Here is a 115,094-nt window from a genome sequence, read left to right on the forward strand (position 1 = left end):
ATCGCTGGCGAGCGCCGCGACGAGCAGGGCCCCCACCAGGGCACAGATCGCCGCGCCGATTCCGGCGGCAACGAGGACCGGGCCGCTGACGTGTGCCCCGACGACGAGGAGCCCCACGAGCCCGGCAACGGGCAGGGCGAGCCGGGCGAGGACGTTCCAGATCCCGGTGACGGCGGTGAACAGGCCGATGGCCCGGTTCGTGAAGCCGTACTGGCGGGCCATGGCCCACGTGACCCCGACGCCGACGGCGCCGCCGAACGGGGCGAGGTTCGACACGCCGCTGCCGACGAGGTTGAGGACGAACCCCTGTCCCTTCGTCAGGCCGGGCAGGGACGCGGCGAGGACGAAGGAGTAGGCCCAGAGTCCGACGAGCCACAGACCGGTGAGTGCGCCCAGCTGCCAGAGCGGCACCGACGTCATCGACTGGGCGGTCGACGCCCACGAGGCCCCGGTGACCGTGGGCAGCACGAGCGCGAGGAGCACGGCGAGCACGGCGAATGACGCACCCATCTGGAGCGCGCGGCGTCCGGTGGCCCGCTGGGCCCGCACGTCAGCCAGGCGGGGCGTGCGGGTCTGCGTCGTCATGGTGGTCACACGGGCTCCCTGGAGGGTTTGGGTCCGGTCCTGCAAGACGGGTGCGCCGGGCCGGCTGATACACGCCCGTCCCGTCCGCTCACCTCTCCAGAGTCGGCGCTCGCGACGCCGCGCGACACCGGGGTCAGCCCGGGTCGGGGTCAGGGTTTCCCCTGCACTTGCCACCCCTGCACCTGGGACCCCTGACCGTCCCACGCTGGAGGTTCCGGATGCGGATCGAGTCGGGCCCCGGCGGGCAGGCGGTCGTCGAGGGCGGTCCGGGGGACTTCCTGCGGGTCCCCGCTGGTGCCATCCACCGCGAGTCCAACCCGGGCGGGGAGACGTCACACGCCGTCATCGTGCGGTGCGGACAGGGCACCCCGACGACCAATGTCGAGGGCCCCGCCCCCGCCTGACCGAGCTGTCACCGGGGAGCGAGCCCGGCGGCATACGCCGCATCCCGTATGCCGCTGGGCTCGGTCCGCGCCCAGGCAGCGTCCGGCGCCGCCCGAGCGCTACTTCGCGTCGGGGTCGGGCTGGTGGATGCCGAACGTGTTGCCCTCGGTGTCGAGGTAGTAGCCCTGCCAGGCCATGCCGGTCAGCGCCGTCTTGGGCAGGGCCACCTCGCCGCCGGCGTCGAGGATCCGGCGCTCCGTCGCGTCGTAGTTCTCGACCCCGACGGTGCAGACGAAGGCGTTGGTGCCCTGGCCGGCTCCCGGGGTCGGCGCCGGCCGCTGGAGCAGCCCGCCGTTGATCCCCGGCTGGTCTTCTGCACCGGTGGTGATGCCCCAGTACGGGGATCCGGTGAACTGCCCGAAGTCCTCGAACGACCAGTCGAACACTGCTCCGTAGAACGCCTTGGCACGCTCGAGGTCGTCAGCTTGGATCTCGAAGTGGACGACGCGCGACATGAACCCTCCTCGGTGTCGGGACTGCTCTCGGAACCACGATCGGGGGCTCCGCTCGGCGGTCCGGCTCCAGTCTGCTCCTCCCAGCGGGTCAGGGGGCCGTTCCCGCAGCGGCCGCTTCGAGTCCGGTGGGGTCGGTGATGAGCACGTCCCGCCCGCGAACGGTGACGAGACCCGCCTCGGTGAAGGCGGCGAGCTTGCGGCTCAGCGTCTCCGGCGTGGTGCCGAGGAGCGAGGCGATGTCCTTCTTCGCCAGCGGAAGGGTCACGAGGAGCCCTCCGGCGTCGCGGCGAGCGGGCAGCCCGACGAGGTAGCCGGCCAGGCGGGCCTCGACGTCGGCGGACGTCAGGTCCGCGATGAGCCGCTCGGCGGCGTCGAGCCGGGTCGTCACCGTGCGCAGCATGCGCACGGCGATGTCGGGGAACTGGGTCACGAGCGCACCGAGGTCCGCGTGGTCGAAGCTGCACAGCTCGACGTCACCGAGCGCCGTGGCCCAGTCGTCCGGCCGCGCACCGGTGACGAACGCCGTCTCCCCGATGAAGTCGCCGGGTTCGAGCACTCGGAGCAGCTGCTCGTGACCGTTCGGCGCGAGGTGGCTGATCCTGACCCGTCCCCGGTGGACGACGAGCAGGTGCGAGACGTCGTCGCCGGGCCGGTGGATCGCGTCGCCGCGCTTCCGCCGGATCGGTCTGGCGTGCGCGGCGACCGTCTCCTGCTCCGCCGGGGACAGGCCCTGGAAGAGCGGCACGATCCCCACGCACGATGTCCCGGACCGATGGATCACGCTGCGGGCTCCTTCTCGTCGGCGCGGACGATGCATCCTCAGCTTCCGCTCCAGCATGCCACCGGCCGGCTGGCGCAACGTCGCCGACTCAGAGAAGGTCGGTGAGCTCTCGGCTCGCCTGCTCCCGCACCCGCTCGAGCGCCTCCTGGGCGGTCCGCGCCGCGCGGGCGACGAGGGCCAGCTCCCGGCACTCTGCGAGCGAGTGGACGGAGAGCGCGTAGCGGACCACGGGCACCTTGCTCGGGGCCATCGACAGGCTGGACGCTCCCAGGCCGACGAGGACGAGGGCCAGGAGCGGGTCACCGGCCGACTCCCCGCAGACACCCATCGGTCGCTCGACCCGGTCGGCGCCCTCGCACGCAGCGGCGATGACGTCGAGGACCGCGGGCTGCCACGGGTCGAGCAGGTCGGACAGCGCCCCCTGCATCCGGTCGGCGGCCATCGTGTACTGCGCGAGGTCGTTGGTGCCGAGACTGCCGAAGTCGACCTCGGCCAGGACGTGCCCGGCCCGCAGGGCCGCACCAGGGACCTCGATCATGACGCCGGCCTTGGGCAGGCCGTTCTCGCGGACCCGCCGCGCGAACCACGCGGCCTCCTCCGCAGTGGCGACCATGGGCGCCATGACCCGGACGTCGGCGCCGGTCTCGCGGGCCGCGAGGGCCAGCGCCTCGAGCTGCGCGTCGAGCAGCTCTGGCCGCTCGGCCGAGAGGCGGAGCCCGCGGCGGCCGAGGGCAGGGTTCTCCTCGAGCCCCAGGTCGGCGAAGGCGAGCGGCTTGTCGGCTCCCGCATCGAGGGTGCGCACGACGACCCGACGCCCGCCGAAGGGTTCGAACACCCGACGGTAGATCTCCGTCTGCTCGGCCACGGTCGGCGCCTTCGAGGCGGAGAGGAAGACGAACTCGGTGCGGAACAACCCGACTCCCTCGAGGTCCAGAGCGCCCGCGGCGACGGCGTCCTCCACGCCTCCGATGTTGGCGAGCAGGGCGACCTGGGCGCCGTCCCGGGTCGTCCCCGGACCGGACCGTGCGGCGAAGGACTCCTTGCGTCGGGCGGCGCGAACCCGCTGGGCCTCCACGAGCGAGGGGTCCGGATGGGTCGTCACCTCACCCGAGTCGCCGTCGAGGGCCACGGGAACACCGACCGGGATGCGCGTCGCGCCCGGCACCTGGACCACGGCCGGGATGCCCATCTGGGCGGCGAGGATCGCCGTGTGGCTCGTCCGCCCACCTGCCTCGGTGATGATCCCGACGACGAGTGCGCGGTCCAGGGTGGCGGTCTCGGCCGGGGCCAGGTCCTCGGCCACGACGACGCTGGGGACGTCGAACCGGGGCACCCCCGGAGCCGGCACCCCGAGCAGGGCAGCGATCGCCCGCGAGCCGACGTCCCGAAGGTCGGTGACCCGCTCTGCGAAGAGGCCGCCGAGCGCCTCGAACTGGGCGGCGTACTCCTCGACCGCGCCGTCGATCGCGTGGGCCGGGCCGCGCCCCGCGTGGAGCAGCTTGCCGGCGGCCTTGGCCAGGCCCCGGTCCCGGGCGATGAGAGCCGTCGCCTTGAGGATCTGCTGGGCCGTGTCGTCGGCCGCCGCAGCCCGCGCCTCGAGCGACCGGGCGACCGTCTCCAGGGCGGCCTTGACGTCGACGAGGGCGGCGTCCGGGTCGAGCGGCGCCGGCTCGTCGGCCGGCGGTCGGACCGGCGGCGCCACCTGCACCACCGGCCCGTAGGCCGTGCCGGGGCTGACGCCGATGCCATGTCTCGTCTCGGTCGCCGACATGGCGGCTACTCCGCGTCGAGGTCGCGCGAGAGCAGCGCGACGAGGGAGTCGAGGGCGGCGTCGGCGCCGTCGCCGTCAGCGGTGAGGACGACCTCCTCGCCGAACTTCGCGCCGAGCGCCATGACACCGAGGATGCTCGTGGCGTCGACCGGCTCGTCGCCGGGGCGAGCGATCTCGACGTCCAGGCCGGTGTTGGTCGCGGCCTCGACGAAGATGGCGGCCGGGCGCGCGTGGAGACCGACGGAGGAGGCGATGGTGACGGTGCGGGTTGCCATGGGGTGCTCCTTGAGGTTCGCGGAAGGCAAGGGTCGGACTGGGTCGGTGCCCGCGGGGCCTGACGTCGGGTCCAGGCGCTGGACCCGACGTTAGGCCACGAGGGCGTCAGACGGTGGCGCTCGCCTCGACTGCTTGGAGGTTGCGGTCCCGTGACTTGAGGGTGACGACGATGGCGGCCATGACGAGGACACCGGCTGCGAGGGCGACGAGGAAGAGGAGGAAGTTGCCGATGAGGGGCAGCACCCAGATCCCGCCGTGTGGGGCCCGCAGGGTCGTGCCGAAGGCCATCGCGAGGGCGCCGGTCACGGCCGACCCGACGACGGACGACGTGATGATCCTGAGCGGGTCGGCGGCAGCGAACGGGATGGCGCCTTCGGAGATGAAGGAGGCGCCGAGCAGCCAGGCCGCCTTGCCGTTCTCGCGCTCCGGCTCCGAGAAGAGCACCGGCCGGACCGTCGTGGCGAGCGCCATGGCGAGCGGCGCGACCATCCCGGCGGCCATCACCGCGGCCATGATCTTCAGCTGGGGCGCGTCGGTGGTCGCTCCGGCAGCCGTGAGACCGGTCGTCGCGAAGGCGTAGGCGACCTTGTTGACCGGGCCGCCGAGGTCGAAGCCCATCATCGCCCCGAGAATCAGCCCGAGGACGAGGGCGCTCGCGCCGGACATGCCCGTCAGCCACGAGTTGAGGCCGTCGGTGAGGCCCTTGATCGGCCGGCCGAGCACGGTGATGAACAGGCCCACGGTGATGAGCGAGGAGACGAGTGGGATCACCACGACGGGCATGACACCGCGGACGCCCTTGTGGACGTTCCACCCGGAGACCCACCGGGCCACGAAACCGCCGAGCAGGCCGGTGACGAGGCCACCGAGGAAGCCGGCGCCCATCGTCGCGGCGACGGACCCGCCGACGATGCCGGGGACGAGGCCGGGTCGGTCGGCGATGGCGAAGGCGATGAACCCGGACAGGATCGGCACGAGGAAGCCGAACGAGGCCGCCCCGATGACGAAGAGGAGCGCCGCCCAGGAGGTGAGGCTCAACGGGTTGAAGTTCTGGGTGATGTTGTAGTCGCCCTCGGCCGCGAGGCCGTACTTGACGATCTCGATGGCGCCCGACTCGCCGAGGGCGACCTGGGCGAGCATGAAGGACAGTGCGATGAGGATGCCACCAGCCGCGACGAACGGGATCATGTAGGAGACGCCGGTCATGAGCCACTGGCGCACCTTGGTCGCGGTGCTCGCGCCTTCCTCGACCTTCGAGACGAGTCCGCCGGAGGGGCCGGCAGCCGCTGCGGCCGCGACGGCCGCCGCGCGCTTGGCCGGGTCGGCGTCCCAGTCGGCGACGAGCTGCTCGGCCTGGGCGACGAGGGCCGGCCCGTCGGAGATGCCCTTCTTGACCCCGACGTCGACGAGCGGCTTGCCTGCGAAGCGCCCGGCGTCCTTGACCGGGAGGTCGTGCGCGAAGATCACGGCGTCGGCGGCCGCGATGTCTGCGGTGCTGATCGGCTTCGAGCCCGCGGACCCCTGGGTCTCGACGATCATCGTGTGGCCCGCCGCCTTGGCGGCGTTCTCGAGTCCTTCGGCCGCCATGTACGTGTGGGCGATGCCGGTCGGGCACGACGTGACCCCGACCAGGCGCAGGGACCGGGTGGGCGCCGCAGCACCCCTGACATCGTCCGTGTCGACGGGAGCCGCGTCGAGCTCCACCTCGGCGCTGACGATCCGCTCGACCTCCTCCTCCGAGGTGGCTGCCGCGAGGGCCTCCTTGAAGTCCTTCTTCATCAGGGCGCGGGCGAGCTTGGGCAGCACCTGCATGTGGGCCTCGCCGCCCCCCTCGGGGGCCGCGATGAGGAAGATCAGCCTCGCCGGGCCGTCCTTGGCGCCCCAGTCGATGCCGTCCGTGGAGCGCCCGAACACGAGCGCCGGCTCGGTGATCGCGGAGCTTCGGGCGTGCGGGATGCCGATGCCGCCGGGCAGCCCGGTCGCCATCGTCTCCTCACGTTTGCGGACATCGTCGAGGAAGGTGTCGAGGTCGGTGCAGCGGCCGGTCGCGACGAGTCGTTCGGCGAGCTTCCGGGTCGCTTCGTGGCGGTCGGCACCGGTGAGGTCGAGGACGACCTGCTGGGGGGTGATGAGGGACATGGCTTTCCTTTCGGCGCTTCAGTGGGCCAGGGTGCGGCTGAGGTCAGGGTCGTGGGTGAGCTGGACGGAGATGCCGCGCAGGTCCGCGGGGGCGGGGACGCGGCTTCCGGGGAGGGTGACGGCGGCGGCGCCCCAGAGGACGCCGGTCGCCAGGGCGTCGCCGGCGGGGAGGCCGCTCGACAGGGCGTGGAGCAGGCCGGCGAGCATGCAGTCGCCGGCCCCCACGGTGGACAGCGGAGCGGAGATGGTGGCCCGCGCATGGATGACCGACTCGGCGGTGACGAGTAGCGCACCGTCGGAGCCGAGGCTGACGGCGACGGTCTCGATGCCTTCGGTGACGAGGTCCCGCGCTGCGGCCCGGACGTCTTCCAGGGTGGGCAGGGAGTGGCCGACGAGCTCTGCCAGCTCTTCGTGGTTCGGCTTGACCAGGTGCGGGCGGGCGGCGACGGCCGCGGCGAGCGGGGCCCCCGACGAGTCGATGGCGACGCGGCCGCCACGACCGCGGACCCGCGTCACGAGAGTCGCGTAGAGATCGGCCGGCGCGCCAGGGGGGAGGCTGCCGCACCCGACGACCCACGCCGCCCCCGCGGACTGCTCGAGCGTGGTCGCCACCAGTGCCTCGACCTCGACGTCGGAGAGCACGGGTCCGGGCTCGTTGAGCTTGGTCGTCGTCCCGTCCGGCTCGAGGACGCTGATGTTCATCCGGACGGGTCCCGACACGGGCACGCCGCGATGGGCGACACCGGCCTCGTCGAGCAGCTCCTGGAGCAGGTGCCCCTCAGGCCCGCCCGTCGGCAGGACCGCCGTCGTCGCCGCGCCCTGGGCGGCCAGTGCGCGGGAGACGTTGACGCCCTTGCCGCCGGGGTCGACCCGGCTGCCGGTGGCACGGTGGACCGCCCCGCGGACGAGGTCGTCGACGAAGACCGCCCGGTCGATGCTCGGGTTCGGCGTCAGGGTGACGATCATGCCGTCACGACCTCGGGGCCGGCGGACCGGATCTCGGTCGCCACCTCGTCATCGAGGTCGGTGTCGGTGATGATGATGTCGACGTCGTCCAGGTCGGCGAAGCGGTGCAGGTGGGCGTCTCCGGCCTTGCTCGAGTCGGTGAGGACGATCGCGGTGCGGGCCGAGGCGACCATGGCGCGCTTGACGAGCGCCTCGGACTGGTCCGGCGTCGTCAGGCCGCGCGAGACCGACATCCCGTTGGTGCCGAGCAGGGCGACGTCGACGACGACGTCGGCGAGGGCGCGGACGGTCCAGTCACCGACGGCCGCCCCGGTCTGGCCGCGGACCCTGCCGCCCAGCAGGTAGAGCGAGACACCGGGGTGGCTCGCCAGCACGGCGGCAGCGGCAACGCTGTTGGTGAGCACGGTGAGGTCGAGGTCGGGCGGCAGCAGCTCGACGACGGCGAGGGTCGTGGAGCCGGAGTCGAGGATGATGCTGCCGCCTGACGGCAGCTCGTCGAGGGCGCGCGCGGCGATCCGTCGCTTGACGTCGGCCAGCCGCCCCGACTTCGTCGCGAGGGATGGCTCGACCTCCAGCCGCTCGACGGGGATCGCCCCCCCATGGACGCGTCGAAGCGAACCCCGGCGCTCCAGGGCCGTGAGGTCGCGGCGAATGGTCTCCGTCGCCACCCCGAGGTCGTCGGCCAGGGCCGCGACCTCGACGCGACCGGCCCGTCGCGCCTCGGCGATGATCCGCTGCTGCCGCTCCGCTGCGTACATCGGACTCCCTCATCCTCGGGCCGCGCAGTCAGGTTTGCGTCGGCCGTGGATCTAGGAGACCACAGACTCGGTCAGATGTAAATGGAAACGGGCACCCGTTTCTGTGGTTATTGTCGAATCAGGTGGAGTCAGGTGATCTTCTTGAGCCGGCCCCAGGCGTGCCAGCGATCGATCTCGATCCAGGCACTGACGCGGGTCCGCTCGCGCGTCCCGTAGGGCCGTCCGGTGTAGTGCCGGGCGATCCGGTCGATGTCGACGAGGCCCACGTCGTCGACCCACTCGGCGACCCGCCCCTGGATGCTGACGTGCGTGATCCAGTCCTGCGGGTCCATGGCACTCAGGCTGACGCGGGGATCGCGGCGCAGGTAGTCGATCCGCTTGCGTCCCGCGTCCATGTTGACGAGGATCCGGCCGTCCTCGTAGAGGTACCACGTCGGCACGGACACCGGCTGCCCGTCGGGACGAACCGTGCTGATGGTGGCGAAGTTCGGCTGGACGAGCAGGTCCTCGACCGGAGCCGGCAGCGGGGGTCTGGGCACGGCGCGTTCCTCTCGGTCGACGGCACCTCGACCTTACGCCCAGCCCGTACCACGGGCCTGCGGACGCCCTGTCGCACTGACCTGTCGGGCGGGTCAGTGTCGGTCATTGAACAACAAGCCGCAGTGACCCGTCAGGGGAATCAGTGTTGGTTACTGAACAACAAGCCGCACTGACCCGTCAGGCGGGTCAGTGCGGCAGTCGACGATGGGTTCCCCGCTGCGCTCTACGCCCAGCCGGCCCGACCCCGAACTGGGCGACCACGAACGAGCCGATCACGAACGGTCCGGACGCGGCTGACTGAGCTCAGCGGCATCCGGCGGGTTGGTCGGTGCTCTAGAAGCCCAGCTCGCGCGCGCCCTCAGCGGAGCAGTCGCGCAGGAACTGCGCGCAGCGCGCCTCCTCCTCGACCTCGCCGATGGCCCGCGCCGCTCGGGCGAGGGCCCCGAGCGACCTGAGGAAACCGCGGTTCGGCTCGTGTGACCAGGGGACCGGGCCCTGGCCGCGCCAGCCCGACTTGCGCAGCTGGTCGAGGGACCGGTGGTAGCCCGTCCGGGCGAAGGCGTAGGCCTCGACGTCCCGGCCGCCCGCGAGCGCGAGCTCCGCCAGGGTCGCCCAGGCCGCCGCCGAGGTGGGGATCGCCGCTGCCACCGCCGCAGGCTCCTCCCCCGCCGACAGGCGCGCCGTGGCGGGATCCTCGGGCAGCCGCGTCTCCGGGACGCCGAGCAGATTGCCGTCGCTCACGCGTGCGTCCCGGCCGAGCGGAGCGCCGCGCACGCCTCGACGACGCGGGCGGCCATGCCGGCCTCGGCGGCCTTGCCCCAGGCGCGGGGGTCGTACTGTTTCTTGTTGCCGACCTCGCCGTCGACCTTGAGGACGCCGGCGTAGTTGGCCAGCATCCAGTCGGCGACGGGGCGGGTGAAGGCGTACTGCGTGTCCGTGTCGACGTTCATCTTGATGACGCCGTAGTCGACCGCCGCCGAGATCTCCTCGGGCAGCGAGCCGGAGCCACCGTGGAAGACGAGGTCGAACGGATGCGCGTCGTCGCTGAGCCCGAGCTCCTTGGCTGCGGCCTGCTGGGCCTGGAGGAGGATCTCGGGACGCAGCTTGACGTTGCCCGGCTTGTAGACACCGTGGACGTTGCCGAAGGTGAGCGCCGTGAGGTACCGGCCGTTCTCACCCGCCCCCAGCGCCTGGATCGTGGCGACGGCGTCCGCGGGCGTCGAGTAGAGCTTGTCGTCGATCGCGCCCTCGACGCCGTCCTCCTCGCCGCCGACGACACCGACCTCGATCTCGAGGACGACGTTCGCTGCCTTGGCCAGCGCGAGCAGCTCCTGCGCGATCTCGAGGTTCTCGTCGAGGGGGACCGCCGAACCGTCCCACATGTGCGACTGGAACCACGGGGTACCGCCGGCCTTGACGCGCTCGGTCGACGCGGCGAGGAGGGGACGGACGAAGCCGTCGAGCTTGTCCTTCGGGCAGTGGTCGGTGTGCAGGGCGATGTTGACCGGGTAGCTCTTCGCGACCTCCTCGGCGTAGGCCGCGAAGGCGAGGGACCCGCTCACCATGTTCTTGACCGACGGGCCGGAGAGGTACTCCGCGCCACCGGTGGACACCTGGATGATGCCGTCGGACCCGGCGTCGGCGAAGCCCTTGAGGGCCGCGTTGAGCGTCTGCGAGGACGACACGTTGATGGCGGGGTACGCGAAGGAACCGGCCTTCGCGCGGTCGAGCATGGCGGCGTACACCTCAGGGGTGGCGATGGGCATTGCTTCTCCTGCGCGTGGGTGGAAGGGACCTGAGTCGGTCCCTCAAGAATCCTGCCACGTATGCCGCTGGGCCGGCAGGGTGCCCACCTGCCGGTGAGCGGGTGCTCGGCTCTGCCGATCGCTCTGGAGCAATCCGCCCTTCACAGGGCGTGGGTGTCATGGTGGAATCCGAGGCGTCATGTCGCTCTTCCGCAGCTCCTCGTCCCCTCGGCCCGCATCTCGGCTCTCCCCGACAGCGAGACACGCCCTCGCCGACGCCACGCGCGACGTCTACTGGACCGACCGGCCGGAGCTGCGGCCCGTCCCACGACCCCAGCTCACGGGACACGAGCACCGAGTCGACCTCCTCGTGGTCGGAGGTGGCTTCACCGGCCTCTGGGCGGCCATCCAGGCCAAGGAGGACCACCCGTCGCGGGACGTGCTCCTCCTCGAGGCCGGTCGCCTCGGCGTCGGGGCCAGTGGCCGCAACGGCGGCTTCGTCTCGCCGTCCCTGACCCACGGGCTCGCGCAGGGGATCGCGTTGTGGCCCTCCGAGATGGCCACGCTCGAGCGGCTGGGGTCAGAGAACTTCGCCGCCATCGAGCGGACGCTGGCCACCCACGACATCGACGCCGACTTCCACGTCCCCGGTGAGCTCACCCTGGCCCTGACCGAGCACCAGGTGCCCAGCGTGCGGGCAGCCTACGAACTGCGCCGCGCGCACGGCGTCGACGCCGAGTACCTCGACGCGGCTGCAGCAAGGGCGCGGGTGTCCTCACCCATGTACCGGGCGGGCATCTTCGAGCCGCACGTCGGCCTGCTCGACCCGGCGCGGCTCGTGTGGGGTCTGGCACGGACCAGCGAGTCGCTCGGAGTGCGCCTGCACGAGGACACCCGGGTGACGGGGTTCGAGACGGACGGCGCGGGCGTGCGGGTCCGCACCGAGTGGGGCAGCGTGCACGCCGGACGCGTCGTGATCGGGACCAACGCCTACCGCGGGGTGCTCAAGCGGTTCAACGCCTGGGTCCTCCCCGTTTACGACCACGTCCTCATGACCGAACCGCTCGCCCCAGACCAGCTCGCGTCGATCGGGTGGCAGGGCCGCGAGGGCCTCACCGACGCCGGCAACCAGTTCCACTACTACCGCCGCACGCTCGATGACCGGATCCTCTTCGGCGGCTATGACGCGAACTACTACTTCCCGGGCCGGATCGACGCGGCCCTGGAGCAGTCGGACACCTCGCACGGCCTGCTGGCGGAGCACTTCTTCGCGATCTTCCCGCAGCTCGAGGGGCTGCGGTTCACCCACCGCTGGGGCGGCGTCATCGACACGACCTCGCGCTTCACTCCGGTCTTCGGCACGGCGCTGCGCGGCCGGATGACCTACGCCGTCGGTTACACCGGGCTCGGGGTCGCCTCCACCCGCTTCGGCGCGAGAGTGGCACTCGACCTCGTCGACGGCCGGGACACCGAGGTCACCCGGCTGGAGATGGTGCGGCGCAAGCCGATTCCCTTCCCGCCCGAGCCGATCCGGTCGGCCGCCGTGCGCGCGACCCGGGCATCGCTCGCAGCCGAGGACCGCACCGGCCGACGCAACCTCTGGCTCCGGACCCTCGACCGGGTCGGGGTCGGCTTCGACTCCTGACCCGTCGAAACAGCAGGGGTGAAGCTGCTCTTTCGATCGTCAGAGGACCGTGAGGTCCCGGGGGCGTTGGTTGAACGACTCGACGCCGTCCTCGGTCACCACGACGATGTCCTCGATGCGGGCGCCCCACCGACCCGGGAAGACGATGCAGGGCTCGACGCTGAAGGTCATCCCCGGCTCGAGGCGCAGGTCGTTCCCCTCGACGATGTAGGGCTCCTCGTGGACGTCGAGACCGATCCCGTGCCCTGTCCGATGGATGAAGTGGTCGCCCAGGCCCGCCTCGACGAGGACCAGCCGGGCCGCGCGGTCGACCTCCTGGCAGGTCACGCCCGGCCGCACCGCAGCCACCGCGGCCTCCTGGGACGCCCGTAACGCGGCGTAGGCGGAGGGCACGTCGGGCAGCGAAGCCTGCCCAGCGGCATACGTCCTGGTGCTGTCCGAGCAGTAGCCCGAGGGAAGCGGCCCGCCGATGTCGACCACGACGACGTCCCCGGGCTCGACGACACGGTCGGAGACCCCGTGATGCGGGCTCGACCCGTTGGGGCCCGAGCCGACGATGACGAACTCGGCTGCAGCGTGGCCTTCCTCGACGATCGACGCGGCGATGTCGGCGCCGATCTCGCGCTCGGTGCGCCCGGGCCGCAACCACTCGGCCATGCGGCCGTGGACACGGTCGATGGCTGCCCCCGCGGCGCGCAGCTCGGCCAGCTCCTCCGGCGTCTTGCGCATCCGCAGCTCGCGGACGATCGGCCAGGCCGGCCGCTGGTCCGTCGCCCCGGCGTCGCGCAGCTGGAACAGGTGCAGCGCAGTCGTCGTGTCGGAGAAGGCGATCGGTCCGCGCTCGAGGCCCGCCAGGGCGAGGACGTGCGCGTTCTGGCCGTCGACCCACGGGCGCACGTCGATGCCGAGGTCGTCGAAGGGATCCTGCCCCAGACCCGCGAGCTCGAGCTTCGGGACGACGAAGTGCGGCGGCACGGCCGGATCAGCCGGGACGACGAGAGCGGTGAGACGCTCGAACGACGCCCCGCCGATCCCGATGAGGTAGCGCAGGTCCGAGCCCGGGGACACGACGACCGCCGAGACCCCGGCAGCCCGGGTCAGGGCCCTGAGCCGGCCCATCCGGTCGCGCGCCGTCGGGACGTCCAGAGCCGAGGAGAGCACACCCATGCACCCGACCCTACGACGGCCGCGGTCAGTCCTCGATGCGGAAGCCGACCTTGACCGTCACCTGGTAGTGCGCGATCCGGCCCTCCTCCAGGTGTCCGCGGACTCCGACGACCTCGAACCAGTCGAGGCCACGCATCGTCTTGTTCGCCCGCGCGATCGCCCCGGTGACGGCGTCATCGATGGAGGACTCTGACGTTCCGACGATCTCGCTGATGCCGTAGGTGTGCCCTGCCATGCTGGTTCCTCTCGTCGTCACCACTCGCCGACGTCGTCGTCGGAGTCTCCATCGTGGCCGCGGAGCCGACCCCGGTCAACGGGCCCACGGGCCTCCGTGCCGGCTGGTCGTCGCGAACTGCTCTCTCGATGGTCAGGGCACCTGGCCGAAGACGTGGCGGCGCACCCACGCGTGCATCGCGATCGCCGCCGCCGCGCCCGCGTTGATCGAGCGGGTCGAGCCGAACTGCTCGATGTGCAGGACGACCTCGCACTCCGCCCGCATCGCGGCCGACAGGCCCGGTCCCTCCTGACCGAAGACGAGGACGCAGTGCCGGGGCAGGTCCCAGGTCTCCACCGGCACCGAGCCCGGCAGGTTGTCGATGCCGACGATCGCGAGGCCCCCGCTGCGCGCCCACTCGGCGAACGACCCGGCGTCGGGGTGGTGGTGCTCGTGCTGGTAGCGGTCGGTCACCATCGCGCCGCGTCGGTTCCACCTCCGTCGGCCGACGATGTGGAAGGCCTTGGCGTTCATCGCGTTGGCCGTGCGGATCACCGAGCCGATGTTGAAGTCGTGGCCCCAGTTCTCGACCGCAACGTGGAAGTCGTGGCGACGCAGGTCGAGGTCGGCGACGATGGCCTCGTGGCGCCAGTAGCGGTAGGCGTCGACGACGTTGCGTCGGTCGCCCTGGGCGAGCAGCTCCGGGTCCCAGCGGTCACCGGCCGGCCAGGCACCCTCCCAGGGGCCGACCCCGACCGCGGTGTCGACACCCGGCTCGTCCTCGCGGTTGGTCACGCCGTCAGGGTAGTGCGCGGTTCTGCGCCGCCCGCCGTGGCGCTTACCCTTGAGCCCATGCATGCCCTCGCCACCCTCGCGCCCACGCTCGGCCCTGACTGGATGGACCCCGCGTACCTGCTCAACCAGTACGGCGCGGCGTTCTTCTGGATCTCCCTCGCGATCATCTTCGTCGAGTGCGGCCTGCTCTTCCCCATCCTCCCCGGCGACTCGCTCCTCTTCGCGGTCGGGCTGTTCATCGCGATCGGCGAGGTGCACATCAACATCGGGGTCGCCATCGCGGCCCTCTGCGTGGCGGCCTTCGCGGGCAACGTCACCGGCTACGAGATCGGCCGCGCCATCGGGCACCCGCTGTACGAGCGCGACGGCCGCTTCGTCAACAAGGCCAACTTCGACAAGACGACCGCCTTCTTCGACAAGCACGGCAACAAGGCGCTCGTCATCGGCCGCTTCGTGCCGATCGTGCGGACCTTCATCACCGTCGTCGCCGGGGTGAGCCGGATGGAGCGGCGCCGGTTCTTCACCTGGAGCGCCGTCGGGGCCGTCCTCTGGGCGGCCGGCATCACCCTGCTCGGCTACTTCCTCGGCGGGGCCTTCCCGTGGCTGCAGGACAAGCTCGAGGTCGCCATCCTGCTCATCGTCGGGGTCTCGGTGCTGCCGATGGTCTTCGAGTACCTCAAGCACCGCCGCGAGGCGAACGCCATCGCGCGGGAGCTGGGCGAGGCGGCCGAGGAGGTCGTCGAGGAGGTCGCCGAGGAGGTCGCCGACGGCGACGAGGGCAGGCGGGTCTGAGACGCCACCACCGACGAAGGGGCCGTATGCCGCTGAGCTGAGTCAGCGGCATACGGCCCCTTCTCCGTCGGCTCAGAAGGTGCCGCAGTTGGACTGCACGGTCCGGCCCGCGAAGACGTCGTCGAGGAAGGCCAGCGACCAGCCGTAGCTCGTCAGGAAGCCACCGACGTGCCCCGGGCCGAGGCTGGGCTGGAACCGGACGTCCGCGCCCTGGGCGCACCACCGCTGTGCGACGCCGCGTCCCGCCTCGAACGGGATGACGTCGTCGGTGTAGCTGTGGATGACCAGGGTCGGGACGCTCGGCTTGAGCCCGACGCCGAGGCGCTGCGCCTGGACGACGCCGGCCAGCCACGGCTCGCGCATGTGGTCGATGATGGGCCGCCCGTCGACCGTGAGCGAGCTGGACTTCGTGAAGGCGTGCTCGAACATCGACTCGACGGTGCACTCGTTCTCGAGCTCACCCATCAGGGCGATGCCCTTGGCGTTGGCGAACTGCTCCAGGGCGACGTCGTACGTGTCGGTGATGGAGCGGATGGCGTAGCCCATGAAGCCGACGTAGAAGGTGCCGTCGAGCTTCTCGGCGACCATCTCGAGGTCACCGGGGACACCTCCCGCGGCCGCGCCGACGACCTTGAGCTCAGGCGCATAGCTGGGGGCCAGCTCCGCGGCCGCGGCCGAGGCGCCACCGCCCTGCGAGTACCCCGTCAGGGCGATCGGTGAGGCCGTCGTCAGGCCGGTGTCGGGCAGCCGGAGAGCAGCCCGCGCCGCATCGAGCACGGCATGGCCCTGGGCCTCACGAATCATGTAGGAGTGGATCCCCGGCGTGCCGAGCCCCTCGTAGTCGACCACTGCCACGACGTAGCCGCGCAGGATGAGGCCGGCGATGAAGGGACCTTCGTACTCGAGGCCCGAGGCCATCAGCTTCGACGGGGCGCACTGGTCGCCCAGCCCCTGGGTGCCGGGTGCCCACGCGACGAGTGGCCTCGGTCCGCTGCCCGCCCACGCCGCCTTGGGCACGATGAGCTGGCCGGTGACGGCGACCGGCGTGCCGAACGTGTCGGTCGTGCGGTACATCATCCGGGTGACCGTGGCGTTGACCTTGGTGACCTTGAGCGGGTCGACGTAGAAGCTCGACGCCTCGGTGCGGACGATGTCGCCGTTGTCGGGTCCGAGGGTGGCCGGTGCCGTGTAGAACGCCTCCCCCGCTGCGTCGTTGCCGCAGAGGAACGTCGCGTCTGCCCAGTCCGCGTGGTCCTTGTCGATCCCGTCACCTTGGTCGTCGACGACGAGGTCGACGTAGGACGCACCGCTGATCGGGGCGATGAGCGAGTACGTCGCGCTGCTCCCTGTCAGGCGCGGTGACTCGACCACCTGGACCCCGTCGACGTAGACGTGGAAGGACGCCGAGCCGAGCCAGCCGACCTCCTCGTCGAGACCGACCTTCGCCGTGAACGACGTGCACGCGTTGCCGACGAAGTATCGGATGCGCGACTCTGAGTGGACCCCGAGGCCCTTGCTGTAGGTCGTCGAACCGAGCTTGAGCGGACGCCCGTCGCCCGCCGCTCGCTCACCGTTGGACAGGTCCTTCTCGACCGGCCCCCAGCCGTTGGTCGCGCTGACCCACGGCAGGTCGCTGACCGGCCCCGTGGCGGTCGGCGCGCTCAGCGGACCGTGGTCCGCCGCGGCTCCGTCACCGGAGCACTCGAACTTCGCGCCGGCCCAGTCGGCGTGGTCCTCCGTCGTGCCGTCGCCGCCCGACGTGACGACCAGGTCGACGTAGGTCGCTCCGTCGACGTCGGCCATGATGCGGCCCACGGCTGACGATCCGGTGAGGATGCCGGTCTGGGCGACCAGCGAACCGTCGGCGATGACGCTGAAGGCGACGGAGCCGGCGCTGCCGACCTCGGCGTCGATGCCGACGTCGGAGATGAAGGTCTCGCAGTTGCGTCCCAGGTGGTAGCGGACCACGGAGTCCGCGTGGACCCCGAGACCCTTCGAGTACTTGTGCTCGAGGTAGATCGAGCGTCCGTCCCCGGCCGCCGAGCCGCCGTTGGACCGGTCCCGCTCGACCGGGCCCAGGCCGTTCGTGGCGGAGACCCAGGCCAGGTCACTGGCGAAGGCGTCGGTGGTGGGGGCCGCGGGTTCCGCGGCCTGTGCAGGGCCGCCCGAGCCGAGCGCCGCGAGGGCGGCGACGGTGAGGGCGGTGAGGGCGGGTGCGGCGCGTCGTTGCGTTCGCATCGGATGCAGGTCCTCCTTGACCTCGAGCCACCGGCGGTCATGGAGGGGCGCCACCGTTGGCTACCCCGCGTAAGATACTGGTCAGTAGAACAAAGGGGAAGAGGTCGCCTTGGGCGCTCCTCGGACGCTGGTCAGGCGAGGCAGGCGGTCGGCCCGGTCACCGGAGCCGGGCCATCACCAGTCGAGGGAGCCCTTGAACCGGCTGCGCCGGTCGTCGGTGAGCTGGCGGTGGTGTCCCGAGGCGATGGTGTGCAGCCAGATCTCGGACCACTCGTCCTCCTCGCCGCGGGTGAAGGCGAGGAGTCGGCCGTCGCGGGAGAAGACCGGGCCGAAGTCCCTCAGGGTCGGCTCGGCCGGGCCGGGGCCGGCGACGAGGTCGAGCGAGGAGGTCGCGATCGTGAGGATGCCCACGCGTCCGGGCCCGCCGTCGGTCCAGGTGGACACGGCGATGCGGTCACCGCTCGGTGACCAGTCGGGAGTTGCGGCGAGGGTCTCGGCAGACGTGACGAAGGTGAAGCCGGCACGCACCACCGGGCTGCCGGTCGAGCGCGCCATCCCCACCGCTGCCGCCGGGATGACGGCGATGGAGTAGCGCGGGCTCGGGCCGGCCTCCTCCGTGTAGCCCACCGCGAGGCCGGCACTCGGGTGCCAGGAGATGCTCCCGATGGATCCGCCGAGGCCGACGTCGGTGATCCGGGTGACCGTCACGGTCGCCGTGTCGACGCAGAAGACGTCGGCCCGTGCGTCCTGGGTGCCGGGTTCCACGATGCCGAGATAGAGGATCGTGTCGTCGTCCAACCACTCGGGGCTGTGCCCCGGGACCAGGTTCTGAAGCACCGCTCCGGTGGCCCGGTCGATGACGGCGATCCTCGACTCCTCGCCACCGGTCGCCGTGTGGATCGCGAGGGACGTGTGCGTCGGCGACCACGCCGGGTCGCGGTCGCTCTTCATCTCGGCGAGCGAGCGGTCGTCGGTGATCCGCCGCACGGTCCCGGTGAGGACCGACACGGTGAAGATGTCCTCCTGGGCCGTGGTCTCACCGTCGACCGGCCCGGTGGTGGGGATGGCGTAGGAGAAGTAGGCGATCTCGCGGAAGAACCATGGCGGCAGCTTGGAGGAGACGCCGGGCGGGCGCCGGATCGGGAACGTCACCGACGGCTTGAACCGGTCGACCGGGAGGCGGCTCGCCACCTCGTCGATGCCGGGAACCGTGAACCGCCTGACCACGCCGGCCTACTCGCTCGGAGGGTGGCGGTCCACTGTCGGGTCGGGCGCCTGCGCCTGCGGGAGGCCGCTCGCACTCTGGCTCGGGCCGGGCTGCGTCGGGCCGGTCACCGCCCCGGGCTGGGTCGAGGGCCCGCCGACCACGGGCGGCGTGGGGGCGCCGCCGAAGGAGCCGGGAGTCTGGTTGCCGAAGCTCACGTCGGGGACCTGCGCCTCGACCGCGGACGTCTCGAAGTACTCGGCCCGCTTGATGCCGGCCGCGTTGGCGATGACGTTCGTGGGGACCGACTCGACCTTGGTGTTGAGGTCGCGGACGAGCGCGTTGTAGTAGCGCCGGGAGCTCGCGATGCGGTCCTCGGTGCTGGTCAGCTCGGTCTGCAGGGCCTGGAAGCTCTGGTTGGCCTTGAGGTCCGGGTAGGCCTCGCTCACGGCGATGAGCCGGCCGAGCGCCTGGCTCAGCATCCCCTCTGACTGCGCGGCCTGGGCCGGGGTCTGGCCGCCGGCCATCGCAGCCGACCGGGCGCGCATGACCTCCTCCAGGGTCGCCCGCTCATGGGTCGCATAGCCCTTGACCGTCTCGACGAGGTTGGGAATGAGGTCGTGTCGACGCTTCAGCTCGACGTCGATCTGGCGCCAGCCCTCCTCCACCTTGTTGCGCAGCGCGATGAGGCCGTTGTAGAGCGCGACTCCCCAGAGGACGAGGAGGACGACGACTGCGAGCAGGATCCAGACGACGGTGGGCATGGGCTCTCCCCAGGTCAGTGGTCAGTGCTCTCGATCCTAGTCCGAGCGGGAGCGACCACGGCCGCCGCGCGGGGTCGGCTCGGTGCGGGGGCGACCCTCTCGAGATCCTCCTCGAGGTGCTCGAGTGAAAGGGAGGACCCGGGGCGCGTCAGGCCAGACCGAGGTCCTCGAGGGAGTAGGCGAAGCGGTACTCGACTCCGGCCTCGTCCCGGATCCGCTGACCGGCGCCGGTCGCGCGGTCGGCGATCGTCGCCACGGCGACGGGGTTGGCTCCCGCCTCGCGCACCGCCTCGACGGCGTCGAGCGGCGAGTTGCCTGTCGTCGTGGTGTCCTCGACGACGAGCACGTCCCGGCCGCTGACCGACGGGCCCTCGATGCGCTGCTGCAGACCGTGCGCCTTGCCGGCCTTGCGCACCACGAACGCGTCGAGACGGCCGCCGGCGGCCGCGGCGGCGTGGAGCATCGCGGTCGCGACCGGGTCCGCGCCGAGCGTGAGGCCGCCGACGGCCGAGTAGTCGAGGTCCTTCGTCAGGTCCCGCATGACGATGCCGACGAGGGGTGCCGCCTCGCCGTCGAGCGAGATCCGCCGCAGGTCGACGTAGTAGTCGGCCTCCGTGCCGGAGCTGAGGGTCACACGTCCGTGGACGATGGCGCGTTCCCTGATCAGCTCGAGGAGTCGGGCGCGGGCGGTGGCAACGTCGGTCTGCGGCTCAGTCACAAGGCTTCATCGTATGCCGCTGGGCTCGCTCACCCGGACCGCGTCCCGTCACCGACGGCGCCGGGCGACCTGGCCGGCCTTGCGGATCAGCGGACGCGGCAGGACGCCCAGGAGTCCCACGAGGGCCTTGTACTGCAGGCCCGGCACCGACACGACCCGGCCCTTGTCGACGTCCCGGAGGCAGTCGCGGACGAGGTCAGCCGGATCCAGCCAGATGAAGTCCGGGCCGGGCTTGGAGATGCCGGCCCGCTCCTGGAACTCGGTGTGGGTGAAACCCGGGCACAAGGCCGTCACCGTCACGCCAGAGTCCTGCAGCTCGAGCGCCAGACCCTCGGTGAACGCGGTCACCCAGGCCTTCGCCGCCGAGTAGGTCCCCGACGAGACGAAGCCGGCCACGGAGGACACGTTGATGATGGTGCCCCTTCCCCGCTCGCGCATCGCCCGCCCCGCAGCATGCGAGAGCACGAGCACGGCCCGGACGAGCACGTCGAGGGAGGCCTCCTCGTCGGCGACCTCGCTGCGCAGGAAGCTGCGCCGCAACGCGAAGCCGGCGTTGTTGACCAGCACGTCGACGGGACGCGCCCCGTCAGCCAGCCGGTCGGCGACCGTCTGAAGAGCCTGCCGGTCGCTGAGGTCGGCGACGAGGACCTCGCACCCAGCGGCATACGACTGCGTGAGCTGGGTGGCGAGCTCCGCCAGCCGGCCGGCGTCGCGGGCGACGAGGACGAGGTCGTGCCCCCGCCGGGCGAGCTGGGTGGCGAACTCACGGCCGATACCGGCGCTGGCGCCGGTGACGAGGGCGACGGGGCGCGGGGTCATGCCGACACCCTAGGCTGCGCGGCTGGGCGCCGGCTCAGCCGACGACCCTGCGGATGATCGCCTCCGCACACGCGTCCGGCTCGGTCTCGGGCAGCCAGTGCGACGCGTCCAGCTCGACGAAGGCGTACCGCCCGGTCACGTGCTCCCCGGTCAGCTCGGCCGCACGCCGCCCGAGAGCCACGTCCCGCGAACCCCACACATATGTCGTCGGGACCGTGACACGTCGGGCCGGGACGTGGGAGGAGCGCACGGCGCGGTACCAGTTGATCGGCCCGCGCAGCGCGTCCGGACGGGCGAGCCGAGCGGCGTAGCGGTCGGCGTGCTCGAGCGGCAGCCCGGACCCCACGAAGAGCGAGCGGAACGCCGCCGCGACCACCTGCTCGGGCACCACCGGCACCTGGAACGCCGCGACGTACCAGGACCGACGGAGCTGGTCGAACGTGCGCGCGGCCCGCGACAACGCCGCCGGGTGCGGGGTCGAGAGCACCGTCAGGGAGGCGATCCGGGCCGGGTGGTTGCCCGCAGTCAGCCAGGCGACGGCACCGCCCCAGTCGTGACCGACGAGGTGAACCCGCTCGTGACCGGTTGCATCGATGAGGGCGAGGACGTCGCCCACGAGGTGCTCGAGGCGGTAGGCGGCCGCCCCCTGAGGTCTGGCGCCCGGGCTGTAGCCGCGCTGGTCGGGCGCGAAGGTCCGCAGGCCCGCCGTGTGGAGGCGGGCGCTGACCGCGTCCCAGCTCGAGCGGTCCACTGGGAAGCCGTGGAGCAGCACGACCGGGGTCCCCTCGGGCGGCCCGCCGTCCGTCACGTCGAAGGTCAGGCCCTGGTGGCGGAGGGCGGTGAGACGTTCCGTGCGCATGGGCCCCATCATCGCCGAGCCACGGTCCTGGGGTGTCCGACGCGCTGGCTAGGGTAGGGAACCGTGCGGATCGCCACCTGGAACGTCAACTCCATCAGGTCCCGGGTCGACCGGGTCACCGACTGGCTCGTCCGGAGCGACGTCGACGTCCTCGCCCTGCAGGAGACCAAGGCGCGCGAGGACCAGTTCCCGCACGACCGGTTCCGGGAGCTGGGCTACGAGGTGGCCCACCACGGACTGTCCCAGTGGAACGGGGTGGCCATCGTGTCGCGCGTCGGGATCGAGGACGTGCGGGTCGGCTTCGACGGGATGCCCGGCTGGGGAGACCCCGCCGCCGCCGAGGCGCGCGCGATCGGCGCGCTCTGCGGTGGAGTGCGGATCTGGTCGCTCTACATCCCCAACGGCCGCACCCTCGAGGACCCGCACCTGCTCTACAAGCTCGACTGGCTGGCCGCGCTCGCCGACGCAGGCCGCTCGTGGCTCGCCGACGACCCGAGTGCGCCGATCGCGCTGCTCGGCGACTGGAACATCGCCCCCTTCGACGAGGACGTGTGGAGCGTGCCGTTCTACGAGGGGCGCACGCACACGTCGCCTCGCGAGCGAGCTGCCTTCCAGGCCGTCGTGGACGCCGGGTTCGCCGATGTCGTCCGGCCGCACTGCCCGGGCCCCGGGGTCTACACGTACTGGGACTACGTCCAGCTCCGCTTCCAGAAGGGCCGCGGGATGCGCATCGACTTCGCGCTGTGCTCACCCGCGCTCGCCCGGCGGGTGACCGGCGCAGCGATCGACCGCGAGGCGCGCAAGGGCAAGGGCGCCAGCGACCACGCGCCGGTGGTCTTCGAGATCGAGGACTGAACCCGCGCGACAAACCCGCACGTGCTGGAAAGTGGCGCCGATCGAGGTCGAACCCGCGCGACAAACCCGCACGTGCTGAAAAGTGGCGCGTGAGAGTCAGAGGCCGACGAAACGGGGCTCGTCCGCGACGGCCACCGCGGACCGCCGGCTGCCGAGGGTGAAGGCGACGAGACCACCGAGCAGGGCGGCCAACGCCCCGCCGAGGAAGACGGTCTGCACCTGCACCACGCCCGCCGCGACGAGGGCCTCGGTGTCGAATGGGTCGGGCAGCTGCCGGACCGCCGCGAAGTAGCGGTTCAGGCCGATCGAGGTGAGCAGCGCCAGCCCGACCACCATCCCGACCATCCGGGCGACGACGACGAGCGAGCTGGCCACCCCGTGCGCATGCGCGGGAGAGTCCGCGAGGGCCGCGTTGTTGACCGGCGCCAACGCCAGCCCGATGCCCAGGCCCACGGCCAGGAGGACGGCCGTGGTCGGCAGCGGGCTCTCGAGGGAGTCCACCGTCCACCCCGACATGACGAGCATGCCCGCCGCCGCGAGGAGCAGCCCGGCCCCTGCCACGAGGCCGTCACCGAGCCGGTGGAGCAGCCAGCCCCCGAGGAGGGCGCCCACCGGGACGGCGAGCAGGAAGCGGACGAGCACCAGCGCAGCGCCGGTGGCGTCGTAGTCCTCGCTGATCCGGGCCAGCACCGGGACGTCCACGACCACGGCGACGAGGGCCGCCCCCACGAGCAGGCTCACGACGAGGGACCGCCCTCCCCGCGCCCCGACGACCTGTCTGGGGATGAGGGGGTCGCGTGCGCGACGGTGCCACCACATGAGCACACCCAGCGCCACCGCACCGAACGGCAGCAGGGCGTAGCCCCAGGGCCCGACGACCTCCCGCTCCGGATCGGACGAGGCAAAGGTGAGGACGAGGCTGCCGAGCGCGACCGCGACGAGCAGCGCCCCGAACAGGTCCACGCGACGCAGCGTCGCCCACCAGCGTGGCGCCGTGACCACGGCGAGGAGGCCGAGGACCGCCAGCGCCGTGATCCCGATCGGCGCCACGAGGGGCGAGCTGCCGACCACCGGCACGAACGGTGCGCCCAGCGTCACGTCGGTCACCAGCGCAGCCGGCTGCGCCAGAGTGAGCCACGCCAACCCGAGCCCGAGCGCGGTCAGCAGCCAGACGAGAACGCGCCGACCGATCCCCGACTCCGCACCCCGCCCGCGCAGCCCCGGGCCACGCGACGACGACAGGGACGCGACGGCGGACGGGCGCGCGGACGGGAGGGCTGGGAGGACGCCGACCCCGAGAGCGCGCACAGCGGCATACAGGATCAGGCCGGCCGCGACGTTGAACCAGAAGATCGCCCGCCAACCCGACCACGCGAGGATCACCGCGCCCAGCACCGGACCGAGCACCGAACCCAGCTCCTGCACGGCACCCACGACCCCCAAGGGCGTGCCCCGCCGGTCCGCCGGCCACAGGTCCGCGACGAGCGCGAGCGTGGCCGGGACGAGCCCGCCACCGCCGATCCCCTGGAGCACCCGCCCGCCGACGAGCACGCCCAGGTCGGTGGCGAGCGCCGTGACCGCGGACCCCACGACGAAGACCACCAGGCAGCCGAGGAGCACCCGGCGCCGGTCGAGGAGGTCGGAGAGGCGCCCGATGAGCGGCAGCACCGCGATGTAGCCGAGGAGGAAGCCGGAGATGATCGGGGTCGCGCGCTGGAGGGCGTCGACGCCGATCCCGACGCCTTCCATCATGTCCGTCAGGGCGAGGACGACGACGTAGGTGTCGGCCGCTGCCAGGGCGACGCCGGCGGCGGCCACCGCCAGCAGAGCGTGCCGTCGGGGTGGAGCGGCCATGACCACCCCGGTCAGGGCTTCGTGATCGTGACGGGAGTCCCGTACTGGTCGAGGGTCACGGTGTACGTCGATGCCCTGCCCGCCCCGAAGAAGGGACCGGTGAGGTCGACCTGGCGCAGCTCGTCCTGCTCCGTGAGGCCGTACGACGCCTGGAACGACCCGTTGCGGTCCCCGATGCCGAAGAGGTCGACGACGTTGGCGCCCGGGACGGTGCCCTTGATCGTCGTGAGGACCTCGGAGCCGTTGCGGACCTTGTCGCCCTCGGCGGGACTCTGCGTCGCCGTGAGCAGCGACGAGAGCCCCTTGTCGGTCGCGAAGAGCGCGGCCGGGTCGGGGACCCCGAAGGTCTTGGGGTCGATCTTGTTCATCCCGGGGATGAAGGGCAGCTTCGCCCAGACCTCGCCGCCGACGGACACGATCTCGACGTCGGCCGGGATCCCGGCGAACCGGCCCTTGAGCGTGCCCTTGAAGGCGGGTGGGTGCGCGCCCCAGCCGTCGCCCGACAGCACGCCGCTCGCGTCCTTCGGCACCGCGGAGCTCGTGAGGGTCAGGTGCACGGAGGGTGCCGCGTCGATCTTGGCCTTGGCGGCCGCGAGGCGCTGGGCGGGGCTCGGCGGCGTGGGGGCAGGGGGGTTCCCCTCGTCGCTCGTGCACCCCGCCAGGCCCGTGGCGGCGAGGACGGTCAGGGCGGCTGCGGCCAGCTTCACCGGGATACGCATGTGCGTCAGGCTAACTGCTGGGTGGGTCTCGATGCGGTGAGTGGGTACGGCTAGCCTCGACGGATCGCAGGAAGCCCAGAGCGCTGCTCTCGACAGTCCGCGCAGCGTTCGCGACGAAGGAGTTGAGATGGTCCTGCTCGGTCTGGTTCTCTTGTTGGTCGGGGCGGGTCTGGGGACGGCCGCCTTCCTCGGCGTCCGGGACGAGACGGGAACGGTCAGTCTCGAGGCCCTGGGCTTCAGCCGGGACGCCCAGCCGCTCGAGCTGCTCCTGCTGGGCGCGGCGGCGATGCTCCTCGTCGCCCTCGGCTGGGCCCTCATGGCGGCCGCGGCGCGCCGTCGAGCCCGGCTTCGCCGCGACCAGCGCGAGGCCGAGCGCCTCGCCGAGCTCGAGCGGGTCGCCGAGTCGGACCGGGCCGAGCAGGAGCGCCGCTTCGAGGACGCCTCACTGCGGGACGAGGACCTGCGGCGACGCGAGAGCCACCTCGACGCGTGGGCGCAGGAGCTCGACGCGCGGGAGCGGGAGGTCGCCCGGCTGGAGGAAGCCCATCGGCAGCAGGTCGGACCGTCGGTGGCCGACGTCGTGACCGGTCGCGCGGAAGGCAGCGTGGCGGAGGGCACGGCGCACTGGTCCCAGAGCACGCCGCGGCACAAGGCGGACGGCGACCCGGCGAGGTGACCCGGCAGGTCAACGAGCACGCCGGTGCCCACCCTCTCTCCCCCGGGCGACGAGTTCGGGTGGGACGCTGAGCTCTTCGTGCTCTGACCGCCCGAGCCGGCCCAGCGGCATACGGACGATGCCGTATGCCGCTGGGCTCGCCCCCCGACGAGAGGCCGGGCTCAGCGTTGGGTGCCGTTCACGAGCAGACCGGGGCGTAGTCGCGGTCGGGGAGGTAGCTGCGCCACTCGTCCTCCGTGAGGTCGCGACCAGCCATCCGGCACGCGGCCGCGACCCAGGCGCTCGGACGCGGATCCCACGTGCGGACCGTGCCGTCGAGGGACGCCACGAGGACCTCGCCGTCCTCGGTGAACGCGACCGCCCCCTCCGGCGCCGCTACTGCGCCGACGAAGGCGCCAGTGCGACCGTCCCAGACAGCGACCTTGCCGCCCTCCTTGGATGAAGCGATGAGGGAGCCGTCGACTGACCAGGCCAAGTACCTCCCTCCGTAGGGCTGCGTCGCACTCGGCGCGGCCAGCCAGGAGTCTGTCGTCACGTCCAGCAGGGCGATGCGTCCGTCCAGCCAAGAGAGGAAGAGTCGCTGCCCGTCAGGCGAGAACTCGCCTGCACTGGGTGGGTCGTCCTTCGCCCCGATCGCCGCGCCCAGCTGGCCGGTCGAGTAGTCGATGGTCTGTGCCCACTCGCCATGAGCCACAACGTCGCGGCCATTCGGGCTGACGGTGAGCATGTCGAACAGACCCACGCCGGCCTCGATCGGATCTCGCACCGGTTGGAGGCCAGGCACCGAGAGGACGTGCAGCCTCCCCCTCTCCTGCGTGGGCGCCTCCTTCGACACTGGTGGCACACGCGTGCCGACGAGCAGCGTGTTGCCATCCGGTGAGAACGTCGCGACCACGGCCTCCTCGGGGCTCAGGGAGGTCCTGGCCACCTCCCGGCCGGTGGCCGCTTCCCAGAGGCCCAACGCGGAGTCGCCGGTCGTGCTGCTGAGCAGGCGACCGTCCGGGCTCCAGACGACCTCGGTGAAGGTCGTGGTGTTCAGGCCCAGCGCGACGCGGGGTCCGAGCCGGCCCGTCGTGAGGTCCCTGACCTGGTTCGTCGCCGGGAGGCCGTCCCAGTGGTAGGCCACCCTGGTCCGGTCAGGAGACAGGCTGGCCCACGCTGCGTCGCGATCCAAAGGATCTCCCGCCACGACCGGAAGGAAGCTCCGCCGCCCCTCCAGGTCCAGAGCCATGAAGTTGTCGTCGACATAGAGATAGAGCGTCCGGCCGTCGGGGCTGAGTCCGGCGGCATTCGGATAGAGGGTGCGGCCGTCAGGACGGCTGACCACGGGCCTGTTGTCTCCAACGTTCTCCTTGGCCACGACGACGGGCTCTGCCCCCGACAGGTCCCAGACGACGACCTTGTCCCCGAGCACGGAGACGCGCGTCCCGTCAGCGGACAGGGCGAGCTGGCCTGACCAGGCCTGGCCGTCGTAGAGGTGTGACGTGGAGGCGAGGGTCGTCGCGTCGATGACGACAGCGGCGGGGCCGCCGCCGACCACGAGGGTCCTCGCATCAGGTGTGAGCAGGAGCCGGCCGCTCAGCTCCTGCACTCCGAGGTCGGCGGCGGTGAGGACCCGCCGCACCGTCCCTTCGGGCAGGTCGGTGACGAGGATGCGCGTGCGGTCCCGCGAGTAGAGCGTCCGTCCGTCGGGGGAGACCACGGGGAAGATGGACTGGCTGGTCTTGACCCGCGCGACCGGTCGCTGGGGTCGCTCGGTGTCCCACACGAGGACCGTGCCCTCCGGGCCCGCCTTGGGGAGCACTCCGACGGCCAGCCAGCGCCCGGTGGAGTCGAAGCTCAGGTCCTGCCTCACCTGGTCCTTGACGGACAGGCCACCGAGCTGCCCCGGGGCAAGGCTGCCGTCGGGCTGCAGGAGCGCCACCGGCGGGATGGCAGCGGTCGGGACATTGACCGAAGCCGCGAGCAGGCGACCGGTCGGGCTGGCCACCACGGTGTTGCCCAAGGGAGCGGCGCCCCGGCCCGTGACGGCGAGCGTGTCCGGGTCGTAGACCTGCACCCCCCCGGGCCAGGTCGGGAGGGCGACCCTGCCGTCCGGCAGCACCGTCACCACCGCCATGCCCGAGGACGGGACCCGCGTCGCCCGGATGAGCCGGGGCACCCGGTTGAGCGCCTCGAGCAGGTTCGTCCGCGACTCGACCGAGTCCTCGAGCTTCAGACCCGCGGCGGCCAGCAGCAGGGACAGGTCGACGGCGTCGGTCCGCGCCGCCTCCGCACCGAGGCGCTCCGAGTCGGAGGTGAGTGCCGTGCTGCTCGCCCGCTCGGCCGAGGTGAAGGCGGCGATCCCCGCCACGACGGTCACGGAGAGCAGCGCAGCGGTGGCGGCGAGCATGGCCCGAAGACGCTGGTTGGACCGGCGGTCCCTCCGCGCCTGCTCCTCGGCCGCGTGGGCCTCCCGGTCCGCCAGGGCCGCGGAGGCGGTGAGGAACTCAGCCTCGACGGGGGTCAGCGTGGGGTCGGAGCGACCCCGCCACTCGATCGCCCGCGCCAGCCGCACCCCTCGGTAGAGCTCGCTGTCGGGACGGCCGAGCTCGTCCCAGGTCTGCGCGGCGACGGTGAGGTGGCGCATGATCCGCAGCCCGTCGACGTCGTCGTCCAGCCACCCGCGCAGCCTCGGCCACGCCACCGCCAGCGACTCGTGCGCCACCTCGAGGGTCTCGCCGTCGCTGCTCAGCAGGCGGGCGGCGATGAGCCGCTCGGCCAGCTCCTGCCGCTCCTTCGTCGTCAGCACGCTGCGCCGAGGCACCCGCTGCCGGATCGGCGCGCCCGCATCGTCGGAGGCGACGAGCCGCACCATGAGGTCACGAACCATGACCTGCTGCTCGCTGCTCAGGCCACGGAAGAGTCCCTCGGCGGACTGCGACACCGCACCACGGATCCCACCGGTGGCGGTGTAGCCGGCCACCGTCAGCGTGTTTCCCTCACGCCGCTTCCACGTCTGGCGCAGCACGTGCGACAGGAGCGGCAGCGCGCCCGCTTCGCCGAGGACCTCCCGGACGAGCAGGTCGACGAGGCCCGGCTCGATGCGAAGCCCCGCCTGGGCGGCCGGGCTCTCAATGGCCCGGCGCAGGTCCGGCTCGCGCAGCGGTCCGAGCAGGTAGAGACCCTGCTCGACCAGCCTCGCGAAGTCCGTGTGGATGGACAGGTCGCCGAGCCGGTCGGCCCGGAGCGAGATGACGAGCTGTCGTCCGGGTCTCGCCGCGAAGGTGACGAGGCGCTCGAAGAAGTCTGACCGGTCCCCGGACTCTTCCGGGAGGCCCAGCACCTCCTCGCACTGGTCGACGACGAGCACGTCCGCCGCCTGCGGTCGCACTGCGTCGAGCGCCGCCAACGGATGGCGTCCCGGCGTCAACACCGACACGTCGCGGCCGTCCCGCTCGAGGGCTGCAGCGACCCCGGCCCGGACCAGCGAGGACTTCCCTGACCCGGAGGGACCCACCACGGCGAGCACGCCCGTCTGGTCGAGCCGCCGCAACGCCGCCTCGGTGTCCTGCTCCCGACCGAAGAAAGCAGCAGCATCCTCCAGGTCGTAGGCCAGCAGCCCGAGGTAGGGACAGGTGGTGCTCGCCGGAGTGAAGGCGGCCTGCGCCGCCAAGGAGGAGTCCTGCCGGAGGATCGACTCCTCCAACGCCGCGAGACCCGGCCCCGGGTCGAGCCCGAGCTCGTTGAGCAGGACCGCCCTGGCCCGGGCGAGCGTCTGGAGTGCCTCCGCCTGACGCCCCGCCTGGTACTGCGCCAGAGCCAGCAGACCCCAGCGCCGCTCCCGCGTGGGCTGCTCCACCACCAGCCGGCGCAGGTCGGGCAGCACCTCGTCGTGGCGGCCGCTCTGCAGCGCCGCCTCGACCCGCAGCTCCTCCGCTTCACGGTGCAGCTCGGCGAGGCGCTCGGCCTCCGTCCGTCCGGGCTCCCACTCCGACAGGTCCCCGAAGGGGTCGCCGCGCCACAGTGCGAGAGCCTGGTCGACCAGGTACAGCACCCGATCGGGCTCACCGGTCGCCAGCAGCTGCCGCGCCCGGCCGAGATGGTGCTCGAAGAGGGCGAGGTCGAGGTCGTCACGGTGCAGCCGCAGCCGGTAGCCGCCCGGAGTCGTCTCGATCGCCGTCGCACCGAGCACCTTGCGCAGCCGCGACACGCAGCCCTGCACCACCTTGCTCGACGACGGCGGCAGGTCATCGCCCCACAGGGCCTCGGCCAGGGCGTCGGCCGTCACGTGCTGGCCGGGACGCACGGCAAGAACCGCCAGGGTCACCCGATCCCGGGGCCCCAGTGCCACCGATCCCCCATCGACCTCGACGGGGCCCAGCACCCCCACCCGCATGGTTCGAGGATCCCCCCGCCCCGCGAGACCGTCAACGGCGTCGATACCCGATCGATACCGGCTCGGCGGCGGGTCGGTACCCGGACGTGGGACACCGGAGTCCGGACACCCGTCCGACCCTGCCGCTTCGGCAGGCACTCAGGAGAGGACACCACCATGAACGCACGCACCAGCAGCCTCCGCCGCACCTGCTGCGCCCTCGGCGCCGCAGCCACGCTCGGCCTCGCTCTCGCCGCCCCCGCCAGCGCCGTCGTCCTGCCCGACCCGATCGGCTCGGGACTGCCCCCGGAGCAGCCCTCCCCGGGCGGGGTCATCACGGTTGCCATCGACGACAACGCGCTCGAGCTGCTCCAGGTGGGCGGTGGCCTCCTCGCCGGGCTGGCTCTCGCCGGCGCCGGCGTGGCGGTCGCATCCCGGCGCCACCACAGCGACCCCGCCCCCGCGTGACGGGACCGCACCACAGGCAGGGCCCGCGCCATCTCGGGGAGCGAGCCCAGCGGCATACGACCTGAGTGCCGAACGCGCGACCCACCGCGCGTTCGGCACTCACTCGACGGGGCACTCAGCCGACGACGAGCGTGTCCCCGGAGGTGTCGCGGTCGACCCGGACGGTCTGCCCGTCGCGGACCTCGCCGCTGAGCAGGGCCCGAGCGAGGCGGTCGCCGATCTCCTTCTGGACGAGCCGCCGCAGCGGGCGCGCGCCGTAGGCCGGGTCGAAACCGCGCTGCGCCAGCCAGGTGCGCGCCGCGTCCGTGACCTCCAGCGTGATGCGCCGGTCCGCGAGCCGGGTCGCGAACGATCGGACCTGCAGGTCGACGATCTCGGCCAGCTCCTGCTGGGACAGCGCGTCGAAGACGACGACCTCGTCGAGCCGGTTGAGGAACTCCGGCTTGAAGGCGGCCCGGACCACGGCCATCACCTCGTTGCGCTTCTCCTCCGGCGACAGCAGCGGGTCCACCAGGAACTGCGACCCGAGATTCGACGTCATGACCAGGATGACGTTGCGGAAGTCCACGGTCCGCCCCTGGCCGTCGGTGAGGCGGCCGTCGTCGAGCACCTGAAGGAGGACGTCAAAGGTCTCCGGGTGCGCCTTCTCCACCTCGTCGAGCAGGATGACGGAGTAGGGCCGGCGCCGGACCGCCTCGGTGAGCTGGCCGCCCTCCTCGTAGCCGACGTATCCGGGGGGCGCCCCGATGAGCCGGGCCACGGCGTGCCGCTCCGAGTACTCGGACATGTCGATGCGGACCATGGCCCGCTCGTCGTCGAAGAGGAAGTCAGCGAGGCTCTTGGCGAGCTCGGTCTTGCCCACGCCGGTGGGCCCGAGGAAGAGGAACGAGCCGGTCGGCCGGTCGGGGTCGGACACGCCGGCCCGGGTGCGCCGGACCGCGTCGGAGACGGCGCGCACTGCCTCCGTCTGGCCGATCAGGCGGGCCCCGATGTGCTGCTCCATGTGGAGCAGCTTCTCGGTCTCGCCCTCGAGGAGCCGGCCGGACGGGATGCCGGTCCAGGCCGAGATGACGTCGGCGATGTCGTCGGCGCCGACCTCCTCCTTGACCATCGGGGCCTCGCTCCCGACGACGGTGGCCGCCTCGCGCTCCTGGGCGGCGGCGAGCTCCTTCTCGAGCGTGGGGATGTCGCCGTAGAGGATCTTCGAGGCGCCGGCGAGGTCGCCCTCCCGCTGGAGCCGGTCGGCCTGGGTGCGCAGGTCGTCGACCCGGGCCTTGAGCTCACCGACGGCGTTGAGGCCGGACTTCTCCGCCTCCCAGCGGGCGGTCAGCGCAGCGAGCTCCTCGGTCCGGTCGGCGAGGTCCTTGCGCAGCCGCTCGAGCCGCTCGCGGGAGGCCTCGTCGTGCTCCTGCTCGAGCGCGAACTCCTCCATCTTGAGCCGGTCGACGGTGCGTCGCAGCTCGTCGATCTCGACCGGTGAGCTGTCGATCTCCATCCGGAGCCGCGACGCCGCCTCGTCGATGAGGTCGATGGCCTTGTCGGGCAGCTTGCGCCCGCTGATGAAGCGGTCGGACAGACTGGCCGCGGCCACGAGCGCCGAGTCGGCGATGGTCACCTTGTGGTGCGCCTCGTAGCGCTCCTTCAGCCCGCGCAGGATGGCGACCGTGTCCTCGACGGAGGGCTCGCCGACGAAAACCTGCTGGAAGCGTCGCTCGAGCGCAGCGTCCTTCTCGATGTGCTTGCGGTACTCGTCGAGCGTCGTCGCGCCGACCAGGCGCAGCTCGCCACGGGCGAGCATCGGCTTGAGCATGTTGCCGGCGTCCATCGCGCCTTCGCTGCCGGCACCCGCTCCGACGACGGTGTGCAGCTCGTCGATGAACGTGACGATCTGGCCGTCGGAGGCCTTGATCTCCTCGAGCACGGCCTTGAGCCGCTCCTCGAACTCGCCGCGGTACTTCGCGCCGGCGACCATGGCGGCCAGGTCGAGGGAGTAGAGCGTCTTGTCGCGCAGGCTCTCGGGCACGTCGCCCTCGACGATGCGCTGCGCCAGCCCCTCGACCACGGCGGTCTTGCCGACGCCCGGCTCACCGATGAGGACCGGGTTGTTCTTGGTGCGGCGGGAGAGGACCTGCACGACGCGGCGGATCTCGGCGTCGCGACCGATGACCGGGTCGAGCCTGCCCTCGCGAGCGCGGGCGGTGAGGTCCGTGCCGTACTTGGCGAGCGCCTCGTAGGTCCCCTCGGGGTTCTCGGACGTCACGGGGCGGCCGCCGCGCAGCTCGGGGATGGCCTGCTCGATCGCGTCGGCGTCGAGGCCGAACTGGCCGGTGCGGGCCAGCGCGAGCAGGAGGTGGTCGGTGGAGACGAACGTGTCCCCCATCGCCGTCATGTACTGCTGGGCCTGCTGGATCGCGGCCGCGGCCGTGCGCGACAGCTGCGGCTGCTGGGCGCCGCCGGTGACCTGCGGGAGGGCCGCCAGCTCCTTCTCCGCGGCTGCCGTGGCGGCAGCGACGGAGGACCCTGCCTTCTCGAGCAGGGTCGGAGTCGTCGTGCCGGGCTGGGCCGCGAGGGCGAGGAGCAGGTGGGCCGGCTCGATGTTCGGGTGGTGCTTGGCGGCCGCAGTCGTCGCCGCCTGGGCGAAGGCCTCCTGGGCCCTGGTGGTCAGCTGAAGATCCATGCATTCTCCTGGCACGTGTGACTCTGACGAGTTCCATGAGGGGCAACCTCGCTAAAGTTGAGTCTATTCCGCTCAACCTTGGCCGTATGCCGCTGGGTTCGTTCCGTTCGTCACCTCGGCTCGGGCGGTCCCGCCCTCCCGAAACCCTGGGCGAGCGGGAGCGAGCGGACGCCGGGAGCGAGCTCAGCGGCATCCGGCATCCCCCGAGCGCAGTCAGCGGGAGGACACCTCCTTGACTACTGTGGTCCCGTCCCCCTGACCCCCGCCTCGAGGAGACCAGGCATGCCCACCCCCGTCCCGCGTCGGTTGACAGCCCTGCGTCGTCGCGTCGCACGGCTGGTCGACCCCGATCGGGCTCCTGGTCCCGCGTCCTCCAGCGCGGGCAGTGGGCCCATCGCGACGGGGGACGCCGAGAGTGCCGCCGCCGCGACCGCCGCTCCGGTCATCGTCGCCGGCGCAGCGCCGCTGGCGACGCGCGTCGGGATCGCAGCGAGCGACCGGCTCTCCGGGCTCATGGCGGACGAATGGGGCCAGGTCGACCTCGTCCCGGGAGCCGACCGGCCGACCGGGCTCGACCTCGTCGTCCTCGAGCTGCGTGGGAGCGACGTGGTCGGTTGGGAAGGGTTCCGGGCCCAGCTCGCAGCACTGGTCCAGGGGTGCCTCGACACGCAGGTCCCGGTCGCGGTCTGGCTGACGGCGGGACCCTGCAGCCCGCCCGAGTGGGTCGGAGACGCGATGGTCGTCGCCGCCTCGACGCCGGCGCTCTGCGACGAGCTGGCCTCGGTCACCGGTCGTCCCGTTGAGCTGCTCCCCGCCGCCGCACAGCCGCGGCGGCACCGCCCGGACGGGCCGACCCACGCCCGGCACGGCGCCACGGTGATCATCGAGGAGCAGGAGTCCACGGCCGCGGCCGCAGCCCTCAGTGAGCTCGTCGGCCCGGCGATCAAGCCGCTGCCCGCCGAGGACGTCCTCGTGATCGGCCTCGGCGCACCCGGCGAGTCCCTCGGCGCCGTCGAGACCACCATGAAGCGCAACGTCCAGCAGCGCGACTGGCGCGTCGTCGAGCGAGAGCTCGGCACCCGCCGAGTCGCCGTCGACCTCAGTGGCCTCTCACCGGACGCGGCCTGGACCTCGGTGGCCGCGGCCGCCTCAGGCACCCCGCTCGTCGCGGCCGACGGCCCCACCGCAGGGCTGCCCGACGACATCGCCGCCCTGGTGCCCCGGATCGACGACAGCAAGCAGCTGCGCAGCGAGATCGTCGCCCGCCTCGAACAGACCGAGCTGGTCGCTCGGGAAGGTCTGCAGCTGCGCCGCGCCGCCCTCTCCGCCCACACGGCCGCCCACCGCGCGCGGGCCCTCGTCACACACGCCGGGCTGACGAGCGACTCCGGTCTGCTTGCGCCTGCCGCCCGACCGATCTCCGCCATCGTCCCGACCAACCGGCTGCACGAGCTGGACAACGTCTTCGCGAACGTCGGCCGGCAGGCGCACCCGGACCTCGAGCTGGTGCTCCTCCTCCACGGGCTCGCGGCCGACCGCGCGGAGATCACCGCGCGCGCCGCCGCTGCCGGGGTCGAGGACCTCGTCATCCTCGAGGCGGACCGGTCGCTGACCCTCGGTGCCTGCATGAACCTCGGGGTCGAGGCCGCGTCCGGTCGCTATGTCGCCAAGATGGACGACGACAACTACTACGGAGCGCACTTCCTCTCGGACCTGGTCGATGCCTTCACCTACACCGACGCCGGCATCGTCGGGAAGTGGTGCCACTACGTGTGGCTGCGGTCCTCCAACGCCGTCGTCCTGCGCTACCCCGACTCGGAGCACCGTCCGGAGCGGCGCATCCAGGGCGGCTCCATGCTCTTCGACGGCGACGTGGTCCGAGGTCTGCGGTTCAGCGACATCCCCCGCGCCGTGGACTCGGACATCCTCGACCGCGCCATGGCCGAAGGCGTCACGATCTACAGCGCAGACCGCTTCAACTACGTCTCCATCCGCGGGACCGACCGGAACGACCACACCTGGACCGTCGCCGACTCCACCTTCATGACGAAGACCGGCCGCCTGCAGTTCTTCGGCGACCCCCGAGCCCACGTGTCGGTGTGACCCGTCTCGGTGTCGCACTGACCGAAAGGACCCCATGCCCAGCACGTCGAGCATCAAGTCGTCGACCATCCGCGGTGCCCGCAAGCTGATCCGCCACACCCCTCTCGGGCCGCTCGCGGTCCTGCCCAAGCAGGGTGGCGGGGCCGGCCGCTCCGCGCTCGCCATCCGGGCCCGTCACCTCATCAAGGTCGGGCGGCCGCTCGATGCCCTTCGCCTCGTCGACCGTTCCCCGGCGGGCAGCCTCCCCGCGAACCTCGCAGCCGTGCGTGCCGAGGCCCTCTGGGCCGTAGGACGCGGCACCGAAGCCCTGGCGGCCATCCGCGCCGTGACCGACCGGCCCAGAGTCGAGGTGCCGGCCCTGGTCGCCCACTTCGCCATCGCCGGCGCCCTGCGTGAGCAGGATGACGTCGCGAGACTCGCCGTGCTGGCGACGAGCGCCCGCCCGCGCAACCGGGCCGAGTCCACCCAGCTCGCCGAGGCCTTCACGACCGACGACCCGGACGTGGCCACCGCCTTCATCGACCACGTCGGAACCTGGACCCATGCCCTGCCGATGAGGTCCCTCGTGCGCCTCGACAACCTGCTCCTGCGTGCGCAGGGGGCCGACCACGAGGCGCTCGCCGCGCGAGTGCGCCATGAGGCCCTCGATGCTGACGACGGCCAGCGGGCCATCCTGCGGGCGATGGAGCTGGAGGACTGGCCGCTCCTCGCCGAGGTGCTGCGGGGCCGAGTCCTCAAGCCGTCGCACGCCGCCCGGATGCGGCGCCTCGCCTCCCGCGCGCTGAAGGCCGGCTACCTCGGCGAGGCCGCGGTGCTGGCCGAGTCGGCCTTCACGTCGCTCCCCGAGCAGGACGGCGCCCGCGAGATCCACGTCGACGCCATGGACCGGCTCGGCATCGTGCGGGCCGGCTGGCCCGTCGCCCCGGTCCGCCCCCGCTCCTACGACGTCAGCCCCCGCGCCACTCTGTCCGTCCTCGCCCAGTCCCTCCCGCACCGGTCAGGGGGCTATGCCACCCGCTCGCACGGGATCCTCGTCGGACTGCGCAACCTCGGCTGGGACGCCGAGGCGGTCACCCGGCTCGGCTTCCCCTACGACCGGTGGCCCAGCACGTCCACCGACGAGGTCCCTCCCGAGGACGTCGTCGACGGGGTCGTGTACCGCCGGCTCCTCGAGCCGGGCGAGCGGGCCTACTCGACCACCCCGATGAGCTCGTACATCGAGCGGTTCGCCCACCGGATCGAGGACGAGGCCACCCGCCGGCGCGCTGCCCTGATCCACGCCTCGAGCTTCCAGAACAACGGCCTCGCCGGGCTCGCGGCGGCGCGGCGACTGGGGATTCCCTTCGTCTACGAGATGCGGGGGCTCGAGGACCTGATGAAGGTCTCCCGCGACCCTGGCTTCATCGAGACCGACGCCCACCGCTACCTCACCGGGCTGGAGAACCACATCGTCGCCCACGCCGACCTCACCTTCGTCATCACCGAGGCGCTGCGTGAGGAGATGATCCGCCGCGGCGGGCCCGCAGACCGCATCGAGGTGCTCCCCAACGGCGTCAACACCGCCGACTTCGAGCCCCGCCCCCGGGACGAGGCGCTCCAGGCCGAGCTCGGGCTCACTGGCCGGACCATCATCGGCTACGCCGGCGGGCTCGTGGACTACGAGGGGCTCGACCTCCTGCTCGAGGCAGCTGCGATCCTCAAGCGCGAACGGGCGGACTTCGGCGTCGTCATCGTCGGGGACGGCCATTTCGACGCGCGCCTGCGCCAGCTCGCCGTCGACCTCGACGTCACGGACGTCGTCACGTTCACCGGTCGGGTGCCGCACTCCGAGGTCCCGCGCTACCTCTCGATCTTCGACATCACCCCGTTCCCCCGGCTGCCGCTTCCCGTGTGCGAGCTGATCTCGCCGATCAAGCCCTTCGAGGCGATGGCCATGGGCAAGGCGGTCATCTCGTCCTCCGTCGCGGCGCTGACCGAGATCGTGGAGCAGGACGTGCGCGGGCTGGTGTTCGAGAAGGGCTCGAGCGCCGACCTGGCCGTGCAGCTGCGACGCTGTCTCGACTCAGCGGAGCTCCGCGCGACGCTCGGCGCACAGGCCCGGGAGTGGGTTCTCGCCGAGCGAGACTGGTCCGACGTCGTCACGGTGGTCGACGCCGCCTACCGCCGCCTCACGGGGGCGTGATGCCCGCGCTGACTACACTGGCGCGGTGCTCCGACACCTGAGGTCCTCACCGCGATGGCTCGCGTGGTTGTTGCTCGGCGCCGGAGTGGCCGGTCTGCTCCTTCCGTGGCTGCTCGCGCCGATCATCGGTGACGAGCGGTACCACTACGTGGCCGCACCGACCCGGATGGACGGCAGCCTCCTCAACGTCTTCATGTGGACCATCAACGACATCGGTCCACGGATGGCGCACGGCCGGATCGCCCCCGTCGGCGTCTTCGCGCAGCAGGTGGGCTACCTGCTCGGCATGCAGCTCGCCTTCGCCACCGGCATCCCCCTCGCCCTGGCCCACGGCATCATCAAGGCCGTCCTGCTCCTCTCGATCGTGGCCTCGTTCGCCCTGCTGCTGGGCGTGGTCCGGCGCCGCGACGGGGAGCGCCTCGACCGAGGTCTACGCAGGAGGACGCTCCTGGTCTTCACCGCGCTCCTGGTCCTCGGGGTGACCGCCACCTCCCCGGTTCGCAACGGATGGACCGCCTACATCGTCCTGTGCATCGGCGGCGTCGCCCTGCTGCTCGTCGCGGGCGCCGTCTCCGCGTGGGCCCTGCGCCTGTCCACCCGGACCGGGGCACCCGGCAGGCTGGGCACCGCGCTGGTGCTCTTCGTGCTCGGTGCCACGATCATGCTCAGCTACGAGATGCACTGGGCTGCGGTCCCGTTCGCCATCGTCCTCCTTGCCTTCACCGACACCTCCGCGTGGAAGCACCGGATCATCCTCATTGTCTCCATCAGTGCGGGGTGGCTCACTGCCTTCGTCTGGACCCGGCTCCTGCTGGCGAACGCCAGCGGCGTCAACTACTCCGGCACCCGCCTCGACCTCGGAGGCCCCGTTCTCCGGACCGCGACGCTTCAGGTCCTCAACGCCATTCCCGGATCCGGCGTGCGGAACGCGACCCGCACCGTCGGCGAGGGGCTCCCTGTGCCAGCTCCCTTCCAGGGTGCCGGGTGGCTCTGGGGCCTGTTGACCGCCCTCGGGTTCGCGCTGCTGCTCGCTCGGCCACGCACTCGGACGACCGAGCCCACCGCCCCGGACCGGGTGACCCTCATGGTTCTCGGCGCCGGCTTGATCGCGTCGGCGGGGGCCGTCGCGCTGGTCACCTCCGTGTCCGCTCAGTCGCACGACATCGTCAGCTCCTTCGGAGACACGTATCGGGGCACTGCCTGGATCTGGGCCTGCCTGGCCGGCGCCGGGGCCACGGCGCTCGTCGGCATCACCGGCGGTCGCAGGACCACCGGCCTGGTGATCGTGACCCCGGTCGCGCTCGCCGCGATCCTCGTCGGGGTCCTGGTCTGGCCCACCACCGTCAGCGCGATACAGACCATCCGAGCCGTGGACCAGTACGCACTGTGGGAGACCGCGCAGGCTCAGCTCGTGAGCGGGGCCTCCGAGCCGATGGCTGAGGCCCGGCGGTGCGAGCTAGCTGCGCAGGCACGCACGTGGGCGAAGGGCGCCTACTTCGGCAAGTTCCTCCCCTTCCACGAGGAGGCGTTCGCCCGGCAGTGGCAACGCCCCTGGTGCCCGTCCGACGTCGCGGGGACCCGCTGACCTGCCCCCACCCCGGCGGCGACAGGGTGAAGGCCGCTCGCTCAGCGATCGAAGAGGCCTGCGCGCTCGAAGAGCATCTCCACCAGCGGCCGCATCGTGTCGGCGTAGGTCTTCGTCACGTGGCTGCCCTGCCGGTACACGAGCACCCCGCCGATCGCCACCGGGCACTGTCCGTCCGTCATCGGCGGGCACACCCAGGGGTTGAGGTCGATCCACTGACGGCCGTCCCGGAGGGCGACCGCCTCCTTGAGCGCGGCGCTGCCCCGACCGTCGTTGGCTGGGAACGCACACGACAACAGGTCATCGGGGTGCTTGTCCGCGCACTCGTACACCGGGACGTCGCCCGACGGTGCGGGACTGTCGCTGATCGCGATGACGCGGGTGCCGACCGCTTCCAGTCGCTTCCAGAAGTCGTCATATCCCGTGACGAAGGACTTCTGGGCCCGACCCTCGGAATCTCCACCCTTGACCGTCGAGGTCATCACCATGTCGACCCGTCCTGCTGCCGACGTGAGCCGCTTCAGCACGTTGTCGTTGAACGTCCCGCAGTCCTCAGCCGACTGGGCTGGGTTGAAGGGGCAGGCGCTCTTGAGGTACAGCTCCAGACGCCAGCCCTTCTCTTTGGCGATGTCGTTGAACACGTCGAACCACTGACCCAGCTTGGAGTCGCCGACCAATGCGACCGTCACCGACCCGGCCTTGTCGCCGTAGACACAGCTCGGATCGATGGCGACCACCCCGACCGCGACCTGGCACCCATCCGCGTAGTAGGCAGGTACGTCCTTCGGCGCCAGCGCCGGGTCGGGGTAGAGCTTTCCCGACCGAGTGATCTCTGGGCTCGAGTCCTGGAGGGGTCTGGCGGGCTCTTTCAGGTCGGGACCGAACCCCAGCGCGGCTGCACCCCGCGCCGCTGCCGGCCTGACTTCCTCCTGCGGAGCCTGGGCGTAGACGACCGATGCGGCGGCCAGCGAGAGGGCCATCCCCGCTGCGCCCATGGCGAGCGTCGGTCCCGTACGGCGCGCGAAGAGTGGCCCGAAGCGGATCGGGTCCTCGATGAGGTGCTTCGACAGCCAGGCGAATCCCACCGAAGCCACAGCGATGAGCACCTTGTGCCAGCGAGTGAGGTCAACGACCTGGCCCGAGAGGATGATGAGCGGCCAGTGCCAGAGGTAGATGGAGTACGAGAGGCCGCCGATCCACACCATCGGGCGGACCGACAGGAGCCGACCGACCGGCGTCAACGGGTTGGCCACCCCCGCAGCGATGACCGCGGCGGTCCCGACGGTGGGAAAGAGCGCTGCCGAACCCGGCCACGGTGTCTGCGTCGAGATGACGAGGCCCGAGCCCAGGACGAGGGCCAGACCGACCGCGGCCACGACCAGCGCGGCCCGGTCGGTCATCCTTCTGAGCAGGGGCACTGCACAGGCCAGGAGGGAGCCGATACCCAGCTCCCACGCTCGGGTCGTGGAGTAGAAGTACGCCGTCTGCGGCGCGGTGTCCGTGTGCCGGACGGAGTAGATGAGGGACACCGCCACGATGAGGGCGATGGCGACCGCGATGATCCGTCGGATGCTGAAGCCGAACCGGCGCGCCACCCAGGCGAGCAGGATCATCATCACCGGGATCACGACATAGAACTGCTCCTCGACCGAGAGCGACCAGTAGTGCTGCACGGGCGACACGGCGGCGTCCTCGGCGAGGTAGTCCACCGCCCGGAAGGCGAGGGCCCAGTTGACGACGTAGAGCGCGGCCGCGATCACATCGGTCGACAGGTCGCCCAGCTGGCTCCGCGGCATCACGAGCCAGCCGACCAGGGCCGTGAAGACGAGGACGACCGTCGCCGCAGGCAGGAGCCGGCGGGCCCGGCGGGCGTAGAACTTCAGCAGCGACACCGTGCCGGACCGCTCGGCCTCAGTGAGCAGCCCGGACGTGATCAGGAACCCGGAGATGACGAAGAACACGTCGACTCCGGCGAAACCACCGGAGAGTCGGTCGACGCCGAGGTGGTAGATGAGCACGAAGAGCACGGCGACCGACCGCAGCCCTTCGATGTCTCCCCTCATGACGGAACGTGGCTTCGTGCTGGCAGAGCTCATGCGGCTGCGGGTCTTCCTTCCAAGCGGGTCGAGGTCCATGCGGGACGCACCATGGTCACACGGTCACGTGGGTCGTTGCATCTCCGTAGAAGGCCAACGTGGCACGTCTGGCGAGCAGTTCCATGTCCGTGATGGGCCACGTGTGTCCGTCCGGGCTGGTGGAACGGACGGACACGAAGTTGAATCGGTCGGCGGAGTAGACCTTGCCACCGGCGGCCCGGACCTTGTCCAGGAACGTCGTGTCGACGCGTCGCGGGAGATCCTCGAACTTCTCGGCGAGCGCGACGTCTCGCGGCACGAGCATGGTCCCGCCCTGGACCAGCTTGACGTAGCGGTGCTCGGCGTCGGGGAACCGCAGCAAGGTCGCACCGGTCGCCGTGAGATGCGCATAGTGGGCCCACTTGCCGACGACGACGGCCTCGGTGTACTCGAAGGCCCGCACGAGGTCCCGGAGGTAGTGCTCTGCATAGACGTTGTCGTCGTCCATCTTGGCGATGTACCGGCCCGACGCAGCCTCGACCCCGAGGTTCATGCAGGCGCCGAGCGTGAGTGAGGAGTCCGCGTGCCGGAGCACCGGTGCCGAGAGCCCTCGTTCCGTGGCCCGCGCGGCGACCTCGCCGGGGTCGTGCTCGAAGCCGTGCGTGACGAGGACGAGCTCGATCTCCTCGTGCGACTGGCCCGCGATGAAGTCGAGGACGTGGTCGAGCTGATCTGGTCGCATGGTGGGCACGACGGCGCTGATCGACTGGTCGACACCCGCAACGGGATGGCCGACCCGGGCGAGGACCTCGGCGACCCGGTGCCGGTAGAGGTGCTCGTCGAAGACGCGCCGGTGGGCGCGCAACGCGATCCGGTCGCGGTACTCGGCGTGGCGGAGCAGCACGGTGAGGGCGCGCTCGGTCTCGTCCGCGCTGCCCGAGACGGTGATCGTGTCGCCGAAGAACGGCTCGATGGACGCTGCGGGGCCGCTGATCACCGGCGTCTGGGCTGCCGAGAGCTCGAACAGCCGGCGAGCACACATCGTCGGGGACGTCGTCACGGAGTTGACGTTGAGGAACACCTTGTAGGACGTGTAGGCGGCGAGCATCCGCTCGTACGGCAACGAGCCCACGACGCTGGATCGGAACTCCGGCGGGAACTGGTAGCGCTGGTCCTCGAGCGCCATCCTGGAGTAGATGTGCAGACCGTGGCCGAGGGCCGGCCTGATGACGCTGTCCACCTGAGCCCGGCGCTCCGGGTGCTTCTCGGTGAAGTAGGTGCCCGCGAAGGCCACCTCGTGCTCACGGCCGTGGTCGCGGAGGACCGGGTTGTGCAGCCTCGGCTGGGCGCCGAACGGCAACAGCCCCACCCGGTCATGGCCGAGGTCGCGGCGGTAGTCGGGCAGGCGGTCCGCGTCGACCGTGAGGACCTGGTCGAACCACTGGGCCGTGTCGAGGAACCGGTCGTAGTTCGGCGGGTCCTCCTTGTTCCAGAACACGGTCGGGACCCCCTGCTCACGCGCCCACTCGACGAGCTCCCTCAGCTCGTCGCGGATCGCTCCCGGTGCCGTCATGGCGAGCCGCCAGGATCCGCCGTTGCCCTGCCAGGCCGACTCCACGAAGAGAAGGTCCGGCAGGCGCGGCTCGCTCATCTGCTCGCGCCACTCGCCGGGCCGGAGCTCGACCTGGTCCCACTCGTACCGAAGGGCGAGCGCGGAGAACGGATCGAGGATCACGGCAGCGCGGATCTGCGGACGGACCGACGGGCCGGTGGGCAGCTCGAAGTCCGGCAGTGACGTGCGCAGTCTGACCTTGGGACGAAGTGCCGGAAAGCGGCGGTGCAGCTCCTTGCGCAGCTTGCGGGGGAGGTCGCTGCGCACCCTGCTGTCCGTCATCGCCTCACGGACGACCTTGGTGGCTCGGTCCAGGTCGCGGCGCAGACCGATGTCGCGTGAGGTCATGGCTACCAGTGTGACAGTCGCTCAGTCGTGCTCCCGACGTGTGCCAAGATGCCCGTATGGCGCCACCGGGTCACGAGCTGTCCGCCGACAGCGACCGGGACCGCCGCGTCGAGATCGCCGCCCTGCTCGCCAACGTGCCCGCGCTCGCCGCCGTCCTGACCCAGCACCTGGGTCGCGACCCGTGGAAGGCTGCCTCGGTCGTGCTCCGGGCCGGGCCGCCGCAGCTGCGAGAAGCGGTCCGTTCCGCCCCGGTGCGTGGCCGTCTGCCCGCTCTCGCCGTCGTTGCGGACGCCGCAGCGGGCCGTCGCGACGAGGCCGTCCTCGCGCTCAGCTCGCTCGTCACCAGCGGGACACCAGGACAGCTGCGGGCCGCGGCGGCGGTCGCAGCCGTGCTCGACCGGCCGGACCTCGCTGACGCCGCCGTGGAGCGACTGCCGGAGGGGGACGCCGCTCGGAAGCGGCTCCGAGCGCTCGCAGCGTGGTCCGAAGGCAGGCTGAACCACGCGGTCGGCCTGGCCGAAGGCACGCCCGGCGGTCGGCACACGCGGCTCACCGAGGGGCTGCGCGCTCAGCTCCGCGTGCTCGAAGCCCGCGCGGTCCACGGCCTGCCGGAGCGGGGAGCGCCGTCGGACGGGGTCCCCACCGGGCGGCACGAGGGCAGCCCCCCCACCGTCCTGCACGTGGTCACCAACGCCCTCCCGGAGGTGCAGGCCGGCTACACGCTCCGGTCGCAGGGCATCGCCGCCGGCCAACGAGCTGCGGGGATCGACGCGCACATCGTCACCCGGCTCGGCTTCCCCGTCGACATGGGTCGCATCACCCTCTCGGCGAACTTCACCCACGAGGGCGTCCCGACCCACCGGCTGCTACCGCTACAGGGTGTGCCGGTGCGGGCAGACCGGCGACTGGCCGCCCATGTCGACCATCTGGCCCAGCTCGCTCGCCGCATCGACGCCGACGTGCTCCACGCCCACAGCCGTCACGAGAACGGCCAGGCGGCCCTGCTCGCCGGGGCCCGGCTGGGACGGCCCGTCGTCTACGAGGCCCGCGGGTTCCTCGAGGAGACGTGGCGCAGCCGGGGCGGGCGCGCGGACTCCGACTTCTACCGCCTCTCCCGCGAGGCCGAGACGGCCTGCATGCGAGCCGCTGACGCCGTCGTCACCGTCTCCGAGCCGATGCGCGCCGACATCGTCGCTCGGGGCATCCCGGCGGGCAAGGTGACGGTCGTCAGCAACGCGGTGTCCGCCGGCTATCTCGCTGACGTGCCGGACGCGAGCGCTCTGCGAGCCCGGCTGGGCATCGCAGCCGACGCATTCGTCGTGGGCCTGGTGAGCACCCTCAACGACTACGAGGGCGTGGACGTGTTGCTCCGCGCAGCCGCGCTCGTCGACGACCCGCGACTCGTGGTTCTCGTGGTCGGTGACGGACCGGCTCGCCGCGACCTCGAACGCCTGGCGCGGGAGACGCTGAACCCGGCGGGCGCCGTCTTCACCGGACGCGTCCCGCACTCCGTCGCCCGCGACCACCATGCCGCCCTGGACGTCTTCTGCGTCCCGCGCCGACGGACGCCGGTCACCACTCTCGTCCCCCCGCTCAAGCCGCTCGAGGCGATGGCGACGGGCCGGCCCGTCATCGTCAGCGAGCTCCCGCCGCTCGTGGAGCTGGTCGGCCCGGCAGGGGGCAACGACGGGCCGGCCGCGCCCGGCCTGCGCGGCCTCCTGGCTGCACCGGACGACCCGGTCGCGTGGGCAGAGGCCCTGAAGGTGCTCCTGTATGATCCAGCGCTGAGGACACGCATGGGTCGAGCCGCGAGGCGCTGGGTCCGTGAGAACCGAACCTGGGATGCTGCCGCCCTCACGTACGCAGATCTCTACGCTCGGGTTCTGAACGTGACGGGGACGGCCCCCGCCCAAGACGAGGGAGCAACCCGTGGCAGTTGACGCCGCCGTGATCGGCCTCGGCTACGTCGGCCTGCCGCTCGCGCAGGCCGCGTCGCGGGCCGGCCTGACGGTCGTCGGTCTCGACATCGCCGAGGACGTCGTCGCGTCGCTCAACTCCGGCTGCTCCCACATCGACGACCTGTCGGCAGCCGACATCTCCCAGATGCTCCATGCAGGTTTCCGAGCGACCACGGACCCCACCGAGCTCAACGCTGCCGAGACGATCGTGATCAGCGTCCCTACGCCCCTGTCGCCGGACGGCGGCCCGGACCTCAGCGCCGTCGAGGCGGCCGTGGCGACCGTGGCTGCGCAGCTCCGCCCCGGGATGCTCGTCATTCTCGAGTCGACCACCTACCCCGGGACGACCGACGAAGTGGTCCGGCCCATCCTCGAAGCGGGTGGCCTCAGCGCGGGCACCGACTTCCATCTCGCCTTCTCGCCCGAGCGCATCGACCCCGGCAACGCCTCGTTCGGGGCCACCAACACCCCCAAGGTCGTCGGCGGACACACACCCGCCTGCACCGAGGCAGCCGCCTCCTTCTACGGCAGGTTCGTGGACACCGTCGTGCGCACCAAGGGCACGCGCGAGGCGGAGATGGCCAAGCTGCTCGAGAACACCTACCGCCACATCAACATCGCCCTGGTCAACGAGATGGCTCGCTTCTGCCACGACCTCGAGATCGACCTCTGGGACGTCATCGACGCGGCCAGCTCCAAGCCGTTCGGCTTCCAGGCGTTCTATCCGGGCCCGGGGGTCGGCGGGCACTGCATCCCCATCGACCCCAACTACCTGTCCCACAACGTCCGAGCCCGCCTGGGCTACCCGTTCCGGTTCGTGGAGCTGGCCCAGGAGATCAACGCGACGATGCCGGGCTACGTGGTGAGGCGCGCACAGGACGCCCTCAACGACGACGCCAAGGCACTGCGTGGCTCCACCGTCCTCATCCTCGGTGTCACCTACAAGCCCGACATCGCGGACGAGCGTGAGAGCCCGGCGGTGCCCCTCGCCCGCCAGCTCGTCGCCCACGGCGCCACGGTCCGCTTCCACGACCCGAAGATCACGCAGTGGCGGGCGCTCGGCGACGCCGCAACCAGGGTGGAAGACCCGTCGACCGCCGTCGCCGAGGCAGACCTGACGATCCTCGTCCAGAACCACCGCGAGTACGACGTTGATGCCCTCGCCGCGGCCGCACAGCGGTTCTTCGACACCCGGGGCGTCGTGACCGAGGGCGAGAGGATCCAACGCCTGTGACCGCCGAAGCCTCACCGACCACCGCCGCTGTGCCGGACGGCCTCGAGCCCCGGCCGCTCTCCGCCGACGAGTCCAGGGCGCTGGCGGAACGCCACGCCCTGATGCAGATCGGGGTTCGCCCACCACTGACCGCCTACTTGCGCGATCTCTGGCGCAAACGCCACTTCATCTGGACGCTCGCCTCGTCCCAGGCCTACGCCGCTCACCAGAAGTACCTGCTGGGCCAGGTCTGGGCCGTGCTCAACCCCCTGCTCCTCGTCGCGTCGTACTACCTGATCTTCGGGGTGCTGCTCAACACGAGGAGGGGCACGGCCAACTACCTCGGCTTCCTCACGATCGGGATCTTCCTCTTCAGCTTCATCGCCTCCTCGATGACCTCGGGCGCGAAGGCGATCACGAACAACATCGGTCTCGTCAGATCGCTTCGCTTCCCCCGGGCCGTGCTGCCCATCGCCGTGACGCTGACCCAGCTGATCCACACCCTGCCTGCGCTAGGTGTCCTCGTGCTGCTCATGCTGGTCACCGGTGAGCCGATCCAGCTCGAGTGGCTGATGCTGCCCGTGGCCATCGTGCTGCTGTTCCTCAACGTCCTCGGGATCACCTTCTTCCTGGCCCGGATCGTCGAGATCTCCAGGGACATCGGCAACCTGGTCCCAGTGGTCACCCGACTGCTCCGCTACATCTCCGGTGTGTTCTTCAGCATCGACAGCTACGCCGGGCACCCCGTCGTCCACGCGATCATGGCCTACCAGCCGGTCTCCCTGCCGCTGACCATCATGCGCGAAGCGCTCCTGTCCGAGTCGCCCATCCACTTGGGAAACTGGCTCCTCGCCCTCGGTTGGGCCCTGGTCCTCCCGATCACCGGCTTCCTGTTCTTCTGGCGCGCGGAGGCGAGGTATGGCCGTGCCTCCTGAGCCGACCCAGCCAACCACCGAAGACGGCGCGCCCGAGCCGAAACCGAGCGTGATCGTCTCCGGCCTCGACATCGTCTACGAGGTCTACGGCGCCAAGCGCGGACGGGCCGTCGCCTCCTCTGATGACGAGAACGGCCTGCGGATCGTCGAGCGCCTCCTCGGTGACCGCCAGGAGAAGATGGGCCACGTCCAGAAGGTCCACGCCGTCAAGGACGTCTCCTTCGTCGCCAACGTCGGCGAGTCCATCGGCATCATCGGGCGCAACGGCTCGGGCAAGAGCACGCTGCTCCGCGCCATCGCCGGCCTGATCCCGCCGACCTCTGGCTCCGTGTGGCTCTCCGGCGAGCCGTCCCTCCTCGGTGTCAACGCCGTGCTCCTCGGGGACCTCACGGGCGAGCGCAACATCCTGATCGGGGGCCAGGCCCTCGGGCTCTCTCCCAAGGAGGTCCGGTCCCGGTTCGACGACATCGTCGAGTTCTCCGGGATCGGTGACTTCGTCTACATGCCGATGAAGGCCTACTCGTCCGGGATGGGGGCGCGGCTGCGGTTCGCCATCTCCACGGCCAAGACGCCCGACATCCTCATGGTCGACGAGGCGCTGGCGACCGGGGACGCCGACTTCAAGGCACGCAGCTCGGAGCGGATCAGGGAGATCCGCGACGAAGCCGGCACGGTCTTCCTCGTCAGTCACTCCAACAGCACCGTCCGAGAGATGTGCACCCGCGCGCTCTGGATGGACAAGGGGCGCCTCATCGCGGACGGACCGGCCGAAGACGTCGTCGCCGCCTACCAGAAGACGTTTCCGCAGAAGCCCAAGAAGGCCACGGACAGCCCGGGCCCCAGGGCCAAGGACTCATGACGGACCCCACGCCACCGCCGGTCCGGGAGCCCTCGTCGGGTCCCAGGGCGAGGGCGGCGAACCGGCCGGTCCTGGTCGTCACCGTCGTGCACCACCCGGATGACGCCCGCATCCGCTACCGCGAGATCGAGGCGCTGCTCGACGCCGGGCACCCCGTGACCTACGCCGCGCCGTTCGCGGACTACGGTGTCGACCCAGCCCCGCGGGCGGGCCTGACCACCATCGACCTCCCCCGGGCCGTCGGCCGACGACGACTGAAGGCGCTCAGGGAGTCACGCCGCCTGCTGGCCCGTCTGGCGCCTGCCCATGGCGCCGTGATCATCCACGATCCCGAGCTGCTCCTTGCCGCCACCGGGCGTCGCCTCCCGCACCTCATCTGGGACGTGCACGAGGACACGGCTGCGGCGATCGAGATCAAGGGCTGGCTCCCGCCCCGCCTTCGCCGACCTGCCGCTGCCGCCGTCCGCTGGCTCGAGAGGGCCGCAGAGCGCCGCCACGCCCTCCTGCTCGCCGAGCCCGGCTACACCGACCGCTTCTCCCGCACGCACCCGGTCATCCCCAACACGACGACCGTTCCGGAGACCGTGGCCCCCCCGGGGTCGGAACGCGTGGTCTACCTCGGAGCGGTCACCGTGGCCCGGGGGGCCCGAACCATGGCCGAGGCCGGCCGCCTGGTCCGCCAGCACACGGACGGTGCCGTCTCCGTGGAGATCATCGGCCCCCCGCGCGACGAGGAGAGCCGACGCATCCTCGAGGAGGCCGCGGACCGGGGCGATCTCCGGCTGCACGGCTTCGTGGCCAACCAGGCCGCACTCGAGATGGTCTCCGGGTCCCTCGCCGGGCTGTCGCTCCTGCGCGACGAGCCGAACTACCGGCACTCGACCCCGACGAAGGTCTACGAGTACCTCGCCCACGGCGTCCCCGTGGTGACGACTCCCCTGCCCCTGGCCCGGGATCTCGTCGCCGCCTCCGGCGCGGGCATCGTCGTGCCGTTCGACGACGCCGAGGCCGTGGCAGCGGCGGTCGTCGAACTGTGGCGTGACCCCGAGAGAGCCGCCCGGATGGGGGCTGACGGGCATGCCTACGCGCGGCTACACCATGACTGGCGGTCGATGCAGGATGCCTTCGTCGAGGCCGTCCGTGCCGTCATGGGGAACGATCCGCAGGCCCAGCCGGGATCTCCCGGGGTGGGCACCACGGACGGGTCCACCCAGCCGGGTGGATACAGTTGACCAGCCCTTTTCCCCAGCCCTCGGAGAGACAGTCCATGTTCCATGACGGAATCGCGGTCATCGGCCTCGGCTACATCGGCCTGCCGACGTGCGCCGCGCTCACTCGGCAAGGCCTCACCCTCAAGGGTGTCGACGTCAACCAGCACACGGTCGACGAGATCAATGCGGGCCGGGTGCCGATCGTCGAGCCGGACCTCGACGAGGCCGTCGCGGAGGCGGTGAGCAAGGGCCTGCTGAGTGCCAGCACCGAGACGCCGGAGGCCTCGGTCTACCTCATCGCCGTGCCCACGCCGTTCAAGGGCGACCACGAGCCGGACCTGTCCTACATTCGCTCGGCCACCGAGTCGATCGCCCCCCAGCTCAGGGGCGGCGAGGTCGTCATCCTTGAGTCCACGTCTCCACCCGGGACGACGCTCCAGATCAGCCGGTGGCTCGCCGAGCTGCGTCCCGACCTGAAGTTCCCGCACGAGCACGACGTTCCGGACGTGCACCTGGCGCACTGCCCTGAGCGGGTCCTGCCCGGCCGCATCATGATCGAGATCTTCAGCAACGACCGGGTCGTCGGCGGCCTGACCCCCGCCTGCGCCGAGAAGGCGGCCCAGCTGTACCGCACCTTCGTCACGGGCGAGATCCTCCTCACCGACGCGACCACGGCCGAGATGGCCAAGCTGACGGAGAACTCCTTCCGTGACGTCAACATCGCCTTCGCGAACGAGCTCGCGGAGATCTGTGAGCAGCTCGGCCTCGACGTGTGGGAGGTCATTCGCCTCGCCAACCGTCACCCGCGGGTCAACATCCTCAACCCCGGTCCCGGTGTGGGTGGCCACTGCATCGCCGTCGACCCATGGTTCATCGTGGCGGCCGCACCGGAGCAGGCCCGGCTCATCCGGACCGCACGAGAGACCAACGACGCCCGTCCGCAGACGGTCATCAGCAAGGTCAAGTCGGCCTTCGAGGAGCTCGGCAAGGGCGCCGACGGCGAGGGCGCCACGGTCGCCTGCCTCGGTCTCGCGTTCAAGGCTGACATCGACGACCTGCGCGAGTCGCCGGCGCTGCACATCACCGAACAGCTCTCCACGCAGTTTCCCGGCGCCACGGTCCTCGCGGTCGAGCCGCACGTGACGGCCCTGCCCAAGTCCTTGGACGGGAGGGCCAACGTCACGCTCGCCGAGGTGTCGCACGCGGTGCGGGAGGCCGACGTGGTCCTCCTCCTGGTCGACCACCAGCCCTTCAAACGCCTCACCCTGGGCGATCTCGAGGGCAAGAAGGTCATCGACACCCGCGGCATCTGGCGCTGACCCGCAGCTCGAAAGAGCAGTTCCGCCACATCGAAAGAGCAGTTCGCGACACTGCCCGCGGAGGTTCCTCCACATGACCTGGCGCGAACTGCTCTTTCGATGTGGTGGCGCGAACTGCTCCTTCGATGGTCAGCTGGCGAAGTCCGGCTCTCGCTCGCCGATGCCGAGCATCGCGGCAATCGCAGCCACACACCGCTTGGCGGCCCTGCCGTCGCCGTACGGGTTCACCGCGTTGGCCATCGCGTCGTAGGCCTCCCGGTCGTCGAACAGCTCCTGCACCGCCGACCGGATGACCTCGCCATCGGTGCCGACGAGCCGGACCGTCCCGGCATCCACGGCCTCGGGACGCTCCGTCGTGTCCCGCATGACGAGGACGGGCTTGCCGAGGCTCGGCGCCTCCTCCTGGACGCCACCGGAGTCGGTGAGCACGACGTTGGACGCGGCCAGCACGTGGGCGAACTGGTGGTACTCGAGCGGCTCCGTGAGCGTGACGTTGTCCAGCGGCCCGAGCATGGGCTCGATGACGTCTCGGACGATGGGGTTGCGGTGCATCGGCAGCAGGACGAGCACGTCCGGGTTGGCGACGGCCAGGTCGCGGATCGCCCCCATCGACTCGGTCATCCGGTCACCCCAGGACTCCCGCCGGTGCGACGTCACGAGGAGGAGCTTGCGTCCGTCCGTGGCGGCCTCGACGATCTCACCGACGCGCGGGTCGGTGAAGGCCACCGGCTGCGTGGTCGTCCACTGGAGGGCGTCGATGACCGTGTTGCCCGTGACCGGGATCGTCGCCTCGTCGATGCCCTCGCGCAGCAGGTTCGCCTTCGAGGTCGGCGTCGGGGCGAGATGGAGCGAGGCGAGCGGGGACGTGAGTCGACGGTTCACCTCCTCCGGGAACGGGGAGTAGATGTTGCCCGTCCGGAGTCCGGCCTCGAGGTGCACGACCGGGATCTTCTCGTAGAACGCCGACAGCGCGGCAGCGAGCACCGTCGTCGTGTCGCCCTGGACGACGACGACATCCGGCCGCACGTCCTGGAGCAGGTGTGACGTCGCGAGAATGGTCTTCGACGTGATCTCCGCGAGCGTCGCGCCGGGGGTCATCAGGTCGAGGTCGTGGGTCGGCTCGATCCCGAAGAGCGAGTTGACCTGGTCGAGCATCTCGCGGTGTTGGCCCGTGACGGCGACGATGGGCTCGATCTGATCGTGCCGTCGAAGCTCTCCGACGAGCGGGGCCATCTTGATGGCCTCCGGTCGGGTGCCGTAGATGGTCATGACGCGGTACATCCGGTATCCCTCCTGCGTGCTGGCGCCACAGCCTAACGGCCTCGGGTCGTCGGCCTGCCATCACCATCCGAAGTCGCGGGCCGGACGGACGAGGTTCGTCCACTTGGGCGCGACGTCCTCCCGGGCGGAGGCTCGCGTCATCCACCGGAGCACGTGCGGGAGGGCGTGCTCACGCCACCACCGAGCCTCGTCCCGCCACCCCGGTCGTATGCCGCTGGGCCGGCTCCCAGCCCCCCACCCGTCGAGGGGGTCGGCTGGGAGCGCGCCCAGCGGCATACGACAGGCGTCGGACTGAGTCAGTCCAGGCGGTGCGGCCGCCAGACCACGAGCGCCTGGGAGGCGAAGGTCCGCTGCGGCCGTTGCCCCGGGCGCACCGCGACGACCTCCCCCCGCGGACCTGCGGCGAAGACCCGCTCGCCCGGGCGGGCCCCGGCGAGCGCCGCCTGGGTCGCCGACAGCTCGGCCCGGAGCTCGTCGACGCGCGACTGGAGCGCGATCACCTGGTTCTCCAGGTCGAGGATCCGCTGGATGCCGGCGAGGGAGACACCGTCCTGCGAGAGTCGCTGGATCTCGCGGAGGAGCGAGACGTCCCGTCCGCTGTAGCGGCGTCCACCACCCTGGGTCCGGGAGGGCGAGACGAGACCGAGCCGGTCGTACTGCCGCAGCGTCTGCGCGTGCATGCCGGCGAGCTGGGCCGCGACGGAGATGACGAACACCGGGGTGTCGTCGTCGTGCCCCATGGGGTGACGCGCCGTGCCTGGCATCGCCATCACCTGCCCTTCCTCGTGTCTGTCCTCGTGTCTGCCCTCGGGGTTCGAGGTACTGGTCGACCACTGGGAGTCGCTGCGCACCTCGAACCGTCGTTCAGCTGCGTGCCCTCTGGAACAGCTCCGCCCGCGGGTCGTGGCCGTCCTCGGCGGCGGCCATCTTCTCGATCGCCTCGCGCGCCTCGTCGGTCAGCCGCTGCGGCACGATGACCTGGACCTTGGCGAGGAGGTCGCCCGCCTGGTCACCACGCTTGACCCCACGGCCCTTGAGCCGCAGCACCCGTCCGCTCGGGGTGCCGGCCGGGATCCGCACCTTGACGGAACCACCGTCCAGGGTGGGCACCGCGACCGTGGCCCCGAGCGACGCCTCCGCGAAGGTCACCGGGAGGTCGACCGTGAGGTGGTCACCCTCGCGGCCGAAGACCGGGTGCTTGTCGACCGACACGGTGAGGATGAGGTCTCCGGCGGGAGCGCCGGGGTCGCCGTGACGCCCCTTGCCCCGCAGCTTGATCCGCTGCCCGTCCTTGACGCCCGGGGGGATCCGGGCGGTGACCCGCCCCAGCTCCGGCGACGTCAAGGTGACCGTGGAGCCCTCGACGGCGTCCCGGAAGCCGATCCGCGTCGCGGCCGAGACGTCGGCGCCGGCCCGTGGCCCGGCGGTCGAGCCGAAGCCGCCCCCGGGATAGCCGGCCCCGGCCGGGAAGCCCGCAGCGCCGCCGCCGAACATCTGGCCGAGGATGTCCTCCAGGTTGGGCTGGCCACCGCCGCCCCCCGTGTTGAAGCGCACCCGCTGCCCACCACCTGGGCCGCCGAAGTTGGCGAAGATGTCCTCGAAACCCCCGCCCGCGCCGCCCGGCGCGAACCGGGCGCCGCCGTGCGACATGGCCCGGATCGCGTCGTACTCGCGGCGCTGCTCCGGGTCGGAGAGGACGGCATAGGCCTCGCCGATCTCCTTGAACCGCTCCTCGGCCTTCGGGTCGCCGACGTTGTGGTCAGGGTGCAGGTCGCGGGCGAGCTTGCGGTAGGCCTTCTTGACGGCCGCAGCCTCCGCGTCCTGGGGCACGCCGAGGATCGCGTAGAAGTCCTTGTCGAACCAGTCCTGGCTAGCCATGGCGCACCTCCGTCTCTCTCATCCTGCCTGTCCGCCCACGTCAGGACGGGTCGGCCACCGACACGCGGGCGGCCCGCACGAGCCGGTCGCCGATCCGGTACCCCGGCTGGATCACCTGGACGACCGTCGTGCCCGTGGACCCCTCGGGGAGGTCCGCCTCGACGTGCATGAGGGCCTCGTGCACGTTGGGGTCGAACTCCTCGCCCGACGCGCCGACCCGCTCGACACCGAACCGCCCGAGGATCGCCTCGAGCTTCTCGGCGATCGAGGCGAAGGGGCCACCCTCGAGGGCGCCCGCCTCCCGCGCCGAGTGGATGTCGTCGAGCACCGGGAGCAGCGACTCGACGACGCCGCCCACGGCCGAGTGCCGGATCAGCTCGCGGTCCCGGTCGACCCGCTTCTTGTAGTTGACGTACTCGGCCTGCAGACGCTGCAGGTCCGCGAGCAGCGTGGCCGCCATGGAGTCCTCCTCCGCGAGGGCGTCACCCTCGGGCGACTCCTCCGCACCGGTCCGGGTCGCGTCCTGCGGAGCGGCAGAGGGCTCGGGTGCGTGGTCGTACTCGTCCTCGCCCCCCGGCTCGGCCGAGGCGCCCGGACCACCCTCGGAGTAGGTGTGGTGCTTCCTGGCGGCCTCAGCCGCGTCCCCCGGGGCGCCGGCCGTGTCGCCGGCGCCCTCGGAGGTCTCGGGAGCCACGCCCTCGGGCTTGGTCTCGTCGGTCACTTCGCGTCCTTCACGTCCTCAGCCGTGTCATCGTCGATGACCTCGGCGTCGACGACGTCGTCGTCCGCCCCGGCACCCGCCGAGCCACCCGCGTGGGGGGCCTCGCCGTCAGCACCAGCGGAACCGGCTGCTGCAGCGGAAGCGGACTCAGCGGCATACACCGCCTGGCCCATGGCCTGCGACTTCTCGTTGAGCGTCTCGATCTTGGCCTTGATGTCGTCCATGCTGGCCTCGGACCCCTCGGCGACCGCGCTCTTGAGGTCGGCCAGGGCCTCCTCGACCGGCGTCTTCGCGTCGGCCGGGACCTTGTCGCCCGACTCCTTGAGGAAGGTCTCGGTCGAGAAGACGAGCTGCTCGCCCTGGTTGCGGACCTCGGCCTGCTCGCGCCGGACGCGGTCCTCCTCGGCGTGCGCCTCGGCGTCCTTGACCATCCGGTCGATCTCCTCCTTGGAGAGGGCCGAGCCGCCGGTGATGGTCATCTTCTGCTCCTTGCCGGTGCCCTGGTCCTTGGCGGAGACGTTGACGATGCCGTTGGCGTCGATGTCGAAGGTGACCTCGATCTTCGGCACGCCCCGGGGCGCCGGGGCGATGCCGGTCAGCTCGAAGGTGCCGAGCGACTTGTTGTGCTGCGCGATCTCACGCTCACCCTGGAAGACCTGGATGAGGACGGACGGCTGGTTGTCGTCGGCCGTCGTGAAGATCTCGGAGCGCTTCGTCGGGATCGCGGTGTTGCGCTCGATGAGCTTGGTGAACAGGCCACCCTTGGTCTCGATGCCGAGCGAGAGCGGGGTGACGTCGATGAGGAGGACGTCCTTGCGCTCGCCCTTGAGGACACCGGCCTGGAGGGAGGCGCCCACCGCGACGACCTCGTCCGGGTTGACGCCCTTGTTCGGCTCCTTGCCGGCGAGCTCCTTGACGAGGTTCGTCACCGCGGGCATCCGGGTCGAGCCGCCGACGAGGACGACGTGGTCGATGTCGGAGAGCTTGATCCCGGCGTCCTCGATGACCCGGTGGAACGGGGCCTTCGTGCGCTCGAGCAGCTGCTTGGTCATCTGCTCGAACTGGGCGCGGGTCAGCGTCTCGTCGAGGTGGATGGGCCCCTCGGGCGTCATCGAGATGTACTGCGCCGAGATGTTCGTCGACGTCGCGGTCGAGAGCTCCTTCTTGGCGCGCTCGGCCTCGTCACGGAGGCGCTGCATCGCGATCTTGTCCTTGGACAGGTCCTGTCCGGTCTTGTTCTTCACCTGGGTGATGAGGTGCTGGACGATGACCTCGTCCCAGTCGTCACCGCCGAGGTGGTTGTCGCCGTTCGTGGCGCGGACCTGGATCGTCGCGAAGCCGTCCTCGGCGTCCTTGCCGACCTCGAGGAGGGACACGTCGAAGGTGCCGCCGCCGAGGTCGAAGACGAGGATGAGCTCGTCCTCCTTGCCCTTGTCGAGGCCGTAGGCGAGCGCCGCCGCGGTGGGCTCGTTGACGATGCGCAGGACGTTGAGGCCTGCGATCTCGCCGGCCTCCTTGGTGGCCTGGCGCTGGTGGTCCTCGAAGTAGGCGGGGACGGTGATGACCGCGTCGGTCACCGTCTCACCGAGGTAGGCCTCGGCGTCGCGCTTGAGCTTCTGGAGGATGCGGGCGCTGATCTCCTGCGCGGTGTAGGACTTGCCGTCGATCTCCGGCGTCTTCCAGTCGGTGCCCATGTGGCGCTTGACCGACCGGATCGTCCGGTCGACGTTGGTGACGGCCTGCCGCTTGGCGACCTCGCCGACGAGGACCTCGCCGCTCTTGCTGAACGCCACGACGGACGGCGTGGTGCGGCCGCCCTCAGCGTTCGCGATGATGGTCGGCTCGCCGCCCTCGAGGACGGCGACGGCCGAGTTGGTGGTGCCGAGGTCGATTCCGACCGCACGTGCCATGAGTGTTCTCCTTGGGTTCCAGATGGTGGCCGTATGCCGCTGGGCTCGCTCCCACGGGGAGGCTCAGTGTCGCTCGGGCCGGGTTCGTCTGTGGTGGATCCGGGTCTGTGTCGACGCCCAATCTGCTCGTCCGGCTCCGGATTGTCAAAACCAGACTCGCAAATCTTGCGTCTACGTGACTCAACTTTAGCGCGTGCCGGTTTGTTCCACGGCTCGACCCGGGACGCGGGGCCACGGGCGTCCATGACGTGCACCACAGACGGTGGACACCGCTCGACAGTGACGTGAGGTAAGGCTTACCTTTGCACGGTGATCATCTGCCACTGCGGGGTCGTCAACGGCGACACGGTGGCGCGCGCGGTCGACGCGGGCGCTCGGACGCTCTCGCAGGTGTGCCGCAGCACCGGGGCCGGCCAGGACTGCGGCACGTGTGTCTTCGCCTTGCGGCGGCTCCTCTGCGAGCATGAGGCCTCTCCGCACGCCACTCTCCCGGAGGTCGAAAGTGCAGCCAGCTAGTCCTCGGATCACCCAGCTTCTCAACGACGCCCTGACCTTCGAGCTGACGGTCACCAACACCTACTTCCTCCACGCGCGGATGTTGGACAACTGGGGTTTCCCGCGCCTCGGCAAGGTCTTCTACGACCTGTCCATCGACGAGATGCGCGACGCCGACGAGCTGATCAACCGGATCCTCATGTTCGACGGGCACCCGAACGTGCAGCGGCTCAACCCGATCACCATCGGCGAGTCACCGGAGGAGATGCTCGCCCTGGCCCTCGACAGCGAGAAGGCGGCCGTCGCGCAGTTCAACGCCTCGGCCAAGGAGTGCCACGACCTCGGGGACCACGGCACGGCCAGCGTCTTCGAGGAGATGGTCCGGGACGAGGAGAAGCACGCCGACTTCTTCGAGAGCCAGCTCGATGCGATCAAGCGCATCGGCGCTGCCAGCTACCTGGCTCAGCACCTCAAGCCGGGCGACGTCCCGGGGTAGTCGCCCGCCGCGGGGCTGCCAGACTGGCGCCCATGGAGTCCCCAGACCGTTGGGCCGAGCCGGTGTTCAACCGCGGCGACCGCGTCGAGCTCGACCTTTCCGCCCTCGCCGAACCTCCGGACGAGAGCTCACCTGCCAAGGTGCGGGAGGCTCACACCCGGATGATGCAGGTGCACGGCACGCTGGGAACCGTCATCCGCGGCGACGACACGCGCACCGCCGTCGAGCGACTCATCCACCGGCTGACCAGCCGACCGGCCGCCACGGTGCGCGTGCGGTGGGACGGGCAGGCTGACGGTGCTCGGTCGTCCCGGCGTCGACGCCGGGACCGCCCCTACCTGACCCCGGTCGTCTACCGCTCCCAGCTGCGACATGTCGATCCTCCGACCCCCACAGCAGACGCCCCCTCCGTCGGCGAGTGAGCTGGCGGAGGTCGCGCGCAGCTCCGGCGCCCAACCGGGAGGACCCCCGGAGGTGGCGGGTGACCACCTTGGATAGGGTCTGCCAGAGTCCGGCACGGGATCAGGAAGAGGCACCGATGCAGCCACCGCCGAGGCATGCGGTCCTGGAGGGCAAGGCCCTGCACCGCGCGCGTTGGCTGCTGGTCGCTGGCGATCCGCGGGTGGTGGCCGGTCACCGCGATGAGGTCGCCGGGCTCGTCCGAGCCGGACACAGGGTTGACTTCGTGCACTTCGACCGCCTCCCCGGCACCTTGGACGCTCCGGTTGCACCCCGCCGGATCTCCGCGGCGTCGCAGGTCCCGAAGGTGGCTCGTCGCCTGGCCAAGGCGGTGGAGCTGGCCGTTCCCCGCGCACCCCGAACCACCCTCGTGCTGGCTCGGGACGAGGCCCTCGCCGGCACCGTGCGAAGGGCGCACCACGTGCTGCTCCTCGACGCTGCCGCCGCCAGCGCGCGACGGCCGCTCTGGAGACACAACCCGACCGCGCGGTACTGGACCGCCGACGAGGTCGCGGACGTTCTCGAGGAGGAGCTCTGGTGGCGCTACCTCGACCGGCGCCTGCACCAGCTCTCGGGCAATCTCCTCAAGCCAATGAAGACCACAGGGCTCATGGAGGCCGTCGCCTGGCTCGAGCACCGCCGCTCCCGGCGGTTCCCGCCGCCCCAGGACCTCCACCGGTTCGCCCGCAGCATCATCCATGGCTTCGTGAGCACGGGTCGCCTCGAGCGAGCGACCGCGCTGCTGCGCCTCTGCCGCGAGGCTGAGGCCTCGGCGTCCCCCGGCGAGGAGGCAGCCGCCTTCGCGGCGCTCGAGATGCACCTGCGTCTCCACGACGAACCGGTTCCTGCGCGGGACCTGGCGGGGCCGGTCCGAGCCGTCCTCGCGTCGGCCGATGCCGCGCTCGAGTCGGGGGCCTTCCGCGACGCAGCGGGCCGGGCGTCGATCGGGATGGACCTGCTGTTCCATCCCCGCGTGCACACCGACGTGCCGCACACTCCCCTGGTCGAGGACCCCGAGGCGTTCACCGCTCCGCTCCATGACTCACGGGTGGGCCGGCTGCTCATGTCCCCGGCTCGACGGACGGGAGCGGTCGAGCCGCGGCCCTCGGACCACCACCCGCTCAAGGTCGTCTACCTCCCCGGCTCCTACCCCTGGCACGCTGCCCGCGCTCTCGCGGCACTGCGTGCCGACGACAGAGCCGACCTCTCCGTCCTCAGGCTGAGGCAGACCACCCTGCAGAGCATGAGCATCGGAGAGTTCTTCGCCTCCTACCTGCTGGCCCGGACCGTCCCCGACTTCCCCGAGGGGCCACGACCCGCAGACCCGGACCAGCTGTCCGCGCTGGCGCAGGCCGACGTCGTCGTCGCGGACTGGGCTGACAAGGGCGCCGTCTGGGCCTCTCGCGAGCTCCCGCCGAGCGCGCGGCTCGTCGTTCGGGTCCACAGTGCCGACGTGCTCAGCGCGGGAGTCCACCTCGTCGACTGGTCCCGCGTCGATGACGTCATCTGCGTGAGCGAGCACCTGCGGCACGTCTTCCGGGCGCTGCTCGGCGAGCGGGTCGCCCACGTCCGCATCCACGTCATCGCGAACATCCTGGCTGACTTCACCCCCGATCCGGACGCCTCGGGCGCATCGGTCGCCTCGGTCGCCTCGGACCGCCCGGACCCGGCGGAGGGGGGCGACGGTCGGACCATCGCCATGGTCGGCTGGGGGCAGAAGGTCAAGGATCCGCTGATGGCCCTGGACATCCTTGCCGAGCTCGTGCGACGGGAGCCGGGGTGGCGCCTCCGGCTCATCGGCGCCGACTTCCCGGCGAGCGACAGCGGTCTCGTCTCCGCCTACACGACTGCGTTCCGCCGCCGAGCGGCCCAGCCGGACCTGGCCGGCGCCATCGACCACGTCGGGCACACGACGGACGTCCCCCGAGCCCTCGCCGGAAGCTCCTTCATCCTCAGCACCAGTCTCCGCGAGTCGTTCCACATCGGCGCCATGGAGGGGATCGTGGCCGGCGCCGTCCCCGTCATCCGGGACTGGCCCGCCTTCGCGAGGTACCACGGGGCCGCCGGGCTCTTCCCCGCGTCGGCGATCTTCGAGACGGTCGACGAGGCCGTTGAACTCATCTGGTCGCTCCGCGACCCCGTCACGCGACGCGCTGCGCTGCGTCGCACCCAGGAGTCGATGCTCCCCCTCCTCGACGGCCGGAACGCCACCCGCCAGCTGCTCGACGTCATCCTGCACTGAGGCGCCCGCCGTGGGGCGCCGTGCAGCGCCGTGCAGCGCCGTGCAGCGCCACCGACGATGGCTCGGTCAGGCGGTCACGACGCCCGGCTGCCCGGCACCCTGGAGCCGGACGGTGGCGACGGGCACGAGGACGGGCTCGTCCGCACCGTCCGGCTGCTCACCGCGCCGCCAGGTCAGCTCGAGGGCGGGACCGTCCACGATGAGCTCGCCGATGCAGTTGTCGAACCACGGCCCGTCGGTGACCCGCCACGGATACGACGGGTCGGGGATCCGGGAGGATCGGCTCGCGACCCAGCGCATCGGGCCGACCAGGCTCTTCGCGAAGGCTGACATGAAGATGCGCAGCCCACGAGGCATCGGGTTGCGGATCGGCGAGCAGACCGCCTGGACGAGGAGGGACTGGGCGCCGTGCCGCGCCCCGTCCTCGACCTGGGCGACGTAGGAGTTGTGGACGTCCCCGGACAGGAAGGTGATCGTCGCCGGCGGGCGCCCGCGTTCCCCGCGGGCCACGGCCATGACGAGGTCGAACACCTCGGCGAAGCCGTCGTTGAAGGCCGCCCAGTGCTCGAGGTCGACCTTCTGGCGCAGCCGCTCGGCGGCGACCGACACCGGCCGCGAGAGCCAGGGACGGGAGAAGGCTCCGGTGGCCAGCACCTCGTCGATGGCCTCGAGGTCGTGCAGGCCCGGCGGGAGCAGGAACGGCAGGGACGTGCCGATGAGGAGGTGGTCGACGTCGCCGACGAGCTGGTCGTCGAGCCAGGCCATCTCGTCGGGATCGAGCATCGAGCGGCGGTCCGGTTCGAGGACGCGAGCCGCTCGCGAGTCAACGACGATGAGCCGGCTGTCCCCGAAGTCCCGGACGTAGCTCCACCGGTAGACGTCGGGGTGCCGGTCCACCCGGCGGGCGAGGTCCCGCACGGCAGCGGTGAGATCGAGCTCGTCGGTCCCGTCGTGGTCGAGGACCCGGGCATAGACCTCGTCGGCCCGCAGCTGCTCCGGAGAGAGGTTGCCGATGTGCTGGTAGACCCAGTACGACGCGAGCCCGCTGACGAGCCGCTCCGCCCACCACGACGTCTGGTTCATCCTCTCGTGCCAGGTCCACGACGTGTTCCAGTCGTCGCGGATGTCGTGGTCGTCGAAGATCATGCACGAGGGGACGGTGGACAGGAGCCACCGGTTGGCCGGGTCGGTCCACGCGAGAAGGTAGAGGTGGGCGTACTCGGCGTAGTCCTTGATCTCCTCGCCGGGCGGTTCCTCGAGGCTGCGCCGCTCGCTGATCCACTCCCGCATCGCGTCCGAGGTGAGGTCGGCGTACACCTGGTCGCCGAGGAAGGCGATGAGGTCGGGCTGGTCTGCGTCCCCCTTGGCGACGGCGAGGGCCAGGGCGCGGAGGGCGTCCACGCCGTTCGTCTCGTTGCCCTGCCGGTCATGCGGGACGGAGGTCCGGCAGGAGCCGTAGGCGAGGCGGGTGGGCCGGGTCCGGTCGATGGTCCGGATCCGCGGGGCCGGGTAGGGGCTGTCCGGCGCCGGCCAGACGACCTGGCCGTCCACACGGAGCACGTAGTCCTGCGTCGAGGCCGGCTCGAGGCCGTCGACGAGGACCAGCGCGTAGTGGTGCCCCTCGACCGCGAAGGTCCCGGCGGACCACCTCCGTGGCCCCGACTCCACCGTGACCTCGGCACGGGCTGCGGTCTCCACCCACACCGAGGCCGTCGTCTCGTCGGCGTAGCGGAGCATCGGGCCGAGCACGAGGCTCGTCGCAACGTCCATGGATCAGGCATACCCTCAATCGGTTCACCGCGGGGGCCAATCAGGCTGTGAACCGCTCCCGACGCACCTCGAGCCTGCGCATGACCGGTGTGGCGAGCGCCCCGTGGACGAAGACGGACAGGGCGATGGCGAGGGCAACGGTGGCCCACAGCCAGCGCTCCTCCGGGAAGGCGTAGAGGCCGGCGCCATAGGCCAGGTAGTAGAGCGAGCCGACGCCCCGGACCCCGAAGAAGGCCGTCGCGAGCGCCTCCGGCCGTGTCATGCCGCTCGACGCGTCGGGTCGGTGCCGCCACCCGTTCAGGCTGAGCAGGCCGGCGAGCGGGCGGATGACGAAGACGAGCAGGAGGGCGATGACGACACCCCGCCAGTCGAGGGGAGCGAGCAGCCCGTTCGTCAGGGCGGTCCCGAGCAGCAGGAGGACCACGAGGACGAGCAGCCGCTCGAAGTTCTCGATGACCTGGTGCATCGTCGCGTGGTACTCGTGACCGCGCTCCGCGGTGCGCAGCGTCATCCCACAGGCGAAGACCGCGAGGAACCCGTAGCCGCCGACGACCTCGCTCAGGCCGTAGGTGGTGACGAGGGCGGCGAGGACGAGGAGCGGCTCACCCTGCTCGGCCAGGCGCAGGGCCCGTCGGGGGGCGCGGAACGCGACCTTGGCGAGGCCCCAGCCGACGACCATGCCAACGGCCACCCCGAGGACGATCTTGCCCACCAGCTCCCACGCCGCCCACCGGAGGATCCACTCGCTCGGCGGCCCCTTGACCGCGAGGAAGATGCCCGCGTAGACGAACGGGAAGGCCAGGCCGTCGTTGAGCCCCGCCTCCGAGGTCAGGGCGAAGCGGACCTCGTCCTCCTCGTCGATCTCCTCTGCGCTCTCGACGTCGGCGTCCGCGTCGTCGAGGACCTGGGGCCCCGAGACCTGCACGTCCCCGGCGAGAACCGGGTCGGTCGGCGCGAGGACGGCCCCGAGGAGCAGCGCCGCGGCGCCGGAGAGCCCGAGCGACCACCCGAGGAGCGCCACCGCGGCGATGGAGATGGGCATCGCGACCGCGAGCAGCCGCCAGGTCGCACTCCACGCCGCCCACGAGGAGCGGTCGCGGAACGAGAACGGCCGGTCCAGGGCCAGCCCCACCCCCATCAGCGCGACGAGGACCGCGATCTCGGTGACCCGTTGGATGACCGGCCGGGTGTCGACCGGGTCCAGGTTGAGCCCGTCGGGGAGGGGTGCCAGCCCGATGGCCATCCCGACGACGAGGAGCACCATCGGCGCCGAGACGGCGTAGCGGGTGAGCACCGGAGGCAGCACCGCCGCGAGGAGCAGCGCGAGTCCGGCGACGAGGTAGACGGCGTTGGTCGGCATTGCTCGCAATGGTGCCACCGCCCCGCGTCGTACGACGCCCTCGAGCGGTCGGCTCGTTGTCGGCCTCGCACGTCAACCGAGCTGGCTGCGGCCCACGATCCGCTCGAAGACGAGACTCGTCTGGGCGTGCGCGACCCCTTCGACGGACGTCAGGTGGTCGAGGACCATGTCCCGCAGGTCGTCGCTCGTCGGCGCGGTGACGTGCACGAGGAAGTCGTCCGCTCCGGCAACGTGGTAGGCCGCGATGACGCCGGGAACGGCGGCGATCCGTTCCCGGAACGAGTCCATCGATCCGCGTGCGTGGACCGAGAACCGCAGGGCGATGATCGCCTCCATCGGCCGGCCGAGCGCGGCATGGTCCACCTCCGCATGGATGCCGCGCACCACTCCGGTCTCGCGCAGCGACCGGATCCGACCGGCGCAGGTCGACTCGGGCAGGCCGACGCGGCGGGCGATCTCCGCGTTGGAGAGACGCCCGTCGTCGAGGAGCTCCCGGACGATGGCGCGGTCCGTGTCGTCGAGCGGCCGTGGCGGCAGGGGTGCGTACGGGCCTCGTGGAATCCGCGTCGAGGAACGTTCGTCAGCGCTCACGAGCGGAAGGATCCCCCATTCGGGCTGATCCTGTCGAGGTTTTCGCGAGAATCTTGAAGGATTTCGGCCGGATCGGCGAACATCTGTGCTCATGAGCATGGAGACCACAGCGGTCCACGCCGGACGAGAGGACTGCACGGCCCTCGGCGTCCACGTTCCTCCCCTGGACCAGTCGAGCACCTATCCGTTGCCTTCGGTGGAGGCCGGCGGCGCATCGTACGAGCGGATGGCCACGGGCGGCCGACCCACAGCCGGCGACTCCCTGGTCTACCAGCGGCTCTGGAACCCCAACGTCGACCGTTTCGAGCGGGCCCTGGCGAGCCTCGAGGGGGCGGAGGCAGGGGTCGCCTTCGCGTCGGGCATGGCGGCCATCACGGCGTGTCTCCTGGCGACGGTCGCGGCCGGTCGTCCCCACGTGGTCGCGCTCCGTCCCCTGTACGGCGGCACGGACCATCTCCTCGCAACCGGCCTCGTCGGCACGTCCGTCACCTGGGCCACCGCGGACGAGGTCGCCAGCGCCATCCGGCCGGAGACCGGGCTCGTCGTCGTCGAGACCCCGGCCAACCCCTCACTGGACCTCGTGGACCTCCGGGCCGTCGTCGCCGCTGCGGGGGACGTCCCGGTGCTCGTCGACAACACCTTCGCCACGCCGATCCTCCAGCAGCCGCTGCAGCTCGGCGCCGCCCTGAGCGTCCATTCCGCCACGAAGTTCCTCGGTGGCCACGGCGACCTGCTCGGGGGCATCGTCGCGACGAACGAGGAGTGGGCCGTCCGGTTGCGCCAGGTGCGCGCCCTGACCGGTGGCCTGCTGGCGCCGACGTCGGCCTACCAGCTGCACCGTGGACTGCAGACCCTTCCCGTGCGGGTCAGGGCCCAGCAGGACACGGCGCAGGTCGTCGCGTCGTGGCTCGACCGGCAGTACGGCGTGGCGCGGGTCGCCTATCCCGGGCTGCCCGGCGGCGACCCGGACGGGCTCGTCGGCACCCAGATGGCCGGACCCGGCTCGATCCTCGCGATCATCCTCGACGGTGGGTACGCCGCGGCCGCGGCGTTCGCCGAGGCCTGCCAGCTGATCACGCACGCCGTGTCGCTGGGTGGCGTCGACACGCTCATCCAGCACGCCGCGGCGTTGACCCACCGCCCGGTGGCTCCCGAGGCGCGGCCGAACGCCGGCCTCCTGAGGCTCTCCATCGGACTCGAACACCCGGCGGACCTCATCGCAGACCTCGACCGTGCACTCCGGGCAGCCCGTGCAGCAACACCGGCCACGGCCCCCGTCACGACCCCAGGCGCCGGTGCGTCCGCACCCTTCCGCCAGCTCGCGTCCTCCACGCACTGACCCGCCCCTGCCGCAACACACCCGCTTACCGTCTGCACCCCCCGCCTGCATCAGGGAGGTGCAGGCGGTAGGCGGGTGTGTTGCGGGGTCTGCAGGGGCATCCGGGCTGCGGTCACCGGGCGCGTTGGACCGCCTGCTGCACCCCCGCGATGACCCGGGAGTAGTCGTCGTCCGGCTCGCCGCCGAGCACCGCACCCCACGCCGGGACGAGCTCGGCGCCGTAGCGGTGCCCGAACCCGTCCGCCGGGTCGTGGCCCACCGCCATGTCCGTCGTCAGCTGCCAGAAGGTGACGAAGGGGATCCACGTGACGTCAGGGTTGACGTCCCGACCCCGCGGCTCGCGCAGCCACTCCGGCTCGGCCCCCAGGGTCGACGGGTTCCACCAGACGACCGGGTCGGACGGGTGCTGGGCGTAGACGTACCGGGGAAAGGCCCACTCGCCGTAGTCGCGGCCGTAGTAGTCGTGGGTCAGCTCCGCCGCGTTCGTCGCGAAGCGGAAGTGCCGGCCGTCCTCGACGACGGGCGCGACCTGCGGACTGCCTGGGGTGCGAGCGCCGGTCAGCTCGGCGTGGATCCGGGTGAAGCTCGGCGTCCCGACCCAGACGCCGCCGTCTGCCCGGCGCAGCATGTCGTCGGCGTCGGCGAACGCCGCGTGCCCGCCGTAGGACCCCAAGGACTCACCGCCGACGACGAGCCGGGGCCGACGATCCTCGGGCAGGCGCGACACCTCGGCGTGGATCTTGTCGAAGAGGACCCGGCCGGCCTCCCGCGGAGTCTCGCGGTCGGTGAGGAGGGCGACCGCGCTCGGCACATAGCTGTACTGCATCGCGGCGATGGCACTGTCACCGCCGGTGAGGTACTCGATGGACTTCGCGGACCAGTCGTCGACCCACCCGGTGCCGGTCGTCGTGATGACGGCGACGACCTTCCGTTCGAAGGCCCGGGTGCGACGCAGCTCGGCCACCACTGCGTCGGCGACCTGCTCGATGGTCCGGTCGTCACCGCGGCCCGCGTAGACGCGGATCGGCTCCTTCGCCGGGCGGCCGGTCGCCGCTTGGATCAGGGTGGCCCGGGAGACGTTCGTGACGAACATCTGCCCCTGGAAGCCGAGGCTGGCATACGCCTCAAGCGAGCCCGGCCCACCGGAGACGAACACCGACGACGGGACGGACCGGCCCGCCGGCTGCCGGGCGTTGACCTGGGCGGCGCTCGCGGCCATCGCCTGCATCCCCCGATGGAAGACCACGCTGTCGGACACCCACAGGGTCGCCGTCCCGACGACGACGATCGCGACGATGGACGCGAGCGTGCGAGGCAGCACCTGTCCGGCGGCCTCGGCGAGCCGATGGGTCGCCCGGCGCAGCCCCCGGGCGATCGCGAGCAGGAGAGCCGCGAGCGCGACCGCGAGCGCGATGGCCCAAACCCAGTCGAGGGGTCGCAGCGGGCTGAGCCCGAGGAACTCAGCGGTGCGGCCCTGCGAGCGGACGTTCGAGACCGTCAGGGCGGTGACCGCCACGACGCTGAGGATCGGCAGGGCGACGCGGAGGACGTGCTCCGTCTCGCGGCTCACGGACACGCGCAGCTGGACGAGTCGGGCGATCCGCCGCACGACCCAGGCCAGGACCACTCCCAGGCCGTAGCCGGCGGCCGCGCAGAGCCCGCTGATGACGCCCTGGTAGTACCAGGTCCGCGGCAGCAGGCTCGGCGACATGGAGATGAGGAAGTAGGTCGCGGCGAAGAACAACCCGGGCCCCGACAGGTGCCACCACGGATTCGGCCAGGCCCGGCCGGAGGTCGACGTGGAGGGCATGCGCCCAGCCTAGGCAGGGCCGGCACCCGTCCGCTGCAGGTTTCCCGCCGTGGACGCGTCCCGTCCGGTCCGCGCACAGGAGATAGGTTGTCGAGTCGTGAAGATCGACATCTGGACCGACATCGTCTGCCCGTACTGCTACCTCGGGCGGCGCCGTTTCGAGCTGGCGCTCGAGCAGTTCGAGCACCGTGACGAGGTCGAGGTCCAGTGGCACAGCTTCGAGCTGGACCGCAACGCCGAGCCCGTCACCGAGCACGACCTGCCCGGCCTCATCGCCGCGAAGTACGGCACGTCTCGTGAGGATGCCGTGGCGCAGCACGAGCGTCTCGCGACCGAGGCGGCCGCGGTCGGCCTCGAGCTCAGCTGGCGCACGGCCCGGCACGGCAACACCTTCGACGCCCACCGTCTCGTGCACCTCGCCGCCGAGGCCGGTGGCCCCCAGCTCGCCGGGAGGGCCCACGACCGGCTGATGCGGGCCTACTTCGCCGAGGGCCTGGCGGTGGGCGACCGGGAGGCGCTCGTCGGTCTGGCCCCGGACCTCGGGCTGGACGCCCGGGAGGTCCGCGAGATGCTCGAGTCCGACGACTTCGGCAACCACGTCCGCAGTGACGAGGCGACCGCGAAGATGCTCGGCATCACGGGAGTTCCCTTCTTCGTCCTCGACCGGCGCTACGGCGTGTCCGGCGCCCAGCCCGTCGAGGTGTTCGCGCAGGCCCTCGCCCAGGCCTGGACGTCCAAGGACGAGGAGCGCGAGCCCGCGATGTCCGGCGGCGGGTGCGGCGGGTGCGGACCCGAAGGCTGCGGCGGCGCCTGCAGCGCCTGAGCCCAGCCCGCGCCGGACGGTCGGGAGGCACCTGGCGGGCCCAGCGGCATACGGCCCCGCGTAGCGTGGAGGCATGTCGCATCCCGTCATGTTCGACGCGAGTGACCCCCACTACGTCCGGCTCCGGGAGATCTGCCTCGCCCTCCCCGGAGCGCAGGAGAAGATCGCGCACGGGCGACCGAACTTCTTCACCCGCAAGGTCTTCGCGGCCTTCGGCGGCTCCCTCAAGGGTGAGCACCGGTCGCCCGTCGCCCGCCACTCGGTGCTCTTCCTGCCCGACCCGAGCGAGCGGGCCGCGCTGCTCGACGACGAGCGCTGCTTCGTGCCGGCCTACGTCGGTGCCGCGGGCTGGCTCGGCCTCAGCTTCCATCTCATCGGCGGGGCGGACCTGGTCGACTGGGACGAGGTCGCCGAGCTGGTCGACGCGTCCTACCGACTCACCGCGCCCGCCCGACTCGTGAAGGAGCTCGATTCCCGTGCGTGACAGCTGGAGCCAGGACGAGGGGACGATCCGCGTCGAGTGGGGTCCGGTCGGGGCTCAGTCGCTCGTGTCGTATGCCGCTGAGCGCGGTCCCGTCGTCGCCGTCGTCGTCGACGTGCTGAGCTTCACGACAGCGGTGTCCGTGGCCGTCGACGGGGCGGTGACGGTCTGGCCGTACCGGTGGAAGGACGACTCTGCTGCGGCCTTCGCCCGGGAGCACGACGCCGAGCTCGCCGTGGGACGTGGTGCGGCGAAAGTCAGTGGCGGGATCAGCCTGTCGCCGTTGAGCATTCGCGATGCAGCGGGGTCGGTGGAGCGCCTGGTGCTGCCCTCTCCGAACGGGTCGACCGTCACCGCACTGCTGGACGGGGCGGGGGCCGTGGTGGCGGCCGGTTCGCTCCGCAACCGATCGGCGGTCGGGGCGTGGGCGGTCCGGGAGCTCGACGCGCTGGCCGCTGCCCCTGGACGCCAGGGCCGCGTCGGGGACCCGGCCGTGGTCATCGTCCCGGCCGGGGAGCGCTGGCCCAACGGCGGCCTGCGGCCGGCCGCGGAGGACCTCTGGGGCGCGGGCGCGATCGTCGACGCGATCGTCACCCGGCTCGAGCACCGGGCGGGCCCGATGCTGCTCAGCGCGGAGGCTGCCGTGGCGCTGGCGGCGTGGTCGTGGGTCGAGGACCGGGTGGGTCCGTCGCTCGAGGCGTGCGCCAGCGGGCGCGAGCTGGTCGACGACGGCTACCCCGAGGACGTGCAGATGGCGAGTGAGGTCGACGTGAGCGGCCGGGTGCCGGTCCTCGTGGACGGCGCCTTCCGCCCCGCCGCCAGCACCCCCTGACGATCGAAAGAGCAGTTCGTCCCCTCGATCACTGGCCGATGGCGCTCCAGAACGCGGCCGCTGCCTTGGACGGTCGCCCCGACCGGCGCTCCGACCGGTCGGCTGCCCCCATCAGCGCGGTCACGGCGTTGACCCCGAGCCAGCGCAACGGCTCCGGCTCCCACGGCCGTGACGTCCGCCCCGCCCAGGGGAGGGACGCGAGGTCGGCAGGGTCGTCGTCGCGGATCATCGCGGCGAGCGTGCGGCCGGCGAGCGCCGAGGTCGCGACGCCGTCCCCGACGTAGCCACCGGCGAAGGCCAGGCCGGTGCGCCGGTCGTGTCGCACGGCTGGGTACCAGTCCCGCGGCACGCCGAGGTTGCCGCCCCAGGAGTGGGTGAACCGCACGTCGCGCAGGACCGGGAAGAGGTCGACGAGGACCCGGCGGAGCGTGGCGTGGACGCGTTCGTCGCGTTCGTAGGCCGGCGACACCTTGGACGCGTAGTGGTAGGGCGCCCCGCGGCCCCCGAACGCGATGCGACCGTCCCGGGTGCGCTGGCCGTAGATGACGAGGTGGCGGTTGTCGGCGAAGGTGGCCCGGTCCCGCAGCCCGATCTGGTCCCAGACCTCGTCGGGGAGCGGCTCGGTCGCGGTCATGAGGGAGTAGACCGGAGCGAGGCTTCGGCGGCGGCCCGCCACCGTGGCGGTGTAGCCCTCGGTGGCGAGGACGATGTGCTCCGCGCGGATGGTCCCGTGGCGGGTGACGACGTGACGGCTGTGCACGTCGGTCGCGGCGGTCTGCTCGTGGATCGTCACGCCCCGCCGCTCGACGGCCCGGGCGAGCCCGCGGACGAGTCGGGCGGGGTGGATCGCCGCACAGTGCGGGGTCCACAAGCCGCCGATCGCGCCGTCGACCGCGGCGATCTGCTGGACCTCCGTCGCGCCGAGCAGCCGGTGGTCGTCCGCCCCGAACCCCCAGGCAGCGTGGTCGGCCAGCTGCGTGCGGATCCGCTCCAGCTGGGCCGGGTTCCGGGCCACGGACAGGGAGCCACCCTGGTCGAAGTGGCAGTCGATCCCCTCGGCTGCGGCCACCCGGCCCACCTCGGGGACGGTCTCGATGAGGACCCGCTGCATGCGGACGGCTCCCTCGCGGCCGCGGTCCACTGCCATCCGCCGCAGCGACGTGGGGAAGAGCGCGGAGCACCAGCCGCCGTTGCGTCCGGAGGCCCCGTAGCCGGCGATCTCCTTGTCGATGACCACGACCCGAAGGCTCGGGTCGGCGACGGCGAGGTGGTAGGCCGTCCACAACCCGGTGTAGCCGGCCCCGATGACCGCGACATCGACGTCGGTGTCGCCGGGGAGCGTCGGCCGCGGGGTGAGGTCTTCGTCGAGCGTGTCGTGCCACAGGCTGAGGCTGCGGTACTCGGACGGGGGCATAGGCGGCAGTATGCCGCGAAACGAAGGCGTTGACGATGGTCCTGCCACCGATCTCCCCCGAGATTTCTCCTCGACCTTCGGAATCAGTGGCGGGACTTGCTGTGGACAACCACTTCCGTAGAAGGGCTGCCATGGAGCACGATGAGCGACATGACCGACCACGCCCCGCTCGACCGGAGCCGCCTCGCCGCGCTGCACGCCAGGGAGCTGGGGGCCTTCCGGGCCGCCCGGCCCAGGTCGGCCGCCCTCGCTGAGCAGGCCCGGGCCCACCTGCCGGGCGGCGTGCCGATGAGCTGGATGGTGAAGTGGCCCGGCGACTTCCCCGTCTTCGTGGACCGGGCGCAGGGGGCGCACTTCACCTGTGTGGACGGCATCGACCACATCGACCTCTGCCTCGGCGACACCGGCGCGATGATGGGCCACTCGCCGGGGCCGACGGTCGAGGCGGTCCTGGCCCAGCTCGCCCGGGGCATCACGACGATGCTCCCGACCGAGGACGCGATCGCCGTGTCGACCGAGCTGTCCGAGCGCTTCGGTCTGCCCTACTGGCAGTTCACGCTGACCGCGACCGACGCGAACCGTCACGCGATCCGCTACGCCCGGCACCTCACCGGCCGCCGGAAGGTCGTCGTCCACGACTACTGCTACCACGGCTCGGTCGACGAGACGTTCGCGACGCTCGACGCAGCCGGCCGGACGACGAGCCGTCGCAACAACATCGGACCGCCGGTCGACCCGTCCGAGACCACACACGTCGTCGAGTTCAACGACGTCGACGGCCTCGAGCGGGCCCTCGCGGAGGGGGACGTGGCGGCGATCCTCGTGGAGCCCGCCCTCACGAACATCGGCATCGTCCTCCCGCACGCCGGCTACCACGCAGCGGTCCGGGAGCTGGCGACAAGCCACGGTGCGCTGCTCATCAACGACGAGACGCACACGATCTGCGCCGGCCCCGGGGGTGTCACGCGCGCTGAGGACCTCCACCCCGACTTCCTCGTCATCGGAAAGTCGATCGGGGGCGGCATCCCGTGCGGGACCTTCGGTTTCACCGCGGAGGTCGCCGACCGGATCGCCCGCTCGGTCGACCTCGAGGACATCGACGTCGGCGGCATCGGCGGCACGCTCGCCGGCAACGGTCTGTCGATGGCGGCGATGAGGGCGACGCTCGAGCAGGTCATGACGCAGGACGCCTTCGACCACATGGTGCCGCTGGCCCAGGCCTGGGCCGACGGCGTCCAGGCGGGGATCGACAGCGTCGCTGCACCGTGGCACGTGACCCGCCTCGGTGCCCGGGCCGAGTACAACTTCTCAGCCGAGCCGCCCCGCAACGGCCGGGAGGCGCACGACGCCGACGACTTCGAGCTGCAGCAGTACCTCCACCTCTACGCCCTCAACCGGGGCATCCTGCTGACGCCGTTCCACAACATGGCCCTGATGTCTCCGTCGACGACGCGCGGCGACGTGGACGCGCACACCGTGATGTTCGACGAGTGCCTGCGGGAGCTCTTCAGCCGGCCGTGACGGGAGGACACGTCGGGCTGGGAGCGAGCTCAGCGGCATCCGACCCGATCGGCCGTATGCCGCTCAGCTCGCTTCCCGACGGAAGGTGGCCTCAGGCGACGGTGACGTGGGCGAGCAGGAAGCCGACGGCCTGCGTGGCGGACCAGCCGGCCGGATGAGCGTCGAGCAGGCGGCGGGCGCCGTCGAGGTCCTGGCCGAGGGTGACGGCAGGCAGCTCGTCGTAGCCGTCGCGGCGGTGCTGCCCCATCCCGACGTCGGCCATGAGGGCGTTGCAGAGGCACTTGCGACCGAGCGTCCCCTCGAGCGAGCCGCCCTTCTTGACGTAGGCGTCCACCGGTTCTGCGGCGCAGCGGTAGCCCACCGAGCCGTCGACGCGCTCGAACGGCTCACGCAGGTAGGACAGGTCGCAGAGACGGGGCCGGGCGGCGTACTCGTCGGCCTCGGAGAGGGTGCCCGCCAGGCTGGCCACCTTGAACGGGAAGCCGGTCGGCGACGCGGCGGGGTCGTTGCGGACGACGAGCGTGCCGTCGGCGAGCCCGTCGAGGAGCTGGCGCCGGATGTCGGCCGTGATCCCGGACTCGTCGCAGAGCGCGAAGATCGTGCCGACCTGGACCCCCGCGGCACCCGCCTCGAGTGCCTCGGCGACGCGCTCGGGAGTCCCGTAGGCGCCGGCGAGCCAGAAGGGCAGGCCGAGCTTGGCCATCGCCTTGAGGTCGGCGAGGTCGCGGTCGCTGTAGATCGGCTGCCCGTCGTCGTCGAGGGTCAGCTTGCCGCGCGGTGGGGCGCTGTGGCCGCCGGCCACCGGTCCCTCGACGACGAAGCCGTCGGGCCGGATCGACTCGTCGCGATGGAGGTAGCCCGCGAGGCTGTGCAGGGAGATGATCGCGAGGAACTTCGGGCGGGTGAGTGCCGGGAGGCGCGCGCCGAGCACCTCGACGGGGTCGATGGTGCTCGTGTGGGTGCGCGTCGAGTCCTGGACGTCGATCGTCAGCGTGCCGGGGCGGCCCGCGGCGAGATCGGTGAGCAGCTGCGGGATCTCCCGCGGGATCCCGGCGCCCATGAGGACGTAGTCGACGCCGCCGACGATGGCCCCGAGGGCCGCCGACGGAGTGGCCATCTGGACCTTCTCGAGGAAGTTGATGCCGACGAGGCCGTCGTGGCCCTCCTTGGCGAGCCACACGTGGGCGAAGTTGCCGAGGACGGACATCTCCACGGCGCCCCGGCTGGGGTTGATCGTGAGCGTCGGGTTGGGCCGGTAGGGCGTGCCCTCGGCCCGGCCGCCCTCGACGAAGTAGCGGTCGAGCGCGCGCTGGACCATCTCCTGGTCGGGGAAGGCGGCGAGCGCCCGGCGCAGGTGGCCACCCGCGTCACCGTCCTGCAGGCCGCGGGCCAGGACCGCGTCGAGCGCGGTGCCCGAGACGACACCGAGCTGGCCCTGCTGGGAGACCGCGCGCGCCAGCGGCCAGGCCGAGACGTTGACCCCCATCCCGCCCTGGATGACGACAGGAACGCGCTGCGTTCGGTGCTCGCCCATGAACAAAACCTCCGCGACCGTAACCTACGCTCCCGTAGGTTGCTTGGGACAACGGTACGCCCTTGGGAGGGCCTTCCTGACCAGAGAGGGCCCCGGAAGGGGGTCCGTCTCGGATGGCAAACGGCTTCGGGGGTTGAGCGGATTGGGAGAAACCGGCGCGCCGTGCCGGTGGTGGTCGCCCCGGTGAACGGGGTGTTCCCGATCTGACCGCAGGCCGTGCTGACCCCTAGGTTGGGCACTGGCAACCACCCCCGGACCGGAGGAACCCATGAGCGAGACCCCACGTCGGCGCACCACCAAGCTCGGCATCGTCGGTGCCGGCGCCGTCGGAGCGACCCTCGCGTATGCCGCCCTGATGCGCGGCGCGGCGCAGACCGTCGCCCTCTACGACATCGATGCGGCGAAGGTGACGGCCGAGGCGCTCGACCTGGCCCACGGCATCCAGTTCATGCCGATGGCGCGCGTCGTCGGGTCGGACGACGTGGACGTGCTCGCCGACTGCGACGTCATCGCCTTCACCGCCGGCGCCAAGCAGAAGCCCGGCCAGACCCGGCTGGACCTCGCGGGCACGACGATCACGCTCGTCCAGAAGCTGATGCCCGAGCTGGTCCGCGTGGCGCCGCACGCCGTGCACCTGCTCGTGACCAACCCGGTCGACGTGGTCACCTACGCGGCCCTGCGGACGTCCGGGCTGCCACGCGAGCGAGTCTTCGGCTCGGGCACGGTCCTCGACTCGTCCCGGCTGCGGTTCCTGCTCGCCGAGCACACGGGGGTGGCCGTGCAGAACATCCACGCCTACATCGCGGGCGAGCACGGCGACTCGGAGCTGCCTCTGTGGAGCTCGGCGTCGATCGCCTCGGTGCCGCTGCTCGAGTGGACGGGGCTCGAGGGGCGCGGGCCGCTCAGCGCGGAGGACCGGGAGCGGATCGCCCGGGACGTCGTCGAGTCGGCCTACCAGATCATCGCGGGCAAGGGTGCGACGAACTACGCGATCGGCCTCGCGGCGTCGCGGATCATCGAGGCCGTCGTCAATGACGAGCGGCGGATCCTGCCCGTGTCGTCGCTCCTCGAGGACTACCACGGGATCAGCGACGTGTGCCTGTCGGTCCCGACGCTGGTGCACGCGGCGGGTGCGGGTGAGACGGTCGCCGTTCCGCTGACCGACCTGGAGCTCGCGGGCCTGCGCCGCTCGGCCGAGGCGGTCCGTGCGACGGCCCGGCAGTTCGGTCTCTGACCCCCGCCCTTCTGGCCGGATGCCGCTGAGCTCGCTCCCGGCGCAACCTCCCCGCCGCGCCTCCCGGACCGTCAGCGGCGCCACTCGGACGGGAGGGCCCCTATCGGTGGTTCGCTGTGCGGCCTACTCTGCCGAACTCGCTGTGGGCGCGCTCCACCCTTTGCGCGCGGGGGCGGCCATGATGGGAGGGTGAGCGCCGCGCGCCAGACCTATCACCACGGTGACCTGCGCCGCGCCCTGCTCGAGGAGGGGCTGGAGCTGGCGCGGGAGGGCGGGCCGGACGCCGTGGTCCTCCGGGAGGCGACTCGGAGGGCCGGGGTGTCCGCGAACGCCGCCTACCGTCACTTCGCCGACCGCGATGCGCTGCTGGCCGATGTCGTCTCGCGGGCCCAGGCCGAGGCCGCCGACGTCATCGCCCGGGCGATCGCCGAGGTCGATGAGTTCGCCGAGGTCGACCGGTTCGGGGAAGGCGGGGCCGGCGACCCCGCGTCGCGGGCCCGGGCCAGGTTCCGGGCCGTGGGCGTCGGGTACCTCCGCTTCGCCCTGACCGAGCCGGGCCTGTTCCGCACCGCCTTCGCCGTGCCGACGGACCTCAGCCGGTCCGCGTCGCCCGATGCGGCCGGTGCGGGCGGGCGCACCCCGTTCCAGCTGCTGTCGGACCAGCTCGACGAGATGCTCGTGACTGGCGTGCTCCCCGCTGCGGAGCGGCCGGGGGCGGAGCTGCTCGCCTGGTCGGCCGTCCACGGGCTCGCGATGCTGGCCCTCGAGGGCCCCCTCCGGGACCTACCGCGCACCGCCATCGATGCCCTGACCCCACGTCTCGTCCGAATGGTCGACCTCGGCCTCGGAGTGGTCCGGCCCCCGTCCGGCTGATGCCTCGACCGGCCAGCCGTAGGGTGGCGGCGTGAGCACGCAGGACTCCCTCGACCCCTCGTCCGACTCGGCCTTCTCGCTGCGGTCCGACGTCCCGGCCTTCTACCGACGCCTCGACCAGGACCTCTTCGCGCCGACGATCCACGTCCAGGGCGCCTGGCGCGACGACGAGCAGCACATGGCGCCCGTCGGCGGCCTGCTCATCCACGCGATCGACCGGCACGAGCCTCGCGACGGCATGCAGCTCGCCCGCGTCAGCTTCGACATCCTCGGGATGATCCCGGCACGACCGAGCCGGGTCGCGGTCCGCACCACCCGCCCCGGCCGGAGCATCGAGCTCGTCGAGGCCGTCCTGTCCGTGGACGGTCGGGACGTCGTCCGCGCGCACGCCTGGCGCCTGGCCGCCCACGACTCCTCTCCGGTTGCCGGTGTCGAGTTCGAGCCGATGCCCGGTCCGGATGACTTCCCCGAGTGGGACGGCACCGACCTCTGGCCGGGCGGCTACATCCGCGGGGTCGAGTTCCGCGCCGATCCGGCCCGCCGCCCGGGACGGACCCGGACGTGGATCCGCACGTCGCACGCCCTCGTGGACGCCGAGACGTGCTCGCCGACCGCTGACCTGATCCGCCTCGTCGACACGGCCAACGGCATTGCGGTGCGCGTCTCGCCGCAGGAGTGGATGTTCCCCAACGTCGACCTGACCATCCACCTCTTCCGCGAGCCCGTGCGCGGGTGGGTCGGTTTCGACACCACGGTGACGATGGGGACGACGGGGATGGGCCTGACCTCGACGACGCTCCACGACGAGCTCGGGCCGGTGGGACGCGCTGAGCAGATCCTCACCGTCCGCCCGATGACGCAGCCCTGACCCAGCCACGCCCTGAGGGACCCGGCCGTATGCCGCTGAGCTGAGCGGCATACGGCTCTCTCGTCAGGGGGGTGGCCGGCCGCGTCAGGCGGAGATCACTGGGGGACGGGGACGTTCGCGTTGAGCTCGATCGCCGCCGAGCACTCGCTCTCGAGGTCGAGCGTCTGGCCGGACGTGCTGGCCCGGTAGTCGACGGCGGCGCCGTCCGCCCGCTGTCCCGAGACGGTGAACTCGCCCTCACCGGACTCGGGGGTGAACTGGCCGGAGATGGTGAAGCCGTGCCCCTCGAGGTGCTCTCTCATCCCCGCGACCGCAGCCTTCGCGTCCTCGACCGGCTTGCCGAGGAGCAGCAGCTGGAGGGTGTGCTTGCCGGGCAGCCCGGTGCAGACCTGGCCACGGAGCCCGCCGATGGCGCCCGTCGACCAGGGGCGGCTGTCCTCGAAGGTCCAGCCGTCGGTGGCCGTCGCGGCAACGACCGCCTCGGCGAGCGGCACGAAGTCGGTCGCCACCTGCTCCGGTGACCGGTTCTGAACCGCCCCCGCGTCACCGGCCGAGCAGCCGGTCAGCCCGAGGAGCACGAGGGCCAGACTCGCGCGAGCGGCCCCCCTGGTCATGCGGCCGCCCATCAATTGTCCTCACGTCGAAGCCGATTCGTTCAGCGCCCGCCCGGACGCCTCGTGGAGCCTAGCGTGGGTGTCCAGCTGGTGAGACATCGAGATGGGCTCGGGCGGCACGACGTGGCGATGATCACGGAGGAAGCGCGCCGTGGGGTGGTCACTCGAGCCGTGAGGTGACCTCGGCGCCGAGCATGATGGTGCGGCTGACGGTGCAGAACTCCTCGTGCGAGCGGCGCACCAGGCTCGGCAGGATCGTGCGCGCCGCCTCGCCGCCCTCGTCGTCCGGGAACCGGACCCGGAACGTCACCTCGATGTCCTTGAGGTGGTTGCCGTGCTCGTCCTTGACCTTGTCGGCCGTGACCTCGATCTCGAAGCTCTCCGGCTCGGCGCGCCGACTCGTCACCGTGTCGACGTCGACCGCGGTGCACCCGGCGATCCCGGCGAGGAGCAGCTCGACGGGGGACAGCTCGTCCGTCCCGGAGCTCGTGGTGACGGAGCCGCCACGGTCGTTGCGCACCGTGTAGCGGCCCATGGAGTCCCGCGTGAGCGTCACGCGGCGCTGGTCCTGGTCGGTCATGGGTTCAGCCTCTCAGATCGGTGGCGGGTAGGTGCGGGTAGGTGCGGGTAGGTGCGGGTAGGTGCGGGTCAGTGCGGGGTCACTGCCAGGCGTCGGCGAGCAGCTCGAGGGAGCGCTTCCGGGCCTCGGGGTCGAACGCGCCGCACGTGACGATGACCTCGTCGACGCCGGTCGCGCGGGTGAAGTCCGCCAGCTGCCCACGCACGTCGGCAGGGGTGCCGACGAAGGACACCCGTGTCATCTCCGCCACGGCGGACCGCTCTGCGGGCGACCAGGAGGCGAGCAGCTGCACCGGCGACGACCCGGCCGGGGGCCGCAGCCCGCTGCGCTGGTTCGTGACGATGCCCCGGAACCGTTCGAGGACGGAGGTGAAGAGGCGCTCGGCCTCGGCCTGCGTGTCGGCGACCATGACGTTGGCGCCGGCCATGGTCCGCGGCGCATCGAGGCCACCGGGCAGCGGGGAGGCCTGGAAGCCGCGCCGGTAGACGTCGAGGGCGCTCATCAGGGCCGCCGGCGCAAAGTGCGACGCGAACGAGTAGGGCAGCCCGAGGGCCGCGGCGACCTGCGCGCCCCCGTGGCTCGAGCCGAGGATCCAGAGCGGCACGTGGGTGCCCTCGCCGGGGATCGCCCGGACCGAGGCCCCCGGCTCGGGGTCGCCGAGGTAGCCCTGGACCTCCTCGACCTCCGCGGCGAAGTTCATCGCGGCCACCTCGTTGCGCCGCAGGGCCCGCGCCGTGGCCGGGTCGGTCCCCGGTGCCCGCCCCAGACCCAGGTCGATCCGGCCCGGGTACATCGTGGCGAGGGTGCCGAACTGCTCGGCGACGACGTAGGGGGCGTGGTTGGGCAGCATGATGCCGCCCGCGCCCACTCGGATCGTCGAGGTGTGGGCCGCCACGTGCCCGATGAGGACCGCGGTGGACGAGGACGCGACGCCCCGGAAGTTGTGGTGCTCGGCCATCCAGTACCGGCCGTAGCCCCACCGCTCCGCGTGTCGGGCGAGGTCGACCGTCTGGGCGATGGCCTCCGCGGCCGACCCGCCTTCCGCGATCGGGACGAGGTCGAGGACGTTGAGCTGGGCGCGCGGACTGGTCACGGTGGTGCCAACCTCGCGCGGGGGTCGGTTTCTTCCACGACTGCCGCGCGCTGAGACGTCACGGCAGCTTCAGGTCGGCCACCTGGTCCTCGTAGTCGGGGCACAGCGACTCGACCGCGGCGGCCAGCAGCTGCTTGGTCCGCAGCTGGTCCCCCTCGTTGCCGAGCGGACGGCCGGCTGCGTCGACGGCGATCTCGCGCAGCGTCGCGCCGTTCTGCAGCGCCGGCACGCCGTCGTCGCCGTCTCGATGTCGTCGGCGACGGTCGTGCCGGTGACGAGGGCGCCGCGCTCCCGCGCGAGGAGCACGAACCGGGCCTCCTCGCCACTGATCGTCGGGCGGGCCGCTGCGACGTCCGGCGGTAGGTCGGTCAGGCCCGGCATCTCCTCGGTGCAGCCGGCGAGGCTGAGCGCACCGAGGGCAAGGCCCACGGCCATCGCAGCAGCGCGGGCCCGCCCCCGCAGGCGCGATTCTTGAGTCATCTGCCTCTCCATCACTGGGCTGAACGGGTGTCTGCAGCCGATCATCCCCGACGGCGCGACGCCGCACCTGACCGCAACACACCCGCTTATCGCCTGGAGCCCCCGGCTGCGGCAGGGCTGTGCGCGCGGTGAGCGGGTGTGTTGCGGGTCGGGGAGCTCGCCCCGCGCCTGACCCGGCGGGACCCGGGAAGCCGGCCCAGCGGCATACGGCCTACTGGCTGTAGGTCGACAGGAAGCGCTCGATCCGCTCCATCGCGTCCTCCAGCTCCTCCACCCGCGGCAGGAAGACGAGCCGGAAGTGGTCGTGCGAGGGCCAGTTGAACCCGGTCCCGTGGACGACGAGGAGCTTCTCCTCGCTGAGCAGGTCGAAGGCGAACCGCTCGTCGTCCCGGATCTGGTGGACCTTGGGGTCGAGGCGCGGGAAGAGGTAGAGCGCACCCTCCGGCTTGGTGCACGAGACCCCCGGGATCTGGTTGAGCATCTCCCAGGCCCGGTCGCGCTGCTCGAGGAGTCGACCGCCCGGCAGGATCAGCTCGGTGATCGACTGGTAGCCGCCCAGGGCGACCTGGATGGCGTGCTGGGCCGGCACGTTGGCGCACAGACGCATGTTCGCGAGGACCTCGAGGCCCTCGATGTAGCTGCGGGCGTGCTCCTTCGGGCCGGTGAGGGCCAGCCACCCGGAACGGAACCCGGCCACGCGGTACGCCTTGGAGAGGCCGTTGAAGGTGAGGCAGAACAGGTCCGGGGCGAGGGCGGCGATCGACGTGTGCTTCGCGTCGTCGTAGAGGATCTTGTCGTAGATCTCGTCGGCCATGATGATCAGCTGGTGCCGGCGGGCCAGCTCGGCGATGCCCTCGAGGACGTCGACCGGGTAGACGGCGCCCGTGGGGTTGTTCGGGTTGATGACGACGATCGCCTTGGTCCGGTCGGTGATCTTGCTCGCGATGTCGTCGAGGTCGGGCGCCCAGCCCGCCTGCTCGTCGCAGAGGTAGTGCACCGGGGTCCCGCCGGCCAGGGACGCGGCGGCCGTCCACAGCGGGTAGTCCGGCGCCGGGATGAGGACCTCGTCGCCGTTGTTGAGCAGGCCCTGCATCGCCATGACGATGAGCTCGCTGACGCCGTTTCCCAGGTAGATGTCCTCGATGTCGAGACGGGGGAAGTCGCGGACCTCGTAGTGCTGCTTGATGGCGCGTCGCGCGCTGACGATGCCCTTGCTGTCGCTGTAACCCTGTGCGGTCGGCAGCGCGCGGATCACGTCGACGAGGATGTCGTCCGGCGCCTCGAAGCCGAACGGCGCCGGGTTGCCGATGTTGAGCTTGAGGATCCGGTGCCCCTCGTCCTCGAGCCGTTTGGCCTCGGCGAGCACCGGTCCGCGGATCTCGTAGCAGACGGACGCGAGCTTCTTGGACTGGGAGACGAGGCGCATGCGCTACAGGGTGTCAGGTGGGGCTGGGAGGGTCCTCGTGATTCTCGTCATGTGGCCCTCCGTCGTGGCCGGGACGAGCTGGGCGTATGCCGCTGGGCTCGCCGGGTGCCTCACTGCAGCAGGCAGGCCAGCGAGCTCGCCTCGCTCGTGAGCGTCAGGCGGACACCGACCTCCCCGCTCGGCGGGCTCGCGACCGCCGTCAGCTCGCGGCCCCCTTCGGTGAGGCGGAGCTCGACGCCGGCTGCGGTGGCGACCCGTCGCCAGCCCACGGCGCGCAGGTAGGTCTCGATCTCGTCGACCGACGGGCCGCTGATCCGCCCCCAGGTCAGCTCGGCCCAGCCCTCGTCCGTGACCCCGCACGGTTGCCTCGTGCTGGTCCCGAGCGGGCGGAGCTCACGACCCAGCTCCCGGGCGTGAGCCCGCAAACCCTCGTAGGCTGAGAGGTCGTCGGCGTGGACTCGAGCGGTCAGCGCCCAGGCGGCGAAGCCGAGGACCAGGGCCACCGCGGCAGCGGAGGCGAGGAGGATCCCGTGCGGGCGGCGCCCGACCGGGACGAGCGCGGCGGGCTCGGCCGGGGTCGGGACGGGGCCCGGCTCCGGCTCGAGCGACCAGCCGCCTTCGGCGGGCCAGGTCCGGCGAGCCATCTGCCCATCATCCCCGGCGGGGGCGTGGACGAGAGGGCGATCGAGCGAGACGAGGCCGCCCCAGTCGGCGCGGCGCGCCCACCGCAGCCCCGACCGCAGCAGCAGGACGAGGGCCGCGACGGCGATGGGCACGCCGACGGCGGTGGTCGTCAGACCGAGGCTGTAGCCGTCGGGCAGCTGGGCGAAGCAGAGCACCGTGGCGACGACGGGGAGCCATCGCCGGGCGGCGGGGCTGCCGTCGCCCTCGCGATCCGTGGCGGCGAGGAGCGGCAGGGCCCAGAGGAAGTACCAGCCGAGGAAGGCGGGCGCGAGGACGATGAGGGCGAGGAAGGCCCAGCCGGCCGCCCGGACGATGCGCCCCTCCCACCCCCGTGGGGCCTCCTCAGGGCGGTCCCGGCGGGGGGCCAAGGGCTTGGCCGCAGCCAGCCAGATGAGGACGAGGACGAGGGCGAGCACGACGAGACCGGCCCCCCGCGCGACCGAGATGCCCGACTCGCGCCACTCGGGGCGCCCGAGCACGTGACCCACGGCGCCGACCGCCATGCCGACGGCCGTGGGCAGTGAGGTCCACTGCTCGTTGCGGCCCGGCGTGGTCCCGGGGTTGAGCCAGGCGGCACCCAGCCCCGCGGCCCGGCTGACCAGCGCCATGGACAGCGCGGCGGTCACGAGGGTGAGCGCGAGGCCTGCGGCGGCCTCCCGACGCCGAAGAGCGCCCGTCCACTCGGCCGCTCCCTCCTGCGCCCCCAGCCGCGTCCCGGCGAGCCGACGGGCCCACAGGAGAGCGACGAACGGCAGCGCCACCACGGCGGTCACCTTCACCAGGGCCCCCACCGAGACGAGCAGGACGGCGGGGACGAGACGCCCGCGCAGCGCGAGGGAGAAGCCGGCGACGACGGCAGCCACCATGAGCGCGTCGTTGTGGGCGCCGCTGATGAAGTGCGCTCCGACGAGCGGGGTGGCGATCGCGAGCCAGGCGGCCTGCCGGCCGGGCGCGCCGACGCGGCGGGCCACGTCGGAGACCGCCCACGCGAGGACCACGACCGCCGCGACCGCGACGAGCCGCAGCAGCAGGAGCGCCACCCAGAGGTGGTCCCCCGCCACGGTGGCGGCGATCCGGGCGACGAGCAGCCACACCGGTCCGTACGGCGACGGGGACTCGAGCCACGTGGGAGCGGTCGACTCCCGCCAGGGTGAGGTCAGGTCGCTGACGCCGTGCTCGTACGGGCTGAGGCCCTCGGCCCACAGCGCGCCCTGCGCGGCGTAGGAGTAGAGGTCCCTGCTGTACAGGGGCGCGGACGCGACGAGCGGCGCGAACCACAGGGCCGCCGTGACCCACCACCAGCGTTCGCCGACAGCCGCGGCCCTCAGTCGCCACCAGGCGAGGACGAGCGCACCCATCGCCAGGACCGACGCCGTCGCGGCCAACGGGGAGCCGCCTGACTCCGCGCTCGGGGCCAGTCCGGGCCAGAGGATGCGGGTGTGGAGGATCGGTCTCGAGCCGGACCCCCAGGACGAGAGTGCCAGGGCGACCGCAGCCGCGAGGCCGGCGTAGCGCCACCCAGCCGCGGCGCGCGACCCGGCGGCCCCCGGCTCGTCACTCATGGGTGATGGGTTCGTCTCCCCAGGCGAGAAGGCGCCACCCCGCGTCGGGGTCGCCCTCCATGGTCACGACGAGCGTGTTGTCCAGCCGTCGGGAGTCGAAGAAGCCCGGGTCGAGCCCCGTGGCGGCGGCCACCCAGACCCGCATCGCCGCCCCGTGGCTCACCGCGACGGCAGACGCGTGACCGTCGCCGGCGATGCGCCGGATCGCCGCCTCGTAGCGGGACATGAAGCCGATGCCCGAGTCACCGCCCGGGATCGCATGCTCCGGGTCGTCGCGCCAGCGCTTCACCGCATCGATGAACGGGCCCCACTCGGTCGACATCTCGTAGTCGCCGGCCTGGATCTCGCGCAGTCCCGGCAGCACGACGGCGTCGACGCCGAGCGCGGCCGCGAGGGGCTCGGCCGTCTGCTGCGCGCGCAGCAGGTCCGAGACATAGATCGCCCCGAGGTCCTCGGCGGCGAGCTTCGCGGCCAGCTCCCGGGCCTGCTCGCGCCCGGCCTCGGTGAGGTGGAGGCCCGGGACGGCCGTGTCGAGCTGGCGGGCCACGTTGGCGTGCGTCTCACCGTGGCGGACGAGGAAGAGTCGCACGGTCACTCGCCCTTGTCGGCGACGCCCGTCAGGCACTGGACGGCGGCCGGGTCGACGTCCTGGTCCGCGTAGAAGTCCGGCGCCTCGACGGGCAGCGTCTCGTGGGGCGGGACGGTCAGGTCCACCTCGTGGACGGTGAGGACGTTGAGGTCGGCGGTGGAGACGAGGGAGATGGCCACCCGGATGTCGAGCGCCTCGTCCGTCGTGTTCGCGAAGGTGCCCGCGAAGCTCCAGACCCCACCGGACTGGTCGCACGAGTCGGTCTCCAGCATCGCCTCGAGGTCGAACGCGCCACCGGGGACGGCCTCCGAGGGGTCCGCCGAGGCGGTCTGCGTCTCGTACGGGGTGAGGGTCGGCTGGATCGGGACGCTGACGGTGCCCTCCTCCGTGGGTGCGGGCTCCGGTTGGCCACACGCCGCCACCCCGAGGAGCGAGGTGACCGCGAGAGCGAGCCCAGCGGCATACGTCAACGGTCTGCGCACGGGGCCATTGTGCCCTGTGCGCCGGGCTCAGGCCGGGAGGAGGAGCCGGGCGGCGAAACCGGCGGCCACGACGGCCACTCCGGCGATGATGGCCACGGTGTCAGCGACCCGCCACGTCGCCTCGGCGGCCCAGGTCCGACGACGCGCCTCGGCGAACCCGCGCGCGTCCATGGCGAGCGCGAGGGTCGCGGCCTGCCCGAGGGCCCCGATGAGCAGGCCGCCGGTGACGACGACCGCCTCACGCAGCCGGGCGACGAGACCACGGTCGGCCCGGACACCGCGCACGCGACGGGTCTTCATCAGCTCGTCCCACAGCGCGTCGAACGACTGGACCCGTTGGAGGGCTGCGGTGGCCGCGACGACGGGTCTGGGCGGCAGCCGCAGACGTTGGGCGAGATGGTCACCCAGGCGCTCCGGGTCGAGGTAGCCGACCACGAAGGCCGAGGGCACGACCAGGCACAGCACCCGCAGACCGGCGCCCGAGGCGACCTCGACGTCGCGGCCCCCGAGGAGCCACGCCGACCACGCCACCCCCAGGACGGCGAGGGCGGCTGGGGCGAGGCGCGTCAGCACCCCGCGGACCCGCCCCGACGGCCGACGGCCCGGGCCGGGGGCGACCAGGCCGATGAGCCCGAGGAGCACCTCGACCCCGAGCACCGCCAGCCCCTGTCGCCACGTCTCCAGCAGCGCGGGCAACGGGAGGACGCTGAGCCCGACGGCCAGGAGGGCCAACGGCCCGACCCGGGCCACGAGAGGACGACGCTCCGGCGTCTCCGGGGGCGGCCTCGGTGGAGGCGTACTGAGGTGGAGGGTCTCGTCCGCCCGCCCGATGGCGCCCTCGTCGTGCGTCGTGAGGACGAGGGCGGCCCCTTCGTCGCGGGACGCCTCGAGGATCCCCATGACGGCCGCCCAGGTCAGGCGGTCCTGCCCGACGGTCGGCTCGTCGGCGAGGAGGAGCGCCGGTCCGTGCAGGATCGCCGCGGCGACGGCGAGCCGGCGCTGCTCCCCGCCGGAGAGGTGCCGCGGGTCGACCGCGCCAAGGCGGTCCAGCCCGAGGGCCGCCAGGACCTCGTCCGCCCTGCGTCCACTGACTGCGGCATCCTGTCCGAGCGCCCTCGGCGTGGTGAGGACGTCGTCCCGCACCGTGCGCCCGAGGAGGGCAGAGGCGGACCGCTGTGGAACCCAGGCGACGACCTTGGCCAGGTCGGTCGAGGCCCAGTCGTGGGGCGGGGGCGGCCCGTTCGCGGGGGTCAGCGCCGAGGCGACGTCGACGCGGCCCGAGGTCGGGGCGCTGAGCCCACCCAAGGCGCCCATGAGCGAGGTCTTGCCCGACCCGCTCGGCCCGACCAGCGAGAGGACGCGGCCCGCGCGCACCTCAAGGTCGACGTCGCTCACCGCCGTCGTGGTCCGGCTCTCGGCTCCGAGGCGACGGGTGCGGTGCTCGACGGTCACGTCGCGGGCCGCGACGACGACGTCGTCCCGCCGAACCAGCCCCGCGGCGGCCGCACCGCTCGGCCACGGCGTCAGGGCGATCTCGAGCGGCTCCGGCTCCGGCCAGCCCGGCACCCAGATGCCCTCGGCGACGAGCCGGCCCGCGTGCTCGTGCAGGACCGCCACCGGCGGGCCATCGGCCAGGACAGCCCCCTCGGCATCGAGCACGACGAGCCGGTCGACGAGGTCGACCCACCCGGTCAGCCGGTGCTCGACGACCACGAGGGTCAGCCCCCGCTCGCGAGTCACGACGTCGACGAGCCCTCGCACGGAGCCTGCCGTCGCCGCGTCGAGCATCGCCGTGGGCTCGTCGAGCAACAGCACGCTGGGCTCCATCGCCAGCGCACCGGCGAGCGCAAGACGCTGCGACTCACCACCGCTCAGCGCGGCCGGCGGGCTGTCCGCCGCCATGGTCAGCCCGACCTCCGCCAGCGTCGCAGCAACCCGCGGTGGCATCTCGCCCCGAGGCAGCTCGACGTTCTCGAGGCCGAACGCGACATCCCGGCCGATCGTCGAGGCCACCACTCCGGACCCCGGGTCCTGGAGCACCAGGCCGACCGAACCGGGGCGGTCCTGCGGCGCCTGCCCGTCGATGGTCACGGACCCCGAGAGGTCACCCGAGTCCGCGGTCAGGAGCAGTCCGGCCACCGCTCGCAGCAAGGTCGACTTGCCCGAACCGCTCGGCCCGGCGAGCAGCACCCGCTCGCCGGGCTCGATCGTCAGGTCCAGGCCCGACAGGACCGGGCGGCTCCGGCCGTAGGGACGCCAGGTGAGGTCCTCGACACGGACGCCGGCTCCGGCGGGCGCGCGAGTCCCCCCGCGGGCTGCCCCCGAGGGCGTCGCGGCTGAGGCTGCTCCGCCCCGGCGTTCCGTGGTCGTCATGGCCGTGCCGACGCGTCAGACCGCGTTTCGCTCCCGGACCTCCTGACCGGGTGGGAAGGCGTTGAGTGCACCCACGTAGGCCAGGAACCGGGTCAGCCACACGGACAGGAGGGAGCCGAAGACGGCCACCGACGCGCCGAAGAGGAACAGGTAGGCGACCTTGTAGCCGAAGTCCCACTCCTGGTACCACGAGTACCACTCGTAGACCGCCTCGAACGCGCCGCCGAGGAACCCACCGAGCAGCAGGGGCGCCCAGCGGTACGTCGCGTAGGCGAACGCCGCGAAGCCGAGCTCGACGCCGAGGCCCTGGACGAACCCGGAGATGAGCGTGGTCAGCCCCCACTGGGTCCCGATGAGGGCCGAGACGACCGCGGCGAGCAGCTCGGTGAAGACGGCAGCGCCGGGCCGACGGATGACGAGCATGCCGACGATGCCGGCGACCAGCCAGGGCCAGTTGAGCAGAGCCGACAGCGGGGGGAACCCCGCGGAGATGAGGTTGGACGGGGTCTCGTAGGCGAGTCCCCAGGCCCAGTAGGCGACGCCGAACGCGACGCCGAGGAAGGCGCAGGTGAGCAGGTCGATGGTCCGCCAGCGCGGAAGCGCTCCGGACGCGCGGATCTCAGTGGGCCTGACCCGTTGCGATGTGGTCATGATGTGTGACTCCCGTGGTTTCCTCGAGAAGGTGGATACCTCGGGGAGGACACCCACCGGCCCACGTCGTCCGTGGCCGGCGCCGGAGCGACGAGTCACGAGAAGACGGAGCACGCGGGTGTCCTGAGAATTACCGACTCCCTTCGCCGGTGCTAACCGGAGCAGGTTCGAGGGTCTGCGGCTGCACGCGTGTCGCGGGCCGCACTCTCAGCGCTGGGGCGCTCCCCTGTCGTAAAGAGGGTGGTGCTGTTCAGTTTTCAGCCCGACTCTACTCCCGCCGACATGGGTACAGTCACACCATGGCCAAGGCGACCAGATCGGCGAACGACGACGCGACCACGCCCGGAGAGGACCAGCACTCGCCACTCGGCGGGCTGGTCTGGAAAGCGATCACCGTCACCTCGACGGTCGTCGCGACGAGGCTCGCCACGACGGTCGCCTCCAAGGGGTGGAAGCTCGCGACCGGCAAGCCGGTCCCGGTGCGCGGTGACTACGAGAAGGAGCGGACGCGGGACGTCATCGCGTTCACGGCACTCTCGGGCATGATCATGGCCGGCACCAAGGTGGCGGCCGAGCGCAAGGCGGCCGAGTACTACCGGCAGTCGACCGGTCACCTGCCGAAGGCGCTCGAGCACACGAAGCTGACCCGCAAGGAGAGGAAGGCGCACAAGAAGCTCGAGAAGGCCACGGCCAAGGCCGAGAAGGGCGCTCAGAAGCTCACCTCCTGACTGCGGTGCACTGGCTCCCGCGAGGGTCCCGAACCCGGCCCAGGCGCCGGACCGGCGTGATCCTCGCGTCACCCCTTCCGGCCGGGGCCCCCGGGGTGGTGTGCTAGGAGTGGCACGCACCCGGACCGTCCGAGGAGGACCACACCCATGAAGGCAGTCGTCGGAGACCGGATCACCATGGCCGCGGAGCACGTCGGCGAACGGGTCCGCGAGGGCACGATCCGCGAGGTGCACGGCGAGAACGGGGCGCCCCCCTACCTCGTCGAGTGGTCGGACGGACACTCGGGGCTGATCCACCCCGGCCCCGGCTCTGTCCTCAAGTGCGAGCACGAGGAGACGAGCAGCCAGGGCAGCTGAGCCCCACTGGCACCCGCCCCGCGCGGGGTGAGCAAGGCCCGGGACCAAAGTCCCTACTCCCGGCACGGGGTCGGCGACACAGGATGCTGGTAGGCGGGACCCCTCGTCAGCCTGCGCCTTGAGGCAGGGCCCGCCGTGCACGGCTGGAGACCGCCATGACCGCTACGGAGATCAGCACGTCATTCGCTACCGCCCACCGTCCCCTCGTCATCGAGTTCCACGAGGGCGACCGCACGATGGCCGACCTGCTCGGTGGCAAGGGCGCGGGGTTGGCCGAGATGACCCGCCTCGGGCTGCCCGTGCCGCCAGGTTTCATCGTGACGACGGAGGCCTGTCGCGCCTACCTCGCTGCCGGCGGTGACCCGGAGGGCCTGTGGGACCAGGTCGACGCGGCCCTCGCCGACCTCGAGGAGCGTTCCGGCCTGGTCCTCGGCGACCCGGCCCGGCCCCTGCTCGTCTCGGTCCGGTCCGGAGCGAAGTTCTCCATGCCGGGGATGATGGAGACGGTCCTCGACATCGGTCTGAACGACGCGGTCGTCGCGGCCCTGGCCGAGCGGGGTGAGTCGCACTTCGCGTGGGACAGCTACCGACGCCTCGCCCAGATGTACGGCCGGACCGTCCTCGGCGTCGAGGGCTCGCGGTTCGACGACCTGCTGACCCGGGCGCGGGCCCATGCGGGGGTCGGCACGGACGCCGAGCTGGACGATGCCCACCTGCAGCAGCTCGCCACCGACTTCCGGGCGCTCATCGTCGCGGAGACGGGCCAGGAGCTGCCGCAGGACGCCGGGACCCAGCTGCGCGAGGCGGTCCGCGCCGTCTTCCGCTCGTGGAACGGCGAGCGCGCCCGCCTCTACCGGGCCCACGAGGGCATTCCCGATGACCTCGGTACGGCCGTCAACGTCGTCCAGATGGTCTTCGGCAACCGGGGTGATCGCTCGGGCAGCGGCGTCTGCTTCACCCGCGACCCCGTGACCGGGGCCCCGGGCGCCTTCGGGGACTATCTGCCCGACGCTCAGGGCGAGGACGTCGTCAGCGGGGTGCGCAGCCCGATGGACCTCTCCGAGCTGCACCGACGCGACCCGGAGATCCACGCCGAGCTCTCCCGGCACCTCAGGTCGCTCGAGACCCACTACCGCGACCTGTGTGATGTCGAGTTCACCGTCGAGCGGGGGCGGCTGTGGATCCTCCAGACCCGACTGGGCAAGCGCAGCCCGGCCGCTGCCTTCCGGATCGCCGTCGAGCTGGCCGACGAAGGCGTCATCGACCTCGACGAGGCCCTGACCCGGGTCAACGGCCACCAGCTGACGACGCTGCTGCACCCGTCCTTCCAGGCGGCCGCGGCCGCACCACTCGCCGGCGGCCTCGCCGCCAGCCCCGGAGCGGCCGTGGGGCAGCTCGTCTTCGACGCGGCCACCGCGATGGAGTGGGCCGGTCTCGGCCGGAGCGTGGTGCTGGCCCGCCCCGAGACGAGCCCGGACGACTTCGGCGGGATGCTCGCCGCCAAGGCGGTCATCACCTCGCGCGGTGGTCTCACCTCGCACGCGGCGGTCGTGGCCCGGGGACTGGGGAAGACGTGCGTCACGGGCATCGAGAAGATGGTCGTCGACCCGGCCGCCCGAACCGCGACCTTCCACGGCAGCCGGGTGCTGACCGAGGGCACCGTCGTGTCGGTCGACGGCAGCACCGGCGAGCTCTTCGAGGGCAGCCGGGAGATCCAGGCGAGCGTCGTCGCGACGGCGATCCAGGAGACCTCGGCCGGAGGTCCCGTCGGCCGGCCCGAGGACCCCACCGCTCGCGGCGTGCTCCGTCTCCTCGAGCAGGCCGACAAGCGTCGCACCATGGGCGTCCGGGCCAACGCCGAGACCCCGGAGGAAGCCCGCACGGCCCGTCGCTACGGCGCCGAGGGGATCGGCCTGTGCCGCACTGAGCACATGCTCATGGGGCCACGCCGCCAGCTCGTCGAACGCGTCGTCACGGACGACGACGCAGCGGGCGCCCTCGCCGAGATCGAGGCGCTCGCGCTCGACGAGTTCACGACGCTCCTGACCGTGATGGAGGGGCTGCCGGTCGTCGTGCGGCTGCTCGACCCGCCGCTGCACGAGTTCCTCCCCGACCTCGTCGACCTCTCCGTCTCGGCTGCGGTCGCGGCGGCGAAGGGTGAGCCGGAGGACCCCGCGGCGGAGCAGCGCCTCGCCGCCGTCCGCCGTCTGCACGAGGCGAACCCGATGCTCGGGCTCCGTGGTGTCCGGCTGCTCCTCGTGCACCCGGAGGTGGCTCAGGTCCAGGTGCGGGCTCTCGCAGAGGCGGTGTCGCGGCTCCTCGAGGAGGGCCGCAACGTCCGCCCCGAGCTGATGCTCCCGCTCGTCGCGGAGGTGGCCGAGCTCGAGGCTGCGCGCGGACGCGTGGAGACCGTCATCGCCGAGGTCGGGGCCCGGCACGGCAGGACCCTGGACATCCCGATCGGAGTCATGATCGAGCTGCCCCGGGCCGCGCTCACGGCGGATGCCCTCGCCGCCCACGCCGACTTCTTCTCGTTCGGCACCAACGACCTCACGCAGACGACGTGGGGCATCTCGCGGGACGACGCCGAAGCGAGCTTCCTCGCGGCCTACCGCGAGCAGGGCATCATCTCGGCCGACCCGTTCCAGACGCTCGACGAGGTGGGCGTGGGAGCGCTCGTCCGGTTGGCCGTGGAGAAGGGCCGGGCGACCCGCAGCGGCCTCGAGCTCGGGGTCTGCGGCGAGCACGCGGGCGACCCGACGTCCATCGGGTTCTTCGCGAAGGCGGGCATCGACTACCTGTCCTGCTCGCCCCCGCGGGTGCCCGTGGCGCGGCTCGAGGCCGGCCGGCAGGCCGTCCTCAGGTCAGCCGGCGCGCTCCCCACCTCCGACACGAGGTGAGCTGACCCGACCGTATGCCGCTGGGCTGGCTTGCGCTGCAATCCGGCCCAGCGCTGCGGTGGGGTTCGGGGTCTCACGGCACGGGTGGGTCGTGGGGCTCTCGGTGGGTCGCGGCATAGACGGCGGCCTGGGTGCGTGTCTCCATGCCCATCTTGCTGAGGACGGACGAGACGTAGTTCTTCACCGTCTTCTCGGCGAGGTGGAGACGGTCGCCGACCTGGCGGTTGGTCAGGCCCTCGGCGATGAGGTCGAGGATCCGGCGCTCGACGGGCGAGAGTGCCTTGAGGCGCGGGTCGTGCTCCTCGCGCGCGGCCCACCGGTCCCGGAGCGCCTTGGCGTGGGGGTGGTCGGACAGGTCCTCCCCTGCCGCGACCCGGCGGATCGCGGCGACGATGCCCTCACCGCTCAGCTGTTTGAGCAGGTAGCCGGAGGCGCCGGCGAGCACCGAGGACACGAGGGCCTGCTCGTCGTCGTAGGACGTCAGGATGAGGGCCTTGATCCGGGGGTCGACCGACCGGATCTCGCGGCAGACCTCGATCCCGGACCCGTCGGGGAGGCGGACGTCGAGCACCGCCACGTCGGGCAGCAGCGCGGGGATGCGCCGCGCTGCCTCACGGGCCGAGCCGGACTCGCCGACGACCTCCATGTCAGGCGCCGCCTCGACGAGGTCCCGCAGGCCCCGCCGCACGATCTCGTGGTCGTCGAGGAGGAAGACCTTGGTGGCCGCCGTCGTCGGGGTGAGGGGATCCATGGAGGAGGTCACTTCCTGCCTGGTGTCTGGCTGTCGCGCCGGGCGTTCCACTCCAGCGCCGTGCCTCCGGTCGAGACGCGGCGGATCTCCAGGCAGCCGTGGTGCGCGGCCGCCCGAGAGCGCAGGTTGACCAGGCCGCTGCGCGCGTCGGCGGCGTCGAAGCCCACCCCGTCGTCGGTGACGCGCACGCAGATGCCGCCATCTCCGGAAGCAGCGTCGCGGACCTCGACCCGTGCGACGCCGGCCCGGGCGTGGCGTGCGACGTTGGCCAGCCCTTCACGGACGACGGCGATGACGTCGGCGCGCAGCCGGTCGGGCAGTGGACCCAGCCCCGGCGAGACGGTCACCTCGGGGACGAAACCCAGGCTCACGGCATACGACTCGGCGATGGCCCGCAGCACGGCGAGGAGGTTCTCGCCGGGGTCCTGCCGGTGCAGCTCGAAGATCGCCTGACGGATCTGGCGGATGGCCCGGTCGAGGTCGTCGACGGCCTGGCTGAGGCGGACGCGGACGACGGGGTGCTGCGCGAGCGGGACGGCCGACTGGAGGGACAGCCCGGTGGCGAAGAGCTGCTGGATGACGTGGTCGTGCATCTCGCGGGCGATGCGCTCCCGCTCCTCGAGCAGGGCGACCCGACCGCGGTCCGCGTGCGCCTGCGCGGCCAGGATGGCGACCCCGGCCTGGACGGCGTAGGCGGCCTGGGCGGGCAGGGCGTCCTGCGCGGTCGCCTCGTCGCTCTCGTCCCACCCCGTGATGAGCAGGCCGTTGCCGCGCGGGCCGGCGCCCAGCGGCACGAGCGCCACGGCCGTCGTCGGCACGAGCCCGAGCACGCGTCGCGCCTCCTCCGCCGGACGGGCCCGCGGGTCCTCGGCGCCGCCCGGCACGTGGAGGATGGGCTGGCGGGCGGCGAGCAGCTCGTCCCACTCGCCCCCGCGGAGGAGGGCACCGGAGGGCTCTCCGGCCGGTGGCACGGGCGCTCCGGCGCGGCGGGCGATGGCCCGGATCTCGAGCCGCCCCGCCGCGTCGACGAACGCGACCGCGCTCACGACGCCACCGCTCAGCTCACGGACCTGCGTCGCCATGAGCGCGACCGAGGCCTCCTCCGACTCGGACTCGAGGAGGGACTGGACCAGCTGGCTCGTCGCCGCGGACCACCGCTCCCGCACCTCGCTCTGGGCCAGCAGCCGGGCGTTGTCCAGCGCCGAGCCGGCGGCCCCAGCGAGGGACACGAGCAGCGACTCGTCCTGGGCCGTGAAGGTCCCACCACCCTCCTTGTCGGCCACGTAGATGTTGCCGAAGATCCGGTCGCGGATCCGGATCGGCGCACCGAGCAGGCTGCGCATCGGCGGGTGGTGCGCCGGGAAGCCCACTGACCTCGGGTGGAGCGTGAGGTCGTCGATCCGGAGCGGCCTGGGGTCGGTCAGCAGCAGCCCGAGGACCCCGTGCCCGACCGGAGGCAGGCCGATGCGGGCCACCTCGTCCGGCGTCAGCCCATGCGTGTAGAAGGCGGCGAGATGGCGTGAGTCCGGTCCGAGCACCCCGAGCGCTCCGTAGCGGGCCCCCACGAGCTCACATGCCCCGGAGACGATCCGGGAGAGGGCTTCGGGGAGATCCAGGTCGGCGCTCAACGGCGTGATCGCCTCGACCAGCGCCGCCAGATGGTCGTCGTCGACGGTCGCGGCCCGGTGCGGCTCCCGCACGGTGACACCGGTCCCGGAGGCCGTGCCGCCTCCGCCGTGGTCACGCTCCATGTCTCGATCGTAGGCAGAACCCGCGGGTTCGGTCGGGTTTGCCGCAGAGCCACGGGAACGGGACCTTCGACCCTGCCGGGGTGGGCACCCCGGTGGTGTGCTGAGCGGGTTCGTTGGGGGAGTCTGTTGAGGGTCCAAGGAGGCCACCATGCGCGCACGAGTCGGAGACCGCATCATTCTCGCGGCCGAGCACATCGACGAGCCCACCCGGGACGGAGAGATCCTCGAGATCCGCGGTGGCGAGGGTGCGCCGCCCTACCTCGTTCGCTGGTCGAACGGGCACACCGGCCTGATCTACCCAGGTCCCGGCGCGGTGCTCCGGCTCGGGACGACCGAGGTCCAGGTGGCGCCGCCCCCCGTGACCGTCGCCGCTCCGCCGCCCCGACCCGAGGCCGCGGCCCGGACCGCAGCGGCCCCGACGGCGGCGGACCTCCGACCCGGCCACGTCCGGGAGTGGAACGTGCGGGTCTCGATCTTCGAGTCCGGCGACGAGACGAGCGCCAACGTCGTGCTCATCGCCGACTCCCCGGAGCGGCTGAGCGCGCGGGGCACCGCGCACCGGTCCGCCCATGACCCGGGGGTGCCCGAGATCGGCGACGAGGTGGCCGTGGCTCGGGCGCTGCGGCACCTGGCCGACCAGCTGATGGAGACCGCCGAGATCGACGTGTCCGACCTCACCGGCGAGAAGGCCCACATCCGGGCCGTCTGACCCCGGGCTCGAGCGCCCGCACGAGCGGGACGCCGGCGCGGTAGGAGAGGTGCAGGTGGCTCGGGCCGTCGACGACCGCGAGCTCGGCGGGCTCGCCCACGGCGAGACGACGGTCCAGCCCGAGCGACCTGCCCGACACGGCCGTCGCCGCGTGGAGCGCCTCGGCCGGCGTCATGCCCATCTCCCGCACGGCCAGGGCGATGGCGAAGGGGATCGACGACGAGTAGCAGGTCCCGGGGTTGCAGTCCGAGGCGAGGGCGACAGCGACCCCGGCATCGATGAGTCGGCGGGCGTCCGGGTAGGGCGACCGGGTCGAGAACTCGACGCCGGGCAGCAGCGTCGCCACGGTGGTGCCGCGGGCCGCGGCGAGCGCGTCGACGTCGGCGTCGCTGAGGTAGGTGCAGTGGTCGACGCTGGCCGCGCGGAGCTCGCAGGCGAGCTGGACGCCGGGGCCGGGGCCGAGCTGGTTGCCGTGGACCCGGAGCCCGAGTCCGCGGGCCCGGCCCGCCTCGAGGACCGCGCGGGCCTCGTCGCCGTCGAAGGCGTGCGGAGAGTGCGGCTCGCAGAACACGTCGATGTATGCCGCTGGGCTCGCGTCGCGCCCATCGGCGAGGAGGGCGTCGAGCATGGGCCCCGTGACAAGGTCGACGTAGTCGCCCCGGCGGTCGGCGTACTCGGGCGGCACGACGTGCGCACCGAGGAAGGTCGTGTGGGGGGTGAGCTCGCGGGCGATCCGCAGCGAGCGCAGCTCGTCCTCGACGGTGAGGCCGTAGCCGCTCTTGATCTCCACCGTCGTCGTGCCCTGCGCCCGCGCCTCGGCGACGCGGGCGGCGACGAGGGTCCGCAGCTCGTCGTCGGTCGCGGCGCGGGTCGCGGCGACGGACACCGCGATCCCGCCACCGTCGTAGGGCCGTCCCGTCATCCGCGCGGCGAACTCGGCGGAGCGGTCGCCCGCGAAGACGAGGTGCGTGTGGGAGTCGACGAAGCCGGGGATCAGCGCGCGGCCGCCGAGGTGCCGGCGCTGGTCGGCGTCGGGCGCCTCCGACGCGGGGCCGACCCATTCGATGAGCGGCAGCCCGGTCCCGTCAGGGCCCGGACCGCCCACGACGAGGGCCGCGTCGCGGATGACTCCCAGGAGACGGTCGCCGGGATCAGTGTGCTGCTCCCCCCAGACGGGGTCGTTGGTGACGAGCTCGGCGATCCCCGTGAGCAGCAGGCTCACGAGCCGACCGCCGCGGTGACGACCCGCTCGATCGACGAACCGAGGAGGCGCCCGACGTCACCGAGCCGGTGCTGGCCGTCGCGGACGACGATGTCGCCGCCGACGACGACGGTGGAGACGTCCGAGGCGACGCAGGAGTAGATGATCTGCTCGGGTGCGGAGCCCGCCGTGTTGACCGTGTCGGTCCGGACCGTCACGAAGTCAGCCAGAGCCCCCTTGGACAGGTGCCCGCCGTCGGACCAGCCGAGGGCCCGGTAACCGTTGAACGAGGCGGACTGGAGCAGCTCGCTCGGCGTGAAGCGGTCCCGCTCGTTGGTGATGAGCCGCTCGTGCATCTCGAGGCCGCGCAGCTCCTCGTAGGGGTCGATGATGACGTGCTGGTCGGTGCCGAGCGAGAGCGGGGCGCCGGCGTCGTGCAGCGCGCGGGCCGGCCCGATGCCGTCGGCGAGGTCGCGCTCCGTCGTCGGACAGAAGCAGGCCCCGGTCCCGGTGGCACCGAGCAGCTCGATGTCCCGGTCCGTCAGGTGCGTCGCGTGGATGCTCGTCACGTGGTGGCCGAGGGCGCCGGCGTCGTCGAGCAGCTCCGTCGGGGTGCAGCCGTAGAACATCTGGCAGGCCATGTTCTCGCCGGGCTGCTCGGAGAGGTGCACGTGCAACGGCATCCCGCCCGCGGCCTCGACGACCCTCGGGAGGTCCTCCTTGCGCACCGCGCGGATGGAGTGGATGGCGGCGCCGAGGCGGGCCCGGTCGGTCTCGGTCCGGCGGGCCAGCATGCGCTCGGCCCAGGCGTCGACCGAGCCGTCGCTGAAGCGCAGCTGCCCGGGGTGCAGCTCGACGTGGCCCCCGCCGTTGAGACCACCCTCGAGGTAGCAGGTGTCGAGCAGGGTGAGCCGGATGCCGGCCTCGTCAGCGGCCTGCCGGACCGCGAGGCTCATCGCGTTGGGGTCGCCGAACTTCTTGCCGCCGGGCCGGTGGTGCACGTAGTGGAACTCGCCGACAAGCGTGAAGCCGGCCAGGACCATCTCGGCGAAGACCGCGCGCGCGAGCGCGAGATAGGTGTCCGGGTTGAGCTGCGCGGCCACCTGGTACATCTGCTCGCGCCAGTTCCAGAAGTTGCCGCCCCCGCCGTTGACCCGGCCCCGGAGGGCTCGGTGGAAGGCGTGGCTGTGCGTGTTGGCCATCCCGGGGAGGGTGACCCCCTCGAGGATGACGTCCCGCTCCTCGGGGTCGGTGTCGACGTGCACCTCGCGGAGCAGGCCGGCGGTGACGACCAGCCGCACCCGTTTCGCGAAACCGCCGGTCAACCATGCGCTCTCGCACCAGAACGACGTCATCTGTAGAGGTCCTTAGTCTGCATCTCGGGTGCACAGGTCGGTCACGACGGCGGTGAGGGCCGCGACCCCATCGTGGCAGTCGGCGAGCTCCGCGTGCTCGACGGGGGAGTGCGAGATTCCGGTCGGGTTGCGGACGAACAGCATCGCCGTGGGGATCCCATGGGTGGCGAGGATGCCCGCATCGTGCCCCGCCCCCGTTCCGAGGTGGGGTGCATCAGGGAGTATGCCGCTGAGCCGGCTCACGAGGCCAGCATCGAACCGGGTCGGCGGGGTCCACGACTCCTCGCGGTGGATGGCGTCGAACCGCTCCGCAGTGCCGAGGATGCCCGCCACGGTGGCGCGGACGGCCGCCTCGTCGACGCCCCGCGCGTCCAGCCACGCCGTCACGTGGCTCGGGACGGCGTTGACGCCGCCCGGCTCGACCACGACCTTGCCGACGGTGGCGACGCAACCGAGCTCAGCGGCATACGACCTCGTGTCCTGGACGACGGCGGCGAACCCGAGCATGGCGTCGCGGCGGTCGACGAGTCGCGTCGTGCCGGCGTGGTTGGCCTCGCCCGGGAGGTCGATCCGCCACCGTCCGTGCGGCCAGATGTCGGTGCCGATGGCGACGGCCCGGCGGCGGTCGGTGAGGTCCTCGGTCCCGTCGGGAGCGAGGGCGAGCGCCTTGCCCTGCTCGACGTGGAGCTCGACGAAGGCCGCGACGCGACGGAGCGCCTCGGGGTCGGGGCCCATCGTGCTCGGGTCGCGACCGGCCGCCGTCCAGGCCTCCGCCATCGTCACGCCGTCGGCGTCGGTCAGGCCGCGAGCACGCTCGGCGGTGAGCTGGCCGGTGATGATCCGCGAGCCCGCGCAGGCGACCCCGAAGCGGGCGCCCTCCTCGTCGACGAAGCTGACGACGCCGAGCGGGAGGTCCGGGGTGCGGCCGGCGGCGCGGAGGGCGTCGACGGTCGCGAGGGCGCTGACGACCCCGAGCGGCCCGTCGAACGCGCCCCCGTCGGGAACCGAGTCGAGGTGCGAGCCGAAGACGATGCCGGGGCGCTCGTCCGGGTCGCCCCACCAGGCCCACTGGTTGCCGGCGCGGTCCTCGGTGAGGTCCAGTCCGCGCGCCGCGCACTCCCCCGCGAACCACTCGCGCAGGTCGCGGTCGGTGCGCGTCCACGCGAACCGGCGATAACCACCGGTCTGCGGGTCGCGTCCGACCGGCTCGAGCTCGGACCACATGCGGGTGAAGTCGCTCGCCATGGTCACATTCCACACCGCCGCACGAGGCGGTGGCTCATCGACCGGTCCGAACCGTCTCAGATCCGAGACGAACCGCCGGTGCTGCGCGTCTCACGTGGCGCCGCCGGCGTGCCGCGCGGCTTCGCTTGGCGCAGAGTGGTGCCATGACGTCGACGCCCGACCCCGGGAGCCACGGCTACCGCACCCGGGACCCGGAGTACCGGCGCATCTCCGTCGCGCTCTTCGCCGCGGGCATCGCGACGTTCGCACTGCTGTACAGCACGCAGACCCTGCTCCCGGAGCTCATGGACGCGTTCGGCGTCACAGCGGCCGAGAGCACCCTGTCCCTCTCGCTCACGACGATCGGCCTCGGCACCGCCCTCCTCCTCGCCGGCCCGCTCTCCGAGGTGGTGGGTCGGACCCCTCTCATCCACGCCTCGCTCGCCGCCTCGAGCATCATCGGCCTGGTGTGCGCGCTCGCCCCCGGCTGGCACGCGCTGCTCCTGCTGCGCCTGCTCCAGGGCGCCGCGCTCGCGGGGCTCCCCGCGGTCGCGACGGCCTACCTGCGGGAGGAGCTGCACCGAGGCGTGCAGGCTCGAGCCGCCGGCTTGTACATCGGCGGCACCGCCCTCGGCGGGATGATCGGGCGCGTCCTCTCTGGGTTCGTCGGGGAGCACGCAGGCTGGCGCTGGTCCCTCGCGGCGATCGGCGCACTCGGCCTCGCGTGCGCGCTGGCCGTGCGACTCCTGCTCCCACCCTCCCGTGCCTTCACCCCGGCGCCGGCGCGGCTGGGCCACCTGCTCGGGCTCATGCGCGGCGCCCTGACGGACCGGGCCCTCGTGGGGCTCTACGCGATCGGGGCCAGCGCGATGGGTGTCTTCGTCGCGGTGTTCAACGGGGCCGGGTTCCGACTCAGCTCGGCTCCGTTCCACCTCGGCCTCGGCGCGATCGGCCTGGTGTTCCTCGTGTACCCGGTCGGCACGGTGAGCTCGACCGTCGCCGGACGCTTCGCCGACCGGTATCCCCGTCGTTCCGTCCTCGCCGTCGCGTCCGTCGTCTTCGCTGCGGGGCTGCTGCTGACGATCCCCGACAGCCTGCCGGTCATCATCGCCGGGCTGGCCGTGATGACCGGTGGGTTCTTCGCAGTGCACGGCATCGCCAGCGGGTGGGTGCCCGCTCGGGCGTATGCCGCAGGGCTGGCTCCCGGACCCGCGGCGTCGCTCTACCTGTTCGCCTACTACCTCGGCTCGTCGGTCGTCGGCAGTCTCTCGGGGGTGGCCTGGTCCGCAGGCGCCTGGCCCGGCGTCATGGTGCTCACCGTGAGCCTGGTCGCCGTCGTGGGGGCGCTGTCCCAGTACCTGCGACGGGTCCCGCCGCTGGACGGGCGCCGACGCTGAGGGTCGCCGCCGGCCCGGCCCTAGAGTGGGGTGGCATGACGACCGAGCACGAGGCGAGCACCCCCGCGATCGAGGCCGCCCGGGCTGCCGGGATCACGCACACGGTCACGCGACACGGACGGGTCCGCTCGCTCGAGGAGGCCGCCGCCGCCCGCGGGATCGAGCCGCGCGACCTGATCAAGACCCTGGTCGTGCGGGTGTCGGAGGGCGAGCACGTCTTCGTCCTGATGCCCGGCGACCGGACGTTCTCCTGGGCCAAGGTGCGCGCGCTGCTCGGCACGAACCGGATCTCGATGCCGGACGCCGAGGAGGCCCGGGAGGTGACCGGGTACGAGCGCGGGACGATCACGCCGTTCGGCTCGCGGTCGCGGCTGCCGGTCATCGCCGACACGCACCTGTGCGGACGGACGATCTCCATCGGCGGCGGCGCGCACGGCGTCGGCCTGACCGTGGCCGGCGACGACGTCATCCGCGAGTTCGACGCCCGGGTCGCCGACATCTCCGACGCCGAGACCCTCCCCCGCTGATCGAAAGAGCACTTCGTCCCGCCGCGATCCCGCACCGCAACCCCGCCGCGGCTGAGTTGTTGCGCCGGATCACGCCGATCCCGCACCGCAACCCCGCCGCGGCTGAGTTGTTGCGCCGGATCACGCCGCCCCCGCACCGCAACCCCGCCGCGGCTGAGTTGTTGCGGCGCCGATGTCACCCCTCCTGCATCGGGATCCGGACGCCGCGATCGCGCGCGACCTCCTCCGCCCGCTCATACCCTGCGTCGACGTGCCGGATCACGCCCATGCCGGGATCGTTGGTCAGGACGCGCGCCAGCTTCTGCGCAGCGAGCGGCGTTCCGTCAGCCACCGACACCTGGCCGGCGTGCAGCGACCGGCCGATGCCGACGCCGCCGCCGTGGTGGATCGACACCCAGCTCGCCCCGCTGGCCGTGTTGACGAGCGCGTTGAGCAGCGGCCAGTCGGCGATCGCGTCGGAGCCGTCGGCCATGGCCTCGGTCTCCCGATACGGCGAGGCCACCGAGCCTGCGTCGAGGTGGTCGCGGCCGATGACGATCGGCGCCGAGATCTCCCCCGAGGCCACCATCTCGTTGAAGCGCAGCCCCGCCTTGTCGCGCTCGCCGTAGCCCAGCCAGCAGATCCGGGCCGGTAGCCCCTGGAAGGCGATCCGGTCCTGCGCCCCCCGGATCCACTTGTGCAGGCGGTCGTTGTCGGGGAAGAGGTCGAGGACGGCCCGGTCGGTCGCCGCGATGTCCTTCGGGTCGCCGGAGAGCGCAACCCACCGGAACGGCCCCTTGCCCTCGCAGAAGAGCGGCCGGATGTAGGCAGGCACGAAGCCGGGGAACTCGAACGCACGCTGATACCCACCGAGGCGCGCCTCGTCGCGGATCGAGTTGCCGTAGTCGAAGACCTCCGCGCCGCCGTCCTGGAACTCCACCATCGCCTGGACGTGCGTGGCCATCGACTCGCGCGCCCGGTCGGTGAACTCCTCGGGCTTCTTCTCGGCGTACTCGTGCCAGTCCTCGAGCGCGATCCCCTCGGGCAGGTACGAGAGCGGGTCGTGCGCCGAGGTCTGGTCGGTGACGATGTCGATCGGGACGCCGCGGCGCAGCAGCTCGGGGAAGATCTCGGCCGCGTTGCCGACGACGCCGACGGACCAGCCCCGGCGCTCCTCCTTCGCCCGCAAGGCCTTGTCGACCGCCTCGTCGAGGTTGTCTGCGACCTCGTCGAGATACCTGTGCTCGACGCGGCGGTGCAGGCGGGCCGGGTCGACGTCGACGATGAGGCAGGCGCCGTCGTTCATCGTGACGGCCAGCGGCTGGGCGCCGCCCATGCCGCCGCAGCCGCCGGTCAGGGTGAGCGTGCCGGCCAGCGTGCCGCCGAAGCGCTTCTCCGCCACCGCGGCGAACGTCTCGTACGTCCCCTGGACGATGCCCTGCGTCCCAATGTAGATCCAGGACCCCGCGGTCATCTGGCCGTACATCGTCAGGCCAAGGTGCTCGAGCCGCCGGAACTCCGGCCAGTTCGCCCAGTCGCCGACGAGGTTCGAGTTGGCAATGAGCACGCGCGGGGCCCACTCGTGCGTCTGCATGACGCCGACGGGTCGGCCGCTCTGGACGAGCATCGTCTCGTCCTGCTTCAGGGTCGTCAGGGTGCGCACCATCGCATCGAACGACTTCCAGTCGCGCGCCGCCCGGCCCGTGCCGCCGTAGACGACGAGGTCGTCGGGCCGCTCGGCGACCTCGGGGTCGAGGTTGTTCATGAGCATCCGCAGCGGGGCCTCGGTGGCCCACGACTGCGCGGTCAGCCGGGTGCCGCGCGGGGCGCGGACGGGTCGTGCACCTTCCATGTCAGTTCCCTTCTCGTCCAAGCAGTTTCAGTTCAAGACCAACGCGGTGCCGTATGCCGCTGGGCTGGCTCCCGATCGAAAGAGCACTTCGTGACACCACCCCGATCGAAAGAGCAGTTCGTCCGCCGTTCCCTGACGGCCACAGTGTGCCGAGGGCGGACGAACTGCTCTTTCGATCATCAGTGGAGGGGGCCGGTGACGGACTCGACGGCGGCGAGCGCCCGGCCCGACCGGACGAGGTCGACGGCCGCCTCGATCTCGGGGGCGAGGAACCGGTCGGTGCCCACGGCCTCGACGGACTCGCGCAGTGCGGCGATGACCGCCCCGGTTGCCGGCGCCGCCTGGAGGGGCGCCCTCATCTCGATGCCTCGGGAGGCCGTCAGGAGCTCGATCGCGAGGACGCGGGTCAGCGCATCGACCGAGCGACGCAGCTTGCGCGCCGCCGACCACCCCATCGACACGTGGTCCTCCTGCATCGCCGAGCTCGGGATGGAGTCGACGGACGCCGGCACGGCGAGGCGCTTCATCTCCGAGACCATGGCGGCCTGCGTGTACTGCGCGATCATGTGGCCGCTGTCGACCCCCGGGTCGTCGGCGAGGAAGGCGTTGAGCCCGTGGGACCGGTCCTTGTCGAGGAACCGGTCCGTCCGCCGCTCGGACATCGACGCGACGTCCGCGGCGACGATGGCGAGGAAGTCCAGGACGTAGGCGACCGGCGCCCCGTGGAAGTTGCCGTTGGACTCGACCCGCCCGTCCTTCGTGATGACGGGGTTGTCGATGGCCGAGGCGAGCTCCCAGCCCGCGACCCGCGCCGCATGCTCCACGGTGTCCCGTGCGCCACCGGCGACCTGCGGAGCGCAGCGCAGCGAGTAGGCGTCCTGGACGCGCGTGCAGGCGTCGGTGCGGTGCGACTCCCGGATCGGCGAGCGCGCCATGACCGCACGGATGTTGGCCGCTGAGAGTGCCTGTCCGGGGTGGGGCCGCAGCTCGTGCAGGTCGGCGGCGAACACGTCGTCGGTGCCGAGCAGGCCCTCGACGCTCATCGCGGCGGTGATGTCGGCGACCTTGAGCAGGCCGCGAAGGTCCTCGATCGCCAGGATGAGCATCCCGAGCATGCCGTCCGTGCCGTTGATGAGCGCCAGGCCCTCCTTCTCGGCGAGCACGACGGGCTCGATCCCGTGGTCACGCAGGGCGGTCCCGGCGTCGGTCAGGGTGCCGTCCCCGAGCCGGACCGGCCCCTCCCCCATCACCGCGAGCGCACAGTGGGCGAGCGGCGCCAGGTCACCGGAGCAGCCGAGCGAACCGTACTCGTGCACGAGGGGGGTGATCCCGGAACTCAGCACAGCGGCATACGCCCTCGCTGTCTCGACGCGCACGCCCGTGCGACCGGTCGCCAACGTGGACAACCTGAGCAGCATGAGCGCCCGGACGACCTCGCGCTCGACCTCTGCGCCGGTACCGGCGGCATGGGAACGGACGAGCGACCGCTGCAGCTGCGCCCGCATCTCGGTCGGGATGTGCCGGGTGGCGAGCGCCCCGAACCCCGTCGAGATGCCGTAGTGCGGCTCGGTGTCGTCGGCGTGCGCCTCGACGATCGCGCGGCTGCGGGCGATCTCGCCCTCGGCCTCCGCGGACAGCTCGACGCGGGCGCCGTGCCGTGCGACGGCGACGACGGCGTCGAAGGTGAGCGGCCCGCTGCCGACGGACACGGTGGCGGGCGAGGTGCGCGTCTCGGTCATGGGGACCATCGAACCCCCTTCAGCGTGACGCAGCGGCCCTCGGAGGAGCACAATTGTCTCGGATCCGAGACAATCCGCCTCGGTCCGACCCGAAGGGGGCCGGCGTGCCGAACGCGCCAGCAGCCGCAAGCGCTCTCGATGTGCTCGAGTACCTCTCGCGCCACGCGGAGCCCGTCCCGGCCGCGTCCATCGCGCGGGACCTGCCGCTGCCCCGGTCCTCGGTGTACCACCTGCTCAAGGTCCTGTGCTCGCGCGGCTACGTGACGCACTACGTCGAGGACCGCCGCTTCGGCCTCGGCTCCGGCGCGTACGAGCTGGGCTCGGCGTACCAGCGGCAGGCCCCCCTGGCCCGGGTCGCCCGGGGGCCGGTGCGCCGGCTCGTCGACCAGGCGGGGCGCAACGCGCACTTCGCGACGCTCGACGGCCGGGACGTGATCTACCTGCTCGAGGAGCGGGCTCCGAGCCAGCCCACCCTCGTCACCGACGTCGGCGTCCGCCTGCCCGCCCACCTGACGGCGAGCGGCGTCGCCATGCTGTCGGCGCTGCCCGGGCCGCAGGTGCGGGCGCTCTATCCGGACCGCGAGTCCCTCACCCAGCGCCACGGGACGGGGCCGCGGTCGCTCACCGAGCTGCGGGCCCTCCTGGCCCGCACGCGGGCCGACGGCTTCGCTCGCGAGGACGGAACGGTCACGCCAGAGCTGTCCTCCGTCGCCGTCGCCGTCCTCGACCGGGCGGGTCGGCCGCTCGCCGCGGTCGCGGTGACCTTCCGCAGCGCCGACGCGCAGGAGGAGCACGTCGCCGAGCTCGTGGGCCGGGCCCGGGCCGCCGCCACGGACATTGCCCGCCGGCTCAGTCCCAGCCCTCGCTGAGCCGGCCGCAGGACAGCTCATGCCGTATGCCGCTGGGCTGGCTCCCGCACGCCGGCTGGGCCGGGCGCGGGGGCCGGGCGCGGGGGCCGGCAGCGCCACTCACTCCCAGTCGGCCGTGGCCTCCTTGACGCGGGTCAGGCCATGGCGTGCGACCGCCTTGCCGCGCTCGAGGAAGGCCGCCACGAGGACAGCGCCCAGCCCGACGACCGCGATGAGGGCCCAGAGGGCGGCCCCCTCCCAGCTCGGAAGGAGCTGGACAAGCGGGACGGCCACGAGAAGGAGGAGGGCGAGCAGGCCCGTTCCGACACCGGCCGCCACCCGCCGCCGCACCTTGGTCACCACGCCCCACGCGGCAACACCGAGCCCGAGGGCCAAGGCCACCGCAAGGTGCTCGAGCGACTCGGTGACGGCCTGGGCCAGCGAGGGACCCACGAGCAACGCCACACCCACCTGCTCGAGCCAGACGACGTCGGGGTCCGCGACCCGCTCGCCGCGCTCCGCCCGGTCTCGGCGCCACAGCCCGACGGAGACGAGGACAGCCATCCCGATGGGGGCGACGACCCACGTCGGACGGCCTTCGAGGGCCTCGAGCGCGAACGCCACCCACGCTGCCGCGGCGAAACCGGGAGCGAGCATCTGCACCTGCAGCCGACGGTAGGCCACCCCCGAAGCCACCGCCAGCAGCGCGGCGGCGGCGAGCGGTGCGGAAAGGAGGGCCCAGCCGGCCGCGGCATCGGCGGACAGGGGCGTGAGGAGCGCCCAGGCCGTGAGGGCGACCCCGAGTCCCGTCAGCGGACGGCGCCACGTTGGCGCGTGTCGTCCCCCGACCAGGGCCAGCAGGGCGACGGCCGACGCGGAGGCGGTCAGGCAGAGGGTCCACACGGCGCCGGCCACCGAGGCGTCCGAGACCTGCAGCGCGACGAGCAGCCCCAGCGCGAGGAAGGCCGCGGCCAGGTCGCGCAGCCAGGGCAGGCGAACCCGGGAGGAGGCTGCGCCCAGGGTGACGGCGACGACGGCGAGCCCGAGGACGACCCACCAGCTTGCGCGAGCGTCGGGCAGGCCGCGGGCCGCGTCAGGGAGCAGGACGGCAGCCGCGGCGCCGGACGTCACGAGCGTGCCCGCGCTCCCCCAGACGATGAGCCACTCGCGGTCGATGCTCGTGGTCAGGAGCAGTGCGGCGGCGAGGAGCACCCCCGCTCCGACCAGCGCCGAGGCATCGACGACGGCCTGGTCCTGCCAGCCGAGCCAGTCGACGCCCACGATCCACGCGGCGACGGCGGCTGCGGCGCCGGCGACCCGCACCGGGTGCTGGGCCGGACCGGAGAGGACGGCTCCGAGGGTCGACAGCGTCGCGGCGAGCCCGAGCAACGCCAGGGCGAGCCAGCCGGCGCCTGCCCATCCGGCGCCGACGAGCCCGAGTGCCGAGCCGACAGCGAGGAGTGGGAGCAGCGCCGCAGGCAGCAGCCGGAGTCGCACGCCGGCGGCGATGCCCGCGATGCCGAGGGCGACGTACACCGGGCTGGCCGGCCGGCCCGACCCGGCGAGGACGAGCCCGCTGACCGCGATCGGCGCCGAGGCCACGGCTGCCGGCCAGCCCCAACGGGACCACCACGGGCCGCTGGCGCGCATCGAGAACAGGTGCCCGACGACGAGGAGCGCGAGGACCACTGCGACGGCGATCCATGGTCGAGCCTCCAGCGCGGGCCGGGCCAGCAGGAGCACCCCCCACCAGGCAGCGGCCACGGCCATGCCGGCCAGGACCCCGGCGCGGGACAGCGCCGCCACCGCGAGGAGAGCCAGCCCGACGGTCACGAGGAGCCAGCCGGCGACCGGCTGGGAACCGCTGGCCAGAGCGACGGCGAGCCCGGCGCCGGTCGAGACGGCCCCGATGCCGAGCGGCGCCCGGGCCCAAGGGTGGGTCGGGCGCGCTCTGAGCTGCCAGGGCTGCCCGATCACATCCGCAGTGGCGGCGCCGACCACCAACAGGACACCCACCGACACCGACGCGAGCGCAGCCGCCACCTCGACGGGCTGGGCCGCAAACCATGGCCACAGCTCCCGCCCGAGCAGGAAGGCCGTCGGCACCGGGGCGGCCCACGCGACCCAGGTCATCACCAGGTGCCGCCGCACCGGGGGCAGGACGGCGACCACCAGCGCGATGGCGCCCCACGCGACCGCCGCAGGAAGGTTCTCGACGGCGAGCGCCGTTGCGACGAGACCGACGGCGAAACCTCCCCAGGCCGTGGCGACGGCGACGCGCTCAGGGCAGCCGGTGCGGGGCACCAGCGCGTATGCCAGGGCGGCACCCGTGACGACGGCCGGCGCCCACGTGTCGGTCCACAGGAGAAGTCCGGACCGGTCGAGGGCGAGCGAGACCGTGAGCGGCAGGCCGGCCAGCGCGAGCGCGTAGGGCAGCCACCCGGCGCGCTCGTCGGCGGAGCGCAGCGCCGCACCGAGGTCGGACCTGTCCGTCGCGTCGAACCAGCTCGTCAGCGACCACGCCACGGTGGCGGTGGCGGCGGTGGCCACCCCACCCCACGGCGCTCCGAGCACCGGCAGGACGGCGAGAACGCCGAGGAGGTGTCCGGTCACCCCGATCGAGGCCGCCGGCCCGGACCACCTCGGACGGTTCGGCCGGTGGGCCAGGACAACGAGCCCGAGCCCCGCTGCCCCCAGCACCGCGTAGCGGACGTCGTCGCCGGCCCCGACAGCCGACGAGGCGGCCAGCCAGGCGAGCGCGGTCAGCGACGTGACGGCCGGAACCCGCCACTCGTTCGTCGCTGGTCCGATCGCGGCCCCCACGGCGAGGAACGCGAAGGCGAGGGCCACCAACCACCGCCCCCGGGGGTCCGGCGCCCACAGCCAGGACTCCACCGCGAGCAGGGCGACCAGGGCTGTCCCGACCGACCACCAGAGCGGCCAGTACCCGTCGCCACGTCGGTCGTGCCGGTCGTGCCGGTCGTGCCGGTCGTGCCGGTCGTGCCGGTCGTGCCGGTCGAGCCGGTCGAGCCAGCCGCGGCGGGCGGGGACCGCAGCGAGCAGCACGAGGGCCGCCCCGCCTGCCGCTCCCACCGCCGGGTCCGTCGCCGCCACCAGGGCGAGAACGGCCCCGACCGGCAGGACCGCCGTCGCCACGTCGAGCCACACGCGGGCCGGGGCGGCCCGGTAGGGCCTGATCCGCCGCATCGCCGCCCAGCCGCTCGCTCCGGCGAGGGCGGCGGCCGCCCAGCCCGGCTCGACCCAGGTCGCGACCAGCGTCAGGACGAGGCCGATGCTGGGCAGCAGGAGGGCCGGAGCCGGTCGGCGGCGCTGCGCCCCGGCCCTCTCCAGGATGGCGAGGAACCCCGCCGCGGCCAGGACAGAGACGGCCGCCACCGCCGGGGTGTCAGGCCCCAGGACGAGGGTGGAGTCGGGGTCGAGCACCGCGCCCGGCTCGGCGGCCAGGCCCAGGATGAGCGCCGCCCACACCGTCAGCCACCACAGCGGCTCTGCGGCTCCCGGCGCGAGAGCGGGGAGCCGCGGCGCGAGGAGCTCGATGCTCAGGAGGACGGCGACACCGGCCACGAGCACCGCAGCCACCGGCGCGCCCTCCGCCGCCCAGGTGAGCAGCGCGAGGGAGCCGACGACCACGAGACCCGGAACTGCGGCCGTCCTGCTGGCCTCGGCGAGGGGGGCCCGCGGGCGGAACTGAGCCCACCCGAGCGTGACCAGCACCGCGAGGGCCATGGCGGCAGCCTGGGCTGCACTCGGGTTCGCGACCGCCTTGCCCTCGGGGATGGCCCGGCCGATCCCCATGGTGGCCATGGCGACCGCCAGCCAGGCAACCGGGGCGACGAGGAAGCGCAGCCCGCTGTCTGGCACCCTCCTCGACCACGCGGCATAGGCACCGGCGACGACGCCGAGCATCACGGTCAGGGCCACGACGAGAGGCACGCCGCTCAGGTCGGGCGGCAGCTCGACGCCGTCGAGGAAGGTCGTGATGAGCATGATCGGCAGGACCAGCCCGCCGGCGAGCTCGAGCGCCCGCCCGACGAACTCGGCACGACGCCGGCGCAGCAGAGCACCGGCGGCGAAGGGTGCCGCGGCGATGACGGCCTCTGCGACGGGCCGCAGCTCGCGGGCCACGTCACCGAACGCGAAGGCCACCAGGCCGAAGGCACCGACGAAGAAGAGCAGCACGCCGAGGTAGGCGAGGCCGTGGACCGCCAGGTCCGAGCCCACGGCCTCGAGCGTCCGCCCCCACCACTGCCGCAACGGCGACGGGCGGGACGCGGGCACGGGAGGGAGGACCGGCTCAGGTGGTGGAAGCACGCCCGGTCCCGCCCACGAGCGTGCCGCCGACGGTGCTGGTGCTGGCGCGAGAAATGGCGGCAGCAGCCCCGGGAGGCGGCCCGGCACCAGCGGGCCGAGGTCGCCCGGAAGCGGCTCGCCCGTCGCCAGGGGATGGGGCCGCACCCCTGCGCTGGCCTCGAGCCGCAGATCGGAGATGACCGCGGAGAGGATCGCTTCGGACGCCATCGTGAGCACTCCCCTGGACCGGGCTTCGGGAAGGAGCACCTCCTCGGCGAAGTCGAGGTGCGTCAGGTCCTGGACCGTGACCCCCCGCCGAGCGCCGTGCGACGAAGGAGACGGGGTCCGGGGTGTGTCGTGCGGCGACATGGTCGAAGGCTCGCTCATGCTCCACGCTCCCGCCAGAGCACGAGTACTCACCAGTGACGAAGGTCCTGAGCCGCGTTCCGCCGGCCGCGAGCAACGGTCGTTCCGCGACGCATAGGCTCCGACCATGCGCGCCATCACGATCCCTGATTCGGGAGGACCCGACGCCCTGGTGCCCACCGACGTCCCCACGCCTGCCGCAGGCCGCGGCGAGGTCCTCATCGAGGTCGTCGCAGCCGGGGTCAACCGGGCCGACGTCATGCAACGTCGCGGCCTGTACGACCCGCCGCCCGGAGCCTCCTCGTACCCGGGACTGGAGGTCAGCGGCCGCGTCGCCGCGCTCGGTGAGGGGGTCGACTCGTTCGCCGTGGGCGACGAGGTGTGCGCGCTCCTCGAGGGCGGCGGCTATGCCGAGGAGGTGGCGGTCCCGGTCGGCCAGGTGCTGCCGAAGCCGGCCGACGTCGACCTCGTCGACGCCGCGGGCCTGCCCGAGGTGGTCTGCACCGTCTGGTCCAACGTCTTCATGACCGCCAACATCCAGCCGGGCCAGTGGCTGCTCGTCCACGGTGGCAGCTCGGGCATCGGGACGATGGCGATCCAGCTGGCCAAGGCGGTCGGCGCCCACGTCGCCGTGACGGCGGGGACGGCGGAGAAGCTCGACTTCTGCCGGGACCTCGGCGCGGACATCCTGGTCAACTACCGGGACGAGGACTTCGTCGAGAAGCTCCGTGAAGGCAACCACGACCACGGCGCCGACGTCATCCTCGACAACATCGGGGCGAAGTACCTGTCCCGCAACGTCGACGCACTCGCCATCAACGGTCGGCTCGTGACCATCGGCCTGCAGGGTGGGCGCCGGGCTGAGCTCGACCTGGGCACGCTGCTGGCGAAGCGGGCGGCCGTCATCGCGACCACCCTCCGCTCCCGCCCGGCCGCCGAGAAGGCCGCGATCGTCGCCGCCGTCCGGGAGCACGTGTGGCCGCTCATCGAGGCGGGCGTCGTCCGGCCGGTGATCCACTCGCGCCACGCGCTCGACCGGGCCGCGGACGCGCACCGTGAGATGGAGGCGTCGACGCACATGGGCAAGATCCTCCTGCTCACCGCCTGACTCACGCCAGTCGAGTGTGCAGTTCGTGCCGGCACTTCTTGCACACTCGACGAGGAGGGGGACGAGCGCTGGGCCGGCTTCCGTGCGAGAGCCGGCCCAGCGGCATACGGCCCGAGCCCTCCGGCGGGGTTCAGACTCCCATCAGGTGCCAGGGACCCCAGATCGCGAACGACATGCCCGCGCTGGCCTGGATGTTGACGTAGAGCGTCCGACCGTCGGGGCTGAAGGTCGACCCGGCGAACTCGTCGTCGTAGCGGGGCCGGCCGTCCCTGGCCGACTGCACCCGATTGAGCGCGATGTCCCACAGCTGCCCGCCACGGTTGAGCCCACGCAGGTAGTTGTCCTCGCTGCTGTCCTCGCAGACGACGAGGGTCCCGCGCTTGCTGACGGTGATGTTGTCCGGCAGGTCGAAGACCTGCTTGCCCGGGGACTGGTAGATGAGCTCGAGCCGGTTGGCTCGGCAGTGGTAGGCCCAGACCTGGCCGAACCCGTTGCCGTAGCCGTTCCCGATCGGCCCGTCGGACTCCTCGGCCGGTCCACCACCCTGCGTCGACGTGAAGTAGACGATCCCGTTCTCGTAGACCGCCCCCTCGAGCCGCGAGAAGTTGGCCGCCCCTTGGGCCCGCCCCTGGTTCCCGACGTAGGCGATCGCCTCGTCGTTCGTCGTCGGGGCGGTCTCACCCGGCGTGTAGGGAAAGGTGGGGTCGGGGTCGTCGATGTCGACCCACTCGACGCGGTAGGACGCCCGGAGCGGTTGCGTGGCCTCCAGGTGCGCGTTGGGCGTCCCCCGGACCGCGAGCATCTGCAGCCGGCCGTCGTTGTCGATGCGTCCGGCCTCCAACGGGTGGCGACTCGGCTGGTACCGGTAGAAACCGGAGGGGAAGCCGAAGTTGTCCTCGGTGAGGTAGAGGTACCCGTCGACGGGATCCAGCGCGACCGCCTCGTGCGCGAACCGACCCGCCGCCGTGACCGGCTCCCCTGAGGCGCGGCCGGTCGCCGGCACCTCGAAGACGTAGCCGTGAGGCCGGGTCAGCGCGGTGTTCGGGGTTCGTGTGAAGTCCGGGCCCACGTCAGGACCGTTGACGGTCTCCTCGCACGTGATCCAGGCGCCCCACGGCATCGGACCGCCGGAGCAGTTCATCATCGTGCCGTTGATCCCCGTCCATGCGGAGTCGACGTGCCCGTCGTGAGACACGTTGACCACGGTGCAGCCGCCGCGGGCCATGGGGTCGTACGTCCAGTCGCCCGTCGGCCCGAAGGCGGGACCGGGGCCGTTCACCTCGTGGTTGCGCACGAGGGCGACCAACCCGCCCGGACCGTCGAAGGCCGCCATGCCGTCGTGCCGACCGGGGAGGTTCGTCCCGTCGTCGAGCACCACCGGCGACTCCGTGTCGTGGAAGGACCGGTAGCTGAAGCCCTCCGGCAGATGGAGCCGGACCGCGCCGTCGCGAAGGTCAGGGATGGGACGCAGGTTGCGGAAGGCCGGCGACCCCAGCGCCGTGGCCGGCCCCGCGACGAGCCCCTGGAACGGCCCACCGAGGGCGGCCGCCCCCGCAACTGCAGCGCTGCCCCGCAGCATGGTGCGTCTGTCGATTGCCACGATTACTCCTCCTCGAGATGCAGGTTGTGATCCAGTTCACACTAAGGGCGGATCGGCGTACCGTCGACAGATGGACCTCTTCGTCCCGAAGCGGCCCTCCCAACTCACACAGCGGGAGGTCATGAAGTGTTCATCCAGGTGATCCAGGGCCGGTGCAACGACGCGGACGAGGTGCACCGCCGCATGGACCAGTGGCGCGAGCAGCTCGAGCCCGGAGCGAACGGCTTCCTCGGGGGCACGTACGGCGTCACGGACGACAACGAGTTCATCGGGGTCGTGCGCTTCGACTCGAAGGAGTCGGCGACGCGCAACAGCAACCGACCGGAGCAGGGCGCGTGGTGGGCCGAGACGGAGAAGTGCTTCGACGGGCCGGTCTCCTTCCACGACTGCGACGACGTCCAGCTCATGCTCGACGGCGGGTCGGACGACGCCGGTTTCGTGCAGGTCATCCAGGGCCGCATCAGCGACCCCGACACGTTCCGGATGATGATGGACGAGCCGATGGACATGCTCCACAAGGAGCGTCCGGAGATCCTCGGCGGCACCATGGCCGTCGACGAGAACGGCTACTTCACCCAGACGATCGCCTTCCGGAGCGAGTCCGAGGCTCGCGAGGGCGAGAAGAAGGAGATGCCGAAGGAGATGCAGGACCGGATGGCCGACATGGGCGACGCCATGACCGAGGTCTCCTACCACGACCTGCACCACCCCTGGTTCGCCACCGCGGGCCGGCGCTGACCCTCAGCGCCCGTCACCCCTGCACACCCGACGTGCGCGACGCCCTCCCCTGAGCGTGCCCGGGTGTGCAGGTCATGTGGGCTGCCGCACTGCGGCCGCCCACTAGCGTGGACCGGGTGAGCAGCACCGCGCCGGCCGAGCCCCGGCCCTTGGCCGTCCTCACCCGCGCGCTCCTCCTGGGCCAGCACGTCCTGTTCGCCGTCCTGCTCCTCGTCGCCTGGGGGAGAGCTGCCGGCGAGACCCCGTGGTTCGAGGTGGTGGCCGCCGCGCTGGGGGTGCTCTACGCGGCGCTGGCGCTCGTCGAGCACCGGTCGGCGCGCTCCGAGGCCGGGGGCCGGCCGTCGGCCGGCACCGCCCTCCCGCGGCTGCTCCTCCCGCTGGCCCTCCTCGCGCTGCTCCTCCTCGCCTGGTTCGCCTCCGTTGGCCTCACCCCGGACTTTGCCTGGCTCGCGTTCCCCCTCTTCTTCGCCGTGCTGCGACTCCTGCCGAGCGCCTGGGCGGTGCCGCTCATCGGACTCATGGTCCTCGCCGTCTTCTGGGCCCACGCCCGCGTGACCGGCTGGGCCGAGGTCGGCCTCGCCACGGTCGTCGGCCCCACCGTCGGCGCCCTCGTCTCCATCGGCATGGCCCACGCCTACCAGATGCTCCTGCACGAGAACGCCGTCCGGCAGGAGCTCGTGGACGAGCTCGCCGCGGCCAAGGCCGACCTGGAGGCGACCCACGAGAGCCTGGCCGAGAGCCGCCGCCAGGCCGGCGCCCTCGACGAACGCGCCCGGCTCTCGCGCGACATCCACGACACCCTCGCCCAGGGGTTCTCCTCGATCATCCTGCTCGCGCGTGCGGCGTCCCAGCCCGGCGCCGACGCAGCCCGGCTCCGCACGGCTCTCGGCGCGATCGACCAGCAGGCCTCCCAATCGCTCACCGAGGCCAGGGCGGTCATCGCCGACCTCACCCCAGAGACCCTCTCCGGCAGCGACCTGCCCGCCGCGCTGGAACGGCTCGTCACGAGCGTGAGCCGGCTCAGCGGCATACGGGCGACGTTCGAGATGGACGGACCCGCGCGACCCCTGCCGCGGACGCACGAGGTCGCCCTCCTCCGCCTCGCCCAGGGCGCCCTCGCCAACGTCACCGCCCACTCAGGGGCGACTCGCGCCGTCGTCTCCCTCAGCGTCGGCGACGACGGGGTGCGCCTCGACGTCGTCGACGACGGCGTCGGGTTCGACCCTCACGACATGCGGGAGCGCGAGGACGGCACCGGCTACGGGTTGCGGTCGATGCGCGAGCGGATGGCGCTCCTCGGGGGCCAGCTGACCGTCGAGTCCGCTCGCGGCGCCGGGACCGCCATCGCCGCCCACCTCCCCGGCGTGACTCCATGACCGCCGCCATCCGTCTCCTCGTGGTCGACGACCATCCCGTGGTCCGGGCCGGGTTGTCCATGCTCCTGGCGGCCGACCGCTCGATCGAGCTCGTCGGCGAGGCGGCCAGCGCGGCCGAGGCCGTCGTCGTCGCCCAGCGTCGTCACCCCGACGTGGTGCTGATGGACCTCCAGCTCGGCGACGGCGTGGACGGGGTCGGCGCCACCCGGCGGCTGCTCGCCCTGGAGCCAGCCCCGCGCGTCGTGATCCTCACGACCCACGAGAGCGACGCCGACGTCCTCGCCAGCGTCGAGGCGGGCGCCTGCGGCTACCTGCTCAAGGACGCCCCGGCCGCCGACCTCATCGACGCCGTCCGGACGGCCGCCCGCGGCGGGACGGTCCTCTCCCCCGTCGTCGCCCGCCGACTCGACGAGCGGCGCCGCACCCCGCAGCCCACCCTCAGTGGACGCGAGCTCGACGTCCTCCGCCTCGTGGCCGAGGGTGGGACGAACCGCGACATCGCCCGGGCCCTCTTCCTCTCCGAGGCCACGGTCAAGAGCCACCTCGTCCACGCCTTCGGCAAGCTCGGCGTCACCTCCCGGACAGCCGCGGTCGCGACGGCGAGGAGCCGTGGTCTGATCCGCTGACCCCGGCGCCCCCGGCACCCCCCCCCGGCGCTCCCCGGCACCCCCAGGCACTCCCGGCACCGCCACACATCGGCACCGGACACCCCGACCCCGCACTCAGGTCCGTGGGGCAGGATGGGCTCCATGACTGATCAGCCCCGCCAGCCCGCGCCCGGCTCGGACCCTCCCGCCGAGGAGGTCCAGGGCGACCAACGCATCGTCGTGCTCACCCCTGACGGCATGGGCGTCGCCGACAGTCCCGGTCGTGAGGCCGGCGGGCGGCCCGAGCGTGAGCCGACCAACCCGGCCGACCTCGTCGAGGAGCCGGCGAAGGTCATGCGGATCGGCTCGATGATCAAGCAGCTCCTCGAGGAGGTCCGCAGCGCTCCCCTCGACCCGGCCGGTCGCCGCCGGCTCGCCGAGATCCACCACCAGTCCATCGAGGAGCTCAAGGACGGTCTCTCGCCCCAGCTCGTCGACGAGCTCGAGCGGATCGCCCAGCCGTTCCGGGACGAGTCACCGAGC

General features: G+C 72.2%; 96 protein-coding genes and 1 riboswitch (2 of these 97 only partly in view). Of the genes, 39 read left to right on the plus strand and 57 right to left on the minus strand.

What is annotated here, in order from left to right; genetic code table 11:
• Nucleotides 1-585, minus strand: the 5' portion of a protein-coding gene (locus tag INTCA_RS16430; protein WP_083807932.1) for a lysylphosphatidylglycerol synthase transmembrane domain-containing protein. The gene continues 528 nt to the left of window position 1, outside the view; the window shows 585 of its 1,113 coding nt (coding positions 1-585); it begins with the start codon at nt 583-585; its stop codon lies beyond the left edge, outside the window.
• Nucleotides 586-803: 218 nt separating this feature from the next.
• On the opposite strand from INTCA_RS16430, the gene INTCA_RS16435 reads away from it, so the two are divergent.
• Nucleotides 804-989 carry a cupin domain-containing protein gene (locus INTCA_RS16435; protein ID WP_041307898.1) on the plus strand — a complete coding sequence of 62 codons (186 nt, stop codon included), beginning with the start codon at nt 804-806 and terminating at the stop codon, nt 987-989.
• 99 nt (nt 990-1,088) lie between these two features.
• Here the strand turns inward: INTCA_RS16435 and INTCA_RS16440 are convergent, their stop codons facing one another.
• The 10 genes from INTCA_RS16440 to fbaA all read right to left on the minus strand — a co-directional run bounded on the left by INTCA_RS16440 (nt 1,089) and on the right by fbaA (nt 10,481).
• Complete coding sequence (locus INTCA_RS16440; protein WP_013494051.1) at nt 1,089-1,484, minus strand: VOC family protein; 396 nt, start codon at nt 1,482-1,484, stop codon at nt 1,089-1,091.
• A gap of 88 nt (nt 1,485-1,572) precedes the next feature.
• Nucleotides 1,573-2,265, minus strand: a complete 693-nt coding sequence (locus INTCA_RS16445; protein ID WP_013494052.1) for a Crp/Fnr family transcriptional regulator — start codon at nt 2,263-2,265, stop codon at nt 1,573-1,575.
• 88 nt (nt 2,266-2,353) lie between these two features.
• Nucleotides 2,354-4,036 carry a phosphoenolpyruvate--protein phosphotransferase gene (ptsP, locus tag INTCA_RS16450; RefSeq protein ID WP_013494053.1) on the minus strand — a complete coding sequence of 561 codons (1,683 nt, stop codon included), beginning with the start codon at nt 4,034-4,036 and terminating at the stop codon, nt 2,354-2,356.
• Nucleotides 4,037-4,041: 5 nt separating this feature from the next.
• The gene (locus INTCA_RS16455; RefSeq protein ID WP_013494054.1) at nt 4,042-4,311 is read right to left on the minus strand and encodes an HPr family phosphocarrier protein; all 270 of its coding nucleotides are present in this window, start codon (nt 4,309-4,311) and stop codon (nt 4,042-4,044) included.
• 106 nt (nt 4,312-4,417) lie between these two features.
• On the minus strand, nt 4,418-6,451 hold the full coding sequence (locus INTCA_RS16460) for a PTS fructose transporter subunit IIABC (protein ID WP_013494055.1): 2,034 nt from the start codon (nt 6,449-6,451) through the stop codon (nt 4,418-4,420).
• A gap of 18 nt (nt 6,452-6,469) precedes the next feature.
• Nucleotides 6,470-7,417 carry a 1-phosphofructokinase gene (gene pfkB, locus INTCA_RS16465; RefSeq protein ID WP_013494056.1) on the minus strand — a complete coding sequence of 316 codons (948 nt, stop codon included), beginning with the start codon at nt 7,415-7,417 and terminating at the stop codon, nt 6,470-6,472.
• Nucleotides 7,414-8,175 carry a DeoR/GlpR family DNA-binding transcription regulator gene (locus INTCA_RS16470; RefSeq protein WP_013494057.1) on the minus strand — a complete coding sequence of 254 codons (762 nt, stop codon included), beginning with the start codon at nt 8,173-8,175 and terminating at the stop codon, nt 7,414-7,416. Before INTCA_RS16470 ends, pfkB begins: the two co-directional genes overlap by 4 nt.
• Nucleotides 8,176-8,303: 128 nt before the next feature.
• Complete coding sequence (locus INTCA_RS16475; RefSeq protein ID WP_013494058.1) at nt 8,304-8,714, minus strand: TIGR03618 family F420-dependent PPOX class oxidoreductase; 411 nt, start codon at nt 8,712-8,714, stop codon at nt 8,304-8,306.
• Between the two features lie 334 nt (nt 8,715-9,048).
• On the minus strand, nt 9,049-9,456 hold the full coding sequence (locus INTCA_RS16480) for a DUF3151 domain-containing protein (protein WP_013494059.1): 408 nt from the start codon (nt 9,454-9,456) through the stop codon (nt 9,049-9,051).
• Complete coding sequence (fbaA, locus tag INTCA_RS16485; protein ID WP_013494060.1) at nt 9,453-10,481, minus strand: class II fructose-bisphosphate aldolase; 1,029 nt, start codon at nt 10,479-10,481, stop codon at nt 9,453-9,455. Before fbaA ends, INTCA_RS16480 begins: the two co-directional genes overlap by 4 nt.
• 178 nt (nt 10,482-10,659) lie before the next feature.
• Here fbaA and INTCA_RS16490 point away from each other — a divergent pair, with 178 nt between their 5' ends.
• Nucleotides 10,660-12,105 carry an NAD(P)/FAD-dependent oxidoreductase gene (locus INTCA_RS16490; protein WP_013494061.1) on the plus strand — a complete coding sequence of 482 codons (1,446 nt, stop codon included), beginning with the start codon at nt 10,660-10,662 and terminating at the stop codon, nt 12,103-12,105.
• A 39-nt stretch (nt 12,106-12,144) separates the two neighbouring features.
• Here the strand turns inward: INTCA_RS16490 and INTCA_RS16495 are convergent, their stop codons facing one another.
• From INTCA_RS16495 to INTCA_RS16505, 3 genes are all read right to left on the minus strand, one after another.
• Entirely contained in the window at nt 12,145-13,272 is a 1,128-nt protein-coding gene (locus tag INTCA_RS16495; protein WP_013494062.1) for a M24 family metallopeptidase, read from the minus strand.
• A 25-nt stretch (nt 13,273-13,297) separates the two neighbouring features.
• Nucleotides 13,298-13,507: a dodecin gene (locus tag INTCA_RS16500; protein ID WP_013494063.1), complete on the minus strand. Its 210-nt coding sequence runs from the start codon at nt 13,505-13,507 to the stop codon at nt 13,298-13,300.
• Between the two features lie 132 nt (nt 13,508-13,639).
• Entirely contained in the window at nt 13,640-14,344 is a 705-nt protein-coding gene (locus tag INTCA_RS16505) for a TrmH family RNA methyltransferase (protein ID WP_013494064.1), read from the minus strand.
• Here INTCA_RS16505 and INTCA_RS16510 point away from each other — a divergent pair.
• Entirely contained in the window at nt 14,339-15,073 is a 735-nt protein-coding gene (locus INTCA_RS16510; RefSeq protein WP_013494065.1) for a DedA family protein, read from the plus strand. The two genes, INTCA_RS16505 and INTCA_RS16510, sit on opposite strands and share 6 nt — an antisense overlap.
• Nucleotides 15,074-15,145: 72 nt before the next feature.
• On the opposite strand, the gene INTCA_RS16515 is transcribed toward INTCA_RS16510, so the two are convergent.
• From INTCA_RS16515 to INTCA_RS16540, 6 genes are all read right to left on the minus strand, one after another.
• On the minus strand, nt 15,146-17,311 hold the full coding sequence (locus INTCA_RS16515; protein ID WP_013494066.1) for an NPCBM/NEW2 domain-containing protein: 2,166 nt from the start codon (nt 17,309-17,311) through the stop codon (nt 15,146-15,148).
• Between the two features lie 174 nt (nt 17,312-17,485).
• On the minus strand, nt 17,486-18,538 hold the full coding sequence (locus INTCA_RS16520) for a TolB family protein (protein ID WP_013494067.1): 1,053 nt from the start codon (nt 18,536-18,538) through the stop codon (nt 17,486-17,488).
• 6 nt (nt 18,539-18,544) lie between these two features.
• Complete coding sequence (locus INTCA_RS16525; RefSeq protein ID WP_013494068.1) at nt 18,545-19,279, minus strand: LemA family protein; 735 nt, start codon at nt 19,277-19,279, stop codon at nt 18,545-18,547.
• A gap of 148 nt (nt 19,280-19,427) precedes the next feature.
• Complete coding sequence (pyrE, locus tag INTCA_RS16530) at nt 19,428-19,997, minus strand: orotate phosphoribosyltransferase (protein WP_013494069.1); 570 nt, start codon at nt 19,995-19,997, stop codon at nt 19,428-19,430.
• A gap of 48 nt (nt 19,998-20,045) precedes the next feature.
• Nucleotides 20,046-20,816, minus strand: a complete 771-nt coding sequence (locus tag INTCA_RS16535; protein ID WP_013494070.1) for an SDR family NAD(P)-dependent oxidoreductase — start codon at nt 20,814-20,816, stop codon at nt 20,046-20,048.
• A 34-nt stretch (nt 20,817-20,850) separates the two neighbouring features.
• On the minus strand, nt 20,851-21,675 hold the full coding sequence (locus INTCA_RS16540; RefSeq protein WP_041307903.1) for an alpha/beta fold hydrolase: 825 nt from the start codon (nt 21,673-21,675) through the stop codon (nt 20,851-20,853).
• Nucleotides 21,676-21,738: 63 nt separating this feature from the next.
• Here INTCA_RS16540 and INTCA_RS16545 point away from each other — a divergent pair, with 63 nt between their 5' ends.
• Nucleotides 21,739-22,530 (plus strand): exodeoxyribonuclease III, encoded by a 792-nt coding sequence (locus tag INTCA_RS16545; RefSeq protein ID WP_013494072.1) that lies wholly within the window; start codon nt 21,739-21,741, stop codon nt 22,528-22,530.
• Between the two features lie 96 nt (nt 22,531-22,626).
• Here the strand turns inward: INTCA_RS16545 and INTCA_RS16550 are convergent, their stop codons facing one another.
• Nucleotides 22,627-24,384: an MFS transporter gene (locus INTCA_RS16550; RefSeq protein WP_013494073.1), complete on the minus strand. Its 1,758-nt coding sequence runs from the start codon at nt 24,382-24,384 to the stop codon at nt 22,627-22,629.
• Nucleotides 24,385-24,395: 11 nt separating this feature from the next.
• Nucleotides 24,396-25,103, minus strand: coding sequence for an LppX_LprAFG lipoprotein (locus INTCA_RS16555; protein WP_013494074.1), 708 nt, complete (start codon nt 25,101-25,103; stop codon nt 24,396-24,398).
• Nucleotides 25,104-25,230: 127 nt separating this feature from the next.
• Here INTCA_RS16555 and INTCA_RS16560 point away from each other — a divergent pair, with 127 nt between their 5' ends.
• Nucleotides 25,231-25,779 (plus strand): hypothetical protein, encoded by a 549-nt coding sequence (locus INTCA_RS16560; RefSeq protein ID WP_013494075.1) that lies wholly within the window; start codon nt 25,231-25,233, stop codon nt 25,777-25,779.
• Between the two features lie 178 nt (nt 25,780-25,957).
• Here INTCA_RS16560 and INTCA_RS16565 read toward each other — a convergent pair whose 3' ends face one another.
• Nucleotides 25,958-30,112: an nSTAND1 domain-containing NTPase gene (locus INTCA_RS16565; protein WP_169312929.1), complete on the minus strand. Its 4,155-nt coding sequence runs from the start codon at nt 30,110-30,112 to the stop codon at nt 25,958-25,960.
• 201 nt (nt 30,113-30,313) lie between these two features.
• On the opposite strand from INTCA_RS16565, the gene INTCA_RS16570 reads away from it, so the two are divergent.
• Nucleotides 30,314-30,604 carry a hypothetical protein gene (locus tag INTCA_RS16570; RefSeq protein ID WP_013494077.1) on the plus strand — a complete coding sequence of 97 codons (291 nt, stop codon included), beginning with the start codon at nt 30,314-30,316 and terminating at the stop codon, nt 30,602-30,604.
• Between the two features lie 115 nt (nt 30,605-30,719).
• Here INTCA_RS16570 and clpB read toward each other — a convergent pair whose 3' ends face one another.
• Nucleotides 30,720-33,281 carry an ATP-dependent chaperone ClpB gene (gene clpB / locus INTCA_RS16575; protein ID WP_013494078.1) on the minus strand — a complete coding sequence of 854 codons (2,562 nt, stop codon included), beginning with the start codon at nt 33,279-33,281 and terminating at the stop codon, nt 30,720-30,722.
• Nucleotides 33,282-33,563: 282 nt separating this feature from the next.
• On the opposite strand from clpB, the gene INTCA_RS18810 reads away from it, so the two are divergent.
• The 3 genes from INTCA_RS18810 to INTCA_RS16590 are packed head-to-tail and all read left to right on the plus strand — an operon-like array spanning nt 33,564 to nt 39,151.
• Nucleotides 33,564-35,384, plus strand: a complete 1,821-nt coding sequence (locus INTCA_RS18810; protein WP_013494079.1) for a glycosyltransferase family A protein — start codon at nt 33,564-33,566, stop codon at nt 35,382-35,384.
• Between the two features lie 34 nt (nt 35,385-35,418).
• Nucleotides 35,419-37,566 (plus strand): glycosyltransferase family 4 protein, encoded by a 2,148-nt coding sequence (locus tag INTCA_RS16585; RefSeq protein WP_013494080.1) that lies wholly within the window; start codon nt 35,419-35,421, stop codon nt 37,564-37,566.
• Between the two features lie 25 nt (nt 37,567-37,591).
• Nucleotides 37,592-39,151, plus strand: a complete 1,560-nt coding sequence (locus tag INTCA_RS16590; RefSeq protein WP_013494081.1) for a hypothetical protein — start codon at nt 37,592-37,594, stop codon at nt 39,149-39,151.
• Between the two features lie 41 nt (nt 39,152-39,192).
• Here INTCA_RS16590 and INTCA_RS16595 read toward each other — a convergent pair whose 3' ends face one another.
• Nucleotides 39,193-41,214, minus strand: coding sequence for an acyltransferase family protein (locus INTCA_RS16595; RefSeq protein ID WP_169312930.1), 2,022 nt, complete (start codon nt 41,212-41,214; stop codon nt 39,193-39,195).
• Nucleotides 41,215-41,302: 88 nt separating this feature from the next.
• Complete coding sequence (locus INTCA_RS16600; RefSeq protein ID WP_013494083.1) at nt 41,303-43,186, minus strand: glycosyltransferase family protein; 1,884 nt, start codon at nt 43,184-43,186, stop codon at nt 41,303-41,305.
• Between the two features lie 56 nt (nt 43,187-43,242).
• Here INTCA_RS16600 and INTCA_RS19245 point away from each other — a divergent pair, with 56 nt between their 5' ends.
• From INTCA_RS19245 to wecC, 6 genes are read left to right on the plus strand one after another with little or no spacing between them, the layout of a single operon-like run.
• A complete protein-coding gene (locus tag INTCA_RS19245; RefSeq protein ID WP_013494084.1) occupies nt 43,243-45,126 on the plus strand; it encodes a glycosyltransferase family 4 protein in 1,884 nt (627 codons plus the stop codon).
• Nucleotides 45,116-46,378, plus strand: a complete 1,263-nt coding sequence (locus INTCA_RS16610; protein ID WP_013494085.1) for a nucleotide sugar dehydrogenase — start codon at nt 45,116-45,118, stop codon at nt 46,376-46,378. The genes INTCA_RS19245 and INTCA_RS16610 overlap by 11 nt, the downstream gene beginning before the upstream one ends.
• On the plus strand, nt 46,375-47,292 hold the full coding sequence (locus INTCA_RS16615; protein ID WP_013494086.1) for an ABC transporter permease: 918 nt from the start codon (nt 46,375-46,377) through the stop codon (nt 47,290-47,292). The genes INTCA_RS16610 and INTCA_RS16615 overlap by 4 nt, the downstream gene beginning before the upstream one ends.
• Nucleotides 47,276-48,151 (plus strand): ABC transporter ATP-binding protein, encoded by an 876-nt coding sequence (locus INTCA_RS16620; RefSeq protein WP_013494087.1) that lies wholly within the window; start codon nt 47,276-47,278, stop codon nt 48,149-48,151. Before INTCA_RS16615 ends, INTCA_RS16620 begins: the two co-directional genes overlap by 17 nt.
• Nucleotides 48,148-49,383: a glycosyltransferase gene (locus tag INTCA_RS16625; protein ID WP_013494088.1), complete on the plus strand. Its 1,236-nt coding sequence runs from the start codon at nt 48,148-48,150 to the stop codon at nt 49,381-49,383. The genes INTCA_RS16620 and INTCA_RS16625 overlap by 4 nt, the downstream gene beginning before the upstream one ends.
• Before the next feature lie 35 nt (nt 49,384-49,418).
• A complete protein-coding gene (wecC, locus tag INTCA_RS16630) occupies nt 49,419-50,681 on the plus strand; it encodes a UDP-N-acetyl-D-mannosamine dehydrogenase (RefSeq protein WP_013494089.1) in 1,263 nt (420 codons plus the stop codon).
• A gap of 129 nt (nt 50,682-50,810) precedes the next feature.
• Here wecC and wecB read toward each other — a convergent pair whose 3' ends face one another.
• The 6 genes from wecB to dnaK form a co-directional block, all read right to left on the minus strand.
• Nucleotides 50,811-51,962, minus strand: coding sequence for a non-hydrolyzing UDP-N-acetylglucosamine 2-epimerase (gene wecB, locus INTCA_RS16635; RefSeq protein ID WP_013494090.1), 1,152 nt, complete (start codon nt 51,960-51,962; stop codon nt 50,811-50,813).
• Between the two features lie 60 nt (nt 51,963-52,022).
• Nucleotides 52,023-52,238: a hypothetical protein gene (locus INTCA_RS19675; protein WP_148236651.1), complete on the minus strand. Its 216-nt coding sequence runs from the start codon at nt 52,236-52,238 to the stop codon at nt 52,023-52,025.
• A gap of 20 nt (nt 52,239-52,258) precedes the next feature.
• Nucleotides 52,259-52,732: a heat shock protein transcriptional repressor HspR gene (locus INTCA_RS16640; RefSeq protein ID WP_013494091.1), complete on the minus strand. Its 474-nt coding sequence runs from the start codon at nt 52,730-52,732 to the stop codon at nt 52,259-52,261.
• A gap of 94 nt (nt 52,733-52,826) precedes the next feature.
• Nucleotides 52,827-53,840, minus strand: coding sequence for a DnaJ C-terminal domain-containing protein (locus tag INTCA_RS16645; protein ID WP_013494092.1), 1,014 nt, complete (start codon nt 53,838-53,840; stop codon nt 52,827-52,829).
• A 40-nt stretch (nt 53,841-53,880) separates the two neighbouring features.
• Nucleotides 53,881-54,561 (minus strand): nucleotide exchange factor GrpE, encoded by a 681-nt coding sequence (locus INTCA_RS16650; RefSeq protein WP_013494093.1) that lies wholly within the window; start codon nt 54,559-54,561, stop codon nt 53,881-53,883.
• Nucleotides 54,558-56,471: a molecular chaperone DnaK gene (gene dnaK / locus INTCA_RS16655; protein ID WP_013494094.1), complete on the minus strand. Its 1,914-nt coding sequence runs from the start codon at nt 56,469-56,471 to the stop codon at nt 54,558-54,560. The genes INTCA_RS16650 and dnaK overlap by 4 nt, the downstream gene beginning before the upstream one ends.
• 309 nt (nt 56,472-56,780) lie before the next feature.
• On the opposite strand from dnaK, the gene INTCA_RS16660 reads away from it, so the two are divergent.
• The 4 genes from INTCA_RS16660 to INTCA_RS16675 all read left to right on the plus strand — a co-directional run bounded on the left by INTCA_RS16660 (nt 56,781) and on the right by INTCA_RS16675 (nt 60,163).
• A complete protein-coding gene (locus INTCA_RS16660; protein WP_013494095.1) occupies nt 56,781-56,987 on the plus strand; it encodes a (2Fe-2S)-binding protein in 207 nt (68 codons plus the stop codon).
• Nucleotides 56,974-57,462, plus strand: coding sequence for a bacterioferritin (gene bfr / locus INTCA_RS16665; RefSeq protein ID WP_013494096.1), 489 nt, complete (start codon nt 56,974-56,976; stop codon nt 57,460-57,462). Before INTCA_RS16660 ends, bfr begins: the two co-directional genes overlap by 14 nt.
• A 32-nt stretch (nt 57,463-57,494) precedes the next feature.
• Nucleotides 57,495-57,884, plus strand: coding sequence for a hypothetical protein (locus tag INTCA_RS16670; RefSeq protein WP_013494097.1), 390 nt, complete (start codon nt 57,495-57,497; stop codon nt 57,882-57,884).
• A 116-nt stretch (nt 57,885-58,000) separates the two neighbouring features.
• Complete coding sequence (locus tag INTCA_RS16675) at nt 58,001-60,163, plus strand: glycosyltransferase family protein (protein WP_013494098.1); 2,163 nt, start codon at nt 58,001-58,003, stop codon at nt 60,161-60,163.
• A gap of 66 nt (nt 60,164-60,229) precedes the next feature.
• Here the strand turns inward: INTCA_RS16675 and INTCA_RS16680 are convergent, their stop codons facing one another.
• The 3 genes from INTCA_RS16680 to INTCA_RS16690 all read right to left on the minus strand — a co-directional run bounded on the left by INTCA_RS16680 (nt 60,230) and on the right by INTCA_RS16690 (nt 63,884).
• On the minus strand, nt 60,230-61,933 hold the full coding sequence (locus tag INTCA_RS16680) for an alkaline phosphatase D family protein (protein ID WP_013494099.1): 1,704 nt from the start codon (nt 61,931-61,933) through the stop codon (nt 60,230-60,232).
• Between the two features lie 40 nt (nt 61,934-61,973).
• Nucleotides 61,974-63,293, minus strand: coding sequence for a cation:proton antiporter (locus INTCA_RS16685; protein WP_013494100.1), 1,320 nt, complete (start codon nt 63,291-63,293; stop codon nt 61,974-61,976).
• A 72-nt stretch (nt 63,294-63,365) separates the two neighbouring features.
• On the minus strand, nt 63,366-63,884 hold the full coding sequence (locus tag INTCA_RS16690; RefSeq protein WP_013494101.1) for an Lrp/AsnC family transcriptional regulator: 519 nt from the start codon (nt 63,882-63,884) through the stop codon (nt 63,366-63,368).
• Between the two features lie 91 nt (nt 63,885-63,975).
• On the opposite strand from INTCA_RS16690, the gene INTCA_RS16695 reads away from it, so the two are divergent.
• Nucleotides 63,976-65,223 (plus strand): trans-sulfuration enzyme family protein, encoded by a 1,248-nt coding sequence (locus INTCA_RS16695; RefSeq protein ID WP_013494102.1) that lies wholly within the window; start codon nt 63,976-63,978, stop codon nt 65,221-65,223.
• Between the two features lie 112 nt (nt 65,224-65,335).
• On the opposite strand, the gene INTCA_RS16700 is transcribed toward INTCA_RS16695, so the two are convergent.
• Nucleotides 65,336-67,033: an alpha/beta hydrolase gene (locus INTCA_RS16700; RefSeq protein ID WP_013494103.1), complete on the minus strand. Its 1,698-nt coding sequence runs from the start codon at nt 67,031-67,033 to the stop codon at nt 65,336-65,338.
• A gap of 97 nt (nt 67,034-67,130) precedes the next feature.
• On the opposite strand from INTCA_RS16700, the gene INTCA_RS16710 reads away from it, so the two are divergent.
• From INTCA_RS16710 to INTCA_RS16720, 3 genes are all read left to right on the plus strand, one after another.
• Nucleotides 67,131-67,856 carry a DsbA family oxidoreductase gene (locus INTCA_RS16710; protein WP_013494104.1) on the plus strand — a complete coding sequence of 242 codons (726 nt, stop codon included), beginning with the start codon at nt 67,131-67,133 and terminating at the stop codon, nt 67,854-67,856.
• 73 nt (nt 67,857-67,929) lie between these two features.
• A complete protein-coding gene (locus INTCA_RS16715; protein ID WP_041307913.1) occupies nt 67,930-68,340 on the plus strand; it encodes an MmcQ/YjbR family DNA-binding protein in 411 nt (136 codons plus the stop codon).
• On the plus strand, nt 68,333-69,169 hold the full coding sequence (locus INTCA_RS16720; protein ID WP_013494106.1) for a 2-phosphosulfolactate phosphatase: 837 nt from the start codon (nt 68,333-68,335) through the stop codon (nt 69,167-69,169). Before INTCA_RS16715 ends, INTCA_RS16720 begins: the two co-directional genes overlap by 8 nt.
• A 28-nt stretch (nt 69,170-69,197) precedes the next feature.
• On the opposite strand, the gene INTCA_RS16725 is transcribed toward INTCA_RS16720, so the two are convergent.
• Entirely contained in the window at nt 69,198-70,583 is a 1,386-nt protein-coding gene (locus INTCA_RS16725) for an NAD(P)/FAD-dependent oxidoreductase (RefSeq protein ID WP_013494107.1), read from the minus strand.
• 150 nt (nt 70,584-70,733) lie between these two features.
• Between INTCA_RS16725 and INTCA_RS16730 the strand changes: the two genes are divergently transcribed.
• A complete protein-coding gene (locus INTCA_RS16730; protein ID WP_041308967.1) occupies nt 70,734-72,104 on the plus strand; it encodes an aspartate aminotransferase family protein in 1,371 nt (456 codons plus the stop codon).
• 91 nt (nt 72,105-72,195) lie between these two features.
• Here the strand turns inward: INTCA_RS16730 and INTCA_RS16735 are convergent, their stop codons facing one another.
• Nucleotides 72,196-73,638, minus strand: coding sequence for a nitronate monooxygenase (locus tag INTCA_RS16735; protein ID WP_013494109.1), 1,443 nt, complete (start codon nt 73,636-73,638; stop codon nt 72,196-72,198).
• A gap of 268 nt (nt 73,639-73,906) precedes the next feature.
• Between INTCA_RS16735 and INTCA_RS16740 the strand changes: the two genes are divergently transcribed.
• The 3 genes from INTCA_RS16740 (at nt 73,907) to INTCA_RS16750 (ending at nt 76,613) form a co-directional block, all read left to right on the plus strand.
• Nucleotides 73,907-74,872, plus strand: coding sequence for an L-lactate dehydrogenase (locus INTCA_RS16740; RefSeq protein WP_013494110.1), 966 nt, complete (start codon nt 73,907-73,909; stop codon nt 74,870-74,872).
• Nucleotides 74,873-75,061: 189 nt separating this feature from the next.
• The gene (locus INTCA_RS16745; RefSeq protein ID WP_013494111.1) at nt 75,062-75,745 is read left to right on the plus strand and encodes a TetR/AcrR family transcriptional regulator; all 684 of its coding nucleotides are present in this window, start codon (nt 75,062-75,064) and stop codon (nt 75,743-75,745) included.
• Nucleotides 75,746-75,776: 31 nt separating this feature from the next.
• A complete protein-coding gene (locus tag INTCA_RS16750) occupies nt 75,777-76,613 on the plus strand; it encodes a thioesterase family protein (protein ID WP_013494112.1) in 837 nt (278 codons plus the stop codon).
• 95 nt (nt 76,614-76,708) lie between these two features.
• Here INTCA_RS16750 and INTCA_RS16755 read toward each other — a convergent pair whose 3' ends face one another.
• From INTCA_RS16755 to INTCA_RS16795, 10 genes are all read right to left on the minus strand, one after another.
• A complete protein-coding gene (locus INTCA_RS16755) occupies nt 76,709-77,227 on the minus strand; it encodes a hypothetical protein (protein WP_013494113.1) in 519 nt (172 codons plus the stop codon).
• Between the two features lie 160 nt (nt 77,228-77,387).
• Nucleotides 77,388-77,807 carry an OsmC family protein gene (locus INTCA_RS16760; RefSeq protein ID WP_013494114.1) on the minus strand — a complete coding sequence of 140 codons (420 nt, stop codon included), beginning with the start codon at nt 77,805-77,807 and terminating at the stop codon, nt 77,388-77,390.
• A 79-nt stretch (nt 77,808-77,886) separates the two neighbouring features.
• Nucleotides 77,887-78,900, minus strand: coding sequence for an LLM class flavin-dependent oxidoreductase (locus INTCA_RS16765; protein ID WP_013494115.1), 1,014 nt, complete (start codon nt 78,898-78,900; stop codon nt 77,887-77,889).
• A 58-nt stretch (nt 78,901-78,958) separates the two neighbouring features.
• Nucleotides 78,959-79,129: a hypothetical protein gene (locus INTCA_RS19910; protein ID WP_013494116.1), complete on the minus strand. Its 171-nt coding sequence runs from the start codon at nt 79,127-79,129 to the stop codon at nt 78,959-78,961.
• A 462-nt stretch (nt 79,130-79,591) separates the two neighbouring features.
• Nucleotides 79,592-80,806 carry a pyridoxal phosphate-dependent aminotransferase gene (locus tag INTCA_RS16770; RefSeq protein ID WP_013494117.1) on the minus strand — a complete coding sequence of 405 codons (1,215 nt, stop codon included), beginning with the start codon at nt 80,804-80,806 and terminating at the stop codon, nt 79,592-79,594.
• 110 nt (nt 80,807-80,916) lie between these two features.
• A complete protein-coding gene (gene mptB / locus INTCA_RS16775; protein ID WP_013494118.1) occupies nt 80,917-83,052 on the minus strand; it encodes a polyprenol phosphomannose-dependent alpha 1,6 mannosyltransferase MptB in 2,136 nt (711 codons plus the stop codon).
• Nucleotides 83,045-83,647: a histidine phosphatase family protein gene (locus tag INTCA_RS16780; protein ID WP_244859848.1), complete on the minus strand. Its 603-nt coding sequence runs from the start codon at nt 83,645-83,647 to the stop codon at nt 83,045-83,047. The genes mptB and INTCA_RS16780 overlap by 8 nt, the downstream gene beginning before the upstream one ends.
• Complete coding sequence (locus INTCA_RS16785) at nt 83,644-84,123, minus strand: hypothetical protein (protein ID WP_013494120.1); 480 nt, start codon at nt 84,121-84,123, stop codon at nt 83,644-83,646. The genes INTCA_RS16780 and INTCA_RS16785 overlap by 4 nt, the downstream gene beginning before the upstream one ends.
• A 27-nt stretch (nt 84,124-84,150) precedes the next feature.
• The gene (locus INTCA_RS16790) at nt 84,151-86,496 is read right to left on the minus strand and encodes an ATP-binding cassette domain-containing protein (RefSeq protein ID WP_013494121.1); all 2,346 of its coding nucleotides are present in this window, start codon (nt 86,494-86,496) and stop codon (nt 84,151-84,153) included.
• 15 nt (nt 86,497-86,511) lie between these two features.
• Entirely contained in the window at nt 86,512-87,147 is a 636-nt protein-coding gene (locus INTCA_RS16795; RefSeq protein WP_013494122.1) for an ECF transporter S component, read from the minus strand.
• A gap of 121 nt (nt 87,148-87,268) precedes the next feature.
• A riboswitch (TPP riboswitch) is annotated at nt 87,269-87,385 on the minus strand.
• A 61-nt stretch (nt 87,386-87,446) separates the two neighbouring features.
• Here INTCA_RS16795 and INTCA_RS16800 point away from each other — a divergent pair.
• The 3 genes from INTCA_RS16800 (at nt 87,447) to ppdK (ending at nt 91,132) form a co-directional block, all read left to right on the plus strand.
• The gene (locus INTCA_RS16800; protein WP_013494123.1) at nt 87,447-87,875 is read left to right on the plus strand and encodes a DUF4235 domain-containing protein; all 429 of its coding nucleotides are present in this window, start codon (nt 87,447-87,449) and stop codon (nt 87,873-87,875) included.
• A gap of 147 nt (nt 87,876-88,022) precedes the next feature.
• A complete protein-coding gene (locus INTCA_RS16805) occupies nt 88,023-88,232 on the plus strand; it encodes a DUF1918 domain-containing protein (RefSeq protein ID WP_013494124.1) in 210 nt (69 codons plus the stop codon).
• A gap of 155 nt (nt 88,233-88,387) precedes the next feature.
• Entirely contained in the window at nt 88,388-91,132 is a 2,745-nt protein-coding gene (gene ppdK / locus INTCA_RS16810) for a pyruvate, phosphate dikinase (protein WP_013494125.1), read from the plus strand.
• 73 nt (nt 91,133-91,205) lie between these two features.
• Here the strand turns inward: ppdK and INTCA_RS16815 are convergent, their stop codons facing one another.
• Entirely contained in the window at nt 91,206-91,883 is a 678-nt protein-coding gene (locus INTCA_RS16815; protein WP_013494126.1) for a response regulator, read from the minus strand.
• Nucleotides 91,884-91,891: 8 nt separating this feature from the next.
• On the minus strand, nt 91,892-93,634 hold the full coding sequence (locus INTCA_RS16820; RefSeq protein WP_013494127.1) for a GAF domain-containing sensor histidine kinase: 1,743 nt from the start codon (nt 93,632-93,634) through the stop codon (nt 91,892-91,894).
• Nucleotides 93,635-93,782: 148 nt separating this feature from the next.
• On the opposite strand from INTCA_RS16820, the gene INTCA_RS19915 reads away from it, so the two are divergent.
• Nucleotides 93,783-94,343, plus strand: a complete 561-nt coding sequence (locus INTCA_RS19915; RefSeq protein ID WP_013494128.1) for a dsRBD fold-containing protein — start codon at nt 93,783-93,785, stop codon at nt 94,341-94,343.
• Here the strand turns inward: INTCA_RS19915 and hutI are convergent.
• Genes hutI through INTCA_RS16840 form a run of 3 tightly spaced genes read right to left on the minus strand, consistent with a single transcriptional unit; the run spans nt 94,309 to nt 98,144 of the window.
• Nucleotides 94,309-95,565 (minus strand): imidazolonepropionase, encoded by a 1,257-nt coding sequence (gene hutI, locus INTCA_RS16830; protein WP_013494129.1) that lies wholly within the window; start codon nt 95,563-95,565, stop codon nt 94,309-94,311. The genes INTCA_RS19915 and hutI overlap by 35 nt on opposite strands.
• Nucleotides 95,562-96,899, minus strand: coding sequence for a formimidoylglutamate deiminase (locus tag INTCA_RS16835; RefSeq protein WP_013494130.1), 1,338 nt, complete (start codon nt 96,897-96,899; stop codon nt 95,562-95,564). The genes hutI and INTCA_RS16835 overlap by 4 nt, the downstream gene beginning before the upstream one ends.
• Nucleotides 96,900-96,911: 12 nt before the next feature.
• The gene (locus INTCA_RS16840) at nt 96,912-98,144 is read right to left on the minus strand and encodes an allantoate amidohydrolase (protein WP_013494131.1); all 1,233 of its coding nucleotides are present in this window, start codon (nt 98,142-98,144) and stop codon (nt 96,912-96,914) included.
• A gap of 143 nt (nt 98,145-98,287) precedes the next feature.
• Between INTCA_RS16840 and INTCA_RS16845 the strand changes: the two genes are divergently transcribed.
• Together INTCA_RS16845 and INTCA_RS16850 are read left to right on the plus strand one after the other, a co-directional pair.
• Nucleotides 98,288-99,520 carry an MFS transporter gene (locus INTCA_RS16845; RefSeq protein WP_013494132.1) on the plus strand — a complete coding sequence of 411 codons (1,233 nt, stop codon included), beginning with the start codon at nt 98,288-98,290 and terminating at the stop codon, nt 99,518-99,520.
• Nucleotides 99,521-99,555: 35 nt separating this feature from the next.
• Nucleotides 99,556-100,047 carry an aminoacyl-tRNA deacylase gene (locus INTCA_RS16850; RefSeq protein ID WP_013494133.1) on the plus strand — a complete coding sequence of 164 codons (492 nt, stop codon included), beginning with the start codon at nt 99,556-99,558 and terminating at the stop codon, nt 100,045-100,047.
• Between the two features lie 175 nt (nt 100,048-100,222).
• On the opposite strand, the gene hutU is transcribed toward INTCA_RS16850, so the two are convergent.
• Complete coding sequence (gene hutU, locus INTCA_RS16855) at nt 100,223-101,878, minus strand: urocanate hydratase (RefSeq protein ID WP_013494134.1); 1,656 nt, start codon at nt 101,876-101,878, stop codon at nt 100,223-100,225.
• A gap of 179 nt (nt 101,879-102,057) precedes the next feature.
• Complete coding sequence (gene hutH / locus INTCA_RS16860) at nt 102,058-103,617, minus strand: histidine ammonia-lyase (protein ID WP_148236655.1); 1,560 nt, start codon at nt 103,615-103,617, stop codon at nt 102,058-102,060.
• Nucleotides 103,618-103,721: 104 nt separating this feature from the next.
• Between hutH and INTCA_RS16865 the strand changes: the two genes are divergently transcribed.
• Nucleotides 103,722-104,486 (plus strand): IclR family transcriptional regulator, encoded by a 765-nt coding sequence (locus INTCA_RS16865; RefSeq protein WP_013494136.1) that lies wholly within the window; start codon nt 103,722-103,724, stop codon nt 104,484-104,486.
• 99 nt (nt 104,487-104,585) lie between these two features.
• On the opposite strand, the gene INTCA_RS16870 is transcribed toward INTCA_RS16865, so the two are convergent.
• Entirely contained in the window at nt 104,586-109,145 is a 4,560-nt protein-coding gene (locus INTCA_RS16870) for a hypothetical protein (protein WP_041307920.1), read from the minus strand.
• Between the two features lie 124 nt (nt 109,146-109,269).
• Here INTCA_RS16870 and INTCA_RS16875 point away from each other — a divergent pair, with 124 nt between their 5' ends.
• A complete protein-coding gene (locus INTCA_RS16875) occupies nt 109,270-110,250 on the plus strand; it encodes an NAD(P)H-quinone oxidoreductase (RefSeq protein WP_013494138.1) in 981 nt (326 codons plus the stop codon).
• A 130-nt stretch (nt 110,251-110,380) separates the two neighbouring features.
• Here the strand turns inward: INTCA_RS16875 and INTCA_RS16880 are convergent, their stop codons facing one another.
• Nucleotides 110,381-111,850 (minus strand): PhoX family protein, encoded by a 1,470-nt coding sequence (locus INTCA_RS16880; protein WP_013494139.1) that lies wholly within the window; start codon nt 111,848-111,850, stop codon nt 110,381-110,383.
• 126 nt (nt 111,851-111,976) lie between these two features.
• Here INTCA_RS16880 and INTCA_RS16885 point away from each other — a divergent pair, with 126 nt between their 5' ends.
• The 4 genes from INTCA_RS16885 to INTCA_RS16900 all read left to right on the plus strand — a co-directional run.
• The gene (locus INTCA_RS16885) at nt 111,977-112,588 is read left to right on the plus strand and encodes a hypothetical protein (protein WP_013494140.1); all 612 of its coding nucleotides are present in this window, start codon (nt 111,977-111,979) and stop codon (nt 112,586-112,588) included.
• Between the two features lie 116 nt (nt 112,589-112,704).
• On the plus strand, nt 112,705-113,964 hold the full coding sequence (locus INTCA_RS16890; protein ID WP_169312931.1) for a sensor histidine kinase: 1,260 nt from the start codon (nt 112,705-112,707) through the stop codon (nt 113,962-113,964).
• Complete coding sequence (locus tag INTCA_RS16895) at nt 113,961-114,590, plus strand: response regulator (protein WP_013494142.1); 630 nt, start codon at nt 113,961-113,963, stop codon at nt 114,588-114,590. The genes INTCA_RS16890 and INTCA_RS16895 overlap by 4 nt, the downstream gene beginning before the upstream one ends.
• Before the next feature lie 123 nt (nt 114,591-114,713).
• Nucleotides 114,714-115,094: the 5' portion of a proteasome activator gene (locus INTCA_RS16900; RefSeq protein ID WP_013494143.1), read on the plus strand. The gene runs 243 nt beyond the window's last position; 381 of the gene's 624 nt are visible here — the first part of the coding sequence; the start codon lies at nt 114,714-114,716; its stop codon lies beyond the right edge, outside the window.

It is taken from the genome of Intrasporangium calvum DSM 43043, from assembly GCF_000184685.1.
GTDB classification, from domain to species: Bacteria; Actinomycetota; Actinomycetes; order Actinomycetales; family Dermatophilaceae; genus Intrasporangium; species Intrasporangium calvum.

What these genes read in the sequence shown, in the direction of transcription:
- wecC (WP_013494089.1), top strand. Translation starts at nt 49,419, where the DNA reads ATGTTCCATGACGGAATCGCGGTCATCGGCCTCGGCTACATCGGCCTG.
- wecB (WP_013494090.1), bottom strand. Translation starts at nt 51,962, where the DNA reads ATGTACCGCGTCATGACCATCTACGGCACCCGACCGGAGGCCATCAAG.
- INTCA_RS16525 (WP_013494068.1), bottom strand. Translation starts at nt 19,279, where the DNA reads ATGCCCACCGTCGTCTGGATCCTGCTCGCAGTCGTCGTCCTCCTCGTC.
- INTCA_RS16625 (WP_013494088.1), top strand. Translation starts at nt 48,148, where the DNA reads ATGACGGACCCCACGCCACCGCCGGTCCGGGAGCCCTCGTCGGGTCCC.
- INTCA_RS16670 (WP_013494097.1), top strand. Translation starts at nt 57,495, where the DNA reads ATGGAGTCCCCAGACCGTTGGGCCGAGCCGGTGTTCAACCGCGGCGAC.
- hutU (WP_013494134.1), bottom strand. Translation starts at nt 101,878, where the DNA reads ATGGAAGGTGCACGACCCGTCCGCGCCCCGCGCGGCACCCGGCTGACC.
- INTCA_RS16435 (WP_041307898.1), top strand. Translation starts at nt 804, where the DNA reads ATGCGGATCGAGTCGGGCCCCGGCGGGCAGGCGGTCGTCGAGGGCGGT.
- INTCA_RS16835 (WP_013494130.1), bottom strand. Translation starts at nt 96,899, where the DNA reads ATGACGTCGTTCTGGTGCGAGAGCGCATGGTTGACCGGCGGTTTCGCG.
- fbaA (WP_013494060.1), bottom strand. Translation starts at nt 10,481, where the DNA reads ATGCCCATCGCCACCCCTGAGGTGTACGCCGCCATGCTCGACCGCGCG.
- INTCA_RS16715 (WP_041307913.1), top strand. Translation starts at nt 67,930, where the DNA reads ATGTCGCATCCCGTCATGTTCGACGCGAGTGACCCCCACTACGTCCGG.
- INTCA_RS16620 (WP_013494087.1), top strand. Translation starts at nt 47,276, where the DNA reads ATGGCCGTGCCTCCTGAGCCGACCCAGCCAACCACCGAAGACGGCGCG.
- INTCA_RS16700 (WP_013494103.1), bottom strand. Translation starts at nt 67,033, where the DNA reads ATGCCCTCCACGTCGACCTCCGGCCGGGCCTGGCCGAATCCGTGGTGG.
- INTCA_RS19915 (WP_013494128.1), top strand. Translation starts at nt 93,783, where the DNA reads ATGCGCGCACGAGTCGGAGACCGCATCATTCTCGCGGCCGAGCACATC.
- INTCA_RS16555 (WP_013494074.1), bottom strand. Translation starts at nt 25,103, where the DNA reads ATGCGTATCCCGGTGAAGCTGGCCGCAGCCGCCCTGACCGTCCTCGCC.
- INTCA_RS16495 (WP_013494062.1), bottom strand. Translation starts at nt 13,272, where the DNA reads ATGGGTGTGCTCTCCTCGGCTCTGGACGTCCCGACGGCGCGCGACCGG.
- INTCA_RS16735 (WP_013494109.1), bottom strand. Translation starts at nt 73,638, where the DNA reads ATGGGCGAGCACCGAACGCAGCGCGTTCCTGTCGTCATCCAGGGCGGG.
- INTCA_RS18810 (WP_013494079.1), top strand. Translation starts at nt 33,564, where the DNA reads ATGCCCACCCCCGTCCCGCGTCGGTTGACAGCCCTGCGTCGTCGCGTC.
- hutH (WP_148236655.1), bottom strand. Translation starts at nt 103,617, where the DNA reads ATGACCGAGACGCGCACCTCGCCCGCCACCGTGTCCGTCGGCAGCGGG.
- INTCA_RS16850 (WP_013494133.1), top strand. Translation starts at nt 99,556, where the DNA reads ATGACGACCGAGCACGAGGCGAGCACCCCCGCGATCGAGGCCGCCCGG.
- INTCA_RS16500 (WP_013494063.1), bottom strand. Translation starts at nt 13,507, where the DNA reads ATGGCAGGGCACACCTACGGCATCAGCGAGATCGTCGGAACGTCAGAG.
- INTCA_RS16795 (WP_013494122.1), bottom strand. Translation starts at nt 87,147, where the DNA reads ATGACCACATCGCAACGGGTCAGGCCCACTGAGATCCGCGCGTCCGGA.
- INTCA_RS16540 (WP_041307903.1), bottom strand. Translation starts at nt 21,675, where the DNA reads ATGCGCACGGAACGTCTCACCGCCCTCCGCCACCAGGGCCTGACCTTC.
- INTCA_RS16815 (WP_013494126.1), bottom strand. Translation starts at nt 91,883, where the DNA reads ATGGATCCCCTCACCCCGACGACGGCGGCCACCAAGGTCTTCCTCCTC.
- INTCA_RS16685 (WP_013494100.1), bottom strand. Translation starts at nt 63,293, where the DNA reads ATGCCGACCAACGCCGTCTACCTCGTCGCCGGACTCGCGCTGCTCCTC.
- INTCA_RS16695 (WP_013494102.1), top strand. Translation starts at nt 63,976, where the DNA reads ATGAGCATGGAGACCACAGCGGTCCACGCCGGACGAGAGGACTGCACG.
- INTCA_RS16600 (WP_013494083.1), bottom strand. Translation starts at nt 43,186, where the DNA reads ATGACCTCACGCGACATCGGTCTGCGCCGCGACCTGGACCGAGCCACC.
- INTCA_RS16725 (WP_013494107.1), bottom strand. Translation starts at nt 70,583, where the DNA reads ATGCCCCCGTCCGAGTACCGCAGCCTCAGCCTGTGGCACGACACGCTC.
- INTCA_RS16470 (WP_013494057.1), bottom strand. Translation starts at nt 8,175, where the DNA reads ATGTACGCAGCGGAGCGGCAGCAGCGGATCATCGCCGAGGCGCGACGG.
- INTCA_RS16730 (WP_041308967.1), top strand. Translation starts at nt 70,734, where the DNA reads ATGACCGACCACGCCCCGCTCGACCGGAGCCGCCTCGCCGCGCTGCAC.
- dnaK (WP_013494094.1), bottom strand. Translation starts at nt 56,471, where the DNA reads ATGGCACGTGCGGTCGGAATCGACCTCGGCACCACCAACTCGGCCGTC.
- mptB (WP_013494118.1), bottom strand. Translation starts at nt 83,052, where the DNA reads ATGAGTGACGAGCCGGGGGCCGCCGGGTCGCGCGCCGCGGCTGGGTGG.
- INTCA_RS16460 (WP_013494055.1), bottom strand. Translation starts at nt 6,451, where the DNA reads ATGTCCCTCATCACCCCCCAGCAGGTCGTCCTCGACCTCACCGGTGCC.
- INTCA_RS16510 (WP_013494065.1), top strand. Translation starts at nt 14,339, where the DNA reads ATGCATGCCCTCGCCACCCTCGCGCCCACGCTCGGCCCTGACTGGATG.
- INTCA_RS16770 (WP_013494117.1), bottom strand. Translation starts at nt 80,806, where the DNA reads ATGCGCCTCGTCTCCCAGTCCAAGAAGCTCGCGTCCGTCTGCTACGAG.
- INTCA_RS16550 (WP_013494073.1), bottom strand. Translation starts at nt 24,384, where the DNA reads ATGGCCGCTCCACCCCGACGGCACGCTCTGCTGGCGGTGGCCGCCGCC.
- INTCA_RS16755 (WP_013494113.1), bottom strand. Translation starts at nt 77,227, where the DNA reads ATGACCAGGGGGGCCGCTCGCGCGAGTCTGGCCCTCGTGCTCCTCGGG.
- INTCA_RS16585 (WP_013494080.1), top strand. Translation starts at nt 35,419, where the DNA reads ATGCCCAGCACGTCGAGCATCAAGTCGTCGACCATCCGCGGTGCCCGC.
- INTCA_RS16740 (WP_013494110.1), top strand. Translation starts at nt 73,907, where the DNA reads ATGAGCGAGACCCCACGTCGGCGCACCACCAAGCTCGGCATCGTCGGT.
- INTCA_RS16505 (WP_013494064.1), bottom strand. Translation starts at nt 14,344, where the DNA reads ATGCATGGGCTCAAGGGTAAGCGCCACGGCGGGCGGCGCAGAACCGCG.
- INTCA_RS16680 (WP_013494099.1), bottom strand. Translation starts at nt 61,933, where the DNA reads ATGGACGTTGCGACGAGCCTCGTGCTCGGCCCGATGCTCCGCTACGCC.
- ptsP (WP_013494053.1), bottom strand. Translation starts at nt 4,036, where the DNA reads ATGTCGGCGACCGAGACGAGACATGGCATCGGCGTCAGCCCCGGCACG.
- INTCA_RS16800 (WP_013494123.1), top strand. Translation starts at nt 87,447, where the DNA reads ATGGCCAAGGCGACCAGATCGGCGAACGACGACGCGACCACGCCCGGA.
- ppdK (WP_013494125.1), top strand. Translation starts at nt 88,388, where the DNA reads ATGACCGCTACGGAGATCAGCACGTCATTCGCTACCGCCCACCGTCCC.
- INTCA_RS16640 (WP_013494091.1), bottom strand. Translation starts at nt 52,732, where the DNA reads ATGGCGATGCCAGGCACGGCGCGTCACCCCATGGGGCACGACGACGAC.
- INTCA_RS19245 (WP_013494084.1), top strand. Translation starts at nt 43,243, where the DNA reads ATGGCGCCACCGGGTCACGAGCTGTCCGCCGACAGCGACCGGGACCGC.
- pfkB (WP_013494056.1), bottom strand. Translation starts at nt 7,417, where the DNA reads ATGATCGTCACCCTGACGCCGAACCCGAGCATCGACCGGGCGGTCTTC.
- clpB (WP_013494078.1), bottom strand. Translation starts at nt 33,281, where the DNA reads ATGGATCTTCAGCTGACCACCAGGGCCCAGGAGGCCTTCGCCCAGGCG.
- INTCA_RS16440 (WP_013494051.1), bottom strand. Translation starts at nt 1,484, where the DNA reads ATGTCGCGCGTCGTCCACTTCGAGATCCAAGCTGACGACCTCGAGCGT.
- INTCA_RS16805 (WP_013494124.1), top strand. Translation starts at nt 88,023, where the DNA reads ATGAAGGCAGTCGTCGGAGACCGGATCACCATGGCCGCGGAGCACGTC.
- INTCA_RS16870 (WP_041307920.1), bottom strand. Translation starts at nt 109,145, where the DNA reads ATGTCGCCGCACGACACACCCCGGACCCCGTCTCCTTCGTCGCACGGC.
- INTCA_RS16820 (WP_013494127.1), bottom strand. Translation starts at nt 93,634, where the DNA reads ATGGAGCGTGACCACGGCGGAGGCGGCACGGCCTCCGGGACCGGTGTC.
- INTCA_RS16675 (WP_013494098.1), top strand. Translation starts at nt 58,001, where the DNA reads ATGCAGCCACCGCCGAGGCATGCGGTCCTGGAGGGCAAGGCCCTGCAC.
- INTCA_RS19675 (WP_148236651.1), bottom strand. Translation starts at nt 52,238, where the DNA reads ATGCCGCTGGGCGCGCTCCCAGCCGACCCCCTCGACGGGTGGGGGGCT.
- INTCA_RS16845 (WP_013494132.1), top strand. Translation starts at nt 98,288, where the DNA reads ATGACGTCGACGCCCGACCCCGGGAGCCACGGCTACCGCACCCGGGAC.
- INTCA_RS16570 (WP_013494077.1), top strand. Translation starts at nt 30,314, where the DNA reads ATGAACGCACGCACCAGCAGCCTCCGCCGCACCTGCTGCGCCCTCGGC.
- INTCA_RS16515 (WP_013494066.1), bottom strand. Translation starts at nt 17,311, where the DNA reads ATGCGAACGCAACGACGCGCCGCACCCGCCCTCACCGCCCTCACCGTC.
- INTCA_RS16895 (WP_013494142.1), top strand. Translation starts at nt 113,961, where the DNA reads ATGACCGCCGCCATCCGTCTCCTCGTGGTCGACGACCATCCCGTGGTC.
- INTCA_RS16790 (WP_013494121.1), bottom strand. Translation starts at nt 86,496, where the DNA reads ATGACGACCACGGAACGCCGGGGCGGAGCAGCCTCAGCCGCGACGCCC.
- INTCA_RS16560 (WP_013494075.1), top strand. Translation starts at nt 25,231, where the DNA reads ATGGTCCTGCTCGGTCTGGTTCTCTTGTTGGTCGGGGCGGGTCTGGGG.
- INTCA_RS16645 (WP_013494092.1), bottom strand. Translation starts at nt 53,840, where the DNA reads ATGGCTAGCCAGGACTGGTTCGACAAGGACTTCTACGCGATCCTCGGC.
- INTCA_RS16595 (WP_169312930.1), bottom strand. Translation starts at nt 41,214, where the DNA reads ATGAGGGGAGACATCGAAGGGCTGCGGTCGGTCGCCGTGCTCTTCGTG.
- INTCA_RS16490 (WP_013494061.1), top strand. Translation starts at nt 10,660, where the DNA reads ATGTCGCTCTTCCGCAGCTCCTCGTCCCCTCGGCCCGCATCTCGGCTC.
- INTCA_RS16875 (WP_013494138.1), top strand. Translation starts at nt 109,270, where the DNA reads ATGCGCGCCATCACGATCCCTGATTCGGGAGGACCCGACGCCCTGGTG.
- INTCA_RS16840 (WP_013494131.1), bottom strand. Translation starts at nt 98,144, where the DNA reads ATGGCGAGCGACTTCACCCGCATGTGGTCCGAGCTCGAGCCGGTCGGA.
- INTCA_RS16760 (WP_013494114.1), bottom strand. Translation starts at nt 77,807, where the DNA reads ATGACCGACCAGGACCAGCGCCGCGTGACGCTCACGCGGGACTCCATG.
- INTCA_RS16535 (WP_013494070.1), bottom strand. Translation starts at nt 20,816, where the DNA reads ATGACCCCGCGCCCCGTCGCCCTCGTCACCGGCGCCAGCGCCGGTATC.
- INTCA_RS16455 (WP_013494054.1), bottom strand. Translation starts at nt 4,311, where the DNA reads ATGGCAACCCGCACCGTCACCATCGCCTCCTCCGTCGGTCTCCACGCG.